Origin of the sequence: Vibrio aerogenes (genome assembly GCF_024346755.1) — a bacterium.
Classification (GTDB): Bacteria; Pseudomonadota; Gammaproteobacteria; order Enterobacterales; family Vibrionaceae; genus Vibrio; species Vibrio aerogenes.
Genome location: NZ_AP024861.1, coordinates 576,715 through 692,057 on the forward strand (window position 1 = coordinate 576,715; position 115,343 = coordinate 692,057).

112 protein-coding genes, 9 tRNA genes, 1 other RNA gene and 1 pseudogene (2 of these 123 only partly in view) are annotated in these 115,343 nt (G+C 45.5%); 56 read left to right on the forward strand and 67 right to left on the reverse strand.

Features of this window, described 5'->3' with window-relative positions; genetic code table 11:
• The 3 genes in view from pdxA to lptD are tightly spaced (at most 29 nt apart) and all read right to left on the reverse strand, a layout consistent with a single transcriptional unit that may run on beyond the window.
• Positions 1-190, reverse strand: the start of a protein-coding gene (pdxA, locus tag OCV29_RS02590) for a 4-hydroxythreonine-4-phosphate dehydrogenase PdxA (RefSeq protein ID WP_073603531.1). Its footprint begins 800 nt before the window's first position; 190 of the gene's 990 nt are visible here — the first part of the coding sequence; the start codon lies at positions 188-190; the stop codon falls past the left edge of the window.
• On the reverse strand, positions 190-1,470 hold the full coding sequence (gene surA / locus OCV29_RS02595; protein ID WP_073603530.1) for a peptidylprolyl isomerase SurA: 1,281 nt from the start codon (positions 1,468-1,470) through the stop codon (positions 190-192). The genes pdxA and surA overlap by 1 nt, the downstream gene beginning before the upstream one ends.
• A 29-nt stretch (positions 1,471-1,499) precedes the next feature.
• On the reverse strand, positions 1,500-3,824 hold the full coding sequence (lptD, locus tag OCV29_RS02600; protein WP_073603529.1) for an LPS assembly protein LptD: 2,325 nt from the start codon (positions 3,822-3,824) through the stop codon (positions 1,500-1,502).
• Between the two features lie 146 nt (positions 3,825-3,970).
• On the opposite strand from lptD, the gene djlA reads away from it, so the two are divergent.
• Positions 3,971-4,831 (forward strand): co-chaperone DjlA, encoded by an 861-nt coding sequence (gene djlA, locus OCV29_RS02605; protein ID WP_073603528.1) that lies wholly within the window; start codon positions 3,971-3,973, stop codon positions 4,829-4,831.
• Positions 4,832-4,940: 109 nt separating this feature from the next.
• Here the strand turns inward: djlA and OCV29_RS02610 are convergent.
• The 12 genes from OCV29_RS02610 to mutY form a co-directional block, all read right to left on the reverse strand.
• Positions 4,941-5,016: transfer RNA gene (locus tag OCV29_RS02610), tRNA-Asn, on the reverse strand.
• Positions 5,017-5,032: 16 nt separating this feature from the next.
• Positions 5,033-5,108, reverse strand: a tRNA-Phe gene (locus OCV29_RS02615).
• Position 5,109: 1 nt separating this feature from the next.
• A tRNA-Thr gene (locus tag OCV29_RS02620) sits at positions 5,110-5,185 on the reverse strand.
• 15 nt (positions 5,186-5,200) lie between these two features.
• Positions 5,201-5,276: transfer RNA gene (locus tag OCV29_RS02625), tRNA-Asn, on the reverse strand.
• 16 nt (positions 5,277-5,292) lie between these two features.
• Positions 5,293-5,368, reverse strand: a tRNA-Thr gene (locus OCV29_RS02630).
• 14 nt (positions 5,369-5,382) lie between these two features.
• Positions 5,383-5,458, reverse strand: a tRNA-Phe gene (locus OCV29_RS02635).
• Between the two features lie 387 nt (positions 5,459-5,845).
• A tRNA-Asn gene (locus OCV29_RS02640) sits at positions 5,846-5,921 on the reverse strand.
• 16 nt (positions 5,922-5,937) lie between these two features.
• Positions 5,938-6,013, reverse strand: a tRNA-Thr gene (locus OCV29_RS02645).
• 13 nt (positions 6,014-6,026) lie between these two features.
• Positions 6,027-6,102, reverse strand: a tRNA-Phe gene (locus OCV29_RS02650).
• Between the two features lie 106 nt (positions 6,103-6,208).
• Positions 6,209-7,354 carry a membrane-bound lytic murein transglycosylase MltC gene (gene mltC / locus OCV29_RS02655; protein ID WP_073603527.1) on the reverse strand — a complete coding sequence of 382 codons (1,146 nt, stop codon included), beginning with the start codon at positions 7,352-7,354 and terminating at the stop codon, positions 6,209-6,211.
• Positions 7,355-7,425: 71 nt separating this feature from the next.
• Positions 7,426-7,698: an oxidative damage protection protein gene (locus tag OCV29_RS02660; RefSeq protein WP_073603526.1), complete on the reverse strand. Its 273-nt coding sequence runs from the start codon at positions 7,696-7,698 to the stop codon at positions 7,426-7,428.
• Between the two features lie 245 nt (positions 7,699-7,943).
• Positions 7,944-8,957 (reverse strand): A/G-specific adenine glycosylase, encoded by a 1,014-nt coding sequence (gene mutY / locus OCV29_RS02665; RefSeq protein ID WP_073603600.1) that lies wholly within the window; start codon positions 8,955-8,957, stop codon positions 7,944-7,946.
• A 197-nt stretch (positions 8,958-9,154) separates the two neighbouring features.
• On the opposite strand from mutY, the gene trmB reads away from it, so the two are divergent.
• Both trmB and glsB read left to right on the forward strand, forming a co-directional pair.
• Positions 9,155-9,874, forward strand: coding sequence for a tRNA (guanosine(46)-N7)-methyltransferase TrmB (gene trmB, locus OCV29_RS02670; RefSeq protein WP_073603525.1), 720 nt, complete (start codon positions 9,155-9,157; stop codon positions 9,872-9,874).
• A gap of 212 nt (positions 9,875-10,086) precedes the next feature.
• Positions 10,087-11,007 carry a glutaminase B gene (gene glsB / locus OCV29_RS02675; RefSeq protein WP_073603524.1) on the forward strand — a complete coding sequence of 307 codons (921 nt, stop codon included), beginning with the start codon at positions 10,087-10,089 and terminating at the stop codon, positions 11,005-11,007.
• Positions 11,008-11,226: 219 nt separating this feature from the next.
• On the opposite strand, the gene hemW is transcribed toward glsB, so the two are convergent.
• The 5 genes from hemW to flgA all read right to left on the reverse strand — a co-directional run bounded on the left by hemW (position 11,227) and on the right by flgA (position 15,050).
• Complete coding sequence (gene hemW, locus OCV29_RS02680; protein WP_245796815.1) at positions 11,227-12,417, reverse strand: radical SAM family heme chaperone HemW; 1,191 nt, start codon at positions 12,415-12,417, stop codon at positions 11,227-11,229.
• Positions 12,417-13,019 carry an XTP/dITP diphosphatase gene (locus tag OCV29_RS02685; RefSeq protein ID WP_073603598.1) on the reverse strand — a complete coding sequence of 201 codons (603 nt, stop codon included), beginning with the start codon at positions 13,017-13,019 and terminating at the stop codon, positions 12,417-12,419. Before OCV29_RS02685 ends, hemW begins: the two co-directional genes overlap by 1 nt.
• A 280-nt stretch (positions 13,020-13,299) precedes the next feature.
• Positions 13,300-13,740, reverse strand: coding sequence for a flagellar export chaperone FlgN (flgN, locus tag OCV29_RS02690; RefSeq protein WP_073603523.1), 441 nt, complete (start codon positions 13,738-13,740; stop codon positions 13,300-13,302).
• 17 nt (positions 13,741-13,757) lie between these two features.
• Entirely contained in the window at positions 13,758-14,048 is a 291-nt protein-coding gene (gene flgM, locus OCV29_RS02695; protein WP_073603522.1) for a flagellar biosynthesis anti-sigma factor FlgM, read from the reverse strand.
• Positions 14,049-14,261: 213 nt separating this feature from the next.
• The gene (flgA, locus tag OCV29_RS02700; protein WP_261887363.1) at positions 14,262-15,050 is read right to left on the reverse strand and encodes a flagellar basal body P-ring formation chaperone FlgA; all 789 of its coding nucleotides are present in this window, start codon (positions 15,048-15,050) and stop codon (positions 14,262-14,264) included.
• Between the two features lie 99 nt (positions 15,051-15,149).
• Here flgA and flgB point away from each other — a divergent pair, with 99 nt between their 5' ends.
• The 13 genes from flgB to OCV29_RS02765 all read left to right on the forward strand — a co-directional run bounded on the left by flgB (position 15,150) and on the right by OCV29_RS02765 (position 26,068).
• Positions 15,150-15,512 (forward strand): flagellar basal body rod protein FlgB, encoded by a 363-nt coding sequence (flgB, locus tag OCV29_RS02705; protein WP_073603520.1) that lies wholly within the window; start codon positions 15,150-15,152, stop codon positions 15,510-15,512.
• A 2-nt stretch (positions 15,513-15,514) separates the two neighbouring features.
• Positions 15,515-15,952, forward strand: coding sequence for a flagellar basal body rod protein FlgC (flgC, locus tag OCV29_RS02710; protein ID WP_073603519.1), 438 nt, complete (start codon positions 15,515-15,517; stop codon positions 15,950-15,952).
• The gene (gene flgD, locus OCV29_RS02715; RefSeq protein ID WP_073603518.1) at positions 15,949-16,623 is read left to right on the forward strand and encodes a flagellar hook assembly protein FlgD; all 675 of its coding nucleotides are present in this window, start codon (positions 15,949-15,951) and stop codon (positions 16,621-16,623) included. Before flgC ends, flgD begins: the two co-directional genes overlap by 4 nt.
• 38 nt (positions 16,624-16,661) lie before the next feature.
• The gene (gene flgE, locus OCV29_RS02720; protein WP_073603517.1) at positions 16,662-17,849 is read left to right on the forward strand and encodes a flagellar hook protein FlgE; all 1,188 of its coding nucleotides are present in this window, start codon (positions 16,662-16,664) and stop codon (positions 17,847-17,849) included.
• A 23-nt stretch (positions 17,850-17,872) separates the two neighbouring features.
• Positions 17,873-18,604 carry a flagellar basal-body rod protein FlgF gene (gene flgF, locus OCV29_RS02725; RefSeq protein WP_073603516.1) on the forward strand — a complete coding sequence of 244 codons (732 nt, stop codon included), beginning with the start codon at positions 17,873-17,875 and terminating at the stop codon, positions 18,602-18,604.
• A 27-nt stretch (positions 18,605-18,631) separates the two neighbouring features.
• Positions 18,632-19,417, forward strand: a complete 786-nt coding sequence (gene flgG, locus OCV29_RS02730) for a flagellar basal-body rod protein FlgG (RefSeq protein WP_073603515.1) — start codon at positions 18,632-18,634, stop codon at positions 19,415-19,417.
• Positions 19,418-19,445: 28 nt separating this feature from the next.
• Positions 19,446-20,132, forward strand: a complete 687-nt coding sequence (gene flgH / locus OCV29_RS02735) for a flagellar basal body L-ring protein FlgH (RefSeq protein ID WP_370737185.1) — start codon at positions 19,446-19,448, stop codon at positions 20,130-20,132.
• Positions 20,132-21,277 (forward strand): flagellar basal body P-ring protein FlgI, encoded by a 1,146-nt coding sequence (locus tag OCV29_RS02740; protein ID WP_306345603.1) that lies wholly within the window; start codon positions 20,132-20,134, stop codon positions 21,275-21,277. Before flgH ends, OCV29_RS02740 begins: the two co-directional genes overlap by 1 nt.
• A gap of 9 nt (positions 21,278-21,286) precedes the next feature.
• Positions 21,287-21,835, forward strand: coding sequence for a rod-binding protein (locus OCV29_RS02745; protein ID WP_073603513.1), 549 nt, complete (start codon positions 21,287-21,289; stop codon positions 21,833-21,835).
• A gap of 5 nt (positions 21,836-21,840) precedes the next feature.
• A complete protein-coding gene (gene flgK / locus OCV29_RS02750) occupies positions 21,841-23,214 on the forward strand; it encodes a flagellar hook-associated protein FlgK (RefSeq protein ID WP_073603512.1) in 1,374 nt (457 codons plus the stop codon).
• Between the two features lie 9 nt (positions 23,215-23,223).
• A complete protein-coding gene (flgL, locus tag OCV29_RS02755) occupies positions 23,224-24,123 on the forward strand; it encodes a flagellar hook-associated protein FlgL (protein WP_073603511.1) in 900 nt (299 codons plus the stop codon).
• An 11-nt stretch (positions 24,124-24,134) separates the two neighbouring features.
• On the forward strand, positions 24,135-25,178 hold the full coding sequence (locus tag OCV29_RS02760) for a flagellin (RefSeq protein WP_073603510.1): 1,044 nt from the start codon (positions 24,135-24,137) through the stop codon (positions 25,176-25,178).
• Between the two features lie 116 nt (positions 25,179-25,294).
• Positions 25,295-26,068, forward strand: a complete 774-nt coding sequence (locus OCV29_RS02765; protein WP_073603509.1) for an HAD family hydrolase — start codon at positions 25,295-25,297, stop codon at positions 26,066-26,068.
• Here OCV29_RS02765 and OCV29_RS02770 read toward each other — a convergent pair.
• The 21 genes from OCV29_RS02770 to OCV29_RS02870 all read right to left on the reverse strand — a co-directional run bounded on the left by OCV29_RS02770 (position 26,034) and on the right by OCV29_RS02870 (position 46,046).
• Positions 26,034-26,330 (reverse strand): hypothetical protein, encoded by a 297-nt coding sequence (locus tag OCV29_RS02770; RefSeq protein WP_073603508.1) that lies wholly within the window; start codon positions 26,328-26,330, stop codon positions 26,034-26,036. The two genes, OCV29_RS02765 and OCV29_RS02770, sit on opposite strands and share 35 nt — an antisense overlap.
• A gap of 102 nt (positions 26,331-26,432) precedes the next feature.
• The gene (locus tag OCV29_RS02775) at positions 26,433-27,428 is read right to left on the reverse strand and encodes a flagellar motor protein MotB (protein ID WP_073603507.1); all 996 of its coding nucleotides are present in this window, start codon (positions 27,426-27,428) and stop codon (positions 26,433-26,435) included.
• Entirely contained in the window at positions 27,428-28,285 is an 858-nt protein-coding gene (gene motA / locus OCV29_RS02780) for a flagellar motor stator protein MotA (protein ID WP_073603506.1), read from the reverse strand. Before motA ends, OCV29_RS02775 begins: the two co-directional genes overlap by 1 nt.
• Before the next feature lie 9 nt (positions 28,286-28,294).
• A complete protein-coding gene (locus OCV29_RS02785) occupies positions 28,295-29,023 on the reverse strand; it encodes a FliA/WhiG family RNA polymerase sigma factor (protein WP_073603505.1) in 729 nt (242 codons plus the stop codon).
• A gap of 9 nt (positions 29,024-29,032) precedes the next feature.
• On the reverse strand, positions 29,033-29,521 hold the full coding sequence (locus OCV29_RS02790) for a flagellar basal body-associated FliL family protein (protein WP_073603504.1): 489 nt from the start codon (positions 29,519-29,521) through the stop codon (positions 29,033-29,035).
• Positions 29,522-29,544: 23 nt separating this feature from the next.
• Positions 29,545-30,759: a flagellar hook-length control protein FliK gene (locus OCV29_RS02795; RefSeq protein ID WP_245796812.1), complete on the reverse strand. Its 1,215-nt coding sequence runs from the start codon at positions 30,757-30,759 to the stop codon at positions 29,545-29,547.
• A complete protein-coding gene (locus tag OCV29_RS02800) occupies positions 30,756-31,076 on the reverse strand; it encodes a LafD (RefSeq protein WP_139281563.1) in 321 nt (106 codons plus the stop codon). Before OCV29_RS02800 ends, OCV29_RS02795 begins: the two co-directional genes overlap by 4 nt.
• Complete coding sequence (gene fliS, locus OCV29_RS02805; RefSeq protein WP_073603502.1) at positions 31,060-31,446, reverse strand: flagellar export chaperone FliS; 387 nt, start codon at positions 31,444-31,446, stop codon at positions 31,060-31,062. The genes OCV29_RS02800 and fliS overlap by 17 nt, the downstream gene beginning before the upstream one ends.
• Positions 31,447-31,467: 21 nt before the next feature.
• Positions 31,468-32,832, reverse strand: a complete 1,365-nt coding sequence (fliD, locus tag OCV29_RS02810) for a flagellar filament capping protein FliD (protein ID WP_073603501.1) — start codon at positions 32,830-32,832, stop codon at positions 31,468-31,470.
• 602 nt (positions 32,833-33,434) lie between these two features.
• Positions 33,435-34,277, reverse strand: a complete 843-nt coding sequence (lafA, locus tag OCV29_RS02815; RefSeq protein WP_073603500.1) for a lateral flagellin LafA — start codon at positions 34,275-34,277, stop codon at positions 33,435-33,437.
• Between the two features lie 231 nt (positions 34,278-34,508).
• A complete protein-coding gene (locus tag OCV29_RS02820) occupies positions 34,509-35,789 on the reverse strand; it encodes a TolB family protein (protein ID WP_073603499.1) in 1,281 nt (426 codons plus the stop codon).
• A 193-nt stretch (positions 35,790-35,982) separates the two neighbouring features.
• Positions 35,983-37,266 carry a hypothetical protein gene (locus OCV29_RS02825; protein WP_073603498.1) on the reverse strand — a complete coding sequence of 428 codons (1,284 nt, stop codon included), beginning with the start codon at positions 37,264-37,266 and terminating at the stop codon, positions 35,983-35,985.
• A gap of 192 nt (positions 37,267-37,458) precedes the next feature.
• Entirely contained in the window at positions 37,459-38,733 is a 1,275-nt protein-coding gene (locus OCV29_RS02830; protein WP_073603497.1) for a TolB family protein, read from the reverse strand.
• A 211-nt stretch (positions 38,734-38,944) separates the two neighbouring features.
• The gene (locus OCV29_RS02835) at positions 38,945-39,772 is read right to left on the reverse strand and encodes a diguanylate phosphodiesterase (RefSeq protein WP_073603496.1); all 828 of its coding nucleotides are present in this window, start codon (positions 39,770-39,772) and stop codon (positions 38,945-38,947) included.
• Positions 39,765-41,858 (reverse strand): flagellar biosynthesis protein FlhA, encoded by a 2,094-nt coding sequence (gene flhA, locus OCV29_RS02840; RefSeq protein ID WP_073603495.1) that lies wholly within the window; start codon positions 41,856-41,858, stop codon positions 39,765-39,767. Before flhA ends, OCV29_RS02835 begins: the two co-directional genes overlap by 8 nt.
• 29 nt (positions 41,859-41,887) lie before the next feature.
• Positions 41,888-43,015, reverse strand: a complete 1,128-nt coding sequence (flhB, locus tag OCV29_RS02845) for a flagellar biosynthesis protein FlhB (RefSeq protein WP_073603494.1) — start codon at positions 43,013-43,015, stop codon at positions 41,888-41,890.
• Entirely contained in the window at positions 43,012-43,788 is a 777-nt protein-coding gene (gene fliR / locus OCV29_RS02850) for a flagellar biosynthetic protein FliR (RefSeq protein WP_073603493.1), read from the reverse strand. Before fliR ends, flhB begins: the two co-directional genes overlap by 4 nt.
• Entirely contained in the window at positions 43,788-44,057 is a 270-nt protein-coding gene (gene fliQ / locus OCV29_RS02855) for a flagellar biosynthesis protein FliQ (protein WP_073603492.1), read from the reverse strand. The genes fliR and fliQ overlap by 1 nt, the downstream gene beginning before the upstream one ends.
• A gap of 16 nt (positions 44,058-44,073) precedes the next feature.
• The gene (gene fliP, locus OCV29_RS02860; protein WP_175561534.1) at positions 44,074-44,772 is read right to left on the reverse strand and encodes a flagellar type III secretion system pore protein FliP; all 699 of its coding nucleotides are present in this window, start codon (positions 44,770-44,772) and stop codon (positions 44,074-44,076) included.
• 72 nt (positions 44,773-44,844) lie between these two features.
• A complete protein-coding gene (gene fliN / locus OCV29_RS02865; protein ID WP_073603595.1) occupies positions 44,845-45,216 on the reverse strand; it encodes a flagellar motor switch protein FliN in 372 nt (123 codons plus the stop codon).
• A gap of 11 nt (positions 45,217-45,227) precedes the next feature.
• Complete coding sequence (locus tag OCV29_RS02870; protein WP_073603490.1) at positions 45,228-46,046, reverse strand: FliM/FliN family flagellar motor switch protein; 819 nt, start codon at positions 46,044-46,046, stop codon at positions 45,228-45,230.
• 597 nt (positions 46,047-46,643) lie between these two features.
• On the opposite strand from OCV29_RS02870, the gene OCV29_RS02875 reads away from it, so the two are divergent.
• The 9 genes and pseudogenes from OCV29_RS02875 (at position 46,644) to OCV29_RS02915 (ending at position 55,307) form a co-directional block, all read left to right on the forward strand.
• The gene (locus OCV29_RS02875) at positions 46,644-47,462 is read left to right on the forward strand and encodes a MotY family protein (protein WP_175561529.1); all 819 of its coding nucleotides are present in this window, start codon (positions 46,644-46,646) and stop codon (positions 47,460-47,462) included.
• Positions 47,462-48,793, forward strand: a complete 1,332-nt coding sequence (locus OCV29_RS02880) for a sigma-54-dependent transcriptional regulator (RefSeq protein ID WP_073603594.1) — start codon at positions 47,462-47,464, stop codon at positions 48,791-48,793. The genes OCV29_RS02875 and OCV29_RS02880 overlap by 1 nt, the downstream gene beginning before the upstream one ends.
• Before the next feature lie 14 nt (positions 48,794-48,807).
• Positions 48,808-49,194: a flagellar hook-basal body complex protein FliE gene (locus OCV29_RS02885; RefSeq protein WP_073603488.1), complete on the forward strand. Its 387-nt coding sequence runs from the start codon at positions 48,808-48,810 to the stop codon at positions 49,192-49,194.
• 3 nt (positions 49,195-49,197) lie between these two features.
• Complete coding sequence (fliF, locus tag OCV29_RS02890; RefSeq protein WP_073603487.1) at positions 49,198-50,949, forward strand: flagellar basal-body MS-ring/collar protein FliF; 1,752 nt, start codon at positions 49,198-49,200, stop codon at positions 50,947-50,949.
• The gene (locus tag OCV29_RS02895) at positions 50,909-51,931 is read left to right on the forward strand and encodes a flagellar motor switch protein FliG (RefSeq protein WP_073603486.1); all 1,023 of its coding nucleotides are present in this window, start codon (positions 50,909-50,911) and stop codon (positions 51,929-51,931) included. The genes fliF and OCV29_RS02895 overlap by 41 nt, the downstream gene beginning before the upstream one ends.
• A 3-nt stretch (positions 51,932-51,934) precedes the next feature.
• Entirely contained in the window at positions 51,935-52,741 is an 807-nt protein-coding gene (gene fliH / locus OCV29_RS02900; protein ID WP_073603485.1) for a flagellar assembly protein FliH, read from the forward strand.
• A pseudogene (locus OCV29_RS02905) lies at positions 52,738-54,101 on the forward strand (FliI/YscN family ATPase). Before fliH ends, OCV29_RS02905 begins: the two are co-directional and overlap by 4 nt.
• Complete coding sequence (gene fliJ, locus OCV29_RS02910) at positions 54,101-54,544, forward strand: flagellar export protein FliJ (RefSeq protein WP_073603484.1); 444 nt, start codon at positions 54,101-54,103, stop codon at positions 54,542-54,544. The pseudogene OCV29_RS02905 and the gene fliJ overlap by 1 nt, the downstream one beginning before the upstream one ends.
• 424 nt (positions 54,545-54,968) lie before the next feature.
• The gene (locus OCV29_RS02915; protein WP_073603483.1) at positions 54,969-55,307 is read left to right on the forward strand and encodes a hypothetical protein; all 339 of its coding nucleotides are present in this window, start codon (positions 54,969-54,971) and stop codon (positions 55,305-55,307) included.
• A gap of 97 nt (positions 55,308-55,404) precedes the next feature.
• Here OCV29_RS02915 and yggU read toward each other — a convergent pair whose 3' ends face one another.
• The 10 genes from yggU to metK form a co-directional block, all read right to left on the reverse strand.
• Positions 55,405-55,695 carry a DUF167 family protein YggU gene (gene yggU, locus OCV29_RS02920; RefSeq protein WP_073603482.1) on the reverse strand — a complete coding sequence of 97 codons (291 nt, stop codon included), beginning with the start codon at positions 55,693-55,695 and terminating at the stop codon, positions 55,405-55,407.
• Positions 55,695-56,249 (reverse strand): YggT family protein, encoded by a 555-nt coding sequence (locus OCV29_RS02925; protein ID WP_073603481.1) that lies wholly within the window; start codon positions 56,247-56,249, stop codon positions 55,695-55,697. The genes yggU and OCV29_RS02925 overlap by 1 nt, the downstream gene beginning before the upstream one ends.
• Positions 56,250-56,295: 46 nt before the next feature.
• Positions 56,296-57,117 (reverse strand): pyrroline-5-carboxylate reductase, encoded by an 822-nt coding sequence (gene proC, locus OCV29_RS02930; protein WP_073603480.1) that lies wholly within the window; start codon positions 57,115-57,117, stop codon positions 56,296-56,298.
• Between the two features lie 86 nt (positions 57,118-57,203).
• The gene (locus OCV29_RS02935; protein ID WP_073603593.1) at positions 57,204-57,905 is read right to left on the reverse strand and encodes a YggS family pyridoxal phosphate-dependent enzyme; all 702 of its coding nucleotides are present in this window, start codon (positions 57,903-57,905) and stop codon (positions 57,204-57,206) included.
• A 72-nt stretch (positions 57,906-57,977) separates the two neighbouring features.
• Positions 57,978-58,394 carry a Holliday junction resolvase RuvX gene (gene ruvX, locus OCV29_RS02940; protein WP_073603479.1) on the reverse strand — a complete coding sequence of 139 codons (417 nt, stop codon included), beginning with the start codon at positions 58,392-58,394 and terminating at the stop codon, positions 57,978-57,980.
• Positions 58,395-58,426: 32 nt separating this feature from the next.
• Complete coding sequence (locus OCV29_RS02945; protein ID WP_073603478.1) at positions 58,427-58,990, reverse strand: YqgE/AlgH family protein; 564 nt, start codon at positions 58,988-58,990, stop codon at positions 58,427-58,429.
• A 31-nt stretch (positions 58,991-59,021) separates the two neighbouring features.
• A complete protein-coding gene (gene gshB / locus OCV29_RS02950; protein WP_073603477.1) occupies positions 59,022-59,978 on the reverse strand; it encodes a glutathione synthase in 957 nt (318 codons plus the stop codon).
• 12 nt (positions 59,979-59,990) lie between these two features.
• Positions 59,991-60,722, reverse strand: a complete 732-nt coding sequence (gene rsmE / locus OCV29_RS02955) for a 16S rRNA (uracil(1498)-N(3))-methyltransferase (RefSeq protein ID WP_073603476.1) — start codon at positions 60,720-60,722, stop codon at positions 59,991-59,993.
• A 162-nt stretch (positions 60,723-60,884) separates the two neighbouring features.
• Positions 60,885-61,409: a SprT family zinc-dependent metalloprotease gene (locus OCV29_RS02960; RefSeq protein ID WP_073603475.1), complete on the reverse strand. Its 525-nt coding sequence runs from the start codon at positions 61,407-61,409 to the stop codon at positions 60,885-60,887.
• A 57-nt stretch (positions 61,410-61,466) separates the two neighbouring features.
• Positions 61,467-62,618, reverse strand: coding sequence for a methionine adenosyltransferase (gene metK, locus OCV29_RS02965; RefSeq protein WP_073603474.1), 1,152 nt, complete (start codon positions 62,616-62,618; stop codon positions 61,467-61,469).
• A 382-nt stretch (positions 62,619-63,000) separates the two neighbouring features.
• Here metK and tkt point away from each other — a divergent pair, with 382 nt between their 5' ends.
• Positions 63,001-64,998, forward strand: coding sequence for a transketolase (tkt, locus tag OCV29_RS02970; protein WP_073603473.1), 1,998 nt, complete (start codon positions 63,001-63,003; stop codon positions 64,996-64,998).
• A gap of 56 nt (positions 64,999-65,054) precedes the next feature.
• Here tkt and OCV29_RS02975 read toward each other — a convergent pair whose 3' ends face one another.
• Positions 65,055-66,827 (reverse strand): hypothetical protein, encoded by a 1,773-nt coding sequence (locus tag OCV29_RS02975; RefSeq protein WP_073603472.1) that lies wholly within the window; start codon positions 66,825-66,827, stop codon positions 65,055-65,057.
• A gap of 169 nt (positions 66,828-66,996) precedes the next feature.
• Here OCV29_RS02975 and epd point away from each other — a divergent pair, with 169 nt between their 5' ends.
• From epd to fbaA, 3 genes are all read left to right on the forward strand, one after another.
• A complete protein-coding gene (epd, locus tag OCV29_RS02980) occupies positions 66,997-68,025 on the forward strand; it encodes an erythrose-4-phosphate dehydrogenase (RefSeq protein WP_073603471.1) in 1,029 nt (342 codons plus the stop codon).
• A 157-nt stretch (positions 68,026-68,182) separates the two neighbouring features.
• The gene (locus OCV29_RS02985) at positions 68,183-69,346 is read left to right on the forward strand and encodes a phosphoglycerate kinase (protein ID WP_073603470.1); all 1,164 of its coding nucleotides are present in this window, start codon (positions 68,183-68,185) and stop codon (positions 69,344-69,346) included.
• Positions 69,347-69,496: 150 nt separating this feature from the next.
• A complete protein-coding gene (fbaA, locus tag OCV29_RS02990; RefSeq protein ID WP_073603469.1) occupies positions 69,497-70,573 on the forward strand; it encodes a class II fructose-bisphosphate aldolase in 1,077 nt (358 codons plus the stop codon).
• Between the two features lie 76 nt (positions 70,574-70,649).
• Here the strand turns inward: fbaA and serA are convergent, their stop codons facing one another.
• The 5 genes from serA to OCV29_RS03015 form a co-directional block, all read right to left on the reverse strand.
• Positions 70,650-71,879 carry a phosphoglycerate dehydrogenase gene (gene serA, locus OCV29_RS02995; protein ID WP_073603468.1) on the reverse strand — a complete coding sequence of 410 codons (1,230 nt, stop codon included), beginning with the start codon at positions 71,877-71,879 and terminating at the stop codon, positions 70,650-70,652.
• Positions 71,880-72,224: 345 nt separating this feature from the next.
• Positions 72,225-72,881, reverse strand: coding sequence for a ribose-5-phosphate isomerase RpiA (gene rpiA / locus OCV29_RS03000; RefSeq protein ID WP_073603467.1), 657 nt, complete (start codon positions 72,879-72,881; stop codon positions 72,225-72,227).
• Between the two features lie 77 nt (positions 72,882-72,958).
• Positions 72,959-73,567 carry a 5-formyltetrahydrofolate cyclo-ligase gene (locus tag OCV29_RS03005; RefSeq protein WP_073603466.1) on the reverse strand — a complete coding sequence of 203 codons (609 nt, stop codon included), beginning with the start codon at positions 73,565-73,567 and terminating at the stop codon, positions 72,959-72,961.
• Positions 73,568-73,601: 34 nt separating this feature from the next.
• Positions 73,602-73,785, reverse strand: a non-coding RNA gene (gene ssrS, locus OCV29_RS03010) — 6S RNA.
• 13 nt (positions 73,786-73,798) lie between these two features.
• A complete protein-coding gene (locus OCV29_RS03015; protein ID WP_073603465.1) occupies positions 73,799-74,098 on the reverse strand; it encodes a cell division protein ZapA in 300 nt (99 codons plus the stop codon).
• A gap of 364 nt (positions 74,099-74,462) precedes the next feature.
• On the opposite strand from OCV29_RS03015, the gene OCV29_RS03020 reads away from it, so the two are divergent.
• Genes OCV29_RS03020 through OCV29_RS03030 form a run of 3 tightly spaced genes read left to right on the forward strand, consistent with a single transcriptional unit; the run spans position 74,463 to position 77,477 of the window.
• Positions 74,463-75,041 carry a YecA/YgfB family protein gene (locus tag OCV29_RS03020; RefSeq protein ID WP_073603464.1) on the forward strand — a complete coding sequence of 193 codons (579 nt, stop codon included), beginning with the start codon at positions 74,463-74,465 and terminating at the stop codon, positions 75,039-75,041.
• A gap of 32 nt (positions 75,042-75,073) precedes the next feature.
• Positions 75,074-76,246: a 2-octaprenyl-6-methoxyphenyl hydroxylase gene (gene ubiH / locus OCV29_RS03025; protein WP_073603463.1), complete on the forward strand. Its 1,173-nt coding sequence runs from the start codon at positions 75,074-75,076 to the stop codon at positions 76,244-76,246.
• Between the two features lie 13 nt (positions 76,247-76,259).
• On the forward strand, positions 76,260-77,477 hold the full coding sequence (locus OCV29_RS03030) for an FAD-dependent 2-octaprenylphenol hydroxylase (protein ID WP_073603462.1): 1,218 nt from the start codon (positions 76,260-76,262) through the stop codon (positions 77,475-77,477).
• Between the two features lie 94 nt (positions 77,478-77,571).
• On the opposite strand, the gene OCV29_RS03035 is transcribed toward OCV29_RS03030, so the two are convergent.
• From OCV29_RS03035 to ygfZ, 3 genes are all read right to left on the reverse strand, one after another.
• Entirely contained in the window at positions 77,572-77,778 is a 207-nt protein-coding gene (locus tag OCV29_RS03035) for a DUF1107 domain-containing protein (protein ID WP_073603461.1), read from the reverse strand.
• A 342-nt stretch (positions 77,779-78,120) separates the two neighbouring features.
• On the reverse strand, positions 78,121-78,609 hold the full coding sequence (locus OCV29_RS03040; RefSeq protein ID WP_073603460.1) for an aminoacyl-tRNA deacylase: 489 nt from the start codon (positions 78,607-78,609) through the stop codon (positions 78,121-78,123).
• Positions 78,599-79,573 (reverse strand): tRNA-modifying protein YgfZ, encoded by a 975-nt coding sequence (gene ygfZ, locus OCV29_RS03045; RefSeq protein ID WP_073603592.1) that lies wholly within the window; start codon positions 79,571-79,573, stop codon positions 78,599-78,601. Before ygfZ ends, OCV29_RS03040 begins: the two co-directional genes overlap by 11 nt.
• A 145-nt stretch (positions 79,574-79,718) precedes the next feature.
• On the opposite strand from ygfZ, the gene OCV29_RS03050 reads away from it, so the two are divergent.
• Entirely contained in the window at positions 79,719-79,979 is a 261-nt protein-coding gene (locus OCV29_RS03050) for an FAD assembly factor SdhE (RefSeq protein ID WP_073603459.1), read from the forward strand.
• The gene (locus tag OCV29_RS03055; RefSeq protein WP_139281561.1) at positions 79,951-80,376 is read left to right on the forward strand and encodes a hypothetical protein; all 426 of its coding nucleotides are present in this window, start codon (positions 79,951-79,953) and stop codon (positions 80,374-80,376) included. The genes OCV29_RS03050 and OCV29_RS03055 overlap by 29 nt, the downstream gene beginning before the upstream one ends.
• 13 nt (positions 80,377-80,389) lie before the next feature.
• Here the strand turns inward: OCV29_RS03055 and nadB are convergent, their stop codons facing one another.
• Positions 80,390-81,991, reverse strand: a complete 1,602-nt coding sequence (gene nadB, locus OCV29_RS03060; RefSeq protein ID WP_073603457.1) for an L-aspartate oxidase — start codon at positions 81,989-81,991, stop codon at positions 80,390-80,392.
• Between the two features lie 460 nt (positions 81,992-82,451).
• Here nadB and rpoE point away from each other — a divergent pair, with 460 nt between their 5' ends.
• From rpoE to acpS, 11 genes are all read left to right on the forward strand, one after another.
• A complete protein-coding gene (gene rpoE / locus OCV29_RS03065) occupies positions 82,452-83,024 on the forward strand; it encodes an RNA polymerase sigma factor RpoE (protein ID WP_073603456.1) in 573 nt (190 codons plus the stop codon).
• Positions 83,025-83,055: 31 nt separating this feature from the next.
• Positions 83,056-83,685 (forward strand): sigma-E factor negative regulatory protein, encoded by a 630-nt coding sequence (locus OCV29_RS03070; RefSeq protein ID WP_073603591.1) that lies wholly within the window; start codon positions 83,056-83,058, stop codon positions 83,683-83,685.
• A 14-nt stretch (positions 83,686-83,699) separates the two neighbouring features.
• A complete protein-coding gene (gene rseB, locus OCV29_RS03075; RefSeq protein WP_073603455.1) occupies positions 83,700-84,665 on the forward strand; it encodes a sigma-E factor regulatory protein RseB in 966 nt (321 codons plus the stop codon).
• Positions 84,662-85,132 (forward strand): SoxR reducing system RseC family protein, encoded by a 471-nt coding sequence (locus OCV29_RS03080; RefSeq protein ID WP_073603454.1) that lies wholly within the window; start codon positions 84,662-84,664, stop codon positions 85,130-85,132. The genes rseB and OCV29_RS03080 overlap by 4 nt, the downstream gene beginning before the upstream one ends.
• Before the next feature lie 141 nt (positions 85,133-85,273).
• On the forward strand, positions 85,274-87,067 hold the full coding sequence (gene lepA / locus OCV29_RS03085) for a translation elongation factor 4 (protein ID WP_073603453.1): 1,794 nt from the start codon (positions 85,274-85,276) through the stop codon (positions 87,065-87,067).
• Positions 87,068-87,161: 94 nt separating this feature from the next.
• On the forward strand, positions 87,162-88,058 hold the full coding sequence (lepB, locus tag OCV29_RS03090) for a signal peptidase I (RefSeq protein WP_073603452.1): 897 nt from the start codon (positions 87,162-87,164) through the stop codon (positions 88,056-88,058).
• Positions 88,059-88,101: 43 nt separating this feature from the next.
• Positions 88,102-88,779 (forward strand): ribonuclease III, encoded by a 678-nt coding sequence (gene rnc / locus OCV29_RS03095; RefSeq protein WP_073603451.1) that lies wholly within the window; start codon positions 88,102-88,104, stop codon positions 88,777-88,779.
• On the forward strand, positions 88,772-89,743 hold the full coding sequence (gene era, locus OCV29_RS03100; protein ID WP_073603450.1) for a GTPase Era: 972 nt from the start codon (positions 88,772-88,774) through the stop codon (positions 89,741-89,743). The genes rnc and era overlap by 8 nt, the downstream gene beginning before the upstream one ends.
• Positions 89,744-89,804: 61 nt before the next feature.
• A complete protein-coding gene (gene recO / locus OCV29_RS03105; RefSeq protein ID WP_073603449.1) occupies positions 89,805-90,536 on the forward strand; it encodes a DNA repair protein RecO in 732 nt (243 codons plus the stop codon).
• Positions 90,533-91,273 carry a pyridoxine 5'-phosphate synthase gene (pdxJ, locus tag OCV29_RS03110; protein ID WP_073603448.1) on the forward strand — a complete coding sequence of 247 codons (741 nt, stop codon included), beginning with the start codon at positions 90,533-90,535 and terminating at the stop codon, positions 91,271-91,273. The genes recO and pdxJ overlap by 4 nt, the downstream gene beginning before the upstream one ends.
• Positions 91,274-91,276: 3 nt before the next feature.
• Positions 91,277-91,690, forward strand: coding sequence for a holo-ACP synthase (gene acpS / locus OCV29_RS03115; protein ID WP_073603447.1), 414 nt, complete (start codon positions 91,277-91,279; stop codon positions 91,688-91,690).
• Between the two features lie 10 nt (positions 91,691-91,700).
• Here acpS and barA read toward each other — a convergent pair whose 3' ends face one another.
• Positions 91,701-94,481 carry a two-component sensor histidine kinase BarA gene (barA, locus tag OCV29_RS03120; protein ID WP_073603446.1) on the reverse strand — a complete coding sequence of 927 codons (2,781 nt, stop codon included), beginning with the start codon at positions 94,479-94,481 and terminating at the stop codon, positions 91,701-91,703.
• A 177-nt stretch (positions 94,482-94,658) separates the two neighbouring features.
• On the opposite strand from barA, the gene rlmD reads away from it, so the two are divergent.
• From rlmD to mazG, 3 genes are all read left to right on the forward strand, one after another.
• Entirely contained in the window at positions 94,659-95,981 is a 1,323-nt protein-coding gene (gene rlmD, locus OCV29_RS03125) for a 23S rRNA (uracil(1939)-C(5))-methyltransferase RlmD (protein ID WP_073603445.1), read from the forward strand.
• A 101-nt stretch (positions 95,982-96,082) separates the two neighbouring features.
• Positions 96,083-98,305, forward strand: coding sequence for a GTP diphosphokinase (relA, locus tag OCV29_RS03130; RefSeq protein WP_261887364.1), 2,223 nt, complete (start codon positions 96,083-96,085; stop codon positions 98,303-98,305).
• A 62-nt stretch (positions 98,306-98,367) separates the two neighbouring features.
• Positions 98,368-99,183: a nucleoside triphosphate pyrophosphohydrolase gene (gene mazG / locus OCV29_RS03135; RefSeq protein ID WP_073603443.1), complete on the forward strand. Its 816-nt coding sequence runs from the start codon at positions 98,368-98,370 to the stop codon at positions 99,181-99,183.
• Positions 99,184-99,198: 15 nt separating this feature from the next.
• Here mazG and OCV29_RS03140 read toward each other — a convergent pair whose 3' ends face one another.
• Positions 99,199-100,131: a LysR family transcriptional regulator gene (locus tag OCV29_RS03140; protein WP_073603590.1), complete on the reverse strand. Its 933-nt coding sequence runs from the start codon at positions 100,129-100,131 to the stop codon at positions 99,199-99,201.
• Positions 100,132-100,398: 267 nt separating this feature from the next.
• Here OCV29_RS03140 and OCV29_RS03145 point away from each other — a divergent pair, with 267 nt between their 5' ends.
• The 5 genes from OCV29_RS03145 (at position 100,399) to eno (ending at position 106,551) form a co-directional block, all read left to right on the forward strand.
• Positions 100,399-101,154 (forward strand): (Fe-S)-binding protein, encoded by a 756-nt coding sequence (locus OCV29_RS03145; RefSeq protein ID WP_073603589.1) that lies wholly within the window; start codon positions 100,399-100,401, stop codon positions 101,152-101,154.
• Positions 101,154-102,578: a LutB/LldF family L-lactate oxidation iron-sulfur protein gene (locus OCV29_RS03150; protein WP_073603588.1), complete on the forward strand. Its 1,425-nt coding sequence runs from the start codon at positions 101,154-101,156 to the stop codon at positions 102,576-102,578. The genes OCV29_RS03145 and OCV29_RS03150 overlap by 1 nt, the downstream gene beginning before the upstream one ends.
• Positions 102,575-103,234 (forward strand): LutC/YkgG family protein, encoded by a 660-nt coding sequence (locus OCV29_RS03155; protein WP_073603442.1) that lies wholly within the window; start codon positions 102,575-102,577, stop codon positions 103,232-103,234. Before OCV29_RS03150 ends, OCV29_RS03155 begins: the two co-directional genes overlap by 4 nt.
• 298 nt (positions 103,235-103,532) lie before the next feature.
• Positions 103,533-105,173, forward strand: coding sequence for a CTP synthase (locus OCV29_RS03160; RefSeq protein ID WP_073603441.1), 1,641 nt, complete (start codon positions 103,533-103,535; stop codon positions 105,171-105,173).
• A 76-nt stretch (positions 105,174-105,249) separates the two neighbouring features.
• The gene (eno, locus tag OCV29_RS03165; RefSeq protein WP_073603440.1) at positions 105,250-106,551 is read left to right on the forward strand and encodes a phosphopyruvate hydratase; all 1,302 of its coding nucleotides are present in this window, start codon (positions 105,250-105,252) and stop codon (positions 106,549-106,551) included.
• 86 nt (positions 106,552-106,637) lie between these two features.
• Here the strand turns inward: eno and OCV29_RS03170 are convergent, their stop codons facing one another.
• From OCV29_RS03170 to OCV29_RS03185, 4 genes are all read right to left on the reverse strand, one after another.
• On the reverse strand, positions 106,638-107,900 hold the full coding sequence (locus OCV29_RS03170; RefSeq protein ID WP_084193297.1) for a multifunctional CCA addition/repair protein: 1,263 nt from the start codon (positions 107,898-107,900) through the stop codon (positions 106,638-106,640).
• 81 nt (positions 107,901-107,981) lie between these two features.
• Positions 107,982-108,590: a TIGR04211 family SH3 domain-containing protein gene (locus OCV29_RS03175; RefSeq protein ID WP_073603438.1), complete on the reverse strand. Its 609-nt coding sequence runs from the start codon at positions 108,588-108,590 to the stop codon at positions 107,982-107,984.
• Between the two features lie 159 nt (positions 108,591-108,749).
• Positions 108,750-110,009, reverse strand: coding sequence for an inorganic phosphate transporter (locus tag OCV29_RS03180; protein WP_073603437.1), 1,260 nt, complete (start codon positions 110,007-110,009; stop codon positions 108,750-108,752).
• Between the two features lie 128 nt (positions 110,010-110,137).
• A complete protein-coding gene (locus OCV29_RS03185) occupies positions 110,138-110,818 on the reverse strand; it encodes a TIGR00153 family protein (protein ID WP_073603436.1) in 681 nt (226 codons plus the stop codon).
• Between the two features lie 210 nt (positions 110,819-111,028).
• On the opposite strand from OCV29_RS03185, the gene OCV29_RS03190 reads away from it, so the two are divergent.
• From OCV29_RS03190 to glnE, 3 genes are all read left to right on the forward strand, one after another.
• The gene (locus OCV29_RS03190; RefSeq protein WP_073603435.1) at positions 111,029-112,549 is read left to right on the forward strand and encodes a CYTH and CHAD domain-containing protein; all 1,521 of its coding nucleotides are present in this window, start codon (positions 111,029-111,031) and stop codon (positions 112,547-112,549) included.
• A 365-nt stretch (positions 112,550-112,914) separates the two neighbouring features.
• Positions 112,915-114,171: a methyl-accepting chemotaxis protein gene (locus tag OCV29_RS03195; RefSeq protein WP_073603433.1), complete on the forward strand. Its 1,257-nt coding sequence runs from the start codon at positions 112,915-112,917 to the stop codon at positions 114,169-114,171.
• Positions 114,172-114,386: 215 nt separating this feature from the next.
• Positions 114,387-115,343: the start of a bifunctional [glutamate--ammonia ligase]-adenylyl-L-tyrosine phosphorylase/[glutamate--ammonia-ligase] adenylyltransferase gene (gene glnE / locus OCV29_RS03200; protein ID WP_073603432.1), read on the forward strand. Its footprint extends 1,929 nt past the window's final position; 957 of the gene's 2,886 nt are visible here — the first part of the coding sequence; it begins with the start codon at positions 114,387-114,389; its stop codon lies off the right edge, out of view.

The following is a 115,343-nucleotide window of genomic DNA, read 5'->3' on the forward strand; positions in this document are numbered from 1 at the left end:
GGGTACTTCCAGGTTGATAGTCATTGAGCTGAACGGGAATACCAAGCTGTTCTGCTCTTTGAGCCAATAACTGTTTGTCAGCACAGACGACGAGTTGGTGGGCCCAGTCTTCCTGAGAAAGTGCTAAAACCAAATCGGGTCCGATCCCTGCTGGTTCACCTGCAGTGACAACAATACGCCGGGTTTTCATCAGTTTTTCTCCAGATTTTCGATATATGCACCGGCTTTTAACTCCTGTAACCAGGCACTGGATTCTTCATTAAATTTCCGGTTAAATAATATCTTATAGGCTTTGTTATCCATTGCGGCATCAGTTTTATCGACTTGTCTGCGGCCCAGTACTTCAACGATGTGCCAGCCATGAACCGTTTTAAATGGCTGACTGATTTGTCCGACGGGTAACGTTTCTATCTGGTGTTTGAACTCAGGAACAAATATCTCCGGTGTATGAAAGCCCAATTCTCCTTTCTGAACCGCTGACCCTGGATCCTGACTGTATTGTTCAGCCAGATCACCAAAAGTGGCTTTACCTGATTTTATCTGTTGAATAAACCCTTCCAGCTCTTTTTTCGCCCCTTCGTCACTCAGGATTATCGATGGTTTAATGAGAATGTGCCGGGCATTGATCTCTGTAACTGATAATGTCTCCATCCCTTTTACATCGTCAATCTTTAAAATATGGAAGCCGATACCGCTTCTGAATGGACCCAGAATTGAGCCTTTTTTCTGCAGCTTGATTTGATCAGCAAAAATGGTTGGCATTTCTTCTTTGCGCATCCATCCCCAGCTTCCTCCCTCCAAAGCTTTTGGTCCTTTGGAGTAAGTGATTGCAAGTTTGCTGAAGCTGGCACCTTTTTTCAGTTTCCGGACAATTTGGTCGGCGAGTGCTTTTTGTCTGGATTTGTCTGCATCGCTTTCAACCCGAAGCTGAATATGGCTGATTTTATACTCAACAGTGGTATCACTTTGCTTGGCTAAAATATTTGCAAGTGATTCAACTTCAGCGGGCTGAATGTTGATTCGTCTTCTGACGAATGCGTTTCTTGCTTCTGAAATTTTAATTTCAGATCTGATCTTTTCTCTGAAAACAGCATAGGGAATCCCTGCTTTTTCAACAGAATTCTTCAGCTGTTTTAAGGTCTGTTTATGATCTTTTGCAATGCTCTGGATGGCTTTATTCAGGCGATCATCGTCGATTTTAATACCGATACGATCTGCTTCCTGAGTTTGTAATGTGTCTAAGATAAGCTTATCAACCACCTGATCCCGCAACGCATCCTCTTTAGGGAGCGGTTGCTTTTTTTGTCTGGCATTAAGCTGAATCAACCTGAGCTCTGTATCGATGTCACTGGATAAGATTGTACCGTCATTGACGATGAGAGCCGTGCGATCCAGTTCAACTGGTGCAGCATTAATATTCAGGCTGATTAAGCTGATGATTGTTATCAGAAAGTATTGCCACAATTTCATCAAAAGTCCTACTCTTTCCGGGTCAGTTTTTAGTTGTTAAGGAAAAATGGGCGGCCATAGCCCAGCGATTCAGAACCATATTTCGAACGTGTTCCCATATTGGTACCAAAGCCAACAATACCGACATTGACACTAAAGTTATTGTCATATATTGCCGACGCATTCGGGTACTCGGAGAAGGACGGGTTCCAGTCATCCAGTTCTCTGCTATAGGTGAAGCCGATATACCAACAATCTGATATATACGTCAAATTCGCCTGCCATTCGATGGATTGATCGGTTGTTAAATCATAATAATACAGCGCTCTGGTATTCCAGTTCTTATTAATTGCATACTGAGTCACAACACCGAGCTGTGAGATCCCATCTTTTGTTAAAGCATCAACATTGAGCGTATCGCCGACAGTATCAACGATATATTCTTTCGCAACATAGCGATAGTTGGCCTGAATAAATCCTTCCGGCCGGCGGTATTCTAAAGTACTGTTCGCGACCTGAACATTTGAAGTATCAACATCGTACTGAATACCACCGTGATAGAAAAGGTAGTCTCCATAGTTGAAGTCCATCTCTACAGCCCAGGCTGAATAGTTGGAATTTTCACCATCTTCATTACTGGTATATTTTTCTTTCAGACTTTTATCAAGATAGAAAATTTGTCCGAAAGCGATATTCAAGCGTTCTTTATATTCTTCATCAAAGAACCGCGATGTAGCACCATAACTGATTTGGTTTGCAGGGGCGATATAATCCACACCACTATATCTTCTGCTCCGGAACAATCCGTAATAATCAGTCTGAAGTAATGTTGTATCGTAGCGGGCTATGGAAGACTGGTCCTTCTTAGGCACATACAAATACTGAACCTGTGGCTCCAGAGTTTGTGTGTAGCCGTTGAACAATCTGGTGTCCCGTTCCAGCACCAGTCCCATGTGGGAACGAAGTTCCGGGATTGTGCGGGACACATTTTCTTCGTAGTCGTCCGAAGAAACGGAATCTTTTAGATCTTGTTGATAATAAGTTGACAGGATACGGCCTTCAGTTGTCCAGTTTCCCCAGGTGGCACCAATCGGGATTTTGAAACCAGGCTCAATATGTACCCGTGTGGCTGATGGCTGGTATTTAGCATCGGTATCAAAGCGGGAGATGTGACTTTTCAGGTCAAAATCCAGATAACGCATCACGGCCGGAGCATAATAATTGAACGTCAGCTGAGGCATGAGCTGATAAGGTTGATTTCCGCTTGTTGTCAGGATCTGAAAGTCCCGGGTCAGCAAAGATAAGTCCCAGTTTTGAGAACGATAGCTGAGCTGTGCTTCCTGAACCAGCTGACCATCCTGACGGCTACCTATTGATGAATCAATATCGGAAAAATAATCGATGTCACTGACTTTAGAATAATTAAGTGACAGCTGCCATGCTTTGTTGTAAATCCCGGAGTGGAAAATGTTCAGGCCCCACCGTTCGCCTTCATCCAGATTCTGTTTATCCTCTGGTGTATATTCATAATCAATCGAACCACTTCCCCAGTCAGTCAGATACCGGAACTTACTGTTTAACTGAGTTCCTCTTTTCTCCATATGTTTCAGATCGGTCTGCAGGTCGTAATTCGGTGCCAGATTCCAGTAGAATGGCACGGTAAGCTCGAAACCATTTTGTGAGCCAAAGCTGAAGGTCGGATAAAGAAACCCTGTTTTTCTGGTATCACCGATGGGAACTGTCAGGACCGGAAGATAGAAAAACGGTACTCCCTGAATTTCCATCCGGGGATTGTAAAAAGTCGCTTCTTCTTCGTTTTGGTCTATGTAAATACTGGACGCTTTTAACTGCCAGGAATTATCATTTTCCGGACAGGAGGTAATTGAGCCATCTTCAATTTTATAGAGCGCTTTTCCTGTCCGCGCTACATAGACAGCATCTCCCCGTCCGGGTTTACACAGAAACTGATAATGCGTGTTTTCCAGAGTAACTTCATCTGTTGTCAGGTTATTGGTTGCTTTATCAGAAACGGTCTTTAATTCTCCGTCAGTGAAATTTACATTTCCCTGTGCGACGACAACATTTTCTTTTTGGTGAAGTGTCACTGTTTCAGCGGACATCCGCTTATTGCCCTGAGTGACAACAACATTGCCTGAATAAGTCGCTTTGTCGCCATTAATTGCCTCTAGCTTATCTGCTTCGACATTGATAGGCTGGTTAAAGTTGTCAGGAGCCGCTGAAGTGTCAACTTGGCACTGCTCGGTGACCAGAGACTGGCTTTTATCATTTTCCGGAATTGAATCCGCATAAGTGTATGGTATAAAAAGTGCTGCACTGATCGAAGCAGCCAGTACCGAACGAGGAAAATCTGACATCAAGTTGTACTATCCTGTTGAATTGAGTTGATTCGGAATGATCAGCATCAGTTGAACTATAAATGTCTTTAATATAATGGAAATTGAATCATACAGCACTAGTAGACTGCGAAACTTATAAAAAATTCATAGATTGAGATGTTGAAATGTATATTTTTGGCAAAATTTTGGGGGTTTTCTTTGGATTGTTGTTTGGTGGACCGTTTGGTGCGCTGATAGGCCTTTTTTTAGGACATCAATTCGATAAGGCCCGGAGATTAAACAGTTCTCCTTTTTCTTCTTCATCGTTTTCATCAGAAGAGGCTCAGCAGGCTCGCCAGGAGCAGTTTTTTAAAGCGGCTTTTTCTGTTATGGGGCATGTTGCCAAAGCGAAAGGAAAAGTCACAAAGGAAGAGATTCATTTAGCAACCATCATGATGGAGAGAATGAATCTCACCGATGCTCAGAAAACAGCTGCGCAGAATGCTTTCCGTGACGGAAAATCATCGGATTTCCCTTTAGATGAGACCCTGGAGCAAGTCCTTCAGGCAACGGGTCGCCGTCATGATCTGTTGCAGTTCTTTCTTGAGTTACAAATCTCAGCTGCGTTTGCTGATGGTGATTTACATCCCACCGAAAGAAATTTATTGCATAAGATAGCTAAAGGGCTGGGCTTCTCTTCAGAATATCTTGAACGGCGTTTGAGAATGCAGGAAGCAGCATTTCGTTTTCAAAGAAACGCCCGGTTTGGTGGCGCAAGTGGGGGATATCAGGGAAGTTCCGGTTCAGCTTATCAGGAGCAGCAGACAGCCGATCGTCTGGATGATGCATACAAGCTGCTGGGTATCGACAAAAGTGCAGATGCAGGCGTTGTGAAAAAAGCGTACCGTAAATTGATGAATGAGCACCATCCTGACAAGTTAATGGCCAAAGGATTACCTCCTGAGATGATGACTGTTGCGAAAGAAAAGTCTCAGGAAATACAGCAGGCTTATGATTTGATTAAAAAAGCGAAAGGTTTTAAATAGGCTCATTACAGCTTGACGGAAAGACCAGGACAAAGCCCGGAACCTCCGGGTTTTTCTTTAAGCTTCAGATATAAAAAAACCACAGCAATATGCTGTGGTTCTCTGAAAGTGGCTCCCCCTGCGGGACTCGAACCTGCGACATACGGATTAACAGTCCGCCGTTCTACCAACTGAACTAAGGGGGAACAAATTTTCAATAAATGGTGCCTCGAGGCGGAATCGAACCACCGACACGAGGATTTTCAATCCTCTGCTCTACCGACTGAGCTATCGAGGCATGGTGCCGACTGCCGGAATCGAACTGGCGACCTACTGATTACAAGTCAGTTGCTCTGCCTACTGAGCTAAGTCGGCGACACACACAAATAGTGGCTCCCCCTGCGGGACTCGAACCTGCGACATACGGATTAACAGTCCGCCGTTCTACCAACTGAACTAAGGGGGAACAAATTTTCAATAAATGGTGCCGACTGCCGGAATCGAACTGGCGACCTACTGATTACAAGTCAGTTGCTCTACCTACTGAGCTAAGTCGGCACACGAAATATTCGTGGTGCCCGGAGGCGGAATCGAACCACCGACACGAGGATTTTCAATCCTCTGCTCTACCGACTGAGCTATCCGGGCAACGGGGGGTATTAAAAAGTTTTTCTTTGATGACGTCAACAATAAAATGCAAAAAAAGTGTCGTTTGTTGCTTTTATGTACTCAATGCTCTGTTTATCTGCATTTTAATTAAATATTGATAATAAAAAACGAAGTCCGGTTCCTTTTTAAGTATGACTTTCTTCGAATCTTATTCCTGTATTCAGAGACAATAGATGGCATCAAATGGTCTGAGTGACAGTGTGAACAAGGAACAAATCTATGACCGCAGAGGGAAGCTTAAAAACAGATCATACCAATCTGGAAAATAAACAGATCAGAATATTACTTAGAATGATATAAACTGAAAATATTTCAGGAGCCTGAAACAAAAAAAAGCTACAGCAAATGCTGTAGCTTTTCTGAAAGTGGCTCCCCCTGCGGGACTCGAACCTGCGACATACGGATTAACAGTCCGCCGTTCTACCAACTGAACTAAGGGGGAACAAATTTTCAATAAATGGTGCCGACTGCCGGAGTCGAACTGGCGACCTACTGATTACAAGTCAGTTGCTCTACCTACTGAGCTAAGTCGGCACACGAAAATTCGTGGTGCCCGGAGGCGGAATCGAACCACCGACACGAGGATTTTCAATCCTCTGCTCTACCGACTGAGCTATCCGGGCAATGGAGCGCTATTAAACTGATTTTTATTATCCGCGTCAACCTGTTTTTTCAAAATTATGCAAAAATCAGGTTGAGCGATGATTTTTTGTTCACTGCTGGCTTGGTTCAGAGCTTTCCGGCATTAAACTGATCTTTATAATTTTTGACTTTTTGCAGGTAACGTCTTGATTCTTTATTCGGATGTTTATTGGTGAGTGCCCAATAAAGCTGATTCGGCTGCAAATTGTTTATTTTTTTAAATGCATATTGCCGGTCTTTGCTGAAAGTATTGAGCACGCCACCCGCGCCACCGTTATAAGCAGAGATCATACTGTACTGCAAAGACGTTGGGTTTTTGATGGTATTGAGATAGTTATTTTTCAACAAATAGAAATATGCCGTCCCGGTATCGATATTATTTTCCGGATTATAGAGATAGGCCGGGGAGGGTTGTCCTGAGCGTTTTTTAATTTTACTGAACACATCTTTTCCGGCTGTTTTGGGGACAACCTGCATCAGCCCGTAAGCGTTAGCCCAGCTTACGGCATATGGATTAAAGCTACTTTCAGTCTTGATAATGGCATAAATCAGATCTTCAGGAATGCCATACTGACGTGATGCTTTGCGGATGAGGCTGGCATATTTATAGCTTCGTATTTCAACCTGATTTTCCACCATCGGAATCTCAACATAGTAAGATTTGCGAAAGTTCACCTGTTTAACTTTGAGCTGGTGCTGAATCAGATAATCGGCAAACCGGTTAGCACGCCATGACCATTCAATTGGTTTGTTGTCCTGATCCAGAATCTGCCGGTACAGAAAAGGCTTGCCGTTAATCGCGACTTTTTTAGCAGAAAACAGATCGACATGCTTGGGATCGTCGGGGGTCAGTAACGTTGTGACAATTGCTTTTTTCAGATGGGAAAGAGGCTCGGTGGATGAAACGGTTTCAATGACGACTTTTCCCTGATCAAAATTGACGTCTGCCCGGCTGCTGTAATCATCGATGTATTTGACATAATTTGTTTTTCCGGCAATTTTTACGTTCTTGGATCCCCAGCGTTTTTCGACCTTTCCGGTAAAACTCTGAATCAGTGCGTCCAGTGCTTTGGTATCTTTTTGAAACTGGCCGGGCAGTGAAGCCAGGTTTTTAGCAAAGCGGTTTGTTGGTTTAAAATCAACATCATACATTTTTTGAACGGTTTCTCGGCTACATCCGCCCGCGATGAGCGTAACAGCCAACAAAAATACTGACTTCGTCTTGTGTTGCATGGGGACCTCTGAATAAATAAACGCCACAAGCTGCAAGTCAGGCATGCGGACAATTGTGGCGTTGAACTGAATTACTGACTTGGAGGAGTGTAACCTTCGATATGGACATCTTGTCCTTCAAACAAAAAATTAACCATTGCTTTTTCAATGATCTTTCTGTGTTCGGGATCCATCATATTCAGCTTCTTTTCATTAATCAGCATGGTTTGCTTGTGTTGCCACAATCCCCAGGCTTCTTTTGAAATATGCTCGAAGATACGTTTTCCTAATTCTCCCGGATAAAGTTGAAAATCCAGCCCTTCAGCTTCTTTATGTAAGTGCTCGCAATAGACAGTGCGACTCATCAATATTTCCTCAGTTTTTCCGGGAGAACAGAACGACAAAATTGATTCGTCTGTCCGCACATCCGGGTTTTGTATTGGGTCTATTTATACCAAAGCGCAACCTTTCGTGCTATGTGATGCGCATATTTTATTTCGCTTTGTTATGAAACGGTAATTTTTCTGTATTGATTTGGAATCCAGCTCCAAAAGTATGTCTTATACCCATATATGGGTATACAGGTTCAATGCGCTTCAGTATCGCCGGTTCAGGTCAGATGCCGGGTCAGGAATTTTTTAATGGGCGTTGGCAGCCCCAAATTAAATATTTCCTGTTTATCCACCCACTGGTACTTTGGATTTGTTTCGCTCCAGTGATCAACCCACCATATATTCGCTTCAAGTTTGTAGTGAGTGAAAGTGTGTTTGAACTGCCCCTTTAACTGCGCATGTTCTCCAAGTTGTTCTGGTTGCAGGTGAATTTCCGGTAAACACCAGAGTGCGCCCCAGATGCCATCTTCTGCCCGTTTTTCCATTAAAAGCTTCTCTGACTGTTCAATCCACAAAAATTGTCCGGGCCGGACCGGAATGATTTTCCTGGGTTTTGGCGTTGGTAACTCATGAACCCGATCATGCTGCAAAGCAAGGCAACTATCCTGCAGACAGCATACGGTACAGCCCGGTTGTTTAGGCTTACAAACTGTTGCACCTAAATCAAGCAGTCCCTGTGCAAAGGTTCGGTTTTGCTCATGAGGTGTATAGTCTTCTGCCAGTTGCCAGAGTTTTTTATCAACACGTGAAGTATTTGGCACACCATCAATGGCAAAGAAACGGCAAAAGATACGTTTGACATTACCATCTACAATTGGTCCGTATTGATTAAAAGCAAATGAAGCAATGGCTCCGGCGGTATAGCGTCCTACTCCGGGAATCTTCAGCAGCAATCCGGGGTCTGAAGGAAACTCTCCCTGATATTCATCCATAATAAACTGAGCGGCTTTTCTGAGGTTTCTGGCCCGTGAGTAGTAACCAAGTCCTTGCCAGTGTCTCATGACTTCGTCTTCGCTGGCCTGAGCCAGATCTTTTACCTGCGGAAAGTGTGTCATCCAGTTTTCAAAGTAAGGAATCACAGTTGCGACCTGTGTTTGTTGAAGCATGATTTCGGAAACCAGCACCCGGTATGGTGTCGGGTTGATTTGCCAGGGTAAATCATGGCGGCCATGCTGCTGTTGCCAGTGGATGAGTTGTTGCTGGAATTGTTCAGGAGTTAGTGGTGTTTGCATGATGTTTGATTTTAATGACAGACATGCCGATTCCATCACATAAAACAGGTGTTGTAAAACATACAAATCTTGTGGTTTTCGGCTGATAACCCGAAAATTGTGGCAATAATACTTGCTTCAATTAAGATTCTTTGGATAATCACATCCCCTCTGATTGAGATTGAAATTTGAACAATAAACAGCAGACAGGCAAACCAATGAGTGAAGTGACGACGAACGAGTATAATGAAGATGGCAAACTGATACGAAAAGTCCGGAGCTTTGTACGTCGCGAAGGTCGGTTAACCAAAGGTCAGGAAGCTGCGATGGAAGCGTGTTGGCCTGTGATGGGGATCGATTATGCTGCACAGCGGCTGGACTGGCAGCAAGTTTTTGGCAATGACCGCCCGGTCGTGCTGGAAATTGGCTTTGGCATGGGGGCTTCTCTGGTTGAAATGGCCAGGAATTCACCGGAAAAGAACTTTGTGGGTATCGAAGTTCACAGTCCGGGTGTTGGTGCTTGTTTGTCAGCTGCGCGTGATGCCGGCATTACCAACTTACGGGTGATGTGTCATGATGCTGTTGAAGTTTTTGCTCACATGATCCCGGATGACAGCCTGCATACGTTACAGCTATTTTTTCCGGATCCATGGCATAAAAAACGTCATCATAAGCGTCGGATTGTTCAGCTTGAATTCGCTGAAATGGTACGTCAGAAACTGATACCGGAGGCTGGCATTTTTCATATGGCGACGGATTGGGAAAATTATGCGGAACATATGATTGAAGTCATGAACCAGGCACCGGGGTTTGCAAATATTGCTGAAAGCGGGGACTTTGTTCCGCGTCCGGATGAACGTCCGCTGACTAAATTTGAACAGCGGGGCCACCGTCTTGGTCATGGCGTCTGGGATATAAAATTCCGCCGGATAAGTTGAAATTTTTTAGTTGGTTGATGTTAATCGTCCGTTAACTGAATGTAATGGTTGCTTCTCCTGTTGTTTCAGGAGTAAGCTGAAAAAGTCAGCAGTCTGTTGCTGGCTTTTTTTACGTTGTTAAAACAGCAAATACCGCCCAAACCTGTCAGTACATGACTCTTCAGGTTGTCTGGGTATAAAAATATTTAAAAACAAAAGTAAAGTCTGAAATTATGAAACTCACCAATCAAATTCTTTCGCAGATTCTGGATGAAGTGCGCCCGTTGATTGGACAAGGAAAAGTCGCTGATTATATTCCTGCTCTGGCTGGGGTTTCGTCAGATAAGCTGGGGTTGGCAGTATTAACCAATCAGGGAGAACTCTTTGCAGCCGGTGATGCAGAAGAAGAGTTTTCAATTCAATCGATTTCGAAAGTGTTTAATCTGACTCTTGCAATGTCTCTTTATTCGCAGGAGGAAATCTGGTCTAAGGTCAGAAAAGAGCCCTCCGGACATGCATTTAATTCTATGATTCAGCTTGAGGTAGAGCAGGGCATTCCAAGAAATCCGTTTATTAATGCCGGTGCGATTGTGGTGGCTGACCTGCTTCAGTCAAGGCTTTCTTCACCGCGGCAGCGTTTACTGGATTATGTTCGCTGTCTGAGTGATGACTATGAGATCATTTATGATGAAGTCGTGGCTCAGTCTGAGATGAAACATGGCGACAGAAACGCAGCCATTGCTTATCTGATGCGGGCATTTGGTAACTTTGATAATCAGGTTATGCCGGTGCTGGATACATATTTTCACGCCTGCGCACTGAAAATGAGTTGTATCCAGCTGGCGAAGAGTTTCAGCTATCTGGCTAATCAGGGGATTTCGGTACAGAGTGGCAAGCGCATTGTTTCACCGGTAGAGGCAAAGCAAATTAATGCATTGCTGGCTACGTGCGGTTTATATGACGAAGCCGGAGAGTTTGCTTACCGGGTCGGCATGCCAGGTAAATCCGGTGTGGGAGGCGGCATTATTGCCATTGTGCCCGGAGAAATGACCATTGCAGTCTGGTCGCCGGAATTAAATGCTTCAGGGAACTCGCTGGCCGGAACGCATGCGCTGGAAGTACTGTCCGGCAAAATTGGCCGGTCCATTTTTTAGGGTCGTTGACCTTTTGAGTGCATTTTTGCAGCAATTTGTTCGGGTTTTATACAAGGTAGAGCCTGTGCGGTGTAGTTATTCTACATAAGCAGGCGATAACGCCGTAGAAAGCCCGAACAAATGCTGCCCTTTGGGTTCATCTAAAAGTATCTTGCGCTGCGTTATTCGTCGCTTTCATAGAATAACTATGCTTCTCTTCTCATGCCGCTTTTTCAGTGATTACTCATCCGGCATCAGATTTTCCAGCAAATCATTGAGGAATAATTTGCCTTTTTCGGTGACCTGCCAGTGGGTTGCTGTCTCGCGCAGATAACCCTGAGAAATATTCGGTTCAATCAGCGGAAGAATCCGGTCTTCAGTCAACCCCGTTCTGGCTACGAACTCTGCTTTCGGGCAAGCCTCGGTCAGCCTGAAGCGGTTCATGAAAAATTCAAACGGTCGATCCACTTCCGGCACAGGAACTTCACTATCTCTGAATCGTTTCAGAAGATTCAGATAGCCTTTGGGATGTTTCACTTTTGTTGTCCGGATGATCCGGCCATCATCAAAGCTCAGCTTGCCATGGGCACCACAGCCAATTCCCAGATAATCACCATAACGCCAGTAATTTAAGTTGTGTTTGCACTGATATCCCGGCTTTGAATAGCCTGAAGTCTCATACTGTTTGTAACCCGCAGAGATGAGTTTTTGATGTCCCTGCTCATAGATTTCCCACAGGCGATCGTCATCGGGTAACCGGGGTGGGCGGGAGTAGAATAGAGTATTGGGTTCAATGGTCAGTTGATACCAGGATAAATGTGGTGGTGCTAAAGCTATCGCCTGATCCAGATCGGCCATCGCTTCTGCAACGGTTTGCCCCGGTAAACCATGCATTAAATCCAGATTAAAGCTATTCAGTCCGATTTTGTGGGCCAGCTCTGCAGCATGAATGGCTTCCTGACGTCCGTGGATTCGTCCCAGCTTTTCCAGTTTTTCAGCTTCAAAACTTTGCACGCCAATAGAGATGCGGTTGACGCCAGCTGTGACATAAGCCTGAAAGCGTTCAGATTCAATCGTTCCCGGATTGGCCTCCATGGTGATTTCAATCCCTTCTTCAAATGGGAGCCTGGCCTGAACACCGTTGAGCAGCTGTTGAATGGCCTCAGCACTGAACAGGCTTGGGGTTCCACCGCCGATAAATACAGAATGAAGCTTTCGGGAGGATGAAAGCAAATTGTAATCCTGCAGGTCCTGATCAAGATCGTCCAGCAGGGCATCAATATAAATTTGCTCCGGAATCTCAGATTTCAGTGCATGAGAATTAAAGTCACAATAAGGGCATTTCTGAACACACCACGGAATATGTATATAAAGGCTCAGTGGTGGTGGAGAAAGTAAGTGGCAAAGTTCCATAAATTCAGAGTCTGCCATTATCGGGCTTGTTGATTGAGTTGTTCAAATAGTTGATGAAGCGCTTTGCCCCGATGAGATAATTGCTTTTTCCGGGCTGGTTCCAGTTCAGCTGAAGCACATTGTTCTTCCGGGACAAAGAAGATGGGATCATATCCAAATCCATTTGTACCGTACGCTTCATGCAGAATTGTTCCTTCCCACTGGCCATGGCAAATCAGTGGCGTTGGATCACTGGCATGACGCATCAGCACTAGCACACAATGAAAACGGGCTGTACGATGCTCTTCAGCGACATCACGCATGGCACCAAGCAGTTTTTCCAGATTCTGTTGATCGGTTGCATCTTCACCAGCATAGCGGGCGGAGTAGATTCCGGGCGCACCGTTCAGTGCATCTACTTCCAGTCCTGAATCATCAGCAATGGCTGGTAATCCTGTGATTTGCGCTGCATGACGGGCTTTGATGATGGCATTTTCAATAAATGTGGTGCCGGTTTCTGCGACATCCGGAACCTGGAACTCACTTTGAGCTTTCACATCAAAACCAAAATCAGCCAGCAAGTCAGCCATTTCCCTGACCTTACCCTGATTGCCTGTTGCTAAAACGATCTCTTTTTTCATCAGTATTTCCCGGATGATATTCATGTGGCGGTATCTTACCTTGCTACCTGTTGTAACATCAATCATCAAATCAACGCGCCATGAAGAATGTGAATTTGCTTGATCCGCTTCTTTTCCCGGCTTCTTCTTCCGGCTTTTTTTCGGTATGGTTTTGGGAACACTACAGGTATGACTTTGGGAAAGCCGGTCATACGGAAAAGTACTTTAGGCAAAAGTACTTTGGTGAAAATATGGTACTCAGAGATTGCCGCGCCCGCCAAAACCGACAATGCTGCTGTGTTTACAATCCGTTCAGATTCGTGTCGTAAGTTGGTGAGGGTTGTGTCAGTTGTGTCAGCATTTCATGAAACTGAGCGGAGCACTGACCGTTTTCCTGATTCTGAGCATGACACTGATGGATTAAAGTGCTTAACACTGCCCACTGTTTCTCCGCCTGGTTTTTCAATGCGGGTGGAAGAACAGCGAAAATTCGTTTGACACTATGCTCATCTGCGGGCAGCTTGACCGATTTGAGACACGCCGTGCGCAAGGAAGCACTTTCCTGAAGTTTCTGATACAAAGGAATCTGCTCACGAAGGTTCTGATTCAACGCATCACCATCAAAAGTAAGATAAAGTGACTTTTGCGTTTGAAGCAGCTGCAGAAGTTGCCGGTAAAGCCTGATATCCGGACTGATAGACTGAACAAAAGCCCGGATATGTTGACTGTGGGCAGATCCCATTGTGTTCTCCTCTGGTCTCAGGATGATTCGTGACCGGTATGAAATTTCATCAACGCCTGAGATAAAGCTTTTGTATCAAGAGATAGTTCACCACGGCTGAGTGCCTGACGAACCTGTTCTACTTTTGCCATATCTACATCAGGTAAAGAAGATATTTCCGCTTGCGCCTTCTCTATTGCTGCCATGTTAATGTTCAGCTCAGGGTCAGTATTTGTCTGTTTGACCGGTGTACTTTCCAGTGTTTTTTTGCCTGTTTGCTGAAGCTTTGTCTGTGGGACATGACCGCCCGTTACTTTATCGATCTTCAAAGTCTGGTGCCCTCAAATCTTTATCTTTCGCTACTATTTATACAGGGCGGCTACGGGCAAAAGAACATTAAACCCGGATGCTGAAATTTGTACGAAAAAGTTCAGCCTTGCCTGTTGTAACCGAATCTTAGGGTAAATATCGAGTGTAATCGATAAAAAATGTTAGATGCACTCCAAAATTTACCCAGAATCAGCAGGCTGAGTTTAAATCCATCAGAACTGGGTATGGACCGTATTTTTGCCGGTGACAATCGCGCGGATAACTTTCTTTGACTTGATATTTTCAACCCGGATTTGATCGCCTTTTCCCCCTTCTTCAAGGGCTGTCCCTCTGGTGCTGGCATTCACTCCATCTTTTGACGCAACAATCAGTACCAGATTTCCTTTTTTGACCAATGGTGGTTTTTCCAGCCAAAGCGGGCTGAGAATTTGCCCGCTGCGCAGTCTCCGGGTGGCTGTTTTTCCTTTTACCTGAGAAATCCGGGTCAGAAAACTTGTTTCCCGGGTCAGCGTTCGTTTTTCAAGTTTCAGCATGGATGTACTGATGGTATTGCCCCGTTTCACTGGCTGTGTCATGACAACGACTGGCAACGTTAAAGAGGCTTTCACCGTAACGGTCAGCCGCCACGCATGTTTTGGATCAGTACACTGGACCTGCCGTTTAAGATGACCCACCGGCCACTGCTGATTATCCCGGCTGGTAATTTTCAGTTTCGTGTTGCAAGGCGGAAGATGTTTGGCTGAAGCCGGTACCCAGATATCCCAGTGATGAGAATATTTGTTCCATTTGTACTGACGGGCCGTTTGGCGCAGCTCTTGTTGCAACCGGTTTTTCACCGCTTGTTGAATCACTGCTTCTGTTGTGTGAGCAGCCTGGGCGGCGGGGACAAAAAATGAGGCAGAGAGCAACAGAAGCAGTGCATAGAAGGCAGAGGAAATCAGCGACTTCCTCTTCTGGGAGATTATTTCCGTAATGCGGAAGTGATACTTCCTTTGTCTCATATAAATCATTGAATTTATTCTTTATTTTTTATGGCATGCATCTTGTTTCTATATTTGCTACGAAATTTCCGGTCGTTTCAATCTGAAGGAAAAAAACAGATGGCAATCACATTTGAAAACGCATTAGGGGTGCATCCCGCAGCACTGAATTTTCGGGTTCAGCGTACCAAAATTCTGGCAACGAACCTAGCGAATGTTGACACGCCGGGGTATCTGGCGAAAGACCTGAGCTTTACAACTGTGATGAGCGAGCTGAGTCCGGGGAACGTGAATCCGAAGACACCACAACTTCAGGTGGCAGCACAGTATTCGATCCCCTATCAGAACCGGAAAGACGGAAATACGGTGGAACTTGGTGTGGAACAGGCAAAGTTCGCCCAAAACAGTATGGATTTTCAAACCAGCCTGACATTTCTGAATATGAAATTTAATGGCTTATCGAAAGCAATAGAAGGACGTTAGTGATGTCTTTTTCTGATATTTACACGATAGCCGGTTCAGCGATGACAGCTGAAACCGTCCGGCTGAATACGGTGGCAAGTAACCTGGCTAATGCCGATGCTGTTTCGGCAAATCCGAACGATGTTTACAAGCCGCTGAAGCCGGTGTTTGCAACCGTTTATAACCGGACACAGCTCTCTTCCGGTGATTCCGTTTACCCGGACGCTCAGGTTCGGATCATGGATGTGGTTCAGCATCAGGGCAAACCGGAAAAACGCTTTGAGCCAAGCAATCCGCTGGCGAATACAGATGGATATGTTTATTACCCGGACATTGATGTGGTGGCTGAAATGGCGGATATGATGTCGGCAACGCGCAGCTTTGAAACCAATGTACAGGTGCTGACTAACGTAAAAAGTATGCAGCAGGGGCTGCTGAGATTAGGGCAGGGTCGCTCATGACAATTGCACAATATACCGCACTGACTGCGGATAAATCATCAACAACAACGTCATCTTCAGATTCATCGGTAAGCAGCAATCCCAATAGTGCGGCTTCACTAAAGAACGAATTCATCAGTCTGATGGTGGCTCAGATCAAGAACCAGGATCCGCTGAATCCGCTGGATGGCACCGAGTATGTCGGCCAGCTGGCACAGTTTTCCCAGGTGCAGAGCATGGAAAATATGTCCTCCCTGATGCAAAACGGCATGGTGATGATGGATAACATGCAGGTGCTTTCTACCTCGGGACTGGTCGGACGCACCGTCTATGTGTCCGGAAATAGTTTTGAATTAGGTGAAGAGGCACAAACCGGGAAAATTGAACTGGAGCATGGCTCCAGTCAGGTCAATCTGATTGTGACCGATGAGTTTGGTCAGGAGACCAAAATTCCGTTAGGCGCGCATGGTGCCGGTGATGTTGATTTCAGTATTGATCCTGAAAAACATGATCTAAAACCCGGACAATATACTGTTTCTGTGGAGGTGCAGGAAGGTCAAAGCACCCCGAATGTCTTGCTGGGCGGCACAGTCGAGCAGGTTCGTATTCCGTCCAGTGGCGGCTCTGCGATGGTGAACATCAATGGTGTCGGCAGTGTGCCGTTTTATCAAATCAGCCAGTTTGGTGCCTGAAACTGGATTTGAAACAATAAAGGATACAGAGGTTTTTTATGAGTTTTAATATTGCACTAAGTGGACTGGATGCAACCAATTCTGAACTGAATACGATCAGCCACAATATCGCGAATGCGTCAACGTATGGATTTAAAAGCGGGCGTACAGAATTTTCTGCCGTATATAACGGAGTTCAGGCGGGTGGGGTTGAAGTCGCTGCTATTTCTCAGAATTTTGACAAAGACGGTACAATCTCAAATACCGGCCGTGCGATGGACTTAGCGATTGATGGCAATGGTTTCTTTGTCACCAAAGATAGTCTGGGTCAGACGCTGTATACCCGTTCAGGAGTCTTCAGCACCGACAAAGATAATTTTGTGATTGGTAATACCGGGGCGAATCTGCAAGGTTACAGTGTTGACAGTAACAACAAGCTGATGAACGGTACGGTTGGGAATATCAAAATCAGTTCCGCTTCACTGGCAGCAAAAGCCACCGACAAGTTAGATTTTGTTGCAAACTTTGATGCCAGTGCGAAGGACATTACGGTCGCATTTGACTCTACGAATACAGATACGTTTAACTCTTCTTATACCAGTAAAGTGTATGATTCTCTTGGGAATTCACACACAGTCACTCAATACTTTACCAAAACCGCAAGTAACTCCTGGAACATCAACACGATTGTTGATGGTGATACAGCTAATGTTACGACACAGGCAATGACTTTTAACACCAATGGTTCTCTGGCGACGCCGACAGCACCTTATACCGTCGCATTCACACCAACAGGTGCGGATGCGGTCAGTATTGATATTGATTTAACCGGCAGTACACAGTTTGGCGCAGAGTTTGGCGTGAGCACCAACAGCCCGAACGGGTATACCTCGGGTCAGCTTTCCGGCGTGCGTGTTGAAGATAACGGGATGGTTTACGCGACGTACACCAATGGTCAGTCTCAGTTGCAGGGACAGGTCGTTCTGGCGAACTTTGCCAACCCACAGGCACTGGCTAAAGTCAGCGGGACTGCATGGACACAGAGCTACAGCTCAGGTGCGCCAACTGTCGGCGCGCCGGGAACCGGCGTTTTAGGTGATATTTCTCCGGGTGCACTGGAAGGCTCAAATGTGAACCTGACGAATGAACTGGTCAGTCTGATGACGGCTCAGCGTAACTATCAGGCGAATGCGAAGACGATCTCGACTGAAGATAAGCTGACGCAATCTTTGTTTAACGCCATTTAATCACCGATTGAGCGAGACGGATTATGGATAGTTTGCTGTTTACCGCCACATCCGGTGCCAGCCGGGTGCTGAAAGCGCAGCATGTGCGGGCGAACAACTTATCAAATGCTGATACAGCCGGATTCCGGGCCGATATGGAACGGGTCCAGAGCGTTGCACTGCAAGGGTCAGGTTTTGATGGCCGGACCATGGTGGTGACGAACTCAGCCTCGACCCGGTTTGATACCGGTGATGTGATCGAAACCGGGCGTGCGCTCGACGTGGCTGTGATGGGAAAAGGTTACCTGACCGTTCAGACACCGGATGGTGATGAAGCCTATACCAGAGCCGGAAATATTGCGGTTGACAGTCAGGGCAACCTGACGGTGAATGGCTTTCCGCTGCTGGGTGAAAACGGCCCGTTAACCTTGCCGGAATATCAGAAAGTTGAAGTCAGTGAGCGCGGTCAGATCTCGGTGATTCCGCCGGGCGGTAATGCAGAAGTTCAGGTCGGCACCATGAAACTGGTCAACCCGCAGATGAATCAGCTGCAAAAAGAAAGTGACAGTTTGCTGCACCGTGTTGGTGGCGGCATTTTTAATGCAGACCAGACTGTCACATTAGCGCCGGAACACCTTGAAGGCAGTAACGTTTCTGCGATTGATGAACTGATGAACGTGATGTCGCTGACGCGCAATTTTCAGATGCAGGTCCGGATGATGAAAACGGCGGAAACACTGGCGCAGGCCGGCAACAAATTAATGAGCACGAGCTGATTGCTCATGCAGTAAGGAGAACAAAGGATGCATTCAGCACTTTGGGTCAGTAAAACCGGGATGGCAGCTCAGGATACCAAGATGACTGCGATCTCGAACAATCTGGCAAACGTCAATACGGTTGGCTTTAAGCGGGACCGGATTGTTTTTGAAGATTTATTCTACAGCATTCAGCGTCAGCCGGGTGCTCAGGTTGATCAGGTCAACCAACTGCCAACCGGGGTTCAGCTCGGCAGCGGTGTCCGGGTTGTGGGTTCTCAGAAAGTTTTCACGCAGGGAAACTCACAAAATACCGGACAGGAACTTGATTTGGCGGTGATGGGCAAAGGTTTTTTCCAGATCGAAAACTCGGACGGGGAAATTATGTATTCCCGGAATGGTCAGTTCCATGTCAACTCTGAAGGTATTGTGGTGAACAGTCAGGGACTGCCATTACAGCCACAGGTTCAGATTCCGGAAAATATTAAATCGGTTTCAATTGGTGTGGACGGCACGGTGAGCGGCATTACAACCGATGACCCGGCGCCACAGCAACTGGGACAGATTACACTGGCGAAATTTATCAATCCCGCGGGTCTGGAAGCCGTTGGTGGTAATCTGTTCCGCGAAACGGATGCCAGTGGGCAGGCAGAAGAGCTGATTGCCGGTGAAGATGGTGTCGGCAGTATCAAGCAAGGCGCACTGGAAGGTTCCAATGTACAGGTGGTGGAAGAAATGGTGGATATGATCACCACGCAGCGTGCTTATGAGATGAATGCCAAAGTTGTCTCAGCAGCAGACGATATGCTGAAATTTGTTTCGCAATCTTTGTAAGGTATAGGTAGTCATGAAAGAGCGAGTCATGAATAAGCAGATTATCAAATGGCTGTCAGGCGGTTGGATGATCGCGGTTTTACTGTTAGCCGGGTGTGCGGGCAGGCAGGAGTTTATGCCTGTTTCTCCCAATGAAGATAAATATGGTCCTCCGGAGCTGGATTATTCTCTGCCAGCCCCTAAAGCCGGGAGTCTTTACCGCCATCAATACACCATGACACTCTTTCAGGACCGCCGGGCTTACCGGGTTGGGGATATGCTGACTGTAATTTTGTCAGAACAGACCCAGTCAAGCAAAGAAGCCAATACAAAATATGGTAAAAATTCGAGTGTAAATTTTGCGTTGCCAACGCTGGGCACCAAAAAACTGAATGATCTGTCGGCATCGATTGATGCGCAGCGTGATTTTGATGGCAGTGCCACCAGCTCTCAGGGGAATAAACTGCAGGGGGCAATTACGGTGACGGTGCATGAAGTCCTGCCGAATGGTGTGCTGCGTATCAGTGGTGAAAAATGGATTCGCCTGAATCAGGGCGATGAATATATCCGGCTGACTGGTATTGTCCGGGTGGACGACATCAGCCGCAGTAATCAGGTCTCTTCTCAGCGAATCGGGGATGCCCGGATTACTTATTCTGGCCGGGGAGCGCTGGCGGAAAGCAATGCTTCCGGATGGTTGACTCAATTCTTTAACAGCCCATGGATGCCATTCTGATGAAACCGATAAAGTACATGGTGAAACCGATAAAATACACGGTGAAAACGATTTTCTGGACGATAGCACTCTCTGTTGCCCCGTTTGTGCAGGCAGCGGAAGTGAAAATTCCGGTGATGGATCTGGTGGATGTTCAGGGAATCCGATCAAACCAGCTGGTGGGCTATGGTTTGGTCGTTGGTCTGGATGGTCAGGGTGACCGAAATCAGGTGAAATTTACCTCGCAGTCTATCACCAATATGTTACGGCAGTTTGGGGTTCAGATTGACGAAAAAACCGATCCAAAACTGCGGAATGTTGCCTCTGTCAGTGTGACCGCTAATGTCGGACCGATGACCGGACTGGGACAACCGATTGATATTGTGGTGTCATCGATTGGGGATGCAAAAAGCTTACGTGGCGGTACGCTGCTGTTAACACCACTGCGCGGTGTAGACGGTGAAGTTTATGCTGTTGCTCAGGGGAATGTTGTGGTTGGCGGTGCCTCTGCGGAAGGAAAGAGTGGTTCTAAAATTGCTATTAACACGCCTACGGCTGGCCGGATCCCTAACGGTGCCACACTGGAGCGTGAGATTCCGACCGATTTTAACTCCCGCGATAAAATCACCCTCAATTTACATGAACCAAGTTTTACAACGGCAAAAAATATTGCCCGTGAAATCAACCGGACTTTCGGACCGGATGTCGCGGTTGCGGTCAATAAGGTCCGTGTGGATATGCGGGCACCTAAAGAGACTCAGCAACGGGTGACGATGATGTCGATGCTGGAAGAGATGAGTGTTGAGCCGGGCCGCAAACCCGCCAGAATTGTTTTCAATTCCCGGACGGGAACCGTTGTTATCGGCAAAAATGTTAAGGTGGGTGAAGCGGCGGTCAGTCACGGTAATTTAACCGTCAGAATTTCTGAAGCGCAGCATGTCAGCCAGCCAAATCCTTTTGCTGACGGCAACACCAAAGTGGTTGACCGGACCGGCATTGATATGAATGAAGATCAGGCACAGATGGTGATCTGGCCGCCGGGAACGGAACTGAATACTATCGTCAACGCGGTCAACAGCCTTGGCGCGACACCGACAGATCTGATGTCGATTTTACAGGCGCTTCACGAAGCGGGTGCTTTGAATGCTGAGCTGGTTGTCATATAAGGAGGCATAATGAAACTTGATGGTGTGAATGATCAAACACAACTGAATTCTGTTCTTTATCATGATAACAGTGCGCTGACGAATATTAAGCATGCGACAAACCAGCAGGAGTCACTGAAGACAGTTGCCGGACAGTTTGAAGCGATGTTTTTGCAACTGGTGCTGCGGCAGATGCGCAGCAGCAGTGATGTGCTGGCTGATAAAGACAGTCCGTTTTCCAGTGAACATGAAGGTGTTTTCCGGGATATGTATGACGGTCAGCTTGCGATTGAACTGGCGAAAAAGCAAAAAGCCGGGATTGCAGATATGCTGGTTGAGCAACTGAGTCCGGAGATACCGGGAGCCGTTGGCAACGGTATCGCTCAGGCATCCTCATCAGATAATGTGGTGCCATTAATGAGAGCAGGATCACAAAATGATTCAGCGAAAAACGTGTTGAATTCTGGCCCGGTTAATCCTGCCGCTCAAGTGGTCGCCTCTGTTAATCAGGATAAAACCTGCGAAGTAAATGCAATCAGCGCATTTGCACAGCCATTGATTCGAAAAACGGAGTCGTAACTGAAATGAGTCTCGTCAATATTGCTTTATCAGGATTAAATGCCAACCGGGTGGCTCTGGATGTGACCGCTCAAAATGTTGCGAATATCAACACGCCGGGATATAGCCGTCAGGAAGCGCTGATGGCAGCCGTCAATGGGGCGAAACATGATCGCCTGAATGCCGGAAACGGGGTTGAAGTGACCAGTATTCGCCGTGTGACGGATATGTTTCTGGTAAAACAGACCTGGTCCTCTGCCAGTCTTTCCTCGTATGCGTCTGGTTATAATGACGGCCTCAGTCAGCTGGAAAATACGCTGAAAGCGGATGGCTTCGATTTATCAGCCGGTTTTGACAGCCTGTTTGCTGCACTGCACAGTGCGACAACCAAACCAGAATCTGTCTCGTTGCGTCAACAGATCACCAGTGAAGCCGAAGCTATTTCACGCCGTTTTAATACCCTGAATCAAACGCTGCAAACCCAGCACAAAGATTTGAGTGACCAGCGTAACGCTGCCGTCGCACAGGCAAACAGCCTGATGGTGAATATTGCTGAAGTGAACCAGAAAATCACGGAAGCGAATGGCGTAGGTGGTAATCCGTCTCAGCTACTCGATACCCGCGATAAGCTGATCGGCGAGCTGGCAGAAATTGTGGAAGTCAGAACCACAGATCAGGCCGACGGGAGTATGCAGGTGACACTCACCTCGGGGCAGCCTTTAGTGATGGGTGGCGATGCAGGACAACTGAAAGCAGTGCCGGATCCGTCAGATGTGTATATGGCCACCATGAAAGTTGAGTTTGAAAATCAGACCTTTGTTGTTTCTGGTTCGGTCGGCGGAAAAATTGGTGCAATCAATGATTATCAGAGTGATGTGCTCAAATCTGACATGAAAGCTGTGGATGATATGGCAACAGCCATGGCTGATGAATTTAACAATGTGCTGGCAACCGGACAGGATCTGAACGGCAATGCCGGTCAGCCATTATTTGCTTATGACCCGGCGTCTCCCGCAGCCAGTTTGACGACCACAGGTATTGCGCCTGAAGAACTTGCTTTTTCTTCGGATGGAAATCCGGGCAACGGTGATGTGCTCAAAGATTTAATTGCCATCAGCAATAAAGATGTATCTGTGGGCAGTTTCGGGTCAATGACGCTCAATGAAGGGTTTACTGCGATGGTGGGTGATACCGCAATTAAAGCCCGTCAGGCAACATCGGATTATCAGGCTAAAACTGTGGTGAATGAACAAGCTGAGAAAGCACGGGATAACGTCAGGGCAGTGAATAGTGATGAAGAAGCTGCAAATCTGATGACTTTTTCACAGGCACATAACGCCAATATGAAAGTTATCAGTACTGCCAATAAATTATTTGATTCAGTTTTGCAGCTGTTTTAAGGAGTAATCATGAGAATCAGTGATACACAGTTCAGTCAGATGATGCTGAGAAGCCTGCAATATAATAATGTTGGCTTGGGTAAAGTGATGCAGCAGATGTCGACCAGTGATCGTCTGACCAAGCTTTCAGACGACCCGATGGCTTCGGTTCAGTTACTGAATTTAAGCCGGGAAGGCAGCGTGATTACTCAGTATAAGAAAAATATCTCTGATGTGAAAACCAATTTATCGAATCAGGAAGTTTATCTGGATTCTGCGACTGAAAGCCTGCAACGTATTCGTGAGCTGGTGCTTTGGGGCGCGAATGGCTCCCTGAGTACCAGTGACAGAAACGGGATGGTTACAGAGCTGAACAGCTTACGGGAAGGGTTGATCACAGCATTTAATGCGCAGGATGAAGCCGGGCATTACCTCTTCTCGGGTACCAAAACGGATACCGCCTCTATCGCTGAGGTCTCTGGCAGCTATGTATTACAGGGAAACAGCGATAAACGGCTGGTGACTGTGGCCAAAGGGGTCAATGTTGAATCGAATAAGACGTCTGCCGAGATTCTTGACCTGGGTGGTGGTGACAATATTTTAAATCATATTGATGCCATCATTGCCGAGTTTGAAACACCAACGGCCAATTTCCGGACTGAAGTGGAAACAACACTGACGGCGGTTGACAGCACATCGGCTCAGGTATTAGGTGCTCTGACTGAAATTGGTGGTCAGATTAAAAACCTGGAAATGATGTCGGGTGCACACAGTGAAAATAAACTGTTCGTCGATAAAATCTCGAACGATTTATCGGCGCTGGATTATGGTGAAGCATCGGTCAGGCTGAATAATTATATGGCGGCTCTGAAAGCAACGCAGGCGAGCTATACCAAGATAAACGACCTGTCCCTGTTTGATCGGTTGTAGGATTTGATGTTATGGCAGTAAGTACGGTTGAAGTCAGGGCACATGGGATTCGGCTGACAGGGCAGGGACAAACCTCAATTTCGCCTTCCCGTGCGTCAGACACAGGCGTTTCTGCACTCAGAGGCTATCGCCAGCCGAAAGCAGAAGTGTCTTCTTATTCTCTGTCTGGTGTGATGCTGACACAAGGTCAGCAGCATGCAACATCGGTTCAGATTGCCACCCAGACACTTCAGTCTGTCGGCAAGACGCTGACCGGGATCAAACGTACGCTGACCCCGGCGTTGCAATATGGGGTGAATGCATCTTCCTCTGCTTCCCTGAAAGAAAGTTTGTCGGCAGCGAAAGCACAGATCACTCAGGTGTTAGAACAAGCCCGGTTTGACGGGAAACGGGTTGTTGATAATGAACTCCGTTTGAAACTTGATCGTGCCGATATCCGGCGTTTTTCTGTGCCGGGTCTGAATATCAACCGCTCGACAGACAAAGCCGAACAGATCCGGCTGGATTTTCCGCAGGGTGGTTCCGTGATGATTCAGTTTGATGGCCAGTCTGACGGGCAAAAAGCAGTGAAAATGCTGGATCGCAGCCTCCTGCCTATGGGGATGCGGGCTTCTGTCAGTGAGAACGGTGATATCATTTTTGAGGCGAAAGAGTCATCGTATCAACAGATGCAACAGAAAGTGATGGTGAGCGGCCAGGGATATCGTTTCCCGGCTGGTCAGCCGAATGCACTGACGCTGAAATCAGAACCTGATGGCATTGCGGAGCTGAAGTTTGATTTAAGCTCACGGGATGGCATTAAGAAGACCATCAGCAGCGTGAATCAACACTTGCAGCAAGTCCAGTCCAGCCTTCAGGATGCCCGCCAGTTCTATACAGACTTAAGCGCACAAATGAATAGTTTGCGTTCGGAAACGCAGACAATTTCCGGCGCAGAAACAGAACAGATGCTGACCAGTTTTTCAGCCGCCTCCCAGCGTTTCACCTCGGTGTATCAGGCATTAAATGCACAAGCGAATGTTCGTCGTCATACAGTGGTTGCCTTGCTTCGCTGATCACGCTTCGTCTGTTCTGAAATCAGATTCTTGTTTGTTTTGCCAGCATTGATTTTGCTGGCTTTTTTTGTTGCGATATATTGATATTCAGGATGTCTCAGGCGGCGGAGAATTTTATGATTAAGGCGGTTTACTTTGATCTGGACAATACCCTGGTTGATCGTGATGCCAGTATTGATGCGTTTTCCCGGATTTTTATCGAACATTATTCTCACAGACTCAGGAACCCATCGGTCAAACAAATTTCAACCATCATTAAACAAACAGATAACGGTGGTTATCTGGCTGAAGATTCACCTTATCAAAAGATTTGGCAAGCGATTGGCGCAGAACTCTGCCGGCAGGCTGACTGGATCAAGCCGGTTCTGGCATCAGAAGTATCAACATTCTGGAGAACTGAGTTTCCCGGAAATACGGTAGAAATGCCGGGCGTGGAGCAATTAGTCAGGCAACTGGTTCAGTCTGGTTATCATGTCGGGATAATTTCCAATGGTGCGGAATCGAGCCGCCGGGCAACATTAGCTGCGACGTCACTGAATACGTTGATTTTGCAGATGGTGAGTTCCGGACAATTTGGCGTCAGTAAACCCGATCCCTCCATCTTTACTGATACCGTGCAGGATGCCGGTTTTTTATGTGGCGAATGTGTGTATATCGGTGATCATCCGGAGAAAGATATTTGTGGTGCGATGAACGCTGGTATGCATGCGATTTATTTCTCCGGCTTTCATCCGGATATATCAGTGCCAGAGGGTGCACCCGTGATACATCATCTGAGTGACGTGATTCCGGCGCTTAACCGTATTCAGACAAACAAGGAAGAAAATGATGCCGGGCAACACGAGAATCTTTTCCTTAAACCAGAAAGAAGAAATACAAAAAGCAGATAAATGCCAGTAAAGTTGCCGAAAGTGTCGGGTAGATAATATAAGTGTCCCGGCGCCGGGTTCTCTGGAAACAAAGGAAAGTCAGCAGAACATTATAAATCACCAGCAACAGACTAATACCGGTGCCGCCACTCAGAGTCAGGCTGGAAAGCTGGGTGAGAAATAGTGTTAACAAACCATAATCAACAACAATCAGCCACAGAAAAAATTTCTGCATGCCATTTTTCTTATTCGTTTCAACCGTTTGTTGATAGTGATGGTACATAAAGCGCTCGGTGTTCAGTTATTTTGTGAAACAGGGAGTCCTGTCCCGCTGCTCTGCGGGCAGCGCAGCGGGATATGCGTATGATGTTAATGCACTATAGTTTTAGATTTTCTTTTTTGGTTCTTTTTGAGTTTGTTCTGAAAGTATAGGATATTTAATCGTCTCCTGCCGGATAACAGGTTGATTAAAATGCGCTTTATCCTGTGCTTTTTTCAGTTCACTATCTTTTTGATCACCAAAAAAGGTCTCAAGCACGGCCGCCGCCGGGGTTGTCAGGACAAATAATTCGATACGGCGGTTGGCGCTCGAATCGGGCTGATCCGGATTGAGAAGCGCGCGATCAGACATGCCGGTTACCTGAAGAACACGCTCATCTGGCATGCCGCCTGCAACCAGCGTTTGTCTGGCGATATCAGCCCGGTTTGCAGAAAGCTCCCAGTTGCTTTTGTTACTGATGGTCTTTTTAAACGGGGTCGAATCCGTATGACCACTGATGATGATTGGGTTTTGAACCCGCTGAAAAACAGGGGCCAGAGCGAGCAATAAGTCCTCAAAATAGGGGGTCAGTTCGGTTCCGCCCCGGCTGAACATATGCTGCTTGTAATCATCCTGAAGCACAATCCGTAAACCTTGTGGGGTCACGGTAACATTGACATTGCCCTGAGCACTGATCTGTTTGACCAGTTCCTCAATCACTTTTGCCAGTAAGGTGAGTTGCTCTTGCGTATCAAATGTACCGGGAATCAAAGCATCCGATTCCGGCCCTTCACCATTACCATTAAAAAATGAATTCACAATATGTCTGGCTGCATGGGTATCCGGTACTGAAGACTGAGACTTCAGATCGATCGGAGAGATACTTTGTGACGTATCAAAAGGGTTGCCGTAGCTCTGCTCGAAAACACTGGTATCATTCAGATATGCAACGATCGCTTTCCTTTCATCCTGATCCACAACCTGCATAACCCACAGCACCAGAAACAGCGCCATCAGTGCAATCATAAAATCGGCGAATGCGACTTTCCAGGCACCGCCGTGATGTGCATCTTCATGGCTGCGACTCGTGCGCTTGAATACCACATGCTCTTGCTTTTGTATTATCCCTCCTGCTCAGCCAGCCACTGCTCCATTTGATTGAAGGTGGGTTTGATGTCCAGCTGAATGTGTTTTCGACCTGCATCAATGGCAAGCAGCGTTGGTTTTTTCGCAACATAAGCGACCAGCGTCGCACGGACGCATTCGAATGCCGACATGTCGCGTTTGACCCGCTGTGCCATGGCGTTACTGGCCGGATCAAGACAGCAGTAACAGCCAAAGATACCAACAAACGTACCAACCAGTGCCGCGGCTACATGGTAACCAATCAGCGCGATAGAACCATCGATAGACTGCATGGTGATGATGATTCCGCCTACAGCCGCGAGAATACCAAATCCGGGTAATGCCTCTGCGGTACGTTGCATTGAACGGGATGGTTGCAGAAGATCGTTTTGAATCGCTTCAATCTCCTGCTCAAGCAATCCCTCTAATTCATGAGGCGACATTTGTCCCATTGCCATTAAACGTAAATTGTCGGTAATGAAAGAAACAAGACGGTAATCACCGGAAACCCGTTGATAACGATTAAATAAGTCACTTTCTTCAGGAGCTTCAATATGCTTATCAAGGGATTTGAATCCCCCGCTGCGAACCGTTTCCAGTAAGATTTGTAAAACGGCCATCAGCTCCATGTAATACAGCTGTTCGTCTTTAGGTTGGGAAACCAGCATTCCCAGCTGGCGACGCATTTCTTTGAGAACCTGCGGTGGGTTACCAATGATGACAGAACCGAGTGCGGCACCGACAATGATCATGATCTCAGCCGGTTGCCAGATGGCAAGTAGTCTGCCGCCGGCCCACATATATCCGCCAAAGACACACATCAAAACGATGATTGCACCTAGAAATTTTTGCATGACTGACTCCTAAAGGGACAAATAGTGATTAAGTTGTTTGAGCGCCTGTTTATGTAACTGACAGATGCGGGGCGGCGTCAGATTGAGGACCAGCGCAATTTCCTGAAGATTGAGTTCATGTTGGTAAAACAGCGTCAGCAATAGCTGATCCCGCGTGGAGAGCTTACCAAGAGCCTGTTCCAGGCTGCGGCGGATATGTTCATGTTCCATCCCTTCGTATTGTTCATCAATATGACTTTCCAGTCCGTTTTCAAGCAGTTGATCGAGACTTTGAATTTCACCGGCCAGAGAGGCATTTAACCGGTCATAGTAATCCTGTTCATCGGTGCCGAGTGCCCGGATGATTTCAGTATCCGTTGGTTGCCTGCCAAGTTGCCGGGTCAGATCACGGGTGACATCATTGAGCTCGTGCGCTTGTTGTCTTTTTTTACGGGAGCGCCAGTCCAGACGGCGCAGTTCATCAAGAATAGATCCACGGATCCGGCAGACAGCAAATGCAGGAAAGTTTTCATCATCAATGTTGCCGTAGCGACGGCCGGCTTCAAGCAGGCCTATCAAACCGATTTGCTGCATGTCTTCAACGCTGCAATAGGTATTGGCATGAATACGTAGCTGATTCACGATTCTTTTGACTAAATGTTGATAACGGGCCAGCAGATGATTTTCATCGATAGGAACGGCGGGTGTGTTCACTTCCTCCGTTGCTTCATAGCCTTCCTGAAAATGTATATCCAATATGAATGCCCTCTATTGCACGACATATTTGGTCAGCAGCACATCATCAATATCCCGGACGATTTCTGTTTTTTCAAAAGCCATCAGAATGGATTGTTTGACTTCTTTTTGCAGATGATCCAATGCCTGTTCACCGTACAAATCTGCATAGGTTTTGTTGCTGAAAAGCTTGATTAACGTATTCCGGACCAGCGGCATATAGTTATCAATTGCTTCCATCCGTACGGGATGGCGGGTTTCTATAGCCAGTTCCAGCATGACGAAATGATTCTGTTGTTTTTCACCTTTGACACTGAGAACAACTTTTTCCAGCTGGTGGAAGACGGGGGTAGGGGAGATGGGATCCTCTTTCTTGGTGAACACCGAGATAAAAGAATCTGAGCCATTTGCACCTGAAGACTGTTTTAAGTACCAGATACCACCAAAGACAGCACCGCCGGATACAATCGCGGTCGTGATCAGCATCATCACACACAGAATAATCATTTGTTTTTTGGTCATTGCCTTTTTCCCTCGTTGATGATTCAGGCTTGTGTATTCAGCCAGTGCTCAGAAGTCACTGACGTATGATTCTCGTCCGGGTGATGATCACTCCGGGACGCAAATATCGTGGGTTCATCTTCCTGACCGGTATAAGACTGGCCATCACTTTGATGTTCTGCGCCAACATTGACATCGACATGCATAAAATTCTGGTTTTGCAGTTCGGTCCGCAAGCGATCAGAGACCTGCATTAATGCTTCCCGTGTCGCGGTGGAACTGGCGTGGATCTGGACATTCAGCTTGTCGCCGTCGACCCGGACCATCAAGTCCAGTTTGCCTAATTCAGGCGGATCGAGGCGGATCCTGGCTTCCTGTAAATTTTGTTGTGCCTGTAGCGTGACCCGGTCGTGCAGAATGCTCAGCATCTGCTCACCCCATTTGCCTGATTGTGGATCAACCCTGACGGCTGCCCATTCCGCACCATTGGCTGAAGCCTGTGTCGTCGTACCCGTACCTGCGGTATGTTGCGTTTGAGTGGTTGCCGCTGACAGTGTTTGCAATGCATTGCTGATTGTTGCTGAAGGCGTTGTCTGCCCCTCTGTGGCTGACAGCAATACGGACTTCAGGGCGAGCTTGTCAGTCTGACTCAGTGCTGATGCCGCGGTCAGTTTTTCGGTCTGAGTCAACTGGCTGAGTTTCTCTGCCGCTGATGTGCCGGTGATCTCCTGACCTTTCAGCTGCATTTTTTGTTCACCCATCGCTTCAGCTATTTTTGCCGAAACCCGGTGACTGTGTGAGTGATTCTCAAGTTCTGCCTGAGAGAGCCGTTGCTGCTGTACATTCAAAATATCACTGAGAATCGCCGCAATTCCGGAAGCATCCTGTGAATCAGGCTGTGCCTGTTTTTGTGAGGACAATACTTTTTCTGAAGATAACGCTTTCTCTGAAAATGAAGCAACCTGTGACAGCGCCTTTTCCTGTGTATGGAACCCGTTTTGTCCGCTCTGCAATCCCCCGGACTGCGAAGTATGAGAGGATTGTCCGGCAGCGTTCGCACTCTGACTGGTTTGCGAACGCGTGTGACTTTGTTCCGATCGCTGATGCCGTTGCTGACCGGATACGCCCCGGAAAGTCTGAGCGGATTGCTGACCTTTTTCTCCGGCGCTGCTTCGGGCCTGATGCACCTGAAAGCCTTGTTGCGCCTCCTTCGGCTGCTGGGCAGACGTTGCTGAGGTTAAAATCTGAGTCTGAATCATCGATGTTCTCCGTCCGGCGTTGCAAGTTGATAGGCCATCGCCCTTTCCTGCTGCATCCGGACATTATTCATGGTTTGTTCCAGTTCCCGGGTGGCCTGAGACAATTGCTCAAATGCGGCCTGATGGATGACCTTGATTCTGGTAATCTCAGGGGCAAGGCGCGGATCATTCAGATAAGCCTGATGCGTGGCCAGCAACTCCTGGAGCTGTTGGTCATAGCGCATCAGAGAAGGCCAGTCTTCAAGCTTGGCTGCAATCTGAATCCGCTGGGCCAGATGGCGGAAACGCTCCGGAGAGACTTTATGCATTCTTGCCAAAATCCATCCACCCTTCCCGAATGTTGTTCATCACCCGTTCGACATTGGTCAGATGGTCAACATTATTCTGTACACTGGCCTGATAGAGCTCGACCTGACAGAAGTCATAAAGCTGGTGCAGGTTTTCGGCAATTTCACCGCCATTTTCATCGTCCAGCGCACTGTCAAGGCCGACCAGAATGTTCATGCATTTGCTGATTCCCATACCTTTTTCGGCGTAGCGTTTGGCTTCGATATGGCCGCGAATGCGCTCGACTTCATCCAGCAGCCCATCAATCAGCATCACGACCAGTTGATGTGGGTTCGCCGATGCGGCCTGTGCATCTAAATCCACCTGTTGGTATGAGTCATAACCTGAATCCATTAACATACATATTTCTCCTGAATGAATTTAAGATGAGGATGAAGTTGAAGCAGATGAGAACATCGACATGGTTTTATCCATTTGCGTCAGCAGAGAGTTCATCTGGGTAAACTGATTCAGATAACGCTTGTAGGCCATGTTATAGCGCTCTTCCAAAACGATCTGTTTATCTTCCAGCTGGTCGATACTTTGTTGCAGGCTGGTTTCGCGGGATTTAAAAATACCGCTGACCGAATCGGTATATGATTTGGTGACTTCTTCAATCGAATCCAGCAAATTCCCGGTGCCGTTAAACATACTTTCCAGAATGTTGCTGTTCTCTTTCTGAGCTTTCGCCAGTTTAGTGGCATCCAGTTCCATTTCACCGGTCCGGCTGATGGTAATGCCGATATCGCTGAGATGTTTGCCATCAAAGGTTTGCCGGACAACCCGGTTGACCTGGGCCTTAATTGAACGAAGTGTTGGGTCATTTGCCAGAATGCCCCGCTCGCTGTCATCGGAACTGCTTTTACCGTATTGATTCAGCGTTGACATCAGGGTGTTGTAGGCTTCAATAAATTTATTCACCTGGCTTTTGGTGGCGTCATCATCTGCACCCACTTTCAGGTTCAGAGACGATTCACCACTGGTCTGCGCTTTGGTGACGGTCACATCCACCCCTTCAATCACATTGCTGAATGTGTTGCTGCTGTTGGTGAGTTTCAGGCCGGAATTTTGTGCGCCTAACCAGATCACCGCATCCTTCGCTTCTGTAATCTGATTGAGGGCGCTGAAAGCATTTTCGAACCAGCTTTCCCCGGTCCCTGAAGCGGACACTGAGATGGTATTTGCTGCACCGGTTTCGGTGCTGCTCAGCATGAAATGGGTTTGGCCGTTAGAGCGTACCAGTGTGGCGCTGACACCCGGATTATCGCTGCTGTTATTAATCGCTTTGACCAGCTCGGCCATGGTGGTTTTGCCATCACCATCGCTGTCAATGGTCGATAAATCCAGTGTCAGGGTGTTACTGCCAACCGTCAGATCCAGCGTGCCGGTGGCCGGAATTTCGGTATCCGCCGTTAAGGTCGAGGGCATACTGGCAGAAACCTGATTGGCGGTGGCAATCTGCTCAACAAAAATCTGATAACTTCCGGCCAGTGCTTTGGCGCTGGCGGAGGCGGTAAAATTGCTCTCAGACGAACTGGTTGCAGAATTCTGAACCACACTGCTGTTGCTGCTGTTCATCGATTGAACCGCAGAGCGGAAGCTGTTAAGCGCTGTCTGAACTTTACCTAATGCCGTCAGTTGCGACTGATAGGTATTTTCCTGCGTTTTGTACAGGGTCTGAAATGCCTGAACATCATATGTGGCCAGGTTTTTTGCCATTGAGGCTGCATCTACCGTTGAACTCATTCCGGTCGCTCCTTATCGATTCAGTTTGCGTACCAGAGAGAAGTCATCGCATCCCTGATATGCGTTATGATGTATTTGCAATAACTGTTCCAGCTATATTGCTATTAAAAATCAATCAGTTATCCGTTTTTATGCTGAATAACGGAAGTTTTATTTCCCTGCCTGAAGTTCCGCTCAGCTACCGCAGGAAATAAAGCCTGTTGATGGCGCTCTGAATCCTGCATCTTGAGGTCACTTGGGTATATAAGGCGACCTGAATCGGCAGATGATTAAGAGAAATACAGGGAATCATGACTAGGGTCTGTTAACCTTTTGAGTGCATTTTTGCAGCCCTTTGGGTTCATCTAAAAGTATCTTGCGCTGCGTTATTCGTCGTTCGCATAGAATCACTATGCTTCTCTTCTCATGCCTTGCTCAAAATCCTTTTAGATTGAACAAAATTTGTACTCAAAAGATCAACAGACCCTCGGAATCCGGCAGGGAGAGAGGCTTTTCGACAGATCGGATTGGAGCGGTATCCATAAAAAATGGCCCCCCGGAGCGGGAGGCCAAAGACCAAATAAATTTGGCATAGATATAGATAAATAAAAGGATTTTGTTGCTTAGCCCAGCAGAGACATTGCAAGGCTTGGCATTTGGTTTGTTGTTTGCAATACTTTTGTACCTGCTTGCATCAACATTTGATTCTTAGTCATATTTGAAGACTCAACTGCGAAGTCAGCATCAGTAATACGACCTTTCGCGGCAGCTGTGTTTTCTGATACGTTTGCCAAGTTGTTAATGGTGTGTTCCAAACGGTTAATGTTTGCACCAAGAGAACCGCGAATTTTACTTACACTATCAAATAGTCCTTCAATTGTTGTGATTGCACTATTTGCATCAGTCTGTGCTGCAATACTACCAGCAGCTGTAAAATCAAGAGCATTTAAATCAGTGGCAACGTCATTTACAACTAACGTCTCATTAGCTGATGCACCAATCTGGAATGTAATATCCGCAGCAAGGAATCCATCTGTTGCAGTACCTTGTAAAAGAGCCTTTCCTGAACCATAAGTTGTTTGTTGTAAAATACGTGTTGCTTCTTCACCTAACTTTGTAAACTCAGCCTGAAGAGCATCACGTTCAGTCTGGCCGTTTGTTCCATTGGCTGATTGTGTTGCCAGATCTTTCATCCGGTAAGCTATATTGGTCAACTCTTCCATCGCACCATCAGCAGTCTGCAATAGTGAAATTGCATCTTGTGAGTTACGTTTTGCTACGGACATTCCACGTGTTTGTGCTTCTAAACGGCTTGCGATGGCTAATCCTGCCGCATCGTCAGCAGAAGAGTTGATGCGCAGACCAGTACTCAAACGTTCCATCGCAGTAGTTAAAAGATCGTTTGTGCTGCTCAGCGTATTCTGAGTAACCAACGACGCGTAATTAGTGTGCATTGATAAAGCCATCTTAGTCTCCTTGGTTTGTTACTATCGTGCTTTGTCATTTTCAAGCATCGGGGCGATACCCGTTTCTTTGTTCAATAATGAAAGGCGGACGGTTACTGGCAGGAATTAACTAAAAAATAAAAAAAACTGAAAATAAATTGCTTTTCGTGATAGCCGGGAAGGGAAAAAGGCACAGCAGATCATGAAAACCCGCGCTATCGCGGGTTTGATCGATGTGGATAGAATACGGGGTTAGTAATCATCACTGAAACAGATTTGAGGGGCGGTCGTACCGGGTTTCTGGCGATAGAGGTAGATTTGGTAATCGGGACTACTGGTTGGTTCATCTGGCAATAAATGAGCCCCATTTGCAGACCAGTACATCCCATTACCTTGATCGAGTATTTTGATTCGGACAGTTGAATTAAGTGGTTTCTTTGAGTCGCTACCATCGACAGCGGATACAGATCCTCTGTGAAGTTTTTGTTCTGTATAGTCGTATAAATAAACTTGTTCATCACAATAAAACGCCACGGCATTACCATTTTCTGAGATACTTGGATAGTGGCAAATTTTGAAATGATTTCCCTCATTATCCTCACTGATCACCTGAGTTTGTATACCGTTGATATCTGCACGAGCGATTTTTCCCCAAGGCATAATATATGAAATATATTTTCCATCGATACTGATTGTAGCTCCACCTGCTTGTATTATTTTGTTAGATTCATGATCAATAGAGACAGGTTTACTTTTTCCAGTTACACGATCATAAACATAGATTATCGATTTTTTATCACTGTTGTTTATAGTTGAATCCACGATTGCATTGGTTTGATATATCAGATAACGGCCATCTCCGGAAATGCGTCGTAGCCCATAAGTGTAGAATGCCAGTGAAAATTCATCACCATAAATATCTTTGTTAATTCTTTTTCGGGTATTTTTGGCAACATCCCAGAGGTAAAGCTGATTCATTTTTTGCGAGGAATGCTCTAAAACCGGGCCATAGTACCCGTAATATACATATCGTCCATCTTCACTTACCTGAACTCTGTAACCTGGGGCTTCAATATCGGGAATATTGCCATTGATGTCCCGGTTAATGATTTTGGCAACACCTGTTTTTAGATCATACAGATATATCATTTCGTCTCTATATCCGCTTTTTCTTAAAACCAAAAAACGGCCATTGGCTGTCATTGATATAATACCCAGTCTGCGGAAGGTTTCATCATCCATTTCTTTAGGACGAGGTATTCGGGTTATAGTGCCATCTAATGTATTCTTGACATAAAGTCCCTTTTTTCCATCACTATCATAATTGTGGTTGTTGGTTGCATAAAATACGACGTATTTGCCGGAATAGGTCGCAAATCCGATGCTTTTTTGCGCATTATTAAATTCACCCTGAGCGTTCGCCGAGGCGCCGTAAAGTTCGTATTCTTTTTCAGCACCACTATCGGCTAAATCCATACCCGCATACGCATGCACACTTGCCAGAATCAGTGTCGATAAAAGTAGTCGTTTCATTCGTTGTTCCTTTTTTGGAAGATATACCGAATAAAACAGGCGACGCAGTGAGTAAATGATTAAATAGGATTTTGGTATATTATTCTGGTGAATGATATGCTTGGTCAATGCTTGCTGTGTTTTGTGTAAATAAAAAGCAGATGACCAGTGAGATCATCTGCTTTGTTGGGTTGGTTACTCTGTTTATGTCTGATTAATAATCATCACTGAAACAGATTTGAGGGGAGGTCGTACCGGGTTTCTGGCGATAGAGGTAGATTTGGTAATCCGGGTAGGAAGGTTCACCTTCCAGTAGTTGAGCTTTTTGGGTTCGCCAGTACATTCCATTTCCCTGATCTAAAACGGTCAGATTGTTTGTTCCATCAGTTTTTGCGTTATGCCCATCGACCAGAGATGTTGAGCCAATGTGTAGCTTTTTCCCGGTATAATCATATAAATAAGCTCTTTCATCGCAAGTAAATGCCAGTGTCAGTCCTTCCGATGAAATGGATGGATAAGAACAGTGCTCAAGTTGTTCTCCCTGATCGTCCTGACTGATAATTTCTCTGTGCAGAGTCTGCAGATTCACCCGGTTAATTTTGTCTGAATCCTGAAGATAAGTCGCGAATTGACCATCAATACTAATTGCTGGCATGGTCGCTTTAATCCATTGGTTAGATAACAGATTGACAGTGATAAGACGACTTTTGCCTGTTACTCTGTCATAAACATATATTTTTGTTTTATTTTTATCGATATTGATGTTGTCGGCGTCAAGATCGGCATTGGTTGCATAAATCAAATAGCGTCCATCGCCAGAAATGCGTCGCTGTCCATGACTATAGATGAGCAAAGAAAAATCATTTCCATAGATATCTTTGTTAATTCTTGTCCGGATATTTTTTGCTACATCCCAGAGATAAACCTGATTCATACTTTGAGAAGAGTGTTCTAAAGTGGCACCATAATATCCGTAATAAATATATTGACCATCTTCACTGACTTGAACTCTGTAGGATGAGTTATCAACCTTGGGAATATGATTATCAATATCTCTGTTAATGATCTCAGCTTTGCCACTCTTTAAATCATATAAGTACATAATATGGACGTGGTATGTACTATCTACACCACCATCAACAACCAGAAAACGTCCATTGGCTGTCATAGAACGAATTTTCATCTTGCTGAACTTTTCATCATCCATTCCTTCAGGTGCAGGGATGCGGATGACTGATCCATCAAGTGTATTCTTGACATAATGTCCCCATTTTCCTTCGCTGTTATAATTGTTACCGCTACTTGAGTGAAAAACAACATATTTACCTGAGTAGGTTGCGTAGGCACTGTACTTGTAGGCATTATTAAATTCACCCTGAGCGTTCGCCGAGGCGCCGTAAAGTTCGTATTCTTTTTCAGCACCGCTATCGGTTAAATCTACACCAGCATACGCATGCACACTTGCCAGAATCAGTGTCGATAAAAGTAGTCGTTTCATTCGTTGTTCCTTTTTGGAAGATATACCGAATAAAACAGGCGACGCAGTGAGTGAATGATTAAATAGGATTTCAGTATATTATTCTGGTGAATGATATAATTGGTCAATACTTACTGTGTTTTGTGTAAATAAAAAGCAGATGACCAGTGAGATCATCTGCTTTGTTGGGTTGGTTACTCTGTTTATGTTTGATTAATAATCATCACTGAAACAGATTTGAGGGGCGGTCGTACCGGGTTTCTGGCGATAGAGGTAGATTTGGTAATCGGGAGAATTGGGTTCTCCTTCGAGTAAATGAGCTCTTTTTGCTTGCCAGTACATTCCATTTCCCTGATCTAAAACGGTCAGATTGTTTGTCACATCTGTTTTTGCGTTATGCCCATCGACCAGTGATGTGGAGCCAATATGTAGTTTTTGCTCTGTATAATCATATAAATAAGCTTTTTCATCACAAGCAAATGCCAGTGCCAGTCCTTTCGATGAAATAGATGGATAAGAACAGTGCTCAAGTTGTTCTCCCTGATCGTCCTGACTGATAATCTCTCTTTGCAGAGTCTGCAGATTTACCCGGTTAATTTTATCAAATGCCTGAATATATGTAGCGAATTGACCATCAATACTGATTGCAGGCATAGTCGCCTGAATCCATTTATTTGACTCAGGATCGACAGAGATAAGACGGCTTTTACCTGTCGTGCGGTCATACAGATAGATTGGCGCTCCGTTTTTATTGCTATTGATATGGTTAGCATCAACATCGGCATGGGTTTGATAAATCAGATAGCGGCCATCGCCTGAAATACGTCGTTGCCCAAAATAGTGGATTGTCATTGAAAAATCATCACCATGGATATCTTTGTTGATCCTTGTCCGGGTGTTTTTGGCGACATCCCAGAGATAAACCTGATACATCTTGGGTGAGGAATGTTCTAAAGTCTGGCCACTGTATCCGTAATAAACATATTGGCCATCTTCACTTACTTTAACACTGTAACCTGGGGCTTCAATATCGGGAATATTACCATTGATGTCCCGGTTAATGAGTTTTGCGACACCGGTTTTAAGGTCGTATAAATATACCATTTCGTCGCGATATCCACTTTTTCTTAAAACTAAAAAGCGACCATTGGCTGTCATCGAGATAACCGCCATTTGTTTGAATTTATCTTCGTCCATACCTTTGGGAGCCGAAATTCGGGTAATGGAGCCATCTAATGTATTTTTGACATAATGTCCCATTTTCCCATCACTATCATAATTGTGGTTATTTCCCACAAAGAATACGACATATTTCCCTGAATAGGTCGCGAGGCTATTTCTGACAGAAGCATTATGAAACTCCCCCAGAGCATTTGCTGAAGCACCGTAAAGTTCGTATTCTTTTTCAGCACCACTATCGGTTAAATCCATTCCCGCATACGCATGCACACTTGCCAGAATCAGTGTCGATAAAAGTAGTCGTTTCATTCGTTGTTCCTTTTTGGAAGATATACCGAATAAAACAGGCGACGCAGTGAGTGAATGATTAAATAGGATTTCAGTATATTATTTCGATGAATAATATATTTGGTCAATAGTTATTGTGTTTTGTGTAAATAAAAAGCAGATGACCAGTGAGATCATCTGCTTTGTTTGGATATTTAAATGTTTGCTTTGAAGCGATTCAGTTTCTGAAATGTTACGACCAGAAGTCTTCTTTCTTCTTCTCGTAAGACTGGAATGATAAGGGGGTTGGCAGGTCGGTGAGGTAGCCAAAATAGAAAGTGGCACCTAACAGTTTGTACTGATTTAACTCTGCCTGACTGGCGACTCTGCCTGCCACCCATTTGGTTTTTTGCTGGCGCAGAAAACGCATGATGGGCAAGAATGCACTGCGGTCTTCTTTTGTTGCCATAGGGACCGAGATTTTTAACAAATTGGGCTTCAGGGCCGGTACATACTCAAGATTGGTTGATGGATCGTTAATCTCGACCCAGAACGGGAACGGATTATCTTCATCCTTACCCCGGATAATCTGCACCAGCATCTCTGCATCTTCTTTTGACACCTTCGAGCAGTCCAGCTGAAGCGACAAGATCACGTGCAAAAAGATTTTTTTATGGAAGCGTGCGACCTGTTCCAGCATGGTTTTGCCGGGCCCCCACAACAGTGCTTCTGCCCGGATAGGCACAACGACACTGTTGATCAAATCCGGATGGAAGGTTTCTGTCTGAAACTGAGCCTGACGCAGGGCAATAATCAGACTGAATAAGTCCAGACAATAAGAAAATTCTTCCGACAGATCATAGTTGTAGACGTTATTCTCATCTTCGGATCCATAGCGAATCGTCAGATGTTGATATTCAATATCGTCGTCAAAAATGTCCCTGATCGGCTGACGGGCGTGTTGAATTTCATTATTCAGAAAAGCATCAAAGATCAACTGATCATCCTCAGTGACGATTTGCTCTTCTATCTGTTTACGCAAAAAGCGATATAGCGATTGATTCGAAGTGAGATTAGCCAAGGTTTCCTACCACATTTATCTGTTTATTTTCGGGAATTTCGTTATATGACAATACCGCCAGTCCTTGCGAGAAAGTCCTCGCATAACGGGCAAGCAACGGCCTGAGCTGCGGCATGACCAACAAAATCGGTGCCAGTCCCTGTTGCTTTAATTGTTGCTTAATCAGTGGCAGATTTTGCTGAAACTGGTTGAGAATATTAGGCTCAACCGGGAAACTGTCAAGCAGCACACTACCACTTGCCTGGGCTTGTTGCAGTGAGGTAAGTAGCATTTGTTCTAATTCATCGGACAGCGTATAAACAGGAATTTCCTGTTTTTGGCCGGAGATCATATTCACCAGGGTACGTTTGAGTGCGCAGCGAATATCAGCCGCCAGTAAAATCGGATCTTTGGTATTTTCAGAAGATTCAAGCATGGTATTGGCAATGGTGCGGATATCTTTTAGTGGCACCTGATCCAGCAATAACTGACGGAAGACTTTCAGTTGCTGGGCCGGTCTGAGGGCTGCATCCAGTGCTTCTGCCAGTTTGGGTGCCTGAGCCGCCAGCCGCTGCTGCATTTCATTGACATCATCATGATTAAACAATTCAGACAAATGGGTTTTCATGACTTTACTGATATGTGTCGCGACAACGGTTGAGTCGTCCACGACCTGATAACCCATGTTGAGTGCTCTGGCCTTCTGATCGTGCTCGATCCAAACGGCCGGGAGCTGATAAGCGGGATCACTGCCAAGAATCCCGTCAATTTCTCCATAGGTTTCACCCACCGCAATCGCCATCAGGCGATCGGGTTCAATCGTCCCCTGTTCAACAATTTCTCCATTGAGTGAAATCGTATATTGATTGGGCTTCAGGCTGAGATTATCGCGGATCCTCACTTCCGGCAGCAAAAAGCCTGCCTGCTCTGAGAGATTTTTCCGGACACCCCGGATCCGTTGTGTCAGTGGTGCGCCCTGATCTTTGTTGACGAGGTGCACCAGCCGGTAGCCTAATGCCAGTGATAAGGTGTGCACGTGAGGAATATCATCCCATGACAGCGCCGCTTCGGGTTCCTGCTGCATGGCCTGTGAAATCGCTTCGACTTCATCGAGCTGTTCATCGTGTTGCGGGTGCTTGAGCTGGCGCCATCCGGCAAAGGCCAGTACGGCAGCAAAAGTGAAAAATGCCAGATGCGGCATTCCCGGAACCATGCCAATGATCAACATGATACCTGCAACGGTAAACAGGGTTGCCGGGGTTGCCAGCAATTGTCGTTGCATGGTTTCCGCCATGTCATTGTCACTGTCGTTGATCCGGGTGACGATGATGGCCGCTGCGGTTGCCAGTAACAGCGATGGAATCTGGGCGACCAGACCATCACCGATGGTCAGCAACGCATAGGTTTTAAAGGCTTCTGAAGCAGGCAGACCATATTGGAATACGCCGATACTGACCCCGCCGATGATGTTGATGAACAGGATCATCAGACCGGCAACTGCGTCTCCCCGGACAAATTTAGAGGCACCATCCATCGAGCCGTGGAAATCTGCTTCGTTGGCAACTTCGCGACGGCGCTGGCGGGCGGTTTCCTGATCGATTAATCCGGCATTCAAATCCGCATCGATAGCCATCTGTTTGCCGGGCAGGGCGTCCAGCGTAAAGCGGGCCGAGACCTCAGAGATCCGCTCGCCACCTTTGGTAATCACGACGAAGTTGATGATCATCAGAATGATGAAGACCACCATCCCGACAACATAGTTACCGCCGATGACGACTTCACCAAAAGCCTGAATCACTTTACCGGCCGCATCCCCGCCATTGTGACCTTCTAAAAGTACAATCCGGGTGGAGGCGACGTTCAGGGTCAGACGCAGCAGAGTGGCAATCAGCAAAATGGTCGGGAAGACCGAGAAATCAAGCGGTCTTTTCGCGGTCGTACTGACCAGCAAGACCAGGATTGCTAACACAATGTTGAAGGTGAATAACGCATCCAGCAGCAATGGTGGCAGAGGCAGAATCACCATGGCTAACACCATCAACAAGACGACAGGAATACCCAGATATCCCTTTTTCGAGTTTTGCAGATGTTTTAACTGGTTAAGCATGCTTACAGGTCCTTGATTTTATGACGTTATTAGTGTTTTAAATTGTCTGGAATGGAAAAATGAGGCAATGGCAGTGGCTTGTCGCCCTGTCCACTGCGGAATGCTTTCAGCTGCAACACATAAGTCAGAATGTGCGCAACCGCCACATAAAGCTGGTTAGGAATCGCCTGCTCAATGGCGGTGGTGTAATAAACAGAACGTGTTAATGGCGGTGAGTGAATGATCTCAACCCGGTTATCTCTGGCAACACGCTGAATGTGCATCGCAGTTTCATCAACACCTTTGGCGACAACAAACGGCGCTTCGGAAATCTCCGGATCATATTTGATCGCGACTGCATAGTGAGTCGGGTTGACGATCACCACATCGGCTTCCGGCACCATTTTGTCGATTTTACGCCGGGCAAACTGTTGCTGAATCTGCCGGATCCGCTGTTTTACTTCCGGGCGGCCTTCATTATTTTTGTACTCTTCCTTCAGCTCCTGCTTGGTCATTTTCAGACCTTTCATGTGCTCCCAGTTTTGGTAAGGGATATCAATCACACCGAAAACCAGCAAAGCAAAGCCCATCAGCAGTAATCCTTCAAACAGAATATTCATGATCAGGGTGACGCCCTGATCAAGCGGCAGGCGCTGAAGGCCAATTAAAGGCTGCAAGTGATTATCAAGATAGATATACAGGACCCCGAAGATCACACTGACTTTCAGTGACGATTTCAGTAGCTCAACGGCGGAGCGGGATGAAAAAATTCGTTTGACACCGCTGATTGGGTTGAGTTTACTCATTTTGGGCAACAGGGAAGCCGGACGAAACAACCAGCCGCCGAGTACCATCGTACTGGCGACGGTGACGATGATAATCACAATAAACATCGGCAGCATCATTTCAATAATAATGCCCAGACTGTTGCCCAGATGCTCAATCATTTGCTGTGGGTTACTCAGGTCATTTTTGGTCAGTGACATATTGAAACGGAACACGCCACTGATAGATTCCCAAATCGCCGGAAGCTGACTGTAAAAGTAAATCGCCACCGCCATGAATATTGTGGCCGTGGTGAACTCTTTTGCCCTCGGAATCTGACCTTCCTGACGGGCTTTTTTTATCTTCTGGGGCGAAGCCTTCTCAGTTTTATCCTGACTGGATTGATCGCTCATGTTCCCCCCAGCATTAAACGATCCATATACCGGAGGGTATCGTGGACCAGTGCCATGTAACGGCCGGGTACACCGGAGACTGAAATCAGCACACTGAACAGACCCAGTAACATGGTCATCGGAAAGCCGAGCGCATAAACGTTCAGGCTTGGTGCTGCCCGGTTCATGACCCCAAAGCTGATATTTGCCAGTAACATGGAAACAATCGCTGGCAGCGCCAGGGCGAGGGCAGAAGTAAACATCCAGCCAAACACCGAGATCACACCTTTCAAAGATAAGACGGTAATCCCTGAACCGACCGGCCAGACGTGAAAGCTTTGAATCAGGATATCGATGATCAGCAGATGCCCTTCGAGTGCCAGAAACAGCAACGTACTGAATACGGCAAACAGACGTCCGAGTACCGCAACGGACTGGCCGTTGATCGGATCATTCATCATCGCCATACCCAAACCCATTTGTAGTGACAGGATCTGGCCCAGCATGGTGAAAATGCCAAAAAGCATATGCAGGATCAACCCAAACATGATGCCCCATATCGCCTGCTCAAATGCCAGAAACAGCGAGGTCATCGACATCAGATCGACGGCTGGCATCGGTGGCATCAGCGGGGCTGTCATGGTCACAATCGACAAAACCAGCAGTGAACGCACCCAGACCGGAATCATACTGTTGCCAAAGAAAGGCATCGACAAAAAAGCCGCACCCAGCCGGAAAAAAGGCCACCAGAGTTGCCCGAGCAGGCTGGAAATCTGTGCGAACGTGATTTCCATCAGCCAATCATTCCCGGAATGTTGTGAAACAGATAATTGAACAGATCCATGATTTTTTGCAACATCCAGTGACCGGCAAAAATGACCATTAGCAGAGTGACCATCAGGCGGGGAAGAAAGCTGAGCGTTTGTTCATTGATTTGAGTGGCTGCCTGAAAAATTGCAATACCCAGACCAACAATCAGCCCGGGTACGACCAGCACACCTACCATCGTAATGACTGTCCAGACTGCATTTGATATCAGGGTAACCGTTAATTCAGGTGTCATAAGTAACCTCGCGGACTTATCCGAAACTGGCCGATAATGTACCGACTGTCATTGCCCATCCGTCAACCAGAACAAATACCACCAGTTTGAAAGGCAGTGAGATAATTAAAGGAGACAACATCATCATCCCCATCGCCATTAGCACGCTGGCGACAACCAAATCAATAATCAGAAACGGAATAAACAGCATGAATCCGATTTGAAAAGCGGTTTTCAGTTCGCTAATTACGAAAGCCGGCAGGATCACAGCAAAAGAGATATCTTCAGCCTTTTGATCAAGCGGTTCATTAGCGATTCGTAACATCTGCTCCAGTGCATTTTTCTGCGTCTGGGCCAGCATAAAGTGACGAACCGGCTTTTCTGCCGTTTTAAATGCCTGTATCAGTGTGATATTACCCTCATCGTAAGGTTTGAAGGCGTGCTGATAAATATCAGACCAGACAGGACGCATAATCAGAATTGTTAACGCCAGCGCGATGCCGGCCAGTACCCGGTTTGGCGGTGTTTGCTGTAATCCCAGCGCCTGCCTGAGAATCGCCAGCACGACAATAATCCGGGTAAAACTGGTTGCCATCAAAATAAAGGCAGGCAAAAAACTTAATGCCGTCATTAACAACAATATTTGCAGTTTAACGCTGTATTCCTGTTGATGTTCACCATCAGAAACAGTGAAAAGTGTCAGGCCGTTATCCGCTGCAAATGAAGAATGCGCCATCAAAAGCAGCGCAATTCCCACAATCCAGTACCACAAAAAAGGACGTTGTTTTTCCATTGCCTTTTAAGTCCGTTATGATTCAACCGATGACAATGCGGTATCGATGACATCAATCAGGCGCAGTCCGTATTTGTCGTTGACGACAACGACTTCTGCGTGACCTAATAATGAACCGTTCACTTTGACATCCAGTGGTTCACCATTCATTTTATCCAGTTCGATCACTGAGCCTTCACCCGCTTTCATCAGATCACCGAGTGAAAGCTCTTTACTGGCGACTTCAAGCGTGACGGTCACCGGAATATTTTTGAAAAAATTTAAATCATGTCCGGCGTGTTGTACCGGTTCTGCTGCTGTTTCAGCAGTATCGAAGTCTTCAAGCTGAAAGTCGTCGAAATTAATGTCTTCGCCATCAATCGTTGTTTTTTCTGTTCCATCACTCATGATTGTGTCAGTCATCTTTGGGACTCCTTAGTTGCATTTAAAGTTAAAACGAGTTGCCCTTCCTGCTCAAAAACACGTCCGGAAAACAGGTGTTCATTGCCAATATTTACGGGAACTGTCGACAAAAGTTCAATGGGAAGAATATCGTCAGGTTTTAAACTCAGGACATCACTTAGAGGCAGATTTTTCTTACTGAGAAGCACATTCAGACGCACGGGAGTCGCTTCCAGAGAACGATGTAACTGAGGGGTCAGGTTATGAGCCGGATCCAGATTCAGTTCGTTGATGAGTGTCTGAACCAGGTTACTTTCTATAATCAGTGCAAGGTGGCCCGCATGATCACCGTATTTCACGGTAGCGACTGCGCGAAGTCCGACATCACTGCCTATTGCACTTTCACACACTTCCCACATGTCATCAGGCGCAATCCACTGGCTGACTAATTTACCAATTCGTTCCTGCAGTCTGAGGTCGCTGGAAGTTAATGTGCTTTCCTGCCGTTCGACATCCGCAGCATAAAAACGGTCTGCAAGCTTCACTAATGTTTTATTTTCTAAACTGACAAATAAGGTTCCGCCATGCTGGTGCCTGAACTGAGTGACCGAATTTTTGTCAATATCTGCTGGTTTCAGCCAGTGAAGTTCGACAAATTCAAGCCTTACATCAATTTGATGATGCTTCAGCCAGACTTGTAACTCGGTAGCTAGTTTATTGCATGATCCGGCAATAATTGTTTCCAGTTTTTCCCGGATCAAATGAACAGGCTTTCCCAATAACTCCACGTTCAGGGGCTTGATCTCCGGAACTGGCGTATTGTTTTTTATTTCCATTTGTATTTTACCGTGCGTTAACAATGGATAAATGTATAACTTAATTAAATGAACTGCAGTTTATACAGAGTTTTTAAAAAGTTTTTACTAAATTTTCATGTCGGATTTTAAGTTTGTGACTTTAGTTCATATGTTGGAGATGAACATCATTTTAATACTTCAAAAAAAATTAGAAAGGGGGTAACTTACTGATCCAAATAATATAGATAAGTACAAAATACATGCAGTTGTATCTATTTTGTACGCTAATATACAGAATTATAAACAAAAATATTTGTAATAACCGATTTCATAAAAGCGCCAGATACATTTTATTTATGGCTGAGTTTCAGAGCTGTAGTTAGCTGTTTTATTGTTAATGCTGTAGGTATAAGTGATTCATAAATAAAATTAATAATGTCTGGCGTGCTGCTTTTTAAGGTGTGTTATATGAGGTTATATGCCAGTAAAAAATGCGCGATGGCATATTTATATAATAAGATAATGTCAGAGCGTGGTAAGAAGTGCTTTTGTCATCTGTCTGTAAAAATATATTCTTTCATTGTGCTTATATTTTCATCTGGCTCATGTTTTGCGTTCCAGAATATACAAATCCCTATGGATTTGTCTGCTTGGGTATATTCAGGAACTAAGGTTAAATGTACATTAACTCACCTGGATACTTCCTATGGGAAGTTTTATTTCCGCTCATTACCGGATAATCAATTATCTTTTGAATTCCGTTTAAATAAAAAATCACAAAACTGGACATCAGCAACCTTATCAAAGGTAAGCCCGCCATGGGTCGAGCCTGCTTTAACTATACCTGTCACTACGGTCCGGAACGACAATTCCGGACAGTTTTCGTTTCACCGGGATATGAAAGCTTTGCTGCAGGATATTGCGCAGGGGCAGTGGATTCAGGTGATGCTGAGCGGAAATGAATCTTCCGCTTCTGAAACAGTTACAATTCCGTTAGTTCGTATCCATCAGGAATTGAAAAAGTTTCAGTCATGCCGGAGCCGATTGCCAGCCATGTCATACAGACAGGCGAGAACGGTTGTTTTGCACTACACCAATGGTCAGCGTCAGTTATCTGCCAGTCAGCTTCGTGAGCTGAAAGACATGGTGACTTACATCGATGTTGATTCGCGTATTCAACATATTCTGATTGATGGTCATACCGATAATACCGGCCCTTCAATTACGAATCTTAATTTATCGCGTACCAGAGCTGAAGATGTTGCCCGTGTGCTGAAAAAATACGGGGTGAAGTCCGGATTAATCCAGATCAGAGCTCATGGTTCACGTTATCCGGTATCCAGTAATCATACGGCAGACGGCCGGGCGAAAAACCGCCGCGTTACCATTCGCCTTGTGCGTGATAATGAAGACATCGTTTCCCGGAAAACCAATCAGAAAAAGAAGGTTCAATGATGATGAATACAGATATTTTGCTGGTTGAGCCCAATGAACATTTTTCTCAATCAGTCATTGAAGTCCTGGAAGGCGCGGGATACAGCGTTCGCCATGCCCGCACCGGACGCAGCGCACTGCTTGAAGAAAAAGCAGCAATTACAGTGGTCAGCTCAGATTTGCCTGATATGTGTGTTCGTGAATGGGTCGAATGTCATCAGAAGCAAGCAAACAGTGGTGTTGCGATCGCGATCGTCGGGCAGGATCAAAGCCTGCTGGCGGCTGAAACAATGAAAGCGGGTGCAACTGATTATTTGTTACGTCCTTTCGAGTCAAATCAATTACTGAGTTTATTACGCCGGGTGGAAGCGCTTGGTCAACCCATGGCGAATATTGTCGCGGAATCCTGGCGCAGTAAACAGGTGCTGCAGCTCGCTCACCGTGCTGCCTGTACCAATGCCAGCGTGTTGATTTCCGGTGAATCAGGCACAGGCAAAGAGGTGCTTGCCCGTTATGTTCATGAGCAGTCTTCCCGTGTGGATGGGCCGTTTATTGCGGTGAATTGTGCGGCGATTCCGGAGTCAATGCTGGAAGCGGTACTTTTCGGCCATGTTAAAGGGGCATTTACCGGCGCCGTTGCATCGCAGAGTGGTAAGTTCGAAGAAGCCAACGGTGGCACGATTTTGCTGGATGAAATTGGGGAAATGTCACCGGCAGTTCAGGCAAAACTATTGCGGGTGCTTCAGGAACATGAAGTTGAGCGGATTGGCAGCCATAAGCCTATTCGTCTGGATATCCGGGTGATTGCGGCGACCAACAAAGATTTACGGGAAGAAGTTCAGAAAGGTCATTTCCGCGAAGATCTTTATTACCGTCTGGATGTGTTACCGCTGTACTGGCCGCCATTGCGTGAGCGCCGGGAAGATATATTACCCATCAGTCAGTTCTTTATCCGCAAATATCAGGACGGTAGTCAGTGTTATTTGTCTCAGGATGCACAATCGGCTTTAAGCCAGTACCACTGGCCGGGAAATATCCGGGAGCTGGAAAATGTGATACAGCGGGCTTTGGTCATGCGCCATGGCGACTGTATTACCGCTCAGGATCTCATGTTGTCGGCAGACTTTCAGCCGGCAATGATGCCAGCAGAATCAGGACCGGCATTTGGTCATGTTGAAGCGAAGAAACAAGCAGAATATCAATATATTTTAGATAAATTACGTCAGTTCGGTGGCAACCGGACCAAAACAGCGAATGCCCTTGGTGTCTCGACCCGTGCGCTGCGTTATAAGCTTGCGGCGATGCGGGAACAGGGTATCGATTTACAATCGGCACTGGGCTCAGCTGCCTGAATGGAGAGATAAACATGGCAAATCAATCAATGAATAATATCGCCTCAGCAGAGCAGCTGATGCTGACCAGAATGGATATGATGCGGACAAAAGCTCAGCCTGATTTTATGGTGAGCGCAAACCCACTGGACAGCAAACTTCCGGATGGCAACTTTCTGGCGACCACACATTTAAATCCGCCTTTGTCTTTTTCTGAAGCGATGACTCAGGTTTTAAACGTTGTTGATTCACATCAGGCTGTCGCCAGTGAAAAAATGTCAGCCGTTGAAACCGGGAAAAGTGATGATCTGGTTGGTGCAATGGTTGCCAGTCAGAAAGCAAGCTTGTCTTTCGATGCTTTATTACAGGTCCGTAATAAGGTTGTTTCTTCGTTCGAAGATATCATGAAAATATCGGTGTAAATTATGGCTGAACTTTCAACACATGTGGCTGGCGCTGCAGCGGCGACGGCCACACCAGCTCAACCTGTGGCTGCTGATAACATGGATAACCTGACACGTAAGATGAAGGACTTATGGTCAAGCAGTCAGCGCAATCTGGTGTTATCTGCTGTGCTGGCAACGATTGTTGCAGCAATCATTGTGGTCGCTTTATGGAGTTCTGCACAGAGCTTCCGCCCGCTTTACAGTCAGCAGGAACGTTTTGATATCGGTGATATTATCTCGGTTCTGGAGTCTGAAGGCATCACTTACCGCCTGCAGGAACAGAATGGTCAGGTGCTTGTGCCTGAAGGTCAGGTGGCACATACCCGGATGCTGCTGGCGGCAAAAGGTGTAAAGGCTAAGCTGCCGACGGGACTGGATACACTGAAAGATGACAGTTCACTCGGGACCAGTCAGTTTATGGAGACGGCCCGTTATCGTCATGGTCTGGAAGGTGAATTAGTCCGGACTATCATCTCGTTAAATGCGGTGAATAATGCCCGGGTACACTTAGCGATTCCACGTGAAACCCTCTTCGTCAGACAAAATGGTGAAAATCCTTCTGCCTCGGTGATGTTGGAACTGAATCCCGGCGATGATCTGAAACCAGAACAGGTAGAAGCGATTGTTAACCTTGTTGCTGGCAGTGTGACCGGCATGAAACCGGAATTTGTGTCTGTGATTGACCAGTACGGCCGCTTGTTGAGTGCTGACATTGGTTCTGCTGAATCAGGAAAAGTCAACGCGAAGTTTCTTGAATATCAGAAAAACGTCGAGAAACAGATTATCCGCCGGGCTTCGGATATGCTGACGCCCATCGTCGGTCCGAGTAATTTCCGGGTTCAGGTTGCCGCCGATATGGACTTCAGCCGGGTTGAAGAAACCAGTGAAGTGATGAGTGATGATCCTGTTGTTCGCAGCGAGCACACCATCAATAATAACTCCGTCGATCAAATTGCTTTGGGGGTTCCGGGGTCACTCAGTAACGAACCGCCGGTGACCGGAGAAAAACCGACCAAAGACAGCCAGAATACCAACGCCCGTTCCGAAGTGAACCGTCAGTATGCGGTTGGCAGTAAAGTGCGCCGGACACAATATCAGCAGGGACACATTAACAAACTCAGCATTTCTGTCTTGCTGAATTCAGCGGTTGCGCCAAATGGTACAGCCTGGACAGATGAAGAGAAAACTCAGATCAGCGACATGATTAAAGAAGCGGTTGGGATGACGACCTCCCGCGGGGACAGCCTGAGTCTGATGAGCTTCAACTTCACACCGGTTGAGATTGAAGCGCCGCCTCAGATCCCGTGGTGGCAGGATCCAACTGTGCAGCAGCCTTTACGTTATGTGATTGGCGGTATGTTGGGACTGGCGATGATCTTCTTTGTTCTGCGTCCGCTGGTGATGCATCTGACCGGTGCGGATCGCCGCGATCCGGAAGCTGAAGCTGCTGCTGAACAGGATGAGCCGGTTTACGATAATCTGCAAACACGTGAGGAGCGTGAGCGTGAAGAAGCGCTGAATCGTCGTCTGGCAGAGAAAGGTATCTCAGGTTCCAACGGACTGGATGTCGGCAGTGATATGTTGCCACCACCAGGATCGCCGCTGGAGATTCAATTGAAACACTTACAACTGATTGCAAATGAAGAACCGCAACGGGTTGCCGAAGTACTGAAACAATGGGTGAATGTTAATGAACACAGCAGAGTCGACGCAGAAGCAGAACAAGCTTAATCCTGTTGAACAAACCGCACTGGTTTTACTCGGTATGGGTGAAGATGCGGCAGCGAAAGTGCTGCGTCACTTCAGCCGTGATGAAACGCAGCGGGTCACCCGTGCGATGGCAAAACTCAGCGGGATTAAAAGTGATAACGCCCATCGGGTGATTCAAAGTTTCTTTGATGATTTCCGCCAGCATAGCGGGATCCGGGGGGCTTCAAAAGAATATCTTTCAAATACCTTGCGTAAAGCGCTGGGGAATGATTTGGCGAAAGGATTGCTGAACAATCTTTATGGCGATGAAATCCGTAATAATATGCAGCGTTTGCAGTGGGTTGATTCAGAGATTCTCGCCCGGTTTATTGCGGACGAGCACCCTCAGATGCAAGCTATTTTCCTTGCCTATTTACCGGCAGACAGTTCTTCAGATGTGCTGAAACATTTACCACAGGATTATCATGATGAGCTTCTGTACCGGATTGCCCGCTTGCAGGATATTGATCATCAGATCGCGAATGATTTGAATGATTTAATTGAGCGTTGCATCGAGCAGGTTTCAGTCACCCAGAGTGCACCACTGTCTGGTGTGAAGCAGGTTGCGGATATCATTAACCGCTTCCAGGGTGATCGGGCGGCACTGATGGAAATGCTCAAGCTGCATGATGAAAATGTGGTGGAAGAAATTGAAGAGAACATGTTTGAATTCCTTGTTCTCGGACGCCAGACCGAAGAAACCATGGATCGGCTGGTACAGGAAGTGCCACTGGAATTGTGGACTGTGGCTCTGAAAGGTGCCGATATCACCTTGCAACAGGCGATTAAGCGTTCAATGCCGCAGCGGATGGTGAAAGCGCTGGAAGATGAGATGCAGGTGCGTGGTGCTCTACCGCTCAGCCGGGTTGAGCAGTCCCGTCAGGAAATTATGCAGATTGTCCGTGAATTGAGTGATTCTGGTGAAGTTGAATTACTGCTTTATCAGGAACCGACGGTGGAGTAAGCAATGAAGTCAGATAAAATCATGCACCGGATGCAGGGAAACTACCGGGCCTACCGTTTTCCGCCAATGGCTCAGCCACTCAAATTGCCGGGCGAGTTGCCGGAATCTGATGACCAGTGGTTTGATGAACAGGCCGCGTTACAGGAAAAGCTTGAGGCTGGATTTCAGCAAGGTGTTCAGCAAGGTTATGATGACGGTTTGGTTCAGGGCGTTGAGCAGGGAAAACAGCAAGGGCTTCTGGAAGGGCAAAAAGAGGGATTTCAGCGTGGGTTTGTGTCCGGAGAGCAATCCGGCAAGCAGACGTTTATGGAAGCCGCCAAACCCGTTCATGATATTTATCAGACGCTTTCCCGCTGGCTTGAAGAGCGTGAACAACAGCAGCGTCATATCATTTGTGAACTGGTACAAAAGGTTGCCCAGCAGGTGATTCGTGCAGAACTGACTCTGATGCCACAACAGATATTGTCTTTAGTGGATGAAACGCTGGAAGCCATGCCCGGAAAATCTGAATCGGTGACCGTTCATCTGAATCCTCAGGATTTAGAGCGGATAAAACAGATTAATGCTGATTTACCGGAGGTATGGAAGCTGGTTGCTAATCCTGAATTACCGGCAGGCGGCTGCCAGCTGGTGACTGAAGATGCCGAAGCCGATGCAAGCTGTGATTCCCGTCTTCAGGCATGCATGGATAATGTGAAACAGCATATGCTGGAAGAAATTGCGGTTTTGCCTGAGGTGACGGAAGGTGATCACAGCGCTGAGCCCGGGATCCAGCAGGCTTCTCAGGTAGCGGAAGAGGCGGCTGAATGAGTCATTCACGGGCCCAGATCTTACTGTCTGAACGTCTGAATGAAGCGATTGCTTCACTGGATTCGGTTCCGGTTGCACGGGTGACAGGCCGTTTAGTGAAAGTGAATGGCCTGATGATGCAGGCAGTAGGATGCCGGTTCAGACTCGAGCAACGTTGTCTGGTTGAAACGGCAGAAGGGACGATGATCGAAGCTCAGGTGGTTGGTTTTGATCACAATGTGGCTTATCTGATGCCGATACGTCGTTTGGGGGGGGGCTTTTCGCGGGTGCGAAGGTTGTTCCGCTTGACGGAGACAGTACCGTTCATATCAGCCATCAGTGGCTGGGACGGGTCGTGAATGGTTTGGGTGAAGTGTTGGATGATGGCCCGGCTTTGAAAGGCGGAGAAAGAGTTTCTCTGGAAGCCAGACAGATCAACCCGCTGAAACGTCGTCCGGTCGATACACCGCTTGATGTCGGTGTAAGAACGATTAATGGTTTACTGACAATTGGTAAGGGGCAGCGGATTGGCCTGATGGCCGGGAGTGGTGTCGGAAAAAGTGTCCTGCTTGGCATGTTAACCAAAAATACCCAGGCGGATGTGATTGTTGTCGGATTAATTGGTGAGCGGGGGCGGGAAGTCCGGGAATTTATTGAGCGGAACCTGACCCCTGAAGCCCGCCGGAAAGCGATTATTATTGCGGCTCCGGCAGATGAGTCTCCGCTCATGCGTCTTCGGGCGACGTTATTGTGCCACCGGGTCGCAGAATATTTTCGTGATCAAAGTAATGATGTGCTGCTTTTAATGGATTCTCTGACCCGCTATGCGATGGCTCAGCGTGAAATTGCTTTGGCGTTGGGAGAACCCCCGGCAACCCGTGGCTATCCGCCTTCAGTGTTCGGTATTTTACCTCAGTTACTTGAACGGGCCGGCAATAGTGAAAATCCTGACGGAAGTCTAACCGCGATTTATACCGTTCTGGCCGAAGGTGATGATCAACAGGATCCGGTGGTTGACTCTGCACGGGCGATTCTCGATGGACATGTGGTGCTTTCACGGCAGTTAGCTGAGCAGGGACACTATCCTGCTATTGATTTAAATGCTTCTATCAGTCGTTGTATGACCGCTTGTTCGCATCCTTCCCATGTGATGGTGGCGAATCAGTTCCGCCATTTCTACGCTAATTATCTTCAGGTAAAGGAGTTGTTGCCACTTGGTGGATATCAGCCAGGTCAGGATCCGGAGCTGGATCAGGCTGTCGCGATGTATCCGGGACTCAAAGCCTATTTACAGCAGTCAGCCGGTGAAACAATCAGCTATCAGGATAGTCTGACAGAATTAGCGACCCTGTTTCAGGGAAATGAAGCCGGAGCAGTCTGATGGATGACTCGAAACTCAGGGCAGTTGGCAGGTTACAACAAGTCGAAGAAAAGCTGCGGGATCGGCTCGGGCAGCAGTTGGATGTGATGCGCCAGCGGCAACAAAATATGCAGGAACAGCTCGAACAGCTGGCAGATTTGAAGTCTCATTCCGGTCAGTCTGCACGTCGTGTTCCCTTATTAAACAGCGCATTACTGATGAATCTGAACCGGGTTGATCAGATGCTGCAAAAGATGCTGAGCCACCATCAGCAGGAAGAAGCGTTGATGGAGGCTGAATGCCACTCAGTACAAAAAGTACTGGCGCATAAACATGCCCGGGTAAAGGGGCTGGAGCAGGCGCTGGAGCGATGGCGTGCCCGGCAAAACTATGAAAAAGCAAGGAAGGAGCAAAAACTGGTAGAAGACATGATTAATGCCCGCTGCCGGAAACGTGATCCCTGAGATGATCAGTGCCCTTGATATATTGCTGAGGGGCTCGCACGGTGCTCTGGACAATTATCAGCAATCAGAGCTTCGCATCATAAAAAATTCATTCACTCACGTTGTTCAACAGACCCTAATCACGGCAAAATTGTCATAGAAAATTGAAATAAACTGACTGTTTATGCACTGGTCGGACCGTTTGTTTTATATATATTTTGCAATATCTTTTGTGATAAATGACAAAAAAACATATGCGACTTGTGATACTGCTCTGGAATGTTGTAAAAAATACTTGATAACCTTGGTGGTGAATATTTAATCATATCATAATTATTCTAAGCATATAAATTCATTCATTTTTGAATTTTATTTTGTGTTGACTAAATAAATTAAGAGGGTTTTCTGGTTATCTGTTGATACAGGTGCCAGATCATAATAAATAATGATGCAATTTAGCTTTAACAACGGGCTTTATAAAGCGAACCATATTGCAGGGCGTTCGCATAACTTTTTGGCGATTCGGTTATCTGACCTGAAACAGGATACGAAAGTAACGGCATTACCTGTACTGCCAAATGAAGAGCTGAGAGTTGGGGCTCTGGATGTGCTTGAGCAAGTCAGGGCCGGATTATCACTGATTAATCAGGAAGCCGGGAAAAACTACTATATTTCAGAAATCCAGTATGTTCCCTCCGATACATACTCTCCGGATATTTATCAAAAGCTGGCTATAGAATTGTTGCACAGAATTCATTTAGGTGCGGTGTTTACCACGCCCTGAACTTCTGATCAGAAAATAAGTGGAATTGGTATTACCCGGATGTCAATCAACCCCGTACTTTACATACGGGGTTTGTCATTAATGTTGGGCGGGGTGGTTATGATATCAGTGCCTGAAAAGCAGCAGGTATTTCCCCCGGAGACTGGATTCTGACCTGCTTATGTCTGCCCAGTTCTCCTTTCTCTATTTCAACCCGGCTTTTCGCTACTTTGAACTGTTTCGCCAGATATCTGGTCAGATGTGCATTAGCCTTACCGTCAACCGGCGGCGCTGTAATCGCAATTTTGACTTCTTCTCCATGAATACCAACCACATTATCCCGGCTGGCTTTCGGCTGAATATATAAATTCAGCACCACATCATCGCCATCTTTGCGAATTGCATTCATTACAGCTGACCCCAGATTGGGCCAATCAAATTCCCTATCAGAATATTGACAAACTGCAGCAGGATAAATAAAACCAGAACGCTCAGGTCGATGCCTCCCAGATCAGGCAGGATGCGGCGAATCGGTGCCAGAAATGGTTCTGTAATTTGCATAAAGACATATTCAACCGGACTGCGTCCCTGACTGACCCAGCTCATGATCGCCCTGATCAGCAGCACCCAGAACAGAAGTCCGCCGGCAGCTTTGATCAGAGCCAGCAAACTGATGTAAAAGTAGTATGGCTGGAAACTAAATGAACCAGTCGCGACAAAGACCAGCAGGACAAATTTCAGGATGCATAACACATAGGCAAACAGAACTGTTGCCAAATCGATGCTCCCAATAGATGGAATCATGCGGCGTAACGGGGCAACGACAGGCTGTGTTGCTTTAACAACAAACTGTGAAAACGGGTTATAAAAATCAGCGCGCGCGGCCTGAAGCCAGATGCGCATAATAACAGCCATGATATACAGGTTAAACAGGGTAGAGATGAGAAAACTAATCGCATTCATAAATGGCCCTTACTCTGACTGAATGACGCTTTCTGAAAGCGTTTGTTTAAAATAATTTTTCCATTTCTTCAGCGCGGCTGACTGCTGCTTGCATTGCTTTAGCCACAATTTCTGATAAATGATGTTCATTGAATGTTCTGATGGCTTCTGCCGTCGTACCGCCCTTTGAGGTGACCTGTTCCCGAAGAACAGAAAGCTCTGTATCACTGTTGACTTTGACCATCTCAGCGGCACCAATTGCTGTCTGCTGAACCAGCAGGCGAGCGGTGTCCTGATCAAATCCCTGAGCCATCGCTTCTTTTTGGATAGCTTCCATGAACAGGAAAAAATAGGCTGGTGCACTGCCTGCCGCGGCAATAATAGCATTGATTTGTGCTTCATGCTGAACCCAGCATATTTCACCAGTCGCCTGAAAAAGTTGGGTCGCAAATGTTTTGTCGTTAGCGCTGACCTGACAGGTCGCAAATAATCCACTCATGCCCCGGTTAATCAGGCTTGGGGTATTTGGCATCACTCTGATCAGATTCAGTTCAGGCTGTTTCAGCATTTCACTGATTCGGTTGCAGTTGACACCAGCAGCAACTGAAATCAACAGTTTATCTGCTAAATCAACCGATTTAAGTTGTTCGCAGACGGTTTCAAGCAACTGAGGTTTGACTGACAGAATAATGACTTCAGCCTGTTCCGCCGCCACCTGGTTATCATTTGATGTGTTGATTCCATATGTGTCAGCTAAAGGAATCAGGCGTTGATTTCCCGGTGCTGTTGCTGTGATTGCATTCGCCGGATAGTCACTGCTAATCAGACCGGCAATGATGGCTTTCGCCATATTTCCGGCACCGATAAAAGCAATTTTTCTGTGTTCCATGAAAATTCCTTTATCTGTGTTGTCTTTGTATTTGACTGTGGTTATCAATGATAGTGTTCATCGCCTGTGGCTTTTGAACACGGATATCACTTGCTGTAATTACGCGCCCCGAAAATTGCTGTACCTATTCTGACGATGGTACTTCCTGCTTCTATCGCCGCTTCCATATCACCGGTCATCCCCATCGAGAGTGTATCGGCAGACGGATACTCAGCCTGTAGTGTCTTTTGCAAAGCTGCCAGCTTTTGAAATGCTGCTAACTGCGAATTGTAGTCAGAGACATTTTCCGGAATAGACATCAGGCCTCTTAGTGTGAGGTTCGGCAATGTAGATATCTGCCGGGCAAGTGCGGCGATTTCATGCTCGTTCACACCTGATTTAGAGACTTCACTGCTGGTATTTACCTGAATCAGTACCTGTAGGGGTGGCAGGCTTTCAGGCCGCTGATCATTGAGTCTTTGTGCTATTTTTGCACGATCAACGGTATGAACCCATGAAAAATGCTCAGCAACCGGACGGGTTTTGTTGGATTGTATCGGGCCGATAAAATGCCACTCGAGTGCACTTTGCGGGTAATGACTGGCAAAATACTGTACTTTGTCAGTGCCTTCCTGCACATAATTTTCACCAAAGGCGTGCTGCCCTGCTTCCATGGCTTCAATAATGGCTTCAACGGGCTTGGTTTTGCTGACCGCCAGCAGAAGCACATGGTCTGTTCTTGCGTATTTTTCCCTCGCCTGATTTATTCGTGCCTGTAGCGTCAGGATATTGTCTTTGATTGTATTCATGATGATGTGATTGTCTGATGTCATTACCGGGTCAGTTTGTCATGTCTGGCGGGTTGAATTCAAGGGTGTGTCTCAGTGATATTCAAACCAGCTTTGGAGAATCACGACTGCCGATTGACAGTCAACATGACCTTTTTTCAGAGCACGGTAGCCGCCTTGCTCAAAAATAGTTGCTCTGGCTTCTGTTGTGGAGAGCCTTTCATCATGGAGTTCTACCTGAAGACCGAAACGCCCGTGTAAACGATTAGCAAATTTTCTGGCTTTTGGTGTGATGGTTTCGAGATCTTCTCCGTATAGGTCGGTCGGTAAACCCACAACTAACAGATCCGGCTGCCACTCTTTGATCTGTTTTTCAATATCATCCCAGTTGGGAATGCCGTCTTTGGCCTGGAATGCCTTTAATGGGGACGCGGTGGCGGTTATTTCCTGCCCGATGGCACTGCCGATACTTTTAGTACCAAAATCAAAGGCCATAATCGTTTTAGACATAAGTTCCACTCAATCTGTACTGATGAATATAGTCAGGCATGACCGGCATTTGCAGATAATTGTGCCGGAGAAATACCCAGTTTTTTTAATGCTTTGTTCCATTTTTCATGGATAGGCGTATCAAAAATAACGTCCGGGTCGGCTTCGATCGTGAGCCATGAGTTTTCTGCGAGCTCTGTTTCCAGTTGTCCGGCTTCCCAGCCGGAATATCCCAGTGCAACAATATATTTGCTTGGTTCTGCTGAAGTGCCAAGCACCGCCAGAATATCTTTTGAAGTCGTCACGGCCAAATCGTCAGTCATTTTTACACTTGATTCATAGTAATCTCCGGGACGGTGGAGAATAAAACCCCGGTCAGATGCCACCGGACCACCATTGAAGACAGGTTTTTGTAGACTCTGTGTTTGATCCTGAGGATACGCCGGTTCGACATCGACCTGTTTTAGCATGCCTTCTACAGTGATATCTATCGGGGCATTGATCATCAGCCCCATCGCACCCGATTCGTTATGCTCACATACATAGATGACGCTATGACTGAAGTAGGGATCATTTAATCCGGGCATAGCAACAAGAAAGTGATTGGCTAAATTCATGCGATTCACCTTTAAAGGTGAGGGAATTCCCTCACATTGCAAGTGCTTTGATACGGCGTTCAATGGCATCCATTAATTTACCGGTAATGGAGATATCAAAAGCAGCTTCGATTTCTTTAACACAAGTCGGGCTGGTGACGTTAATTTCGGTTAATTTATCACCGATAACATCCAGTCCGACAAAAATAAGTCCTTTTTCTTTCAGAACCGGCGCAACAGCCTGAGCAATTTTCAGATCTGTTTCACTTAACGGACGCGCTTCTCCGGTGCCTCCGGCAGCCAGATTACCACGGGTTTCTCCCTTGGGGGGAATCCGGGCCAGACAATATGGCATGGGTTCACCATCCACGATCAAAATCCGTTTATCACCATTACTGATATCGGGAACAAAAGATTGCACCATACAGTAGTTTTGTCCGTGATTGGTCAGGGTTTCAATGATCACAGATAAGTTTGGATCATTTGCCTGAACACGGAAAATTGATGCGCCACCCATCCCATCAAGTGGTTTGAGAATGATATCCTGATGTTGATCCCGAAATGATTTAATTTTTTCAGCTTTACGGGTCACGAGTGTATTGGGTGTCAGTTCCGGGAACCATGCAGTAAACAGTTTTTCGTTACAATCCCGCAGACTTTGAGGTTTATTAAGGATCAAAGCGCCGTCATCTTCTGCTTTTTCAAGAATATATGTCGCATAGATATATTCGGTATCAAACGGTGGGTCTTTGCGCATAATGACTGCATCGAGACTGGCAAGTTCAATCGTTTGTGTCGAAAGAATATCGAACCAGTGATCCGGATTATCATGCAGACGGACAATTTGTGTATCGGCAACAGCAACACCTTGTTCAAGATGTAATCCATCCATTTGGATGTAGTGAATTTCATAACCACGACGCTGTGCTTCCAGCATCATTGCAAAGCTTGTATCTTTTTTGATATTGATAGACTCGATTGGATCCATCACAACGCCTAGTTTTATCATTCTCTTTCTCCGTTAACCCAGATCGCCGAAGCGAACCTGAAGTGCGGCAATTGCCGTTAATGCTGTTGTTTCTGTACGCAGGACTCTTGGTCCCAGTATAATTTCCTGAAACTGGTGTGTCCGGGTCATCTGTATTTCTTCTGCAGTTAACCCGCCTTCCGGACCAATCAGCAACCTGATGTTTTTGACGGGTTCCGGCAGTGTATTAATCGAAAAAGCAGCTCTGGGATGTAAATTGAGTTTCAATGCGTCTGTTTTTTCAGAGCACCATGTCTCTAAAGCCATCACGGGTCTGATTTCAGGGACAATATTTCTGCCGCATTGCTCGCAGGCACCAATCGCAATTTTTTGCCATTGATTCAGTTTTTTCTCAAAACGTTTTTGATCCAGTTTGACGCCACACCGTTCCGACAATAACGGTGTTATTGTATTTACACCCAGCTCGACTGACTTTTGAATGGTGAATTCCATTTTATCCCCTCTGGAAATGACTTGCCCTAAATGCAGATCCAGCGGCGATTCACAATCATTTTTTTCAGCGGAAAGAATTGTTGCAGTGACTGATTTTTTACTGACTTCTGTCAGCGTTGCCGGGAATTCAAAACCACTGCCATCAAATAACAGGATTTCCTGACCTTCCTGCATCCGCAGTACCCGCCCTATATGGCCGGATGCATCTTCGCTCAGAGCTATCTGAAGAGAAGGCTGAAGAAGCCCGGGATGATAAATTCGGGGAATTCGCATGATTTTTTCCTGACAACCACTATGTGAATGAGTTTTATACCCAAACAATCTGAACACTGCACCTTTAGATTATTTGGGTATAAATGGCTCTACTTTATCAGACTAAATGGGCACTGGATGACTAAATTACAAGGTTTTTTGACGACTTTATATTTTCCTCACTTATGAAAGTTGCTTCCCGGTGTAAGTCAGCAATTGTTGACAATGGCGACACCGGTACGTTGCCTGTTGTCGTTCTGCTTTATTGTGTCTGCGTATGGTAAGTGCGTGTGACTGACATCCGCAGCGGTATTCAAATGTTTTTCCGGTAACGGATGTGACATTAAAGTCATGCGTTGTATCGGGGGACAGACCAAACAGGCTGGTCATGACATGCTGCCACTCTCTGCCATGAGGACGAACCTGACCATATTGAGCAAATGTGAGTAAGTGAGCCACTTCATGTGGGATCACCTGTGTGATGAATTCATGCTGATTTTCGCTAAACAGAACCGGATTCAAGCGAATTTCCCACAGCTGAAGGAAGGCTTTACCGGCAGCTTTGCCACGCAATTGATAGCTCAGTTCAGGCACATGAAAAGATGTTTTATAGTGATGTGAAGCAATGGTGATGCATTGTCTGATTTTATCAACAGCCAGTTGATGTAATTGTGGTGTGATAAGTGGGGAGATTTGTTTTAAATGCATGGCAATTGTGTCTTGAGAATCCCCTTTCGAGATGCGGGGATTCTCTGGCAAAACTGATTACAGACCTGCAAACTCACGCAACAGTTCAACTTTATCTGTCGCTTCCCACGGGAATTCATTCCGGCCAAAGTGACCATAAGCTGCTGTTTTCTGGTAGATAGGCTGTAACAGATTCAGCATTTCCTGTAACCCGTATGGGCGAAGGTCGAAGTGCTGACGAACTGCATTGACAATTACATCCTGAGTGACTTTCTCAGTCCCGAATGTTTCCACCATAATTGAGGTTGGATCGGCAACGCCGATGGCATAAGACAACTGAATTTCACAGCGATCTGCCAGACCTGCTGCAACAATATTTTTGGCAACATAGCGGGCAGCGTAAGCTGCTGAACGGTCAACCTTTGATGGATCTTTACCTGAGAATGCGCCGCCGCCATGACGGGCTGCACCGCCGTATGTATCAACGATGATTTTCCGGCCGGTTAAGCCACAATCGCCCATTGGACCACCGATCACAAAACGTCCGGTCGGGTTAATAAAGAATTTGGTCTCTTTGCTCAGCCACTCTGCTGGTAAAACGGGTTTGATGATTTCATCCATCACCGCTTCTCTGAGATCTTCAGTTGAGATAGATTCACTGTGTTGTGTTGAAAGAACCACGGCATCAATCCCAACGATTTTGCCCTGATCGTACTGAAAGGTGACCTGAGATTTTGCGTCAGGGCGTAGCCATGGGAGAGTACCGTTTTTACGGACTTCTGACTGACGTTGTACCAGTCGGTGTGCGTAAGTGACGGGAGCAGGCATTAATACATCAGTTTCGTTGGTTGCATAACCAAACATAATGCCCTGATCGCCGGCACCTTGCTCTTTCGGATCTGATTTATCAACACCCTGATTGATATCTGGTGACTGTTTTCCGATTGTGTTCAGTACAGCACAGGAGTTCGCATCAAAGCCCATATCTGAGTGAGTATAACCAATATCACGCACCGTGTTACGGGTTAACTCTTCAATATCAACCCAGGCTGAAGTTGTGATTTCTCCTCCAACCATGACCATGCCTGTTTTGACATAAGTTTCACAAGCGACACGAGCCTTAGGATCTTGCTTTAAAATTGCGTCAAGTACAGCATCAGAGATCTGGTCTGCAATTTTGTCCGGATGTCCTTCTGAGACTGATTCAGAAGTAAACAGGTGTTTTGTCATGAGAACCCCACTTAGGTTGTGAGCAAACTTGCTTTACTCAAATATTTACACGAACTCATCCCCCTGCTATGCACTCAAGCTGTTACAGCCTTTCACTTACAAGATCGTTTTGAATTATCATTCTCAGGGGACAGAAAGATGTTTTAACATCTAGACGTCTATTCTATGGAGTGAGATTTTAAATACAAGCTATTTTTGATATGAAGATGTTCAACTATTTGCTTAATCAAGAGACGTCCGCTTGGTGATTCATGAGCGTGATAGTTAAATCGGCGGTTTGAGCCATTCTTTTCCGGAGGAAATCGTTTGCACAGTTTGTAGGGCTTTGCGACAATACAGCGCGTTTTAATTTTGATTTTGCTTTACGACATTAGGAGCTGACATGTCTTCCCACAAACGTCTTGCTAATGCAATTCGTGCACTGAGCATGGATGGTGTTCAACAGGCTAATTCCGGCCACCCTGGTGCCCCAATGGGGATGGCGGATATTGCAGAAGTGCTCTGGCGCTCTCACCTCAATCATAACCCGCAAAACCCCGACTGGGCTGACCGTGACCGGTTTGTTTTATCCAATGGTCATGGCTCTATGTTGATTTATTCATTGCTGCATCTGACGGGGTATGATCTGCCAATTGAAGAGCTGAAAAACTTCCGTCAGCTTCACTCAAAAACACCGGGTCACCCGGAATATGGTTACACCGCGGGTGTTGAAACCACCACAGGTCCGCTGGGTCAGGGCATTACCAATGCGGTTGGGATGGCACTGGCTGAGAAATCACTGGCTGCGCAGTTTAACCGTGAAAACCACGACATTGTTGACCACTACACCTACGCTTTCTTAGGTGATGGCTGTCTGATGGAAGGGATTTCTCATGAAGCCTGCTCGCTGGCGGGAACCCTTGGACTGGGCAAACTGATCGCATTCTGGGATGACAATGGTATTTCGATTGATGGTCATGTCGAAGGCTGGTTCAGCGACGATACACCCAAACGGTTTGAAGCCTACGGCTGGCATGTCATCCCGGCGGTTGACGGCCACGACCCGGAAGCGATTGATGCCGCAATTCAGGCCGCAAAAGCGGAAACAGGGCGCCCAACCCTGATCTGTGCGAAAACAATTATTGGCTTCGGCTCGCCGAATAAATCCGGCTCTCATGATTGTCATGGTGCACCGCTGGGCCATGATGAAGTCGCAGCAGCCCGTGAATTCCTTGGCTGGGAACATGGTCCGTTTGATATTCCTGCCGATGTGTATGAAGCATGGGATGCGAAAGCAAGCGGTGCAGCCAAAGAATCAGCCTGGCAGGAAAAACTGGCCGCTTATGAAGCCGCACATCCGGAGCTGGCGGCTGAATTCAAGCGCCGGGTCAGCGGTGAACTGCCTGCTGAGTGGGAAGAGAAAGCCAGCGCAATCATTGCAGATTTGCAGGCGAATCCAGCCAATATCGCATCACGTAAAGCATCTCAGAATGCACTGGAAGCCTTCGGCAAACTGCTGCCTGAATTGATGGGTGGTTCAGCGGATTTGGCACCATCAAATCTGACCATGTGGTCAGGTTCGAAATCACTGACGGCTGACGATGCATCCGGGAACTACATTCATTACGGTGTGCGTGAATTTGGCATGACGGCAATCATCAACGGGATTGCGCTGCATGGTGGTTTCATTCCTTATGGCGCCACTTTTCTGATGTTTATGGAATACGCCCGCAATGCGATGCGGATGGCTGCACTGATGAAAGTGCAAAACATTCAGGTTTATACCCATGACTCTATTGGTCTGGGTGAAGATGGCCCGACGCACCAGCCGGTTGAACAAATCGCTTCGCTGCGTTTAACACCGAATATGAGTACATGGCGTCCGTGTGATCAGGTGGAATCTGCGATGGCATGGAAACTGGCGATTGAGCGTCAGGACGGTCCGACGTCACTGATTTTCTCGCGTCAGAATCTGGCTCAGCAAGCGCGGACAGCGGCACAGGTGGCTGATATCGCCAAAGGGGGTTATATCCTGAAAGACTGTGCGGGTACACCGGAACTGATCCTGATTGCGACTGGCTCTGAAGTGGAGCTGGCAGTTCAGGCTGCGGCTGTATTAACAGAAGAAGGCAAGCAGGTGCGTGTGGTTTCAATGCCGGCCACTGACGTGTTCGACAAACAGGATGCGGCGTATCGTGAATCCGTTCTGCCTTCGGCAGTGACAGCCCGTGTAGCAATTGAAGCAGGTATAGCGGACTACTGGTATAAGTATACCGGTCTGAACGGTCAGGTGATTGGTATGCACAGCTTCGGTGAATCAGCGCCGGCTGGCGAGCTGTTCAAGCTGTTTGGCTTTACGGTTGACAATGTGGTTGAGGTGGCGAAGTCTGTCCTTGGCTAAGCGTCGGATTGACTGATTTGACTTTAACCGGGCTGAGATATCTCAGCCCGGTTTTTTTATCCATCGGGTAAATTGATTTTATACAGCTTTAATCCGGATTTTCCCTGAGCTGATAGTGACAGCCATGCTGGTGCTGAATCTTGGTCAAGCCGGTTGATGAGTGAAGTTTCGTCTGATTGCTGTTTCAGCAAGTTACTGGCATTGTCATTTCCAATCAAGATGTAGTTAAAGTGATTTTCTTGCAGTAAGTGTTGATACACTGATTCTTTTTTCTCCACCAGAATCTGAATCGCAAGCGTATTTCCATTGATATTCCGGTGATAGGGAGCGGAAATAACGGCATTGTCGGTCAAAGTCAGAATAGGTGTACCTAATTCAACGGGTGCAAGAATTTTTTGCCGGGAAATCTGATGCTGTTTTAAAAAACGGACCACTTCAGGTTTATAGTTCTCTTTTGTCATCGTCAGTGTGATTTCCGGATGGAGCTGCTGGTTGAGTAAAAAAGCGCTTATCGTCATGCTGGCTGGCATACAAACTAATGCGATGATCATGCCTGCAAGCCCGGAAGGGATTTTTCTGATATACCTGACGACAAAGAAAGCCTGAAATGGCGCTGCGATAATAAAAATCAGAAAAACAGTTCTGGCTTGCCAGAAAAATGCCGGAATAATGAGTAGCAGCATCACAAGGTAAAGTTGTTTCAGCCTCTCATTGTGCCTGATGAAGAAAATCGAAAGTAAAGCAGGAATGATACTCAACAGATAGTTATGCTGACCGAATACGCCTTCTCTGTTGATGTATTCAATGATTGAAATGACTTCGGTCACTTTTGACAGCCAGAATTGATTGAGTAACGCCGGATACTGATAGTAAACCCCCGGAAATATTTCAGGTGTAAAAATCAGGATGGGGATGACGCTGATTGTGCCAATCAATACGTATTTGATGAGGCGGTTGACCGGTTGCCGGAAACCAACAGACAGCTGGCAGAATAGTGTGCCACACAGCAGGCAGAGCAGGTAAGGCCATGAGAGTGCGTCAATCTGTTTTTCTGTGAACTCAGCTATTGGGCGGTTTAGCAAACAGAAGATGAATGAAAATGCGAATGCGCTGAGACATAACGTCCGGCAGAAGCAGAGAAACCGTAAAGAGTGTGTATAGCCTCTGATGGTGAGGTATAAAAGTAACAGTCCGAAAAATATCAGATTTTCCAGACCAGTCCAGAAAGACAGAGCCAGCAGTAACCCACAAACAACAGAAGCACGGGTTGATTTACTGTCATGACGGTTCAGAGGCAGTAAGGCAATAAACCAGGCTGCGAGTAAGAGCTGGATATTATGGTGATCGATGGAACCGGGTAAGAATTTACCGATCAGGTGCGTACTTAATAAGTAAAAACAGGCCAGAACAACATAGTCATCTCCCATAATCCGTGACGTCAGTTTTGCCACGGCAATGGTGGTACCAAACAGATATAACCCCGGAACAGCGATCATTGCAATTGCATATGATGTTTCAGGTGTTGTAAAAGGTTTGATGATGAGTGAAATAAGCGCTAATGGAATATCTGGCAACCTTGACCAGTGAATCAGAACCCCATCCTGGGGATTCAACCTTGAAAGTGGCTGTAAGTACCACTCTCCCTGTTCAATCCATTGTGTGAATTGAAAATACCTCATGAAGTTATCGTTATCGTAGAGGTTCATGGCAAAGACATCAGCGGAAGAAGAAAAGATAAAAAACAGGTAGAAAACCAGATTGATCAATAAAACAAAAAGCAGCTTGTGGGTAAATGATGTTTTGGTCCGGTGGTGCTGGTTAGTTATCATCACTTCACTTTTGAGTTATGGTCAGGGACTTCTCTGAATTTCAGGGTGAACAATTGTTTGTAAAAAGAGTAGAATGAATCCGGTCTTATTTAGCTTAGTCAGCATATTGAAGATATGCTGCGTTATTTTTCAGGAATCTTTTAACTGACATTGGATGTAACTCAGAATTATGCTCAGAATTGCGATTAACGGGTTTGGCCGGATTGGCAGAAACGTACTCAGAGCTCTGTATGAGAGTGGAAAGAGTCATCAAATTCAGGTTGTAGCGGTCAATGAATTAGCAAAACCCGATGCAATGGCACATTTACTTCAGTTTGACTCCAGCCACGGGCGGTTTTTTAAGCGGGTTAGCCACGATCAGGAACATCTCTACCTGCATCATGAAAATGGGGAGTTTGACTCTGTACGCATTCTTCACCTGCCGGAAATCAAATTGCTGCCCTGGCAGGATTTAGGGATTGATATTGTGCTTGACTGCACAGGTGTATACGGCAGCCGGAGTGATGGTTTGGCGCATATTGAAGCCGGTGCCCGACAGGTTCTGTTTTCTCATCCGGGAGAAAGTGATATTGATAATACGATTATCTATGGCGTCAATCATGAAACTTTAATTCCCGAACACCGGATTGTTTCCGGTGGATCATGTACGACTAATTGTATTGTCCCTGTGATTAAAGTGCTTGATGAAGCTTTTGGCATTGATTCCGGAACGATTACAACCATTCACTCATCGATGAATGACCAACAGGTCATTGATGCTTACCATACGGATTTACGTCGCACCCGTGCTGCAAGTCAATCGATTATTCCGGTAGATACAAAGCTGCACAAAGGGATTGAACGAATATTTCCTAAGTTTTCCGATAAGTTTGAAGCTATCTCTGTCAGAGTGCCGACGGTGAATGTAACAGCAATGGATTTGAGTGTGTCGGTGAATACAAATGTGACTGTTAATGACGTAAATCAAACCATAATTGATGCTTCTCAGTGTACATTACATAGCATTGTTGACTATACTGAAGCACCGCTCGTTTCCATCGATTTTAATCATGATGCGCATAGTGCAATTGTTGATGGTTCACAAACCCGGGTGAGTAATGGGCGTTTGGTTAAAATGCTGGTTTGGTGTGATAACGAATGGGGTTTTGCCAACCGTATGCTGGATACAGCTATGGCGATGTATGCGTTGAAACCGTGATATGACGCGGTAGAATAGCTATTTATTTTTCAGAATGAAATAAATAAGATAATTCCCGGAAAAAGAAGCCCTTGAGGTAGAATTATGTGAGCTCGGCAGGGGAGCGGAGCTTTTTAATATTTTTCAATTTTAATATTACAATTTGAGAGGACTGAATATGTCTGTAATCAAGATGACGGACTTGGATCTGGCTGGTAAACGGGTATTTATCCGTGCTGACCTTAATGTACCTGTAAAAGATGGAAAAGTAACTTCTGATGCCCGTATTCTTGCATCACTGCCTACCATCAAGCATTGCCTTGAAGCGGGTGCAAAAGTTATGGTGACTTCTCACCTGGGACGCCCGACTGAAGGCGAGTATGCAGAAGAGTTCTCTCTACAGCCTGTTGTCAACTACCTGAATGATGCGCTGGATTGTGACGTTAAACTTGCAAAAGATTATTTAAATGGTCTTGAACTGAATGCTGGTGAACTGGTTGTTCTGGAAAATGTCCGCTTTAACAAAGGCGAGAAAAAGAACGAAGAACAGCTTTCTAAAAAATATGCAGCACTGTGCGATATTTTTGTGATGGATGCATTCGGAACAGCTCACCGGGCTCAGGCTTCAACACATGGCGTTGGTATGAATGCCCCTGTTGCTTGTGCCGGACCTCTTCTGGCAAACGAACTTGATGCACTTGGTAAAGCGATGGATAAACCTGCACGCCCTATGGTTGCTATCGTTGGTGGTTCAAAAGTTTCCACGAAGCTGACCGTTTTGGAGTCATTATCTAAAATTGCTGACCAGCTTGTTGTTGGTGGCGGTATCGCAAATACATTTATTGCGGCTGCCGGCCATAATGTTGGTAAATCACTGTATGAAGCTGATCTGGTTGATACAGCGAAAAAACTGATGGACGAGTGTGCAATTCCTGTAGCAACAGACGTGGCCTGTGCAAAAGCATTTGATGAAAATGCAGAAGCTGAAATCAAAAATGTCAGTGAAGTTGCTGATGATGACATGATTTTTGATCTGGGTCCTGACTCAACTGCAGCACTTGCTGACATTCTGAAAAATGCAAAAACAATTCTTTGGAATGGTCCTGTTGGTGTCTTTGAGTTTAAAAACTTTGAAGCGGGTACAAAAGGTATTTCTGAAGCCATTGCTGCATCAGAAGGTTTCTCTGTTGCTGGTGGTGGTGATACGCTTGCTGCAATTGATAAGTTCGGTATCAAAGCAGATGTCTCTTATATCTCAACAGGTGGTGGTGCTTTCCTTGAATTTGTTGAAGGTAAAGTGTTGCCTGCAGTTGAAATGCTGGAAGCTCGCGCTAAAGCATAACGGATGATGAAGACGGGAGCTAAAAGCTCCCGCTCTTGTTTACTGCACACTGATATGAGTTTTGCTAAAATGTTAATCGTTGTTAGCAAATTCTCACAAAATTCACATTTATAATTCGTTCTTATAAAACGACTAAAATAGGGTTGAACCATGTCTAAGGTCTTTGATTTCGTAAAACCAGGTGTTATATCTGGCGATGATGTTCAGAAAGTATTTGAAGTTGCAAAAGAAAATAACTTTGCACTTCCTGCTGTAAACTGTGTTGGTACAGACTCTGTCAATGCTGTACTTGAAGCGGCAGCAAAAGTTAAATCTCCGGTTATTGTTCAGTTCTCTAACGGCGGTGCAGCTTTCTTTGCTGGTAAAGGTGTGAAGATGGAAGGTCAGGGCGCTCAGATTCTGGGTGCAGTTGCTGGTGCTAAATTTGTTCACACTGTTGCGGAAGCTTACGGTGTGCCTGTCATCCTGCATACTGACCATGCTGCGAAAAAATTACTGCCATGGATTGACGGGCTGCTGGATGCCGGCGAAAAATTCTTTGCTGAAACGGGTAAACCTCTGTTCTCTTCTCACATGCTTGATTTGTCTGAAGAGTCTTTAGAAGAGAACGTTGAAACTTGTGCCAAATACCTTGAGCGTATGGCCAAAATGAACATGACAATCGAGATTGAACTTGGTTGTACTGGTGGTGAAGAAGACGGTGTTGATAACTCTGACATGGATTCCTCTGAGTTGTATACATCACCTGAAGATGTTGCTTATGCTTATGAAAAACTGAATGCAGTGAGCCATCGTTTCACGATCGCTGCTTCATTTGGTAATGTTCATGGCGTTTACAAGCCAGGTAACGTTGTTCTGACGCCAACCATTTTGCGTGATTCTCAGGCTTATGTTTCAGAGAAATTCAATCTTCCTGCGAACTCTCTGAACTTCGTATTCCACGGGGGTTCTGGCTCATCTGAAGCTGAAATTCAGGAATCAATTTCATACGGTGTGATAAAAATGAATATTGATACTGATACACAGTGGGCAACCTGGGATGGTGTTCGTCAATACGAAGCCGATAACCATGATTACCTGCAAGGTCAGATTGGCAACCCAACGGGTGATGATGCGCCGAACAAAAAATACTATGACCCTCGCGTTTGGTTACGTGCTGGTCAGGCATCTATGGTTAAGCGTCTTGAAAAAGCATTTGCAGACCTGAATGCTGTTGATGTCCTTTAATCGGTGATATCTGATTCGATAAAAAAACCGCTCTTTGTGAGCGGTTTTTTTATTGGAAAGCTTGCTACATCAGTCATTAATGAAGAATACGGGCTCTGATAGTCCCTTCAATAGCTTTCAGCTTATCGAGTGCTTCTTGCGAGCGGGCTGTTTCAACATCAATCACAACATACCCAATGTCGGCCGTTGTTTGCAGGTATTGTGCTGCAATGTTGATATCATCCTGAGCAAAGATAGTATTGATTTGGTTCATGATTCCCGGACGGTTTTCATGAATATGAAGCAAACGGGAGCAATTACGCATTGCAGGTAAAGAGACTTCAGGCATATTCACGCTGGACAACGTTGAACCGTTGTTTGAATATTTCACAATTTTACCTGCAACCTCAATGCCAATGTTTTCCTGAGCTTCCTGCGTTGAGCCACCAATGTGAGGTGTCAGTAACACATTATCAAATTTAGTCAGAGGTGATTCAAACTGGTCTGCATTTGTTTTCGGCTCTGTTGGGAATACATCAATTGCAGCGCTGGCGATGTGTCCGGATTCCAGCGCCTGACATAGTGCCTCAATATCAACCACAGTTCCGCGGGCTGCATTGATGAAGATAGAGTTTGGTTTCATGGCTGCAAACTCTTCAGTCGACATCATATTCTTGGTCTCCGGGGTTTCCGGGACGTGCAGTGTAATGACATCACATTTTCCGAGCAACTCCTGCATGGTTGAAACCTGATGCGCGTTACCAAGGGAAAGTTTACTTTCAATATCATAAAAATAAACTCTCATTCCGAGATTTTCTGCAATAATGCTTAGCTGTGTACCAATATGACCATATCCGATAATACCCAATGCTTTTCCCCGGGCTTCGAAACTATTGTCGGCACTTTTTTTCCAGATACCACGATGTGCGAGCGCATTTTTTTCCGGAATACCGCGTAAGAGCAGAAGTATTTCCCCCATGACCAATTCAGCAACGCTACGGGTGTTGGAAAATGGTGCATTAAATACAGGGATGCCTCGTTTTGCTGTTGCTTTCAGATCGACTTGGTTCGTTCCGATACAGAAACAACCGATACCAACCAGCTTTTTGGCTGCATCAATGACTTTTGCATTCAGATTGGTTCTGGAGCGGATGCCAACGAAATGCGCATCTTTGATGGCTTCAAGCAAATCTTCTTCAGATAACGAACCTTTGTGGTATTCAATATTGGTGTAGCCATCAGCTTGCAGTATCTCAAGTGCTGAAGGGTGGACACCTTCCAGAAGCAGTATTTTAATTTTGTTTTTATCAAGTGAAAAATTGGCCATTCATATCGTCCTTAATTAGAAAAAAGTAGACAATGATCTACACAAGAAAATGGTATTTATCTGCAAAGTTTGGTGTTTTTGCTTTAAGCAAACGTTTTCCTTGTGTCTTTTCTCGTCATAAAATAACAAAAAATTATGTCTTTGGGTAAGAAAATTACGTCATAAGGCATAATGAAGTTTATACAGAACAAAGACAGAGTCAGAACCTATGGTCAGACAACAGGAAATTATACTTTTTACGCTGTATTTGATGCGTATACAAGCAAATATTAATGAAATGGTTCTACGGGGGAAAAGAAAGGAGACTGGCCGTTTCAGTGCAGTGATGAACCGGCCAGATAAATTTTAGCAAATGACCTGTGCGCCATCAGGAGTACCGATGATAATGACATCTGCACCTCTGTGGGCGAAAAGTCCGTTAGTGACAACGCCTGGAATATTATTGAGTGTCACTTCAAGTGATTTTGGGTCTGTAATGTGAAGTCCGTGAACATCGATAATTATATTGCCGTTATCCGTCATGACGCCTTCACGGTAGACCGGATCGCCGCCCAGTCTTTTTATCTCGCGGGAAACCTGCTCCCGCGCCATTGGGATAACTTCCACTGGCAGTGGAAACTGGCCAAGTACCTCTACAGTCTTTGTATTATCAACAATACAAATAAATTGCTCTGAAATAGCAGCGACAATTTTTTCACGGGTCAGTGCAGCTCCGCCACCTTTAATCATGTCTTTTTCAGGGTTAATTTCATCCGCACCATCGATATAAACATCCAGCTTTTCAATGTCATTACAATCGTAAATCCGGATACCCAGCGCTTTGAGTTTTTCTGTCGATGCTACAGAGCTTGATACGGCCCCTTTGATATCATCTTTTATTGAACCAAGTGCATCAATAAAATGATTGACAGTGGAACCGGTGCCCACTCCGACAATACTGTCTTTTTTGACATACTTGAGTGCAGCCCATCCGGCTTCTTTTTTCATTTCATCCTGGGTCATTAATCGTCTCCTGATTCGTGGCATCGTTACTCATTTGAACGCCCTGGGGCTGTTTCTGGCGGCGATTATAGCGGCATTCAGCTGGATTCCCAACTCCATATTTTCGTTGGTGTCACGATTTTAGGCAGGGGAATATCCCAGGATTCGACCGGAAGCTTGTCCACATACTGGCAATCGTGCGCCAGACCTATTGCCCTGACAACTGGCTTCACCTTTTTCCACTCAGCCAGAGTTCGATCATAATATCCTCCTCCCATTCCCAGACGTTGTCCGGTGGCATCAAATCCGACAAGTGGTGTGAATATCAGGTCCAGATATTGAATGGGGAGGACATCTGCCTTTCGTAGCCTCGGTTCTTGTATGCCGTAACGGTTCGGAACCATGCAGGTATTTTGCGTATATTTCAGAAACAGCAGGTGTCCGGGAGAAAATGGATGAATGACCGGTAAATAAACAGACTTACCTTGTTGCCATAGCCAGTGAATGACCGGTTGGGTGTCAAGCTCTCCGTCAGAAGATAAATAAAGTGCAATATGCTGGCTGATTTTAACTTCAGGTAATTGTCTGAACTGATGGATTAATTCATGAGCCGCGTGTTGTTGAAAGTCTGATGTTAACTGATTGCGTCTTTTTCTGATTTCAGTTCTGAAGTTTGAACGGGAGCTCCCGGTATGATGCTCGGACATGATGTTTCCGGATAGAGTCATTAAGTTGAGGGGAAGATACCCCAGAGTGCCGTCGCAGATGTTAGACCCTTGAACCAGCTGGTTCAAGGCGGATCAGGATTGATAACCGTAGGCTTCTCGGTTCGGGCCGAGCTTGCTCAATAGCTACCAGATTCTAACCCTTTGGTATTGCTTATCGGCTCAGGGACTTACTCCGCTGACGCACACTCCAGGGTAAATTTTTGCCGGGGTTCAGCCCTGTTCAGGGAGAGAACTCCTGCGAAGCGCATCTTCCAGTGATGCTGATAATTTTTCAATTCGTTCAGACAAATGATCAGATGCCTGATTTTTTTCCTGTAATTCATAACAGATATTGAGCGCAGCGATTGTCAATAAATTGATTTCATTCGTTACTTTGGTTTTTTCAGACATACTTTGTAAACGATCATTGAGTTCCTGAGCAGCCTGAATGAGGGATTCTTCTTGCCCTGCCGGACAATTTACCCGGGTGATTTTACCTAAAATCTTCACGTCAACCGCTTGATTACTCATGATCAATGAACTCGTAACAAAACTGTTATGAATAGTATTATTCAACTTCCCGATAGCAGGTGTCTGTCATATGAGTATGGCCTGGTTTTCCGGCATTCACATATGTCTGGCTCATAAATGAAGCTCACCTGACTTATCGCCAAGACGGAAACTATAGGTAAAGCTATCTTAAGATTCAAGTCTTTCCAGTGAGATCAAGGTCAATGGCTGGTTAAAAATACAGACCTGAGCCAAAGATTGAGCAAGTCAGCTGTCTTATCCGTATTTTATTCGTCAGATGGCATCAATATTCTGGATTTTACATTTCAGCGGTTTATCTGAAATGGTAGGATTATGATTCTTTTCCCTGAAAGTGATCCCGAAAATGAGTCATACAAAATTACCTGATTATCTGTTTTTTTCAGACACATTAAAGTCAGCGTCCCTGGCAGTTACTCCGGCTGAGTTACATGGTTTACTGACTGGTATGTTATCCGGTGGATTAAAGACAGATGATGGCCGCTGGCAGCCGTTGTTATTTGATTATACAAGCGAAGGCATGGCCTGGACAATGGCGGCATTATCTATGGCGGAGAAAGTCGTGACGTATACTGAAACTGAGATGAATGAAAATGATTTTCGTTTATCTCTGTTACTGCCAGAAGGTGATAGTGACAAAGATTTAATGGAAAAATCGGAAGCTCTGTCTGAGTGGGTCAATCACTTTATCTCAGGTCTGGGACTGGCACAGCTGGAGATCAAATCTCTCTCAGAAGGATCGAAAGAAGCATTGGGAGATCTGGAAGAGATTGGAAAGCTGATGATTGATGAAGAAGATGATTTGAATGAACAGTCATTGCTGCTTGAGCAGGTGATTGAGCATGTCAAAGTCTGTGTGTTAACTATTCATGCTGAATGTGGTGTTCATCCTGAACCACAGGATAAAAAGCCTACTTTACATTAACCCGTACTGTTTATTTTTCCGGAGGCAATTGTATGCAGCTGTTTGATATTGTGATTTCTGGTGGCGCAATGACCGGGGCAACGCTTGCACTGGCGCTCAATCAACGTTTTAACGGGCAACTTAGCATTGCAGTCGTTGAAGCTTTTGATGCCGGAGAGCAACAACATCCGGGATTTGACGCACGGGCAATTGCATTATCTGACGGAACTGTGAGGATTTTGCAGTCGTTTGATCTTTGGCAGCATATTTTACCCTATGCAACACCAATTAAGCATATTCATGTTTCTGATGCAGGACATGCCGGTATGACGGACATAGAGCCGGAACAGGCCGGGCTTTCTGTATTAGGCTATGTGGTTGAGCTGGCTGATGTTGGCCGTATTTATACAGAGTTGTTGAAACAGTGCTCCGCCGTTTCATTCTTTTGTCCTCACCAGATTGAAAAAATTGATCGGCAGTGTGATATGGCTACTGTGACGCTTAAAGATTACGGCGATATTCAGACGAAGTTGCTGGTTGCTGCTGATGGCAGCGCTTCGACATGTTGTGAGCTACTGGGGCATCAGGCAGAGGAGTATGATTTTGACCAGTCTGCTGTCATAGCCAATGTCCAGATTTCCGGCCATCATCAGGGCAGGGCTTTTGAACGCTTTACCCCGACAGGGCCCGTTGCAATGTTACCTATGACGAATGAACGAATGTCTATGGTCTGGTGTATGGAACCCGGAAAAGCCCGACAATTGTTAACAGAGCAAAACTTTGATGAAAAGTTACAGCAGGTTTTTGGCTGGCGCTTGGGCAAAATACAGCGGGTTGGTGAGCGAAGCGTGTACCCGCTTAAAATGATGATTCGTTCCAGAACCGTGTCTCACCGGTTTGCGGTTGTGGGAAATGCAGCTCAGACACTTCACCCGATAGCTGGTCAGGGGTTTAATCTCGGAATCCGGGACGTTGCGACATTTGTTGAGTGTCTGGCACAGCAGGCACAGAATGTGGGTGATATCTCTGGTTTATTAAAATATCAGCAGCGTCGAAGTTCTGATCGGATTCAAACGGCCGGAGTCACATCTTCATTAGTCAGTCTCTTCTCGAACCAATGGTTTCCGGCGGAAATCAGCCGAAATCTGGGGCTGATGCTATTTGACCAGATACCATTATTCAAACAGCCTTTGCTGAAACGTACGCTGGGGCATGTTACTCGTTAAAAGGTTTGTGTAAATGATACAAAGTTTTGATATAGCTATTGTTGGTGGCGGTATGGTCGGGCTGACCCTTGCCGCTGCTTTAGAACATACAGATTTAAGAGTTGCAGTCATTGAAGGAAGCGAACCTTCACCTGAATTGACTCCGGTGCCGGATATCAGGGTTTCTGCTCTGAACCGGGCGAGTGAACATGTGTTTAAAAACCTTGGTATCTGGGAGGGCATCCTTCGCCGGAGAGTGGCTCAATACAGGTATATGGATGTGTGGGAAAAAGATAGCTTTTCAAGAATTCAGTTTGATAGTGATTCGCTGGGACAGCCGGATTTAGGCCATATTGTGGAGAATCGGGTGATTCAGCTGGCTGCTCTGGAAAGGGTCAGACAGTTATCCCACGTTACTTTGTTGATGCCATCCCGTTGTCAAAGTCTTGCTATCGGAGAAAATGAAGTCTGGCTGACACTGGATCGCGGAGAGTCTTTAACCGCTAAACTGGTCATTGGCGCTGATGGTTCTCAATCCTGGGTCCGGCAGCAACAGGATATACCGCTGACTCATTGGGATTACGGGCATCATGCCATTGTTGCGACGGTCAAAACATCTGATCCTCATCATCAAACGGCCCGGCAAATATTTACACCTGATGGTCCGCTGGCTTTTTTGCCATTGTCCGAACCTGATTTATGTTCCATTGTCTGGTCGACTGACCCGAATAAAGCAGAAGCACTGATGGATATGGATCCGCAGCAGTTTTGTCAGCATCTGGCCTCTGAGTTTGATTGTCGGTTGGGGCTTTGTGAACTGGTTAGCGAACGAGCGGTGATTCCCTTGAAAATGCGCTATGCCCGTGATTTTGTTTCGGAGCGTGTCGCGTTAGTTGGGGATGCAGCCCATACCATTCATCCTTTAGCCGGACAGGGAGTGAATCTGGGATTACTTGATGCAGCTTCTCTGGCTCAGGAAATCACAGCATTATGGCAACAGGGAAAAGATATTGGAATTCACCGGCATTTACGCCCGTATGAACGCTGGAGAAAAGCTGAAGCGGCAAAAATGATTGCTGCGATGCAGGGGATAAAAGATATTTTTGATGGGGCATTTCCGGTAAAAAAATTATTTCGGGGAGCGGGCATGGTGGTCATGAATCAGTTACCGGGAGTCAAGCAGGAATTGATGCTGAGGGCTTTAGGTATGCGGGGAACACTGCCTCATTTAGCACTTTCTGAAGAAAAATAGAGTTTTTTTCAGGGCAACATGTTTGTTTGATTTTATGGTTGCCCTGATAATGAGCCGGACGTCTCGGACGTCATTATTCGAATGACAGATGTAGTTATATATGTGCGTAGCGTAGCTTCATGATTTCCTGATTGACTTCTTTTACTGTCTTATAGTGGCGTTGTTCTGCCTTTTCCGGTAAGACAAGCTTGCCGTTATCAAATTCAAATTTTCCAATACCATAAATATAGATTCTACCTTTAAAAAGACGACTTACATGTTTAGCAATCATACCTGGTGTATAGCGCTTAAACAGTCTCATATTTGTATCCTTTTATGTATCACGCACCTGTAATTATATTCAGTTTTTAACACATTAATGTGACTCTGCTGGTTAAAAATATGAAAATTTATAATTAAATTGAATTTTTGTGCTGCACACTACATATTTAACAGAATTAAATGAACCTTTGTTGTTATGGTTGTCTCATCATAAAGGTTGGCTTTCTCTCATCTTTCTTTCTGCATTTATTGCCCAAATTGAGCCGTGTCTGAAAAGAAACCGCCGACATTAAGCCGGATAAATGTGACAATCAGATAACATTCCAGAATATTTTCATAATCTACGACTTAGTATAACAATTATTTTACATTTATAGGCTTTTTATTGCGGGTTATTGCGATGAATGACTGTAAATACAGGGTTGACGAGAGTCACCAGATCCCGGGAAGACATGGCTATACCCGCCATCAGGTGACCACTGCTAATGGTGATTTCCTGCTCATTCTGAATGGCAGGATCAAACAGAACCGGGAGCGGTGTTTTGAGGAGTAAAGGGGTGACGGTCCCTGTTTGGTAACCCGTGATTTGCCAGACATGCTCACTGCTTGCACATGTCATTCTTTTCCATCCAAGGTGAGCTCTGACTTTTTTAGGATCCACTGATAAATGTCCCGGAACGCAGGCCAGAGCATACTGATTATCCATATCTCTGAGTAAAATACATTTTACCATCTGACAGGGGCGGATGCCTCTGAGTTTCGCTGCCTCCTCAATTGTGTTGGCCGGTTTATCCTGCAGCAGCAGGCGGTGCGCAATCTGCTGCTGACGCAGGAACACAAGCAAAGGTGTTTCGCTGAAATTATTCTTCATCTTCTAAAGCATAAGGCAATGGCTGAATTGACCAGCGTGTTTCTGGCTGTGATTTGAGGCGAAAAACCGTTTCTTGCTCCAGATTATTTGGCAAAATAATCAACCCGATTGATTGCTGATTACTAAATGTGTAACTCATGATTAAGTGTCCGGCTGAGCGCCAGTTCTCACCCACTGCCCGTTCAACTTCAACCGGAGAATCTGTGTCTAATGCTTGGTGAATATTGCCTTTGATAATGAACATTGAACGTTTATTCGTACCCCTGTACTTTGCTCTGGCAATGGTTTCCTGGCCGGTATAGCAGCCTTTCGTAAAACAGATCCCTCCAACGGCCTGCAGATTAAACGCCTGAGGAATATGCTGGCATTGCTCCGGGGCTGATATGCCGGGTAATGCGTCCTCAATGTCAAAGCGGGTCCAGATCGATTCATCTACTTTTTTTCCGGTAAATCCGGAGATGATTTCTTTTGCCTTTTCCGGTGTTACAAGAAGCATCCACCGGGAAGGCGTCACTTTTATTGCTGTCCCACCATCAACAGGGCGTACATCTGATGGACTGTCATTCAGATGATCGATATACGACTGAGCTTCCCGACCGAATATGCCAAGAATTGCCTCATCACTGCTGGTTATTTCAACTTTAGAGAAGACGGCATACTTTTTCAGCTCCCTCAGTTCTGCCTCAACCGCTGACAGAGACTGGATCATTGCGTAGTCATCATGATGGTGGAAAAGACGAAAAATGGACCAGACTTTGCCTTTGGGATCGCAATGTGCACCAAAAGTTGACTGGTCTTTGGAAAGCGTTGCTACATTACAGGTGACTTGTCCCTGAAGATAATTTTTCTTATCCGGTCCGGACATCACGATAGCTTGCCAGGAGGAAAGATGAGTCAGCATTAATTCGGGTAAGTCATCATCTTGTTGATGTGGTAAATTATCAAAAGAGTTTATTATGTTCATAGTCGATATCGCTTTTTCAGGCTTTTCACCTATGTTAAAGCGGAAGTGTTTTTTTGTCAGCCTGAACTGCATTGTGATTTACCTGGTAGTTGCGATGAATTCCCATTGATAAACTTATAACAATTATTCCTGAAGAGGTTTGAAAATGTATACCAATGAAGAAAAAGCCCGGATAAAGTGGGCATGCCGTCGCGGTATGTTAGAACTGGATGTTGTGATCATGGCGTTTTACGATGAATGCTTTGATAAGCTGAATGAGACAGAGCAGCGTGATTTTGTTTCTCTGCTTGAGTGTGATGACCCTGATTTATTTTCATGGATCATGGGACATACCCGAAGTGAAAATCTGAGTCATGCTTCAATCGTGGATAAAATCATTGCCTATAACCTTAGCAAAGTCCGTTAGTATTGTTCCTAAACCATCAACAAACGCTTGTCTGGTGAGTTTGTTTGTCATTTCTCTGATGTTGTGGGGGGTGACAACATCTGATTTCCCGGTTTCGGTCAGTTTCTCTTTTTTTGGCGTACTCGGGAAAAATATCAGAGACCAGTTGCTTTTTGTTGATGGTATTCATCAGCCGTTTCTGTATAAAGTTTCCGGGGTGATTGAGTTTGTTGACGGGCCCTCCAGGGGAGTGGAGCGGGTGTCGGTGTTATATGCAAGCTGGTTTTTGATTGTGATTTATCAATCCGGTGAACGTCAGTTACTCTGGCGTGATAGTTGCGAAGAATCGGATTACAGATATTTAATTGTTTCAGAGAAGCGGAGGTATGTTCACCTCCGCGCTTCACATGGAAAATAATAAGCTGAGTCTTTTAAGGCTCAAGAATTGTTGGTCCACTTTGCTCCAGTTTATCTGGATAATCGAGCGTATAGTGGAGTCCCCGGCTCTCTTTTCTTTGTATAGCACACAGAATCATTAACTCTGCAACCTGTAGTAAATTACGTAATTCAATCAGGTTGTTTGATACCCGGAAATTACTGTAGTATTCATGTGTTTCCTGCTGTAGCAGGTGGATGCGTCTGAGAGCCCGTTCAAGCCGTTTATCTGTTCGTACAATTCCCATGTAATCCCACATAAATAACCGTAACTCGTGCCAGTTATGCTGGATGACCACTTCTTCATCGGAGCAGGTGACCTGGCTTTCATCCCAAAATGGTGGTGATGGCGGAAGCGGGGCGTCATCTATTTTACTCATGATATCAGCGGCGGCAGATTGTGCATAAACAACACATTCGAGTAAGGAATTTGATGCCATCCGGTTTGCACCATGCAGACCCGTATAGCTGACTTCACCAATCGCATAGAGATGTTTTAAATCAGTCTGACCTTGCTGATTTACGATCACACCGCCACATGTGTAATGCGCGGCCGGAACGATCGGAATCGGCTCTTTGGTCATATCAATGCCCAATTCCTGAAGCTTGGCATAAATAGTCGGGAAGTGCTTTGTAATAAAGTCAGCAGGTTTATGGCTGATATCGAGATACATGCAGTCTGCACCCAGCCGCTTCATTTCATAGTCAATGGCCCGGGCAACAATATCCCGTGGGGCTAACTCTCCCCGCTCATCAAAATCCGGCATAAACCTTGAGCCATCAGGACGTTTTAAATGAGCGCCTTCTCCCCTGAGTGCCTCGGTCAGCAAAAAGTTTCTGGATTCAGGGTGATAAAGACAAGTCGGATGAAACTGGTTAAATTCCATATTTGCTACCCGGCAGCCAGCACGCCATGCCATTGCTATACCATCGCCGGAGGAGACATCCGGATTGGATGTATATTGATAAACTTTTGAAGCGCCGCCTGTAGCCAGAACCACAAATTTTGCTCTGACAGTCTCGACATGTTCATCATTCCGGTTCCAGATGTATGCCCCAATCACTTTACCCGGATCACCGTCAACTTTATCTTCGGTGATCAAATCCAGTGCATTATGACGCTCAAATACCCGGATATTCGGATGGCTTAACACATTATCCTGCAATGAATTTTGCATCGCCATGCCGGTCGCATCTGCAGCATGCAGAATTCTGCGGTGGCTGTGCCCACCTTCCCGTGTCAGATGATATTTTGGTTTTGACGCCTGACTGGTTTCATCCAGGTCAAAGGGGACGCCACCATCGATTAACCATTGAACGCATTTTTTTGCATTTTCGGCAATGAATCTGACCGTTTCTTTCTCGCAGATGCCATCTCCGGCAATGAGCGTATCCTGAACATGGGAGTCAACACTGTCTGATTCGTCAAATACGGCAGCAATTCCCCCTTGGGCATAATATGTAGCACCTTCACTCCATGGACCTTTACTCAGAACGATCACTTCAGATTTACCTGCAATACGCAAAGCAAGAGATAGTCCCGCAGCACCACTTCCAATGACCAGCACATCGCACTGATGTTCCCTAGTAGCATTCATAAATTCGTTTTCCCAATAATCAGCAAGAGTATTTTTTATCCGGTTTTGTTAAGCACCGACTTACAATCAGAACTCTGATATTGCTTTCCTCTACTGGATATTTGCCTGTTTATCCTGATGAGACTGTTTATAGTTCTTAGATTTTTTGATCACCATATCAGATGGCATTCTTTTTATATGAGCAGCAAATGATTCTTGTCTGGTTCAGCGTTTTGAACTTATGATTAGTTGTCAACATTATAATTTTTGGTGGTTTAAAAAAATAAAATAACAACATATTCAACGAGTTGAGTTCTGCTCTTTTATGAAAAGAAATTTAATATCGGGGGAACTATTTTTTTTTGTAAGGGTCTCATTATACTGCTCATGTCAGCAGTGGTGTCAATACTACATTTTTGAATGTATAACCCCCTCGTGAGTGAGATGAACGGGGAGATAAATTATAGGAGTGTACGCTCGAATGCACGAGCAGTTAACCGATCAAGTATTGATTGAGCGAATTCAAAATGGCGATAAACAGGCATTTAACCTATTGGTCACGAAGTACCAAAATAAGGTTTGTAACCTGATTGCAAGGTATGTGAATAATTCAGGAGATGTCGCTGATGTTGCCCAGGAAACATTTATTAAGGCATACAGAGCTATTCCTTCGTTTCGCGGAGAAAGTGCTTTTTACACCTGGCTCTACCGGATTGCTGTAAATACTGCTAAGAATTATATAGTTGCACAGAGTCGGAGGCCTCCTGCAAATGATATTGATGCAGAAGATGCTGAATATTACGAGAACGACAATATTCTGAAAGAAATATCGAACCCCGAAAACATTACGTTGTCCAAGGAATTGAAGCGTGCTGTTTTTGCGGCGATAGATGCATTACCAGAAGATTTAAAGACCGCAATGACGTTAAGAGAACTCGATGGTCTGAGTTATGAAGAAATTGCTGCGGTGATGGATTGTCCTGTTGGAACAGTACGGTCCCGGATTTTTCGAGCACGGGAGGCAGTAGAAAAGCGGATTAGTTCGCTTTTGTAGTGTCTGACTTATCTGAATGATGGTGGATAAAATGGCTGATAAAGAAAAAATTTCGGCGCTCATGGATGGAGAACTGATCGATAAAGCGTTAATCAACGAGTTATCAGGTGATCAGGACGGGTTGAAAGTATGGCGTAATTACCATGTCATTGGTGATGTGATGCGCGGGGATTCGCTCCATAGTGAATGGGACATTGCTGAGCAGGTCTCTGTCGCACTGGAAAAAGAACCGGTACATTACCAGTTTGATAAGACTGAGAAAACAGAACATTTAGACATCACTTTTGCTGAGTCTCAGCCTTCGCCGGCACAAGCCCGAAAACAGCTTCCTGCGTGGTTGGGTCAGTTAGGACAAGTTGCCATTGCGGCTTGTGTTTCTCTGGCTGTTGTTGTCGGGGTACAGCAATATGGTGGGAGTGATACTTCAAATATTGCGGGTCATGAACAACAGCCTCCTGTACTGCAGACCATTCCACTTGCAGGGACTGCTGAACCGGTAAGTCTGACTCGGGAGTCTGTTCAAAAACATGAGTCTGAGAAACGGTATCAAACTGAAACAAATGTTCAGGAGCAGCGTCGCCGTATTAATGCAATGCTGCAGGATTATGAACTTCAGTTAAAATTAAATAGTGAAAATTCTAATCATTCTAGTGGTCACTAAGAGTTAGTTATTGAATGAAAAAATTTCTGGTCAGTGTTGTTGCGCTGTTCAGCTTGAGTACATCGATGGCCTTTGCTGATGATTTGTCAGCAGAGGCTTTGTTACTTCAGATGAATCGCGCCAGTCAAGAACTTAATTACGAACTTTCCTATATTCTGATCAAAAAGAATGGTATTGAGCCATTGCTTTATCGTCATGCTGTGAGTGAATCAGAATCCCTGGCACATTTAATTTATTTAAGTGGTCCTGTCCGGGAAGTCATTCGTCGTGGAAGCGAAGTCAGCTATATTGAACCCGGAATTGAACCCTTCACCATTGAATCCGGTCAAATGGTGGCGCCGGTCATTCCTTTACTAAACAGCAACATTCAACACCTGAGTCATTTCTATGATTATGTGAAAATAGGGCGGGGCAGAGAAGCGGGTACGTCTTGTCTGGTTGTGCGCGTCGTTCCTAAAGACGGTTTGCGCTATTCGTATGTGCTCTGGGTCGATGAAAGAAGCCATTTACCTTTGAGGGCCGATTTAGTTGACCGCGATGGTGAGATATTAGAGCAGTACCGGACAATTTCTTATTCTGTCAGCGATAAACTTATTGCTGTGATGAATAATCTGAAAAAAGTCCAGCTACCCGGTGTTTTATCTTTGCCGGAAAATAAAATGAAGAAAAGTTTCTGGCAGGTGACGTGGGTCCCGGCTGGATTCGTTGCAAAAGAATTGAATCGTTATCGTATGGCGGTGACGAAAAAGGTGGTCGAAAGCCAGCTATTCTCTGATGGTTTATTTAGTTTCTCTGTCTATATTTCAGATAAGGATAATTATTCTCTGAAGAATCAGTTGATTCGGCAAGGAAGAAGAACATTGCATAGTCTGGTAATTGGTCATAATGAAATATCTGTGATTGGTGATATACCACCGGAGACTGCAAAACGAATCGCGAAATCTGTCGCATTTCAAAAGACAGGAGTGAAGTCGCCATGATGACTGCTTTGGCAACAGTTTCTGATGTTCATCCCTCAAAAAATGGATATGAGGTGAAACTGCGTTGTGAACAGCAAACAAGCTGTAGCCATTGTGCATCTTCTTCAAGCTGTGGTACCGGTGTCGTATCTAAAGCTGTTGGCAACAAGAGTCTGAGCTGGTCTCTGGAAACTCAGCAAAAGCTTGAACCAGGCCAAATGGTGGAGATTGGCTTACCTGAGAAAAGTTTATTACAATCTGCGTTGATCGTTTATCTTTTTCCCCTGCTGATGCTGATTACCGGGACTTTTGCAGGGGAATTTATTGTCTCGCCATTTTTTCATCATAGTGAGCCCTCCGTTATTCTGACATCGGTCGGTTTTATTGTTTCCGGTGTATTTCTTTCGAGATTAATGTCAAAGCGACTTGAAGCACGAACCCTGAATGAAGTGACCTTGCTGCGTGTTTTGGGGGAATCTATTCTGTAAATTAAATCAGAAATTGATTTTAGGGTGCGAATCTATTTTAAATTCGGTAAAATCGCCCAACTTTACTGGAATAGCACTGTGGCAATACACAGTCCATTCTTTTTCTTTCACAACTGTAAGAGTTTATTCACCCATAATTCTATGAAGCACATTCGCAACTTTTCGATTATCGCCCATATTGATCATGGAAAATCAACCCTGTCTGATCGCTTGATTCAGGTTTGTGGTGGTTTGAGTGATCGTGAAATGGCCGAGCAGGTTCTTGATTCGATGGATCTGGAGCGGGAACGTGGTATCACTATTAAAGCACAGAGTGTGACACTGAACTACAAAGCTAAAGATGGTGAAACCTATCAGCTCAATTTCATTGATACACCGGGACATGTGGATTTTTCATATGAAGTTTCCCGTTCTCTGGCTGCTTGTGAAGGTGCTTTGCTGGTGGTCGATGCCGGACAGGGAGTTGAAGCTCAGACGCTGGCGAACTGTTATACGGCAATCGAAATGGATCTGGAAGTTGTTCCGATTCTGAATAAGATTGATTTGCCTGCCGCTGAACCGGAACGTGTTGCTGAAGAAATTGAAGATATCGTTGGGATTGATGCAATTGACGCGGTGAAATGTTCTGCGAAAACCGGCGTCGGTGTAGAAGATGTGCTGGAGAAGATTGTTTCGGACATACCACCGCCTGAAGGTGATGAAAACAGTACGCTGCAAGCTTTAATTATTGATTCCTGGTTTGATAATTATCTGGGTGTTGTTTCTTTGGTACGGATTAAAAATGGTGTGCTGAAGAAAAATGACAAAATTAAGGTGATGAGTACAGGTCAGATCTGGGGCGTTGATCGTTTGGGTATATTTACGCCTAAACAAGAAGATACAACAGCGCTGAAAACCGGTGAAGTGGGTTGGGTTGTCTGTGGAATCAAAGATATTCTTGGTGCGCCAGTCGGTGATACGCTGACGTTAGCCAAAAATGGTTGTGAAACGGCATTACCCGGATTTCAGAAAGTTAAACCTCAGGTTTACGCTGGCTTGTTTCCTGTCTCTTCGGATGATTATGAAAACTTCCGGGATGCTCTGGGTAAGCTGAGCCTGAATGATGCTTCACTATTTTATGAGCCTGAAACGTCTGCTGCGCTTGGGTTTGGTTTCCGTTGTGGTTTCCTTGGCATGTTGCACATGGAAATTATTCAGGAGCGGCTGGAACGTGAATACGATCTGGATCTAATTACCACGGCGCCGACGGTTGTCTATGAAGTTGAAAATACAGACGGTTCAACAATTTATGTTGATAGCCCGGCAAAGCTGCCAGCTGTGAATGATATTCATGAAATTCGTGAACCGATTTCCCGCTGTAATATCTTAGTGCCGTCTGATTATCTGGGGAATGTGATTACTCTCTGTGTTGAAAAACGCGGTGTTCAGGTCGATATGGTTTATCACGGTAATCAGGTTGCTCTGACTTATGATATACCAATGGCTGAAGTGGTACTGGACTTCTTTGATCGTCTGAAATCTACATCCCGTGGTTATGCGTCACTTGATTATTCTTTCCAGCGATTTGAAGCGTCAGACATGGTGCGCGTTGATGTCATGCTCAATGGTGATCGTGTGGATGCGCTGGCAATCATTACACATAAAGAACAGGCGCAATCACGTGGTCGTCTGCTGGTCGAAAAAATGAAAGAGTTCATTCCGCGCCAAATGTTTGATATTGCGATTCAGGCTGCAATCGGAAATCACATTATTGCCCGTTCGACTGTGAAGCAGTTAAGAAAGAATGTATTAGCAAAATGTTATGGCGGTGATGTAAGCCGTAAGAAAAAACTGTTGAAGAAACAGAAAGAAGGTAAAAAGCGCATGAAGCAAATCGGTAATGTTGAATTACCTCAGGAAGCATTCCTGGCTATTTTACACGTTGGTAAAGATTAATCCGATATTTTGATGAAGTGCGATAATAACGATAAATTATAAGTGAAAGTGCTTTGGCGCTTTCACTTTCGTCTTTTTAAACTAAGGGAAGTTTATGGCGAATACATTTTCACTGATTTTAGTTTTGGTCACTATAGTTACCGGTATTATCTGGGCGCTTGAAAAGTGGGTTTGGGCTAAGAAACGTCAGCTAAAATTTGCTGAGCTCCAGGCTCAGACAAATGACCTGGATACCTCTCTGGAAGATAAAGTTTTGCCTCAGCCCTGGTGGGTTGAAAACAGTGTTTCAATTTTTCCGGTGATTGCATTGGTCTTAGTGATCCGGTCGTTTATTTTTGAGCCGTTTCAGATTCCATCAGGCTCAATGAAGCCAACCTTGCTGGTCGGGGATTTTATTCTGGTTGAAAAGTTTGCTTATGGGCTGAAAGATCCGGTCATGCATTCAACAATTGTTAAAACCGGAAAGCCTGAGCGTGGTGATATTGCGGTTTTCCGCTATCCGCCGAACCCTTCTGTTGATTATATCAAGCGGGTTGTTGGATTACCGGGTGATATCGTCCGTTACAGTAATGAGAAGCAGTTGTGTATTCAGCCTCGTAATGAATCAGTCTGTAAGCCTGTGCCGTTGTCTGATGTACAGAAAAGTAATCTGGGTGTTAATGGCATGCCATTACTTCAGCTCAGTGAAAAGCTGGGTGATGTTGATCACCATATTTTGATTAATCCATGGCGGCCCGTTCATCCTCAGGATTATCAGCCCCGTCCGGGTGTCAGTGAGTGGATTGTTCCTGAAGGTCATTATTTCATGATGGGTGATAACCGGGACAATAGTGCAGACAGCCGCTATTGGGGGTTTGTGCCTGAGCGCAATCTGGTCGGAAAAGCTGTTGCTATCTGGATTAGTTTTGAATTTAACCGGGATGCAGATAGTTCTCTTCCTTCCTGGATTCCTACAAATGTGCGATTTAATCGTGTTGGCCGTATACACTAGGCCAACAGTCTCCAGGTTTAATAACCCTTAATGATGAGAAGATATGAATTCTCCAATTCAAAACCTTGAAAGGAAACTCAGATATGAGTTTCAAAATAAAGAACTACTGGATTTAGCACTGACCCACCGCAGTGCTGACAGCCAGCATAATGAGCGACTGGAATTTCTGGGCGATTCAATTTTAAGTTTTGTCATTGCTGATGACTTGTATCACCGTTTTCCCAAAAGTAATGAAGGTGATATGAGTCGTATGCGGGCGACTTTAGTGAAAGGAAACACCTTGGCCGAACTGGGCCGGGAGTTTGAGCTGGGAGATTACTTAAAATTAGGTCCAGGTGAGTTGAAAAGTGGCGGCTTCAGAAGAGATTCGATACTTGCTGATGCTGTTGAAGCGATCATTGGTGCGATTTATCTTGATAGTGATATAGAGTTTGTTCGCCGTATTATTTTGCAATGGTATCAGGAACGCTTAGATACAATTAAGCCCGGTGTATCGCAAAAAGATCCAAAAACCCGCTTGCAAGAGTATTTACAGGGACGAAGAAATCCGCTGCCTGTCTATACAGTGACTAATATTAAAGGTGAAGCGCACAATCAGGAATTTACTGTATCGTGTGAAGTCGCAGGTATTCAGGTGCCTGTTATTGGTAAAGGTACAAGCCGCCGTAAAGCCGAACAGGCTGCTGCGGAGCAAGCATTAGAGCGATTGACGAATGGCTGATGACAAAGATGAATTTGATATTGACGCATTTTTTGCTTCAGAATCAAAAAAAGAGAGTCAACCAGAGGAACAGCACTGCGGTTTTATTGCAATCGTAGGGCGACCTAATGTTGGTAAGTCAACCTTACTGAATCAACTTTTAGGGCAAAAGATATCAATCACCTCCCGTAAGCCACAAACAACCCGCCACCGCATTATGGGGGTGGAAACTGATGGTGATTATCAGGCGATTTATGTTGATACGCCCGGACTTCATATTGAGGAAAAGCGAGCGATAAACCGCTTAATGAATCGTGCAGCAACCAGTTCACTCAGTGATGTGAATCTGGTCTTATTTCTGGTGGAAGGAACACACTGGACTAAAGATGATGACATGGTTTTAAACAAGCTGAAGAAAGCGGATTTCCCTGTCGTGCTGTGTGTGAACAAAGTTGATAACGTCAAAGATCGTAATGACGTGATGCAGCATATGGCTTCTTTATCGGACAAAATGACGTTTGTTGATATCATTCCTGTCTCTGCGAAGAACGGTAAAAATATTGATGTCATCCGCCACCATGTACGGGAACATTTGCCCAAGGCTGTTCATCATTTTCCAGAGGAATATGTCACGGATCGTTCTCAGCGTTTTATGGCGTCAGAAATTCTCCGGGAAAAAATAATGCGTTTCACCGGAGAAGAGCTGCCTTACTCTGTCACGGTTGAAATCGAGCGGTTTGATTATAATCCGGAGACAGATGGTTTCCATATCAATGCATTAATTCTGGTTGAAAGAACAGGCCAGAAGAAAATGATCATTGGTAAGGGCGGGGAGAAGATCAAAACGATTGGCCGTGAAGCCCGTCTCGATATGGAAGCGCTTTTTGGCAGAAAAGTATTTCTGGAAACCTGGGTGAAAGTCAAATCTGGCTGGGCAGACGATGAGCGGGCTCTGAGAAGTTTAGGTTATATCGATGATCTGTAGGCCGTTAATTATTGTTGGCTGATACATTTTAATCTGCTTTTTAAATGCAGGAATTCCTGAAATGTCAGAAACCCAGTTGCAACGATGTTTTGTTTTACATCGTCGCCCCTACCGAGAATCCAGTCTGATTATTGATGTTTTTACCGAAGAATACGGGCGTTTAACTCTGTTGGCTAAAGGGGCCCGGAGTAAACGCTCTGTATTAAAAAGTGTGCTTCAGCCGTTTGTGCCTTTGTTGATGAAATGGTCTGGCAAGGGTCAGATGAAAACACTTCGTCAGGCTGAATCGATCAGTCTGGGTTTACCTTTAACCGGCATTCATTTATATTCCGCTTTGTATGTGAATGAGCTGTTGGTCCGGCTTATTCCTGCCGAAATATCACAGCCCGGTTTATTTTATGATTATCTTCAAGTCTTAACTGAGTTAGTTCAGAATCCCAATCCGGAACCAGCCCTGAGACGTTTTGAGCTGTCTTTACTGACAGCTTTGGGTTATGGCGTCGATTTTGTGCATTGTGCAGGAACTGGTGAGCCTGTAGCGCCTGAAATGACTTATCGCTACCGGGAACAAAAAGGATTTATCGCGTCGGTGAGAAGAGATCATTTGAGTTTTACCGGTGCCGAGCTGATAGCTATTAGTGAAAGACGTTTTATGACACCAGGACAGCTTCAGGCAGCAAAACGTTTTACACGAATAGCTCTGAAGCCTTATTTGGGCGGAAAGCCATTAAAAAGCCGGGAGCTGTTTATATCTCAGTCCGGTCTATTCAAAACACGGAGTAAAGGAAAATGAGTGCAATTCTTTTAGGTGTAAATATCGATCATATCGCAACATTGCGAAATGCACGTGGTACGAAATATCCGGATCCAGTTCATGCTGCGGAAGTTGCTGAACGGGCTGGTGCTGACGGTATTACAATTCATTTAAGAGAAGATCGCCGTCATATCCGTGATCGTGATGTCCGGATCTTAAAAGAAACGATCCAAACCCGGATGAATCTTGAAATGGCAGTCACCGATGAAATGGTTGAGATTGCACTGCAGACCAAGCCTGATTTTGTTTGCCTGGTTCCTGAAAAACGGGAAGAGCTCACAACTGAAGGCGGTCTGGATGTCTTAGGTCAGCTGGACAAAGTGAAAGCTGCGACAGAAAAGATGACCGAAGCCGGTATTAAAGTTTCCCTGTTTATTGATGCTGACAGAGAGCAAATCGATGCGGCTAAAACCTGTGGTGCACCGTACATTGAATTACATACCGGACATTATGCAGATGCAGAGTCTTTAGAAGCTCAGCAGGATGAGTTAAAAAAAATCGCTGCCGCTGCAAGTTATGCAGACAGTTTAGGTTTAATGGTAAATGCGGGTCATGGGCTGACTTATCATAATGTTGCTGCGATTGCTGCTTTGCCTGAAATTCACGAGTTGAACATCGGGCATGCGATTATTGGGCGAGCTGTTTTTGATGGGCTGAGTCAGGCAGTTGCTGATATGAAAAAAGAGATGCTGGAAGCTCGTTACCAGGTGAAATAACGCATGGCTGTGATGGGATTCGGGACTGATATTGTTGAAATTGACCGGATTAAGCAAGTGATATCGAGAGCCGGGGATAATTTTGCCCGGCGTATTCTGACTGATGCTGAAATGCTGGATTATCAACAATCAAAATGCCCTGAACGTTTTCTGGCGAAGCGCTTCGCGGTCAAAGAAGCCGCATCGAAAGCGCTGGGAACCGGGATTGCTCAGGGAGTGACATTTCATGATTTCAGTGTTTCGCATGATGATCTGGGAAAACCCCTGCTGAATTTGAGTGGTACAGCTGCATCTCTGGCCGAATCTATATCTGTGAATTCGGTTTTTTTATCGATTTCAGATGAACGGAATTATGCGGTGGCATCTGTGATTTTTGAATCTTCCGGACCAGGATGCCTCCTCGATTTAACTGATTGATTTATTGCGATTACGGGTCAATTGAGTCCAGCAATTCTCTGGCCGCTTTGACGACTTTCTCCATTTCATCCTGCAGTTCAAACAATTCTGGTTCCAAAGATGAAATACTACTGCCTGAACGGAGTGACTGTTCCAGTGTGGCACAAATCTTCTGAAGCCGGGGTACACCACTGTAAGAGCAGCTGCCGTGCAATTTATGGATGTGGTGGAGCAGAAGCTCCGGATTCGGTTCCTCATTCATCACATTTTCTATAATCTGATGAATTTCCGGGATGGAATCAACCAGCATTGTCAGCATGTCTTTGGCTAAATCCGTTTTATTGGCCGCCTGATAAAGTGCCGATGACCAGTCGATAATGGCATGTTTATCATGATCTGCCCTGATTTCAGTTTTGGTCTGCGTGCTTGTTGCGGGTAAGGAATCCTGAGTTTTTTGTCTCCAGTGGAGCAACACTTGCTGAAGGATATGTTCTTCAATCGGTTTTGTCAGATAATCATCCATCCCTTCATTCAGAAGCCGATCCCGTTCTCCGTCAATCGCATGAGCAGTTACAGCGATGACTGGTGTCGCTTTGTTCAGCGGCAGTCGCTTGATTTCTTTACATGCAGTTACTCCGTCTTTTCGGGGCATCTGAATATCCATAAAGATCAAATCAAACTGCTGCTGCTTCGCTTTATCAATTGCTTTCTGTCCGTCGGTGCAACTGATTACTTTTTCCACTCTTTCCTGAAGCAGGGCTGTAATTAATTTCAGGTTAGCTTCATTATCATCAACAGCCATGACGGTGAGCGGGAGCTTATCGGCAGCCGGTTCCGTGGCAATGACGGGTTGAGGTAAAGGGATCACCGGATCAGTATCGATCATCATCTGAAGTAGTTTTTTCTTTGTGACCGGCTTAGTCATACATTTAACCGGGTAGAGCGCCATCAGATGATCGGCCAGAGCCAGCTCTGTACTTGGAATACCAATCAGCACATGATGAGCACAGGTGAGTGCCTGGCTCACAAGTTGTTCTGCTTCTTTTGTGACAATTTTTTGGGTGGGTGAAAAATTAAGAATGACATAATCATTGTGTGATGGTGAATCTGGTAATTCAGCCATATGGCTCACAATGATACCATTCTGGATGAGTGCCTGTTGAATAAAAGAGGCCGACTGAATATGGGGTTCAATGAGTAACACAGTTTTCCCGGTAAGTAATTCCGGTGTATGCCAGTCTCCCATTGTGATTTCAGTGATATGTAACCGGATGGTAAACCAGAAAGTGGAGCCCCGGTGAAGCCGGCTGGTTAAGCTGATTTCTCCGCCCATCTGGCTGACAAGCTTTTGGGTAATGACCAGTCCTAATCCTGTGCCACCATAGCGGCGGGAAATACTGGTATCTGCCTGTGTAAATGCCTGAAAAAGTTGGGATTGCTGTCGTTCTGATATGCCAATTCCGGTATCTTTTACCATAAACTGAAGTTCAACAAGATCATCCCGGACAGAGCGAAGATCAACGATAATATCGATATTTCCCCGCTCCGTGAATTTGATTGAGTTTCCGACAAGATTGGTGATCACCTGCTGAATCCGGAGTGGATCGCCAATCAGCCCCGCCGGAATTTTCCGATCAACTTTGAGGTTAATTTCCAGCCCTTTTTCATGGGCGCCGGGAGCCAGCAGATCCACCACCTCTTCAAGGCTGTCCTGCAATTCAAACGGAATATTTTCTAATGCCAGTTTTCCTGCCTCGAGCTTGGAGAAATCGAGGATATCATTAATAATATTCAACAGATTATTGGCAGATTTTTCGATGGTTTGGAGGTAGTCTTTCTGGCTGTTGGTTAACTGCGTTTTCAGGATTTGACGGGTAAACCCAATCACACCATTTAAAGGGGTTCTCAGTTCATGGGACATATTGGCCAGAAATTCTGATTTAACCCGCGCAGCTTCCTGAGCCCGTTTTTTAGCGATGTCGAGCTCTACGTTCTGTATTTCTAACTGCTCTAATGTTTCCCGCAAATCGGAAGTTGCCTGATCAATGCTATGTTGCATCTCCACATGATATTCAGATAAAGAAGCAGCCATGGCATTGATGCCATTTTTAAGCTGATCGAGTTCCCCATGCATTGTGCCTTCAATACGAACATCGAGATGTCCCCGGCGAATACGGTCAAGCACATTCTTCATATGTGAAATCGGGCGGGTGACATCATGAAGTAAGCGGAAAGCGAAGATGCCAGACAAGGTTAATCCCAGCATCAGTACCAGTATGGCCGAGAATACTTCCCGGTATTGTTGTAGCCTGAGTGTAGATAAATCGAGCTCAATGACTATATATCCAAGAACAGGAAGCGCTTCTGTTTCCGCTGAACCTTCAATTAACCGGCTTTCTGCTAATATAGGTGTACGTAAGATGAGTGTATTGTTATCTTTCATCTCGGTGCTGCTCAGGGGCGGAATCGGTTTATCTTTCGGGTAGGTCAGCGATTCGAAATCAGGATGAAAGTTGGACGTAACAAAAAGCTCATGATGTTTATCAAAGACTGCAATACTGCGGACAAATTTTGAATTTTTTCTGTGGGCATAGCTGATGACACGTCTGACCGATTCCCGGCTTCGGTGTTCTAAGGCTTCTTCACTGGCAATCGCCAGTGGCTCGATAATATTTGTTCCTTCACTGATTACCTGAGATTCAAGATCGTGGTAACGGTTGTAGGAAAAAAAAGCACTTAAAAGCAAGCCAATAATGAGTGTTGGCGCTAAAGTTAACGTTATTACACGAGCACGTAAGCCATATCTTGTCATTATTCTCTAAACATCATCGGATGGATATGGGAAAATACTCACGATTGATGAGTGCTTTCCGTAACGGTCTGTTTCATAAAGGTAGCTTAATCAAGTCAGAAGTAATTCACAATCTTTCAAATATGGAAATCGTGAAAACTAAGCAAATTTTTTCAAAGATATAGACAGATATATTGTATGGCACAATTTTTTCGTCCCGGAAAGCGGACTTCACCAACATCGAAACATCAGCTGATCCGTATTGAACGGATGGATCATCAGGGCGCAGGTATCGCTTATCAGGGGGGTAAACCGATTTTCGTTGAAGGCGCTTTACCGGGTGAGCAGGTTTTGGTGCAGCTGACAGAGAAAAAAAGTAAGTATGCGAGAGCCAGGCTGATCGATGTCAAATCTGCGTCTTCTTCACGACAGCTCCCTTTCTGTCCACACTACGGGTCATGTGGTGGTTGCAACCTGCAGCATCTTACACATCATGAGCAGGTCAGATATAAGCAGGAAACACTGCAACAATTAATGGATAAAATAGCGGGTCAGAAGATTCGTTTGGCTCCACCGGTTACTGATGGAGAAAGGGGATACCGTCGCCGGGCAAGGTTAAGTCTGAAGTGGGACCCAAAAAAGAAAAAACTTGCGTTTGGTTTTCGCAAGAAACAAAGTAATCATATTATCAATGTGTCAGAATGTGCCGTGCTGGATCCAGTGCTGGAACAATTATTGATTCCTCTGTACGAGTTGTTACAGGCATGTTCTTGCCCGGATAAACTTGGGCATTTAGAACTGATTGCCGGAAATGCTGGTCCGGTCATGCTTTTGAGAACACTCGGGCATCTGCCGGATACGGATGCAGAAAATATCCGGGCATTTGCTGTCAGGCACCATATTTCATTGTATCTGAAGCATGATTCCGGTGATCCGGAATTGTTGAGTGGGAACACGCCTGGCTATGATGAAACCGGAGTGCCTACCCTGTTTCAGCCTCATCATTTTATTCAGGTCAACCGGGCAGTGAATCAGAAAATGGTGAATCAGGCACAGGAATGGCTACAACTGAATTCTGATGACAGAGTCCTTGATTTATTCTGTGGTATTGGCAATTTCAGCCTGCCGGTTGCAAAGCAGGTGAAAGACGTTGTTGGTGTCGAAGGTATTGATGATATGGTGGCGCAGGGAAACCTGAACGCGATGCAGAATCATCTGACAAATTTAAAATTTTATCAGGCAAACCTTGAAGGAAATGTCGCTGAAAATCAGTGGGCATCGGAACGGTTTGATAAAATATTGTTAGATCCGGCAAGAGCCGGCGCTAAAGGTATAATTGATATGATTGGTCAGTTTGGCGCAGAGCGGATCGTTTATGTTTCCTGTGATCCGTCTACGCTTGCGAGGGATACACAAAGTTTATCGGGCCAGGGGTATCAGTTGGAAAAACTGGGTATGCTTGATATGTTTCCTCACACCAGTCATCTGGAATCAATGGCGTTATTTGTCAAGAGTGACTGACAAAAAGAGATTTGAAGTGACTGACTCTGACTTGAGAGAGGTTCGGGTGAACTCTGCTTTAATCGTCAGGTCGAAGCAAAATAAAACCGGGATGAAAACAGATGGTTGCGGTAAGAAGCGCACATTTAAATACTGATGAAAAATTTGAATTAGATCGGTGGGTTGAAGGCTTGGTTCAGGAGCCTGCAATTGCAGACAGGTTAAAACAAACCTACCAGCAAATAGAAAATCTGGTGGCTGATGAATCAGAAGGTCCGTTATTACTTTGGCGTGGCCGGGAGATGATCGAGATTCTGATGACCCTGTCGATGGATGAAGACACAATGGTTGCAGCTCTCCTTTTTCCGATCGTCACGTATGGACTGCTGGATCATGAAACTTTAGAAGAACGCTACGGCAAAGAAATTATCAAATTAATCGATGGTGTTGAGGAAATGGCTGCCATCGGTCAGTTGAATGTTTCTTTGCAAGGTGGTGAAGCATCGGCTCAGGTGGATAATGTTCGCCGGATGCTGCTTGCCATGGTGGATGATTTTCGTTGTGTCGTGATTAAACTGGCGGAGCGGATATGTAACCTGCGTGAAGTTAAATCACAGCCTGATGAATTACGTCGTCAGGCTGCAAAAGAGTGTGCGAATATCTATGCGTCGCTTGCAAACCGTCTGGGTATCGGTCAGCTGAAATGGGAAATGGAAGATTATGCCTTTCGTTATCAGCAACCAGATACTTACAAGCAAATTGCGAAACAGTTGTCCGAAAGACGGATTGTGCGTGAACAATACATTCATGATTTTGTTGAAGATTTAACTCAGGAAATGACGACTTCAGGTATTGCGGCTGAAGTCAGTGGCCGTCCTAAGCACATCTACAGTATCTGGCGCAAAATGCAGAAGAAGAATCTGGCATTTGATGAACTTTTTGATGTGCGGGCGGTGCGGATCATTGCTGATAAATTACAGGATTGCTATGCAGCGCTTGGTGTGGTCCATACAAAGTATAAGCATTTGCCCAGTGAATTTGATGATTATGTGGCCAACCCTAAACCGAACGGCTATCAGTCCATCCATACGGTGATTTTAGGTCCGGAAGGGAAGACCATTGAGATTCAGATCCGAACCCGGCAAATGCATGAGGAATCTGAATTAGGCGTTGCAGCACACTGGAAATATAAAGAAGGCAGTTCTGCTGGTCATCGTGGCTATGATGAAAAAATCACCTGGCTGCGCAAATTACTCGACTGGCAGGAAGAGATGTCGGATTCCGGTGAAATGCTGGACGAGCTTCGTAGTCAGGTTTTTGATGATCGTGTGTATGCCTTTACGCCAAAAGGTGAAGTTGTCGATCTGCCTATGGGCGCGACCCCACTGGACTTTGCCTATCATATTCACTCTGAAGTCGGTCACCGCTGTATTGGTGCGAAAGTCGGCGGGCGTATCGTTCCGTTCACTCATCGCTTAACGATGGGTGATCAGGTTGAAATTATCACGTCGAAAGAACCGAATCCATCTCGTGATTGGCTCAATCCCGCCTCGGGCTTTGTCCACTCAGGACGTGCCCGGGCCAAGATTAATGCCTGGTTCAGGAAACAGAGCAGGGAAAAGAATCTGGAAGCGGGAAGGGAAATTCTCGAAACTGAACTGGGGAAAATCGGAGCCACGCTGAAAGATGCTGCAGAATATGCCCTGAAGCGATTTAATGTGAATTCTCCGGATGAGCTGTACGTTGGTATTGGTAGTGGTGATTTAAGAATTAATCAGATTATCAATCATATCAATGCGCTGGTCAATAAACCGACTGCTGAAGAAGAAGACCAGCTGGCACTGGAGAAGCTTCAGGAAAAAGAAGATAAAACGCCCCCGACATCAGCTCCGGGTAAAGATGCAGTTGTTGTAGAAGGTGTTGATAATCTGATGACTCATCTGGCCCGTTGTTGCCGGCCTATTCCCGGCGATGAAATCAAGGGATATATCACGCAGGGAAGGGGAATTTCGGTTCACCGGAGTGATTGTGAGCAACTTGAAGAGCTTCGGCATCATGCGCCTGAAAGAATTATTGATACCGTCTGGGGACGTGGGCTGCTGGGATCTTATGTACTGACCGTCCGGGTTGAGGCGATGGAAAGAAGTGGATTGCTCAAAGATATCACTACACTGCTGGCGAATGAGAAAATTAAAGTGACCAGTATGAAAAGCCGGACAGATCACAAGCGTCAGCTCATCTATATGGATTTTGACCTTGAACTGACCAGTGTTGAAGTACTGAGCCGGGTTTGTCTGCGGATAGAGCAGACAAAAGATGTCTTGTCGGTAAAACGGCTGGGATAATCATTGATGAAGATGAAAAAGCGAGGTTTACCTCGCTTTTTCTTTGAGTAAGCAGGGAATATATGTCACATCCAATTGAACAACTGAAACAAATCATGGCAAAGCTGAGAGATCCGGAATCAGGATGTCCCTGGGATTTGAAGCAGAGCTTTGAAACAATTGTGCCGCATACCATAGAAGAAACATACGAAGTGGTGGATGCGATTCACGCGGGTGACTGGGACAATCTGAAAGAAGAACTGGGTGATTTTATTTTTCAGGCAATTTTCTATTGCCAGCTTGCTCAGGAGCAGGGATTGTTTGACTTTGATGATGTGATTTGTGGCGTTAACGAAAAGCTGATCAGGCGACATCCTCATGTTTTTGGCGATCTGAAAGCTAAGGATGAAACTGAGATAAATGCCAACTGGGATAAGATCAAAGCGGCAGAGAAGCAACAGGCCGGAAAAACAGAACAAAGTATTCTGGATACGGTGCCTGCTTCTTTACCAGCATTGAGCAAAGCGAATAAGTTACAATCCCGTTGTGCAAAGTTTGGTTTTGACTGGGATACCCTGCCGCCGGTTGTGGCAAAAGTTCAGGAGGAACTGGAAGAGGTGATGGCCGAGGTGAATCATGCTCAGCCGGATCAGGAGAAGATTGAATCAGAACTCGGGGATTTACTATTCTCAGTGGTGAATTTATCACGACATCTGAAATGTCATCCCGAAACTGCGCTGAACCGCTCTAACCACAAATTTATCCGCCGTTTTAAAGGTGTGGAAGCTATCGCCCGGATGAAGAATAAATCTGTCAGTGATCTGACTCTTTCAGAGCTTGATGCGATGTGGGAGCAGGTTAAAGCCGGAGAATCAGCAACTCCGGATATCTCTGAGTGACACTATGAAAAACGATCACTCAGACATATCTGATGGGACCTTTTCATTTGAAAAATAATGTGCGATATCTGTATAACTGGTCCGGATGTGCTCAATCAGCAGCCGGACTTTATTTTGAGGCTGCCGTGTGAAAGGGTAAACTGCATAAACGCCCAGCTGTTTTCCTGCCTGATGTGGAAATAGTTCAGTCAGCAGGCCTTGTCGTAAATCCTGATAGACTAGGCACCGCGGTACATAAGCGATACCGTATCCACTCAATACCGCTTTTCTGAGTGCGACCGCATTATCGGTTGATAAATTACCAGCGACCCGGATGAAATAGCGTTGTCGCTGATGAATAAATTCCCATTCATTTGCTCCGGTTGTCTGACCCGTATAAAGCAGGCAGTTATGATGGACCAAATCAGCCGGCTGGCTTAATTCTTCCGCTTGTTTAAGATATTCCGGTGAAACACAGACGACCCATTGTGAATTCAGAATATGTCGGGCAATCAGTGTTGAGTCTTCCAGATTGTTTGTCCGGATGACCAGATCGTAACCGTCTTCCACCAGATCGACAAATTGATTATTCAGAGACATGTCGACAGTTAATCCTGGATTCATCTGACAAAATTCGGCGACTGAATCTGCTAAAAGTAATTCTCCTGAGATCGTCGGGACTGACATTTTGATATGTCCTGTGACCCGTTCACCATATCCGGCGACGGAGTTGACTGCTTCCTGAGTCGCCGCCCGGACATTTCTTGCACCATGAAGCAATACTCTGCCTGCTTCTGTCAACGTGAGTTTCCGCGTGGTTCTGTACAGAAGTTGAACCCCTAACTCCTCCTCCAGATGTTTAATATGCTTGCTGACCACTGAATTAGTCAGATTATATTTGGCTGCAACTTTACTGAAGCTTCCCAGCTCGACTACAGAAGAAAATAAAATTAAATCATCAGCTTTCATAAATGGTTTTTGTATTTGATTATGGAATTTTGAGAATGAATCATTTTCATTATTTCTCTGTTTCTCCACCAAAGAAAAGGATAAAGTTACCGTGCATTTAATGATATTTGATGCATATCAAAGTGAACGAAAGTAATTATCTGAAAACAATATTAATTTCAGCTTAAACATTGCCATTATTTATGTGTTACTCCCCCTAACTCTTTTATCTGTCAGGTTATTTCCTGAAAATGAATAATGGCCTTTATTTTTTCTGAGGAGGTAATGATGCGTATTTACCCCGCAAAGCCTGAAAAGGTCTATTTCTACTCAACCTGCTTAGTCGACCTCTTTGACCCGGAGGCTGGTTTAAGCGCCATGGCTTTATTGAAGCAGCAAGGCATTGACGTCATTTATATTGAAAAGCAGACGTGTTGCGGGCAACCAGCTTATACCTCCGGGTATGATGATGAAGCCAGAGACATTGCTCAGCATCAAATGGCACTTTTTCCCCAACCTTATCCGGTGATTGTTCTTTCCGGTTCATGTGGCGGCATGATGCATCAGCATTATCAGCGTTTATTCAAAGATCACCCTCTGGAATCAGAAGTAAAGGCTTTTTGTGACAGAGTCTTTGAGCTAACGGAATTTTTGGTCAATGTCTGCCATGCACGATTCAAAGACAATGGTAAGCCCACATCAGTCGTCATGCATACCTCATGTTCAGCGCGGCGTGAAATGAATGTTCATATCAGTGCGACCCAGCTTATCAGTCAGTTAGATAATGTAGAGCTGAAAATTCAGGATTATGAGAGTGATTGTTGTGGGTTTGGTGGCACATTTGCAGTGAGGCATCCTCAGATATCTCAGGCTATGGTGGAAGATAAAGTGGCTCATCTGCTTTCCACTGGTGCAGAGTATCTGGTCAGTGCTGACTGGGGGTGTTTACTCAATATTAACGGTTCACTGCAATATCAGGAACAACCGTTGCAGGGTCGTCATCTGGCAACTTTTCTTCTTGAACGAACACAGGGCGCTCTATGATGACTCAATCACCTCAATTTTTTAATTTACAGGCTGAAAAAGCACTTGATGATCAACAGTTGAGAGACAACTTTCGGGGTGCAATGGATGACTTGCGAAATAAGCGTAAGAACGCATTTTCTGATCCGGAAGAAGAAGCTGTGGTTCGTAAAACAGCCGAAGGAATCCGTCAACGCTGTTTGAGTAAATTACCTGCACTGCTTGAACAGCTTGAAGAAAACTGCATTCGTAATGGCATTCAGGTTCATTGGGCCGAAAGCCCGTCCCAGGCGAATACAATTATTGCCGGCATTGCTCAGTCCCACCAGGCAAAACATATTATCAAAGGTAAATCCATGGTGAGTGAAGAAGTTGATCTCAACCACGAGATGGAGAAGCTTGGTATTGAATGTCTCGAAAGTGACATGGGAGAGTTTATCATCCAGCTGGACGGAGACAAACCATCGCATATCATCATGCCTGCGATTCACAAAAATAAGCAGCAGGTGAGTGATACATTTGAACAACATTTGCCTGATTTTACCCCGACAACCGATGTTGATGAACTGATACAGGCGGCCCGCCGGTATCTGAGAGAAAAATTTTTACGGGCTGATATTGGTTTATCCGGGGTTAACTTTGCGGTTGCTGAAACCGGGACACTTTGCCTGGTAGAAAATGAAGGGAACGGAAGAATGTCTACAACTATTCCGGATGTTCATGTGGCGATTACCGGGATAGAAAAAGTTGTTGAGTTTCTGGCTGATTTGCCACCGCTGTTAAGTGCCGTTTGTCGTTCAGGAACCGGACAGGCACTGACAACATATATCAATATGATCTCTTCTCCCCGCAGAGACGGCGAGAAAGATGGGCCGCAGGAAGTACACCTTGTGTTGCTGGATCACGGACGCAGTCAGGCTTACGCTGATACAGAATTACGCCAGACTCTGCAGTGTATCCGGTGTGGGGCATGTATGAACCATTGTCCGGTTTATGCCCGAATTGGCGGGCATGCTTATGGGACCGTTTATCCGGGGCCTATTGGTAAAATTATTTCTCCTCATCTGCTGGGTTTAAAGCCAACGAAAGATTTGATCACTGCTTCCAGTCTTTGCGGTGCATGTAGTGAGGTTTGCCCGGTCCGTATACCGATCCCGCAAATATTGATGCGTTTGCGCAGAGAGTCTAAACATTCTGCGACTGCTGCAAAACCGATGGATGGTCAGAAGTCATCATTTAAGCCTGCAGAAAAAATCGCAATGAAATCTTTTGCTTATATCGCGACCCACCCCGCCATTTATCAGCTGGGCACTAAAGCTGCAACGACATTCAGAAAATTAATGCCTGCCAATCTGGGGCCGTGGACATCCTGCCGGACTGCGCCTCAGCCTGCATCAAAATCACTGCACCAAATGATGAAGAAGCGTCATCCGGAGGATTTATGAATACAGCAAAAGATAACATATTGGCTCGTCTTCGCTCTGCCGGAGCAGTTCCGGTTCATTCTGAGTCATATTCTTCATCATCCTGGGGGGAGATGTATCAGGTAGAAAAAAATGAAATGGTGGATCATTTTCGTCAGGCGCTGACAGAAAATCATGCACAGGTCTCGGTGATTGAATTGTCTGAATTACAGGAGACGTTACAAAAACTATGTCAGGATAAGGGATGGCGCCGGGCTGTGACTGGCAATGCCGGTGCTTATCTGGAAACCATTCGTCAAGGATTATTTGCTATTGAAGTGACAGCACTTGAGCAACCCTTTGAGCGTTGGAAAAGTGAGCTTTTTCACGATGTTGATGTTGGCATCACGCATGCTGCCGCCGGTATTGCAGATACAGGTGCATTGGTTTTAAAGTCAGGTTCTGCAGAGCCCAGAACGCTTTCACTGGTGCCGCCTTGTCATGTTGCGGTGCTGCGCCAGTCTGATTTGTTTGCCAGTCTGAGTCAGGTGATGGTACAGCAGCAGTGGTCAGAGGAGATGCCGACGAATCTATTATTGATTTCCGGCCCATCGAAAACAGCCGATATTCAAAGAACATTAGCGTATGGTGCGCACGGACCTGCAGAGTTAGTGGTAATTATTTTGTCCGATCAGTAATGTTCCTGATGGCGTTAAATATTTGAATTTACCTGAAGTTGGTTTATCTTATGGCTGCATTGAAGCAGCCATAATTTTAATGCAGTTAATCCGGAAGAAAAGTTGAGCTGATATGATTTGTAGCTCGGAAAAAATGAACTACAGTATTAGAAAACGCTCTAAAGGATTTGATTTGAAGCAAAAAATAAAAAATCGTTCTGTGATAGGTTTCACGTTGTGGTGGTCATGGTGATCTGGTATATTTATATCCCGTCCAGAAAAAACTCATTTCCCTCATTCAACCAATTTCAGGTTAAACATGACGACAAAGTATATTTTTGTGACTGGCGGGGTTGTATCCTCTCTAGGTAAAGGTATTGCAGCAGCATCGCTTGCAGCTATTTTAGAAGCGCGTGGTCTTAAAGTGACCATTATGAAGCTTGATCCTTATATTAATGTGGATCCCGGTACGATGAGTCCGACACAGCACGGTGAAGTTTTTGTGACGGAAGACGGTGCTGAAACTGACTTGGATTTGGGTCACTACGAGCGCTTTATCCGTACCAAAATGACGAAGCGGAATAACTTTACTGCGGGTCGGGTCTATGCGGATGTCTTGCGCAAAGAACGTCGTGGTGATTACCTTGGTGCGACGATTCAGGTGATTCCTCATATCACTAATGCGATTAAAGATCGTATCGTGGCTGGTGCCGAAGGTCACGATGTCGCTATTGTTGAAATTGGTGGTACGGTTGGTGACATTGAATCACTTCCTTTTATGGAAGCAATTCGTCAGCATGCGGTTGAAATTGGCCGTGAAAATGCACTCTTTATGCATTTGACTCTGGTGCCTTATCTGGCCGCAGCCGGAGAAGTGAAAACCAAGCCAACACAACATTCCGTGAAAGAATTACTGTCTATCGGTATTCAGCCAGATATTCTGGTATGCCGTTCAGACCGCATTATCCCTGCGAATGAACGTAAGAAAATCGCGCTTTTCTGTAATGTGCCGGAAAAAGCCGTCATCTCAATGAAAGACGTTGATTCTATCTATAAAATTCCCCAGTTGATCCGATCACAGGGTCTGGATGATTTGGTTTGTGCCAGATTTGGTATTCAGGCACCTGAGGCTGATCTTTCTGAATGGGAGCAGGTGATCTATGAAGAAGCCAATTCGATCGGCGAAGTGACCATCGGAATGGTGGGTAAATATATTGCGCTGCCTGATGCTTATAAGTCAGTGAATGAAGCATTAAAACATGCCGGCTTGAAAAACCGTTTAAGCGTGCATATTAAGTACGTAGATTCTCAGGATCTGGAAACGAAAGGCACGGAAGTTCTTGAAGGCTTAGATGCAATTCTGGTTCCCGGAGGTTTCGGAGACCGGGGGATTGAAGGGAAAATCCTGGCTGCTAAATATGCCCGTGAAAATAAAGTGCCATATTTAGGTATTTGTCTGGGGATGCAGGTGGCGTTGATTGACTATGCACGCCATGTCGCCGGTATGGAAGGGGCGCACTCGACCGAATTTTGTAAAGAGACTCAGTTCCCTGTTGTCGGATTGATTACCGAATGGGTTGATGCTGAGGGGAACGTGGAGGAGCGTTCAGAGAAATCTGATTTAGGCGGCACGATGCGTCTTGGTTCTCAGCTTTGTCACCTGGAAGAAGGGACTAAAGTGAATCAGATGTACGGAAGCAAGACGATTCATGAGCGTCACCGTCATCGTTATGAAGTAAACAATTTACTGCGGCCTGAGATTGAAAAAGCAGGATTGAAAGTGTCTGGCTTATCGGCGGATAAAAAGTTGGTTGAAGTGATTGAGAACCCGGACCATCCATGGTTTGTTGCTTCTCAGTTCCACCCTGAATTTACATCAACGCCGCGGGATGGCCATCCGTTATTTACCGGATTTATAAAAGCTGCTGGTGAATATCAGCGCAGTAATATTGATGAGTAAAAGGACAAGGGTCATCGGGTTCAATCACCCGGTTACCTGCTAATTTGACATTTAAATTCAAAGAGAGGAAACATTAATGTCTAAGATCGTTAAAGTTCTGGGTCGTGAAATCATTGATTCTCGCGGTAATCCAACTGTCGAAGCAGAAGTTCACCTGGAAGGCGGTTTCGTAGGTATGGCTGCTGCACCATCTGGTGCATCAACTGGTTCTCGTGAAGCGCTGGAATTGCGTGATGGCGATAAGTCACGTTTCCTGGGTAAAGGCGTATTAAAAGCAGTTGAAGCTGTCAACGGTCCTATCGCTGAAGCTTTGGTTGGTAAAGATGCAAAAGCACAAGCTGACATCGACCAAGTGATGATCGACTTAGATGGCACTGAAAACAAATCAAAATTTGGTGCAAACGCAATTTTGGCTGTATCTCTTGCAAATGCGAAAGCAGCTGCTGCTGCGAAAGGTCTGCCGCTTTATGAGCACATTGCAGAATTAAACGGTACTCCGGGTCAGTTTTCTATGCCTTTACCAATGATGAACATCATCAACGGTGGTGAGCACGCAGATAACAACGTTGATATCCAGGAATTCATGATTCAGCCTGTTGGCGCAAAAACTCTGAAAGAAGCACTGCGTATCGGTGCTGAAGTATTCCACAACCTGGCAAAAGTTCTGAAAGGTAAAGGTCTGAACACAGCTGTTGGTGATGAAGGTGGTTTTGCGCCTAACCTTGAGTCTAACGCTGCTGCACTGGCTGCTATCAAAGAAGCTGTTGAAAAAGCAGGCTATGTTCTGGGTAAAGATGTAACGTTGGCGATGGACTGTGCTGCTTCTGAGTTCTACGACAAAGAAGCTGGTAACTACAACATGAAAGGCGAAGGTAAAATCTTCACTTCTGAAGAGTTCAACCTTTACTTGCAAGAGCTGGCTAACCAGTACCCAATCGTTTCTATCGAAGATGGTCTTGACGAGTCTGACTGGGATGGCTTCAAGCACCAGACTGAACTTCTGGGTAACAAACTGCAATTGGTTGGTGACGACCTGTTTGTAACCAACACCAAGATCCTGAAAGAAGGTATCGAGAAAGGTGTTGCGAACTCTATCCTGATTAAATTCAACCAGATCGGTTCTCTGACTGAGACTCTGGCTGCAATCAAGATGGCTAAAGACGCTGGCTATACAGCGGTTATCTCTCACCGTTCTGGTGAAACAGAAGATGCAACAATTGCTGATCTTGCTGTTGGTACTGCTGCAGGTCAAATTAAAACTGGTTCGATGAGCCGTTCTGACCGTGTTGCTAAGTACAACCAGTTGATCCGTATTGAAGAAGCGCTGGGTGAACGTGCGCCATTCAACGGTTTGAAAGAAGTGAAAGGTCAGGCTTAATTGTTTAACCTGATGTGAAAAAAGCGCCTTTGATAAGGCGCTTTTTTAGTGTCTGTTGGTTGCATCCAATATGTCCGGATGCCCCTTTATTTTTTTTGATTGTTATCTGTCGATTGTCCGCAATAGCGAGCATCTTCCATTTCTTTCCTGGTGGCTTCGGTTCTTCTCCGGTTCAATTCCTCCCTGATTGCTTTCCCCTGAAACCCGGCTTTGACTATTTCCTGAATATTGATTGCCTGTGCCGCTTTGTAAGCTCTTTCTGCTAATTCCTTTTGTGGGTATGCTTTCTCGTCACATTGCGCTCTTCCCTGAAAATCAGCCTGGCAGCACAGCAACATATCATTCAATCGCTGTGGCTTTCTCCAGACATCGACTTGATTGAGAATTGTTAAAATGGCTTCTGCTTCTAATTCTTCAATCTGATGGATACCAGAATGGTGCTCGCAGACCAGCAATGCTAAATCACGATATTCCGTTGGCGTTTTAATTCTTTCACAGAGTGATTGAATCTGTTTTAGTCCGGTTTGTTGGGTATTTTTATGGAAAAAGCATTCATTTTCAGGCGCTATACCTTTCCCTGAATCATGCACGATGGCTGCGAATCTGACCGGAAGAGAGTCAGTCAGCGCCGCCGCTTTTTTAGCAACCCTTAACACATGATTCCCGGTTCCTGTTCCCGGGTGTGATTTTTGTGGTTCCGGGACATCAAACAATGGATCGATTTCCGGAAAAATAACAGCAAGTGCGCCACACTCCCGGAGCACCGACAGGAATATCTGTGGGTTTTCTGTTGCAAGGGCTTTAGTGAACTCCAGCCAAACACGTTCCGGAGTCAGATGGGCGAGCTCACCTGACCTGGCCATTTGTTTCATTAGCGCCATTGTTTCAGGCGCAACCGTAAATTGGAGACTAGCCAGTTTTGCTGCAAACCGGGCGACTCTGAGTACTCTGACCGGGTCTTCTGCAAATGCGTCTGATACATGACGGAGAGTGCGGGTGTTTATATCCTGCTTCCCCTGATATGGGTCGATCAGGGAACCCTGTTTTGTTTTTGCAATGGCATTGATGGTTAAGTCGCGACGCATCAGATCATCTTCAATGCTGACATCCGGCGCAAAAAAGCAATCAAACCCTTTATAACCGGTGCCTGATTTTTTTTCTGTTCTTGCCAGTGCGTATTCTTCTTTCGTTTTCGGGTGTAAGAATACCGGGAAGTCTTTTCCGACGGGGAGATACCCCAGTGCTTTCATTTCTTCCGGTGTACTGCCGGTGACAACCCAGTCCCGGTCATGCACCTGAATACCAAGTAAGCTGTCCCGGACAGCCCCACCAACAAGATAAATCTGCATGCTGAATCCTGCATTCCTGGTTGAGGTATAAAACACAAAAAGGCCATCACTTGTGGCCTTTTGGTCGTAAAACGTTTCACTTTATACCCAGTCTGAACGGGACTTTTTACGTTTAGGTACGATGTGAGGAAGTAACATACCAAACAGAATGCCAGCAAAAGCGACGCCGCCACCATACATGAAATACTTCATTAGTAAATCTTCTTCCTGAGTATCAAGCTTGGCTCTGAGCTGACGGACTTCACTTTGAGATGTCGTCAGTTTCTGGCTGATTTCACTGTAATTGGTTTCGAGCTCAGATATCTGTTTATTCCGGACATTCAGTGAATCAACCAATCCGGCCTTTTCCTGATTCGTTTTTTTCTCAGCATCAGCGAGCAGTTGCTTCACGTTGGCCAGCTCTTCTTCAAGCCGGGGCAAACGTGAAGCCATACTTTCGGTTGATGTAATGAATTTATTCTGAACCCAGCCTTTGCGCCCGCGGGTATCAACAACTTCACTATACCCGGTCTCTTTGTTGGACTTAATCAGCTGAATTTTTTCACCGGCATCGACACTGCCTATAATTCGGTATTGGTTACTTGGACCAGAATGCATATAGGTGAATAATTTATCTGCGATATAGTAATCCCGGGCAAACGAAGGCATCGTCAGGAGAGAAAGCAGCAACATGATGATCAGTTTTTTCACGGTAAACCCTTAAGCGAAATATATTGGAAAGCGGAAAAGATTTTTATGAATAGTAAAAATTTTCTTGGAATGGTGCAACAATGAAGGGAGGCTTTGCCTCCCTTTATGCAAATTTGAGTTAATAATCACATGTCTCTGACAAATCATTGACAGTGTCAATCAGATAAATAGTTTTTCCAGCGCATAATAAAAGATGACAGCTAATAAAGCGCCAGCAGGCAATGTGACTATCCAGGATGCGACAATGTTACGCACGACCCCAAGGTTTAATGCTGCGATGCCTCTGGCAAAACCCACACCTAAAACGGCACCAACCAATGTTTGTGTTGTTGAGATCGGTAAACCTGTTCCGGAAGCCAGAACAACTGTACATGCTGTAGCAAGCTGTGCAGCAAAACCGCGGCTTGGGGTTAACTCTGTGATTCCCGTACCAACAGTTTTCATGACTTTATGTCCCAATGTCGCCAGACCAACAACAATACCAAAGCCACCCAGCGGTAAAATCCACCACTGAATTTCACTTTTTGCAGTGATTTCGCCCATATGTTGTACCGTTGAAACAACAGCAGATAATGGACCAATTGCGTTCGCTACATCGTTTGAGCCGTGTGCAAAAGCCATCGCACAAGCTGTAATCACCATCAGAACACTGAAAATGCTTTCTACGCTGTTGAAGCTGCGATCTTCTTCCTTGTCTGAGAACTTCTTAAAGATGTAAATGTATCCGCCAACCATGATGATCGCTGAGACAAACATAGCCCAAAGCCATGCTTCAGGTGTTGTTAAGTGCAGACCTACATGCTTCAGGCCTTTCTTGATGGTGACCAAAGCAATGACCATGGTAGTAATGAACATATATATCGGTACAAAGCGCTTGGCATTCATCAGAGGATTTTCTGTATCAAATATCAACCGCTGTGCACTGACAAAAATAATATAGGCAAAAAAGCCCGAGATGACCGGTGTAATAATCCAGCTGCCAACGATGCCCTGAACTGAGGCCCAGTCAACAGCATCTGTGCCTATTGTGACACACGCAAAACCAATAATTGCACCGATGATTGAGTGAGTTGTAGAAACCGGCCAACCCATATACGAAGCCAGTAATAACCATGTTCCGGCAGCCAGCAGAGATGACATCATGCCGAAGACCAGAATATCCGGCTGGCTGATAAACAAATCGGTTTCAATTACGCCTTTGCGAATTGTATCCGTCACTTCGCCACCAGCGAGATAAGCACCGGCGAATTCGAAAATCATCGCAATGAAAATAGCTTGTTTTACGGTCAGAGCTTTAGAACCGACAGAGGTGCCCATAGCATTTGCAACATCATTTGCACCAATACCTATGGCCATAAGAAATCCGAAGACTGCTGCAACAAGGACCAAAATAGTGCCGTAATTTGCAAGGATATCCATTGTAATACCTAGTTATTTTAACAAGCGGAGCACGCGACTTGTTTGTACGTCCCGTTCTGCGACCGAGACACACTTAACTCTCGACTATGTTGTCAGTCTCATGCTCTTTGTTATGGTTGATTGATTGGTCAGGAACGGGACAGCATCAGCTCTAAACGTGCGCCTACCCGCTGAGCTTGATCGGCAATACCACCCATCCACTCAATGATTTTGTATAAGAACATGACATCTATTGGGTTATATTTTGACTCAATAGACATAAGTTGTTGGCGTAACTGAATTTGCATTGCATCAGTGTCATCTTCGATGACATCAAGTTGATTGATCATCTCTGCAACAAGCGTTACTTCCCGTCCCTTAAACCCGGTTTCGAGCAGCTCATCCAGTTCACTGATCACCTTTTGAGCCTGATTAGCTGCATCAAGGCATCGCTTGACATAATCAATGAAACTACTTTGAAGTGGTTCAGGAATGACAAGCTGACGACCGTAAACCCGGCCTGTGATGTCTTTTGCAAGATTCGCCAGTTTATCCTGCTGAGTCAGCAGTTCAAGCATATCGGTCCTGTCGACCGGCAGGAAAAGTCCCCGGGGAAGTTTCAGACGAATCTCCCGTTTCAGGACGTCTGCTTCTTTTTCCAGGTGAGAAATTTGCGCGCGAATCTCTGAAGCTTTTTCCCAATCATCCTGAAAGGTGACTTCGAAAAAATTGACCAGGTGAGAACAACACTCACTCACACACACAACATGTCTTTGCAAAGGCTTTATTGGGGACTTTGCAAATAACCCCATAATTGTATTCATTGGCATGTTAACGTCATCCAGACTTATAACCTTCAAAAAATGTTCAACAAACGTTAATCGTGGTGAAATGTTGAACATTGGCTATAGAGGCGCGCATGTTAACTCATTACTTCGTGCTTTAAAACTGTTTTAGATCACGAATGATGTGATATTTCCTTCTTGCCCATGTGCTCAATTGGCAATATCCTGTGGCTATCTGCCACGAAAGGTATTGTTATGGAAACCGAGATAGAACTGAAGTTTTTTGTTTCTCCTGAATATTCAGAGATTTTAAAGCGTAAAATTTCTGAAGCGAAAGTACTTCAGCACAGTTGTCGTGAACTGCAAAATACTTATTTTGATACACACGATAACTGGTTACGCCAACATGATACAGGGCTTAGGATACGACGATTTGATGGAGTTTATGTTCAGACGGTGAAAACGTCGGGGCGTGTTGTCGCCGGACTTCATCAACGACCGGAATACAATGCCGAACATGACAGTAACACGCCATTATTATCTCTTCATCCTCAGGATATTTGGCCGGAAGGCCGCACAACAGAGCAAATCCAGTCTGAATTAAAACCACTATTTACAACTGATTTTACCCGCGAGCAGTGGCTGCTTGGGATGTCTGAAGGGAGTCAGATTGAAGTCGCTTTTGATCAGGGAAAAGTGATTGCCGGTGATAAAGAAGAGCCTATTTGTGAAGTTGAACTTGAGCTGAAATCGGGTCAGACAGAGGCTCTGTTTTCATTAGCACGAACAATCACAGAAGATGGTGGAGCCCGGTTGGGGATGCTCAGTAAAGCTGCAAGAGGATATCGTCTGGTTTACGGACATAAAACCGATGAGGTGCAGCCTGTTTCACTGGTTGATACGCACTATTCTGACAGTGTTGAATCCTGCTTTATTCAGTCTCTCGAGTATGCATTATCTCACTGGACTTATCATGAACAGATTTATGTAGAGCAGCATTCAATTGCGGCTTTACATGAAATAAATCATGCGATTTGCTTAACCCGGCAGGTGCTTGCGGTTTATTCTGATGTTGTACCGAAACGGGCAACGGCGATTATCCGTCAGGAATTAAAATGGCTTGAACAAGAGCTGAACTGGCTGAAACTCTCTGATTATCTGGATAATCTGCTGGAAGATAAAGGCCATGCACTACGTAAACTGGATGCGAGAAAGTTTTTAGTTGCGGAACTGAAGCGACGGCATGAAAAACTTCCATCGGTTGAGGATATGCTGAAATTGTTCCACTCTGCCCGGTACACGGCTTTAATTCTGGACCTGAACCGCTGGATTCTCAGCCGTGGTTGGCAGCCATTTCTGGATGAGAAATCTCAGGACATACTGGCTGGGGCCATTAAGCCTTTTTCTGCAGAGAAACTGGAGCAAACATGGCAGGAATTAAAGGTTGTCTTTCCAGCTGAAAAAGCACTTTCCTGTGAAGATTATCAGGCTCAACAGTATTGTTTAATGCGCAATCTGTATACAGGGATTAGTTTTGCCAGTCTCTATGATGAAGAAGAAAGACAATCTTTCAGGTTACCCTGGGCTGACTTATTACAGGGGATCGATGACTTACTTATGCTGAAACCGCTTGAAGAGCTTGTAGATAAACTTGAGGGTGAGTCTAAAGAACAGCTGCAACGTTGGGTGTCCCGTCAACAATCTTCTATTTTGCATGCCATGGAGCAAACACGAGCTATTGGTATGGAAGCTTCACCATACTGGAAAAGTCACTAATTTATCAGTTGATGGCATAAACAAATAAAAAAGAGATGATGATTTCATCTCTTTTTTATTTGTGTTTTTGTCAGTTTCATCACTATTTTACTCATTAAATCTTTTAAGGCGTGAAATAAATTACAAAATATGCAATTTATCACGCTAGAATAAATATAACATCTTTGTAAAATTTGTAAGATGTTGATCACAAACAAGTATAGAAACTTGTCGTTCTTGATGACCTTCATGCTGTTTAACCGGGAAGTCTGTTATGCTGTGTGCGGTTACATAATGAGAAGTTAATTCAAAAAAATAAATAAAATAATGCTCTTTTAATTGAGTAATACGGGTAATCAAAAAATAGGGATAAATGGAGAACTAAAATGACAATAATGGCTTTCAGGCCCTGGGAAAAGATCGTTACTGATGTCCGGCTGGTTCCTAAAATGATCATGCTGATGCTTTTCAGCACGTTATTGATCATTGCAAAACAATTATGGGATGCAAACTCATTTTATCAGGCACTGGTAGAAGTGACAAAAAGTGTAGATATTGCAGAACAACATTATGAAGCCTATCTGGTTCAGGTTGTTTGGCAGACGCTCATATTAATCATCATTTTTATTGCTCTGCTGCTTTTTGCTGCCAATATTATGTTGCGCCAGACCCGCTATATCAGTGCATCAATTCGGACCATGGCAAGTGGTGATTTATCAGAACCGGTGAATCTCGACTGTAAAGACGAATATGGCGACATTGCCCGGGAACTGGAAAAAACACGCAGTCAGTTACAGGAACTGATCAAGTTACAGGTATCAAGCTCTCAGGAGCTGGCCGGTTTGACTGAAGTGATGACAATCAGTATGTCTGAAACAAAAGAATCAGCTCAGGATGAGTTTAATGAAATTGATCAACTTGCGACGGCGATGAGTGAGATGACATCGACGGTTCATACCGTCGCAGAGCATGCGCAAAATGCTTCTGCATTAACTGAAAATGCCTCATCGGGTGCAAAAACCGGGCAGGAATTTGTGAAAGAGACTGTCTTAAAAATGCGGGATTTATCTTCAGATATTGCGGAATCTGCTGAAGCGGTCAATCAGGTAGAAGAGAGAGTCAATGCAATCAGCAGTGTCATAGGCACGATCCAGGGAATTTCGGAGCAGACCAATTTGCTGGCACTGAATGCTGCGATTGAAGCTGCCAGAGCCGGAGAAGCGGGACGTGGTTTCGCAGTCGTTGCTGATGAAGTCCGTAATCTGGCGCAGAATACGCAGCATGCGACGGTTGAAATTCAGAACATGATTGAACAGCTTCAGCAAAGTGCGGGCTCAGCGGTCAACTTGATGGAAAAGAGTGTCGTCGAAGCTGCCGATGGTGTGGCGCTGGTGACCAATGCCGGTAGTGAGCTGGACAGCATCGTGGCGCAAATTCAGCAGATAAATGATATGAATTTTCAGATTGCTTCAGCTGCGGGGCAACAAAGTAGTGTTGCGGAAGAAATGAACCAAAATCTGACTAATGTCAGAGAGCTTGTTGAAGCATCTGTGACCGTTGTCGGAGAATTGCTGGAAACCTCTGAAATTATGCAGGGAAATGCCGAAGAGCTGGATGGCAAAATCTCTTCTTTTAAAGTGTGAATACGCCTTGTATTCGTGTCTGAAACGCCCATTTATCATGGGCGTTTATTGTTTTATATCCAGTCAATTTTCGCTGAACGTACATCTTGAGGTCATTTGGATAAAAAAATAATCTATCATGACAATGGATTGCCCCGATCTGGCTTATCAATTGAATAGATGGCGGATCGTGGCAAAGACAAGATTTGCGTTATCCGTACAAACAAAGGCCATTTATGCAATTATCACCTCAACTAAGAGCGCTATCTGACAAAAACTATCTGCAATTAACCGAAAAGTATCCTGAAGTCATGGAATGGCAAGATGATTTACTTGAACAACTCAGATATGTGCTTGGGTTGAGTGACTTTATTTTTGATGCTTTGATTCGGGATGAACAGCTTTGCAGGGAATTTCCTTCTGTCATCGCAGACTCTTCCCGTTTGCATCAATACCGTGAACAGCTTCAATCCATCCTGGCTCTGGTTTCTGAAGAACAGGCAGGTTATCCGTTACTACGCCATTATCGTAACCGGGAAATGGTTTACATCGCATGGCGGGATTTTCTCGGAAACTGGACGCTTCAGGAAAGTCTTTCTCACCTTTCGGCATTGGCTGAGGCGATGATTTTTGAAGTGTATCAGTGGCAATATAAATTATGTTGTGATTCATGGGGAACGCCATGTGATGCCCAGGGAGAAGCGCAGCCGATGCTTATCATTGGAATGGGGAAACTGGGAGGTGCGGAACTGAACTTTTCTTCTGATATCGATTTAATTTTTACCTACCCTGAAAATGGTGAAACTCAGGGAGCACGTAAGTCTCTTTCAAATGCTCAGTTTTTTACCCGTTTAGGTCAGCGAATTATCAAAAGCCTGGACCAACATACCGCGGATGGCTTTTGTTATCGCGTGGATATGCGGTTGCGGCCATTTGGTGACAGCGGACCACTGGTGATGAGTTTTGCTGCGCTTGAAGATTATTACCAGGAGCAGGGAAGGGAGTGGGAACGTTATGCGATGGTGAAGGCCCGTGTCATGGGGCGGGAAATGTACGCCTGTTACCGACAACTTCGTCAGATGTTGCGGCCATTTGTCTTTCGTCGTTATATTGATTTTAGTGCAATTCAGGCGCTGCGCCGGATGAAAGCCATGATTCAAAGTGAGGTCCGCCGGCGTGGTCTGACCAACAAT

Bases quoted from the DNA above. Each gene is read 5' to 3' on its own strand.
- flgE (WP_073603517.1), top strand. From the start codon at position 16,662: ATGAGTTTTAATATTGCACTAAGTGGACTGGATGCAACCAATTCTGAA.
- glsB (WP_073603524.1), top strand. From the start codon at position 10,087: ATGAAACTCACCAATCAAATTCTTTCGCAGATTCTGGATGAAGTGCGC.
- ygfZ (WP_073603592.1), bottom strand. From the start codon at position 79,573: ATGAACATAATAAACTCTTTTGATAATTTACCACATCAACAAGATGAT.
- trmB (WP_073603525.1), top strand. From the start codon at position 9,155: ATGAGTGAAGTGACGACGAACGAGTATAATGAAGATGGCAAACTGATA.
- OCV29_RS02915 (WP_073603483.1), top strand. From the start codon at position 54,969: ATGATGCAATTTAGCTTTAACAACGGGCTTTATAAAGCGAACCATATT.
- flgD (WP_073603518.1), top strand. From the start codon at position 15,949: ATGACAATTGCACAATATACCGCACTGACTGCGGATAAATCATCAACA.
- flgL (WP_073603511.1), top strand. From the start codon at position 23,224: ATGAGAATCAGTGATACACAGTTCAGTCAGATGATGCTGAGAAGCCTG.
- OCV29_RS03035 (WP_073603461.1), bottom strand. From the start codon at position 77,778: ATGAGACTGTTTAAGCGCTATACACCAGGTATGATTGCTAAACATGTA.
- OCV29_RS02960 (WP_073603475.1), bottom strand. From the start codon at position 61,409: ATGCATTTAAAACAAATCTCCCCACTTATCACACCACAATTACATCAA.
- pdxJ (WP_073603448.1), top strand. From the start codon at position 90,533: ATGAGTGCAATTCTTTTAGGTGTAAATATCGATCATATCGCAACATTG.
- flgG (WP_073603515.1), top strand. From the start codon at position 18,632: ATGCATTCAGCACTTTGGGTCAGTAAAACCGGGATGGCAGCTCAGGAT.
- OCV29_RS02765 (WP_073603509.1), top strand. From the start codon at position 25,295: ATGATTAAGGCGGTTTACTTTGATCTGGACAATACCCTGGTTGATCGT.
- OCV29_RS02925 (WP_073603481.1), bottom strand. From the start codon at position 56,249: ATGAATGCGATTAGTTTTCTCATCTCTACCCTGTTTAACCTGTATATC.
- fliP (WP_175561534.1), bottom strand. From the start codon at position 44,772: ATGGCGCATTCTTCATTTGCAGCGGATAACGGCCTGACACTTTTCACT.
- rpoE (WP_073603456.1), top strand. From the start codon at position 82,452: ATGCACGAGCAGTTAACCGATCAAGTATTGATTGAGCGAATTCAAAAT.
- OCV29_RS02685 (WP_073603598.1), bottom strand. From the start codon at position 13,019: ATGAAAAAAGAGATCGTTTTAGCAACAGGCAATCAGGGTAAGGTCAGG.
- era (WP_073603450.1), top strand. From the start codon at position 88,772: ATGGCTGATGACAAAGATGAATTTGATATTGACGCATTTTTTGCTTCA.
- OCV29_RS03160 (WP_073603441.1), top strand. From the start codon at position 103,533: ATGACGACAAAGTATATTTTTGTGACTGGCGGGGTTGTATCCTCTCTA.
- OCV29_RS03040 (WP_073603460.1), bottom strand. From the start codon at position 78,609: ATGAAGAATAATTTCAGCGAAACACCTTTGCTTGTGTTCCTGCGTCAG.
- rsmE (WP_073603476.1), bottom strand. From the start codon at position 60,722: ATGCGAATTCCCCGAATTTATCATCCCGGGCTTCTTCAGCCTTCTCTT.
- acpS (WP_073603447.1), top strand. From the start codon at position 91,277: ATGGCTGTGATGGGATTCGGGACTGATATTGTTGAAATTGACCGGATT.
- OCV29_RS03015 (WP_073603465.1), bottom strand. From the start codon at position 74,098: ATGAGTAATCAAGCGGTTGACGTGAAGATTTTAGGTAAAATCACCCGG.
- OCV29_RS03030 (WP_073603462.1), top strand. From the start codon at position 76,260: ATGATACAAAGTTTTGATATAGCTATTGTTGGTGGCGGTATGGTCGGG.
- ubiH (WP_073603463.1), top strand. From the start codon at position 75,074: ATGCAGCTGTTTGATATTGTGATTTCTGGTGGCGCAATGACCGGGGCA.
- recO (WP_073603449.1), top strand. From the start codon at position 89,805: ATGTCAGAAACCCAGTTGCAACGATGTTTTGTTTTACATCGTCGCCCC.
- fliS (WP_073603502.1), bottom strand. From the start codon at position 31,446: ATGTTAATGGATTCAGGTTATGACTCATACCAACAGGTGGATTTAGAT.
- flgH (WP_370737185.1), top strand. From the start codon at position 19,446: ATGAATAAGCAGATTATCAAATGGCTGTCAGGCGGTTGGATGATCGCG.
- yggU (WP_073603482.1), bottom strand. From the start codon at position 55,695: ATGAATGCAATTCGCAAAGATGGCGATGATGTGGTGCTGAATTTATAT.
- OCV29_RS03150 (WP_073603588.1), top strand. From the start codon at position 101,154: ATGACTCAATCACCTCAATTTTTTAATTTACAGGCTGAAAAAGCACTT.
- flgN (WP_073603523.1), bottom strand. From the start codon at position 13,740: ATGGGATCTGCCCACAGTCAACATATCCGGGCTTTTGTTCAGTCTATC.
- rlmD (WP_073603445.1), top strand. From the start codon at position 94,659: ATGGCACAATTTTTTCGTCCCGGAAAGCGGACTTCACCAACATCGAAA.
- flgB (WP_073603520.1), top strand. From the start codon at position 15,150: ATGGCAATCACATTTGAAAACGCATTAGGGGTGCATCCCGCAGCACTG.
- motA (WP_073603506.1), bottom strand. From the start codon at position 28,285: ATGCAAAAATTTCTAGGTGCAATCATCGTTTTGATGTGTGTCTTTGGC.
- OCV29_RS03195 (WP_073603433.1), top strand. From the start codon at position 112,915: ATGACAATAATGGCTTTCAGGCCCTGGGAAAAGATCGTTACTGATGTC.
- OCV29_RS02935 (WP_073603593.1), bottom strand. From the start codon at position 57,905: ATGAATACAATCAAAGACAATATCCTGACGCTACAGGCACGAATAAAT.
- fliQ (WP_073603492.1), bottom strand. From the start codon at position 44,057: ATGACACCTGAATTAACGGTTACCCTGATATCAAATGCAGTCTGGACA.
- lepB (WP_073603452.1), top strand. From the start codon at position 87,162: ATGGCGAATACATTTTCACTGATTTTAGTTTTGGTCACTATAGTTACC.
- OCV29_RS02790 (WP_073603504.1), bottom strand. From the start codon at position 29,521: ATGACCAAAAAACAAATGATTATTCTGTGTGTGATGATGCTGATCACG.
- OCV29_RS02825 (WP_073603498.1), bottom strand. From the start codon at position 37,266: ATGAAACGACTACTTTTATCGACACTGATTCTGGCAAGTGTGCATGCG.
- OCV29_RS02745 (WP_073603513.1), top strand. From the start codon at position 21,287: ATGAAACTTGATGGTGTGAATGATCAAACACAACTGAATTCTGTTCTT.
- rpiA (WP_073603467.1), bottom strand. From the start codon at position 72,881: ATGACCCAGGATGAAATGAAAAAAGAAGCCGGATGGGCTGCACTCAAG.
- nadB (WP_073603457.1), bottom strand. From the start codon at position 81,991: ATGAATGCTACTAGGGAACATCAGTGCGATGTGCTGGTCATTGGAAGT.
- OCV29_RS02795 (WP_245796812.1), bottom strand. From the start codon at position 30,759: ATGATTCAGACTCAGATTTTAACCTCAGCAACGTCTGCCCAGCAGCCG.
- surA (WP_073603530.1), bottom strand. From the start codon at position 1,470: ATGAAATTGTGGCAATACTTTCTGATAACAATCATCAGCTTAATCAGC.
- lptD (WP_073603529.1), bottom strand. From the start codon at position 3,824: ATGTCAGATTTTCCTCGTTCGGTACTGGCTGCTTCGATCAGTGCAGCA.
- flgF (WP_073603516.1), top strand. From the start codon at position 17,873: ATGGATAGTTTGCTGTTTACCGCCACATCCGGTGCCAGCCGGGTGCTG.
- gshB (WP_073603477.1), bottom strand. From the start codon at position 59,978: ATGATAAAACTAGGCGTTGTGATGGATCCAATCGAGTCTATCAATATC.
- OCV29_RS02975 (WP_073603472.1), bottom strand. From the start codon at position 66,827: ATGATAACTAACCAGCACCACCGGACCAAAACATCATTTACCCACAAG.
- lafA (WP_073603500.1), bottom strand. From the start codon at position 34,277: ATGGCTTTATCAATGCACACTAATTACGCGTCGTTGGTTACTCAGAAT.
- lepA (WP_073603453.1), top strand. From the start codon at position 85,274: ATGAAGCACATTCGCAACTTTTCGATTATCGCCCATATTGATCATGGA.
- fliD (WP_073603501.1), bottom strand. From the start codon at position 32,832: ATGAGTTCAACGGTAGATGCAGCCTCAATGGCAAAAAACCTGGCCACA.
- OCV29_RS02660 (WP_073603526.1), bottom strand. From the start codon at position 7,698: ATGAGTCGCACTGTCTATTGCGAGCACTTACATAAAGAAGCTGAAGGG.
- OCV29_RS03050 (WP_073603459.1), top strand. From the start codon at position 79,719: ATGTATACCAATGAAGAAAAAGCCCGGATAAAGTGGGCATGCCGTCGC.
- OCV29_RS03070 (WP_073603591.1), top strand. From the start codon at position 83,056: ATGGCTGATAAAGAAAAAATTTCGGCGCTCATGGATGGAGAACTGATC.
- OCV29_RS03155 (WP_073603442.1), top strand. From the start codon at position 102,575: ATGAATACAGCAAAAGATAACATATTGGCTCGTCTTCGCTCTGCCGGA.
- flgC (WP_073603519.1), top strand. From the start codon at position 15,515: ATGTCTTTTTCTGATATTTACACGATAGCCGGTTCAGCGATGACAGCT.
- OCV29_RS03140 (WP_073603590.1), bottom strand. From the start codon at position 100,131: ATGAAAGCTGATGATTTAATTTTATTTTCTTCTGTAGTCGAGCTGGGA.
- hemW (WP_245796815.1), bottom strand. From the start codon at position 12,417: ATGGCAGACTCTGAATTTATGGAACTTTGCCACTTACTTTCTCCACCA.
- djlA (WP_073603528.1), top strand. From the start codon at position 3,971: ATGTATATTTTTGGCAAAATTTTGGGGGTTTTCTTTGGATTGTTGTTT.
- fliF (WP_073603487.1), top strand. From the start codon at position 49,198: ATGGCTGAACTTTCAACACATGTGGCTGGCGCTGCAGCGGCGACGGCC.
- OCV29_RS03190 (WP_073603435.1), top strand. From the start codon at position 111,029: ATGGAAACCGAGATAGAACTGAAGTTTTTTGTTTCTCCTGAATATTCA.
- barA (WP_073603446.1), bottom strand. From the start codon at position 94,481: ATGACAAGATATGGCTTACGTGCTCGTGTAATAACGTTAACTTTAGCG.
- OCV29_RS03185 (WP_073603436.1), bottom strand. From the start codon at position 110,818: ATGCCAATGAATACAATTATGGGGTTATTTGCAAAGTCCCCAATAAAG.
- fliN (WP_073603595.1), bottom strand. From the start codon at position 45,216: ATGAGTGATGGAACAGAAAAAACAACGATTGATGGCGAAGACATTAAT.
- OCV29_RS02885 (WP_073603488.1), top strand. From the start codon at position 48,808: ATGGCAAATCAATCAATGAATAATATCGCCTCAGCAGAGCAGCTGATG.
- OCV29_RS03020 (WP_073603464.1), top strand. From the start codon at position 74,463: ATGAGTCATACAAAATTACCTGATTATCTGTTTTTTTCAGACACATTA.
- mltC (WP_073603527.1), bottom strand. From the start codon at position 7,354: ATGCAACACAAGACGAAGTCAGTATTTTTGTTGGCTGTTACGCTCATC.
- OCV29_RS03180 (WP_073603437.1), bottom strand. From the start codon at position 110,009: ATGGATATCCTTGCAAATTACGGCACTATTTTGGTCCTTGTTGCAGCA.
- OCV29_RS02820 (WP_073603499.1), bottom strand. From the start codon at position 35,789: ATGAAACGACTACTTTTATCGACACTGATTCTGGCAAGTGTGCATGCG.
- proC (WP_073603480.1), bottom strand. From the start codon at position 57,117: ATGGAACACAGAAAAATTGCTTTTATCGGTGCCGGAAATATGGCGAAA.
- serA (WP_073603468.1), bottom strand. From the start codon at position 71,879: ATGGCCAATTTTTCACTTGATAAAAACAAAATTAAAATACTGCTTCTG.
- mazG (WP_073603443.1), top strand. From the start codon at position 98,368: ATGTCACATCCAATTGAACAACTGAAACAAATCATGGCAAAGCTGAGA.
- OCV29_RS02760 (WP_073603510.1), top strand. From the start codon at position 24,135: ATGGCAGTAAGTACGGTTGAAGTCAGGGCACATGGGATTCGGCTGACA.
- fliH (WP_073603485.1), top strand. From the start codon at position 51,935: ATGAAGTCAGATAAAATCATGCACCGGATGCAGGGAAACTACCGGGCC.
- rnc (WP_073603451.1), top strand. From the start codon at position 88,102: ATGAATTCTCCAATTCAAAACCTTGAAAGGAAACTCAGATATGAGTTT.
- relA (WP_261887364.1), top strand. From the start codon at position 96,083: ATGGTTGCGGTAAGAAGCGCACATTTAAATACTGATGAAAAATTTGAA.
- metK (WP_073603474.1), bottom strand. From the start codon at position 62,618: ATGACAAAACACCTGTTTACTTCTGAATCAGTCTCAGAAGGACATCCG.
- OCV29_RS02770 (WP_073603508.1), bottom strand. From the start codon at position 26,330: ATGTACCATCACTATCAACAAACGGTTGAAACGAATAAGAAAAATGGC.
- flhA (WP_073603495.1), bottom strand. From the start codon at position 41,858: ATGCTTAACCAGTTAAAACATCTGCAAAACTCGAAAAAGGGATATCTG.
- fliJ (WP_073603484.1), top strand. From the start codon at position 54,101: ATGGATGACTCGAAACTCAGGGCAGTTGGCAGGTTACAACAAGTCGAA.
- OCV29_RS02870 (WP_073603490.1), bottom strand. From the start codon at position 46,046: ATGGAAATAAAAAACAATACGCCAGTTCCGGAGATCAAGCCCCTGAAC.
- rseB (WP_073603455.1), top strand. From the start codon at position 83,700: ATGAAAAAATTTCTGGTCAGTGTTGTTGCGCTGTTCAGCTTGAGTACA.
- epd (WP_073603471.1), top strand. From the start codon at position 66,997: ATGCTCAGAATTGCGATTAACGGGTTTGGCCGGATTGGCAGAAACGTA.
- fbaA (WP_073603469.1), top strand. From the start codon at position 69,497: ATGTCTAAGGTCTTTGATTTCGTAAAACCAGGTGTTATATCTGGCGAT.
- fliR (WP_073603493.1), bottom strand. From the start codon at position 43,788: ATGGAAATCACGTTCGCACAGATTTCCAGCCTGCTCGGGCAACTCTGG.
- OCV29_RS02880 (WP_073603594.1), top strand. From the start codon at position 47,462: ATGATGAATACAGATATTTTGCTGGTTGAGCCCAATGAACATTTTTCT.
- flhB (WP_073603494.1), bottom strand. From the start codon at position 43,015: ATGAGCGATCAATCCAGTCAGGATAAAACTGAGAAGGCTTCGCCCCAG.
- flgA (WP_261887363.1), bottom strand. From the start codon at position 15,050: ATGAGACAAAGGAAGTATCACTTCCGCATTACGGAAATAATCTCCCAG.
- OCV29_RS02740 (WP_306345603.1), top strand. From the start codon at position 20,132: ATGAAACCGATAAAGTACATGGTGAAACCGATAAAATACACGGTGAAA.
- OCV29_RS02875 (WP_175561529.1), top strand. From the start codon at position 46,644: ATGGATTTGTCTGCTTGGGTATATTCAGGAACTAAGGTTAAATGTACA.
- OCV29_RS02895 (WP_073603486.1), top strand. From the start codon at position 50,909: ATGAACACAGCAGAGTCGACGCAGAAGCAGAACAAGCTTAATCCTGTT.
- tkt (WP_073603473.1), top strand. From the start codon at position 63,001: ATGTCTTCCCACAAACGTCTTGCTAATGCAATTCGTGCACTGAGCATG.
- OCV29_RS03080 (WP_073603454.1), top strand. From the start codon at position 84,662: ATGATGACTGCTTTGGCAACAGTTTCTGATGTTCATCCCTCAAAAAAT.
- flgK (WP_073603512.1), top strand. From the start codon at position 21,841: ATGAGTCTCGTCAATATTGCTTTATCAGGATTAAATGCCAACCGGGTG.
- OCV29_RS03145 (WP_073603589.1), top strand. From the start codon at position 100,399: ATGCGTATTTACCCCGCAAAGCCTGAAAAGGTCTATTTCTACTCAACC.
- OCV29_RS02985 (WP_073603470.1), top strand. From the start codon at position 68,183: ATGTCTGTAATCAAGATGACGGACTTGGATCTGGCTGGTAAACGGGTA.
- OCV29_RS02945 (WP_073603478.1), bottom strand. From the start codon at position 58,990: ATGAATTTAGCCAATCACTTTCTTGTTGCTATGCCCGGATTAAATGAT.
- OCV29_RS02830 (WP_073603497.1), bottom strand. From the start codon at position 38,733: ATGAAACGACTACTTTTATCGACACTGATTCTGGCAAGTGTGCATGCG.
- ruvX (WP_073603479.1), bottom strand. From the start codon at position 58,394: ATGTCTAAAACGATTATGGCCTTTGATTTTGGTACTAAAAGTATCGGC.
- eno (WP_073603440.1), top strand. From the start codon at position 105,250: ATGTCTAAGATCGTTAAAGTTCTGGGTCGTGAAATCATTGATTCTCGC.
- mutY (WP_073603600.1), bottom strand. From the start codon at position 8,957: ATGCAAACACCACTAACTCCTGAACAATTCCAGCAACAACTCATCCAC.
- OCV29_RS03170 (WP_084193297.1), bottom strand. From the start codon at position 107,900: ATGCAGATTTATCTTGTTGGTGGGGCTGTCCGGGACAGCTTACTTGGT.
- OCV29_RS03005 (WP_073603466.1), bottom strand. From the start codon at position 73,567: ATGTCCGAGCATCATACCGGGAGCTCCCGTTCAAACTTCAGAACTGAA.